Origin of the sequence: Pseudoduganella umbonata, from assembly GCF_014192225.1 — a bacterium.
GTDB classification, from domain to species: domain Bacteria; phylum Pseudomonadota; class Gammaproteobacteria; order Burkholderiales; family Burkholderiaceae_D; genus Rugamonas; species Rugamonas umbonata.
In genome coordinates this window covers 56,908-172,250 of the sequence record NZ_JACHXS010000010.1, presented here as the reverse complement: position 1 = coordinate 172,250, position 115,343 = coordinate 56,908, and the positions used below count along the sequence as shown (strand labels likewise).

The window sequence follows — 115,343 nt, the reverse complement described above, 5'->3', positions numbered from 1 at the left end:
CGAGGTTTCACGACGGCGAGCCGGCCATAGGCTTCCAGCGCGGCAATCTTGTTATCGTTTGCCGCGTGTGCCTTGCCCAGCATGTCGAGAAGCATCGGGTTTTCAGGGTCGGCGACTTGCATGGCGGAGATCAGCGTCAGCGCCTTGCGTTTTTCGCCGATGGCAAGATACTGCTGCGTCAGTCGAAGGGCTGGCCCAGACAGCTTTGGCTCGGCCGCATGGGCTTTTTCCAGCCACTTCGTGGCGTCGGCCTGCTTGTTTTCCGCGAGTGCGAGGTCGGCCAGGGCCAGCATCGATTCAGCGCTGCCGGCATTCTTGTCGACAAATGCCTGGTAGCGCTGGCGTGCCGCTTCCGGTTTCTTGTCGGCGATGTCCATACGCGCCAGGTTGTTGACCGCCGTGAAATAAGACGGTTCCAGCTGCATCGATTTTTCGAACGCGGCGCGCGCGGCGGCGCGGTCGTTCAGGCCCAGCAGTGCACCGCCCTTGAGGTTATGCAGCAGCGCACTGTTCGGCACACGCTGCACCATCTGGTTGATCACGGCCAGCGCTTCGGAATACTGGCGCAATTGCAGATGCGTCATGCCCAGCACGATGCCGGCGTCGACCGCAGTTGGCGCGCTCAGTTCCAGGCCTTTGCGCATGGCCTTTATCGCGCCGGTGCTGTCCCCCTTGCTCATTTTCGCCAGGCCGAGTCCGACATGCAGCTGCGTGTCCGCCGGCTTCAGTCCGATCGCCCGCTCGTAGGTGGCAATGGCGTTGTCGTATTGCTTCAGGTTCAGGTACGCACGGCCTCCGATGTTGAGCAGCGCGGTATCGGTGGAGGTATCGAGCGTTGTCTTCAGCTGGGCCAGCGCGTCCTGTGGCTGGTTTAATCCCACGTAGACCGATGCAAGCATCTTGCGCGCATAAATGTTGCCCGGGTCCGACTCGATGTATCGTTTCAAGTGCTGCTCGGCCTGAGGGAGCGAACCCAGCGTGAACTGGGTGGCGCCGGCCAGCAACTGGCTGGGCATATGGTCCGGAGCCACTTTCAGGAGGCCCTGGATACTGGCCAGCGCTTCCTTGTATTTACCTTCCGTGAACTCGAGCAGGGCTTGTGCGTGATATGCCAGCACATTTCCCGGGGCTACTTTTCTCAGTGCCGCAATGTCGGCGCGGGCGGCATCGAACTTCTTCTGGTCGATGTCGAGGTATGCCTTTTGCAGGTAGGCGGCGCCCGTATCCGGATTGACTTTCAGCACCTTGTCGTACGTTGCCCTTGCCGCATCCGGCTTGCCCATTGCCTTGTCGAGATCGGCGCGGAACATGAGTGCATCCACGTCGGATGGATTGTGCGAGATAGCGCTGTCCGCCAGGCGAACAGCGGTGTCGACGTCGTTCTTGATCAGCGCATGGCGTGCGAGGCCGTTCAGTGCATCGCTATTGGTCGGTTCCAGTTTCAATGCACTATCGAAGGCTTGACGGGAATCGTCCAGCTTTTGCAGCAAGAGGAACGCGTCGCCGCGCAAACTCAGCAGGGTGGCGTCGGGGGGCGTCGAGGCCGTTACGTCGAGTACCTCTTGTGACTTGTTTTGCAAGAGGAGGGATTTCGCGAATACCGGCAGGACCTCAGCGCGATTCTTGCTCAGCTCCATGGCCCGCCGCAACTCCTTCTCGGCCGAAGCATGATCGCCAGTCTTCAAGTACAGCCGTCCCAGCGCTAACCGGGCAGCGGCGTCGTCAGGCTTGGCCTGCAAGGCGTTCTTGAGCTGGATGATCGCAGCCTTGCTGTCGCCCTTGCTTTCATATTGCTTTGCCTGGGCAATCAACTGTTCGGGTGACTCATCCTTCGAGCAGCCTGTGATTGCCGAAAGAGCGACGACAAGCGCCGCGGCCATTTGCTTTTTGTTCAGTCTGAAATGCATAGATCATCCTATCGATAGCACTGTCGAGCGCGATCATGCTGGGCGCCAGCACCGGAGATCATATACTGCGGAAACTCAAACGTGTTAACAAAATTAAATTATGTATATGCAACAATTGACGACGTGAGGCAAGTCGGATAAGGGTCAATCGGCTTGGAAGTGATGCGAGAAGCTGGGTACTTGCCGGGTAATTTCCTGTGGGAAAACCTAGCTGATGTGCCTGCGCAACGCTTTGACTTTTTTACTGTCAGTTCGACAATTTCCTGACATTCTCAGTTGTCAATAAGGTTATGCTTTCCGGCATTGCCAATTTAACTATCGGGTCCTTCATGCAGCGAGAGCTTGCGTTAGCGCTGGGAGTGGTCGAGCCATCAATGTAAAATTTAGTCGTATCATTCCTGCAATTTCTAGTAGACAATGATCGCTATCGATAGCGACCGACCGCTGGGCTCTCGAACGCCAACTGAAATTTCTTGTTATCAATATTGCACACATTAAAATTTTGATATATAGTTGGCATAAACACAAATTGTAATTCTCGGACGGAACCCGATATGGAAAACGATCAAATCGTTGCAGTAGTGGGGCTTGGCTATGTGGGCTTGCCCCTGGCAGTAGAGTTCGGAAAAAAGCTTACGACGATCGGCTTTGACCTGTCGGAAACGAAGGTCGAGAATTACAGGCGCTTCGTCGATCCCACCGGAGAAGTCTCGACGGACGAGCTGAAGGCAGCCCGCCACCTGACGGTGACGACAGACCCTGCGGCGCTGGCGCAGGCCGACTATATCGTGGTCGCCGTGCCAACGCCGGTGGACATCGCCCACACTCCGGATTTCGGTCCCTTGATCGGTGCCTCCACGAGTGTCGGCAAGCACATGAAGCGCGGCGCGATCGTTGTCTACGAATCCACCGTCTATCCCGGCGCTACCGAGGAAGTATGCATCCCGATCCTTGAAAAGCAGTCCGGTCTCAAGTGGAAGGAAGATTTCCACATCGGTTTCTCGCCGGAGCGGATCAATCCAGGGGACAAGCAGCACACGCTGACCACCATCTTGAAAGTGGTTTCCGGCGACGATGCGGCCACGCTCGAAACCGTGGCGCAACTGTATGAATCGATCATTACCGCCGGCGTGTATCGCGCCTCGAGCGTGAAAGTAGCCGAAGCGGCGAAAGTCATCGAGAACACGCAGCGCGACTTGAACATCGCACTGATGAACGAGCTCGCGATCATCTTCGACAAGATCGGCATCGACACGCTCGAAGTGCTGCAAGCCGCTGGAACGAAGTGGAACTTCCTGCCGTTCCGTCCGGGCCTGGTGGGTGGGCACTGCATCGGCGTCGATCCATATTACCTGACGCACAAGGCCGAAATGCTCGGCTACCACCCTCAGGTGATCCTGGCCGGTCGCCGCATCAACGATGGCATGGCCAAGTTCGTGGCGGAGAAGACGGTCAAGGAACTGATCGCCACCGGCTGCCACGTGAAGGGCGCGAAGGTCAACGTACTGGGACTGACGTTCAAGGAAAACTGCCCGGACCTGCGCAACTCGAAGGTTGCGGATGTGGTGGCGGAACTGCAATCGTATGGTCTTGACGTGCATGTGTACGACCCGGTTGCCGACGCTGACGAAGCAATGCATGAATACGGCATCAAGCTGGAAAGCTGGGAAGCGCTGCCCCGCGCAAGTGCCGTGGTGGCCGCTGTCTCGCACAAGGAACTGCTGGCGCTGTCGCTCACCGACCTGGCATCGAAGCTGGACGATTGCGGCTGCTTCATCGACGTCAAATCGCAGTTCCCCCTGTCAGGTCTGCGCGAAGCGGGTTACGCCGTCTGGCGCCTGTAAACGCCGGAAGATAAAGGCATGCGCGCCGTGAGCGAATTCGACAACGTGGCGGAACACCTTCGCGGCCGGCAATATCGCTGGCTCGTGACAGGTGCTGCTGGTTTTATTGGCTCCAACCTGGCCGAGGCGCTGCTGAAACTCGGCCAGCATGTGACTGGCCTGGACAATTTCTCCACCGGCCACCGACATAATCTCGAGCAGGTGCGCGAGGCCGTTGGCGGGCAGTGCTGGGCCGCTTTCCATTTCATCGAAGGTGATATTCGCGATGCCGATACGTGCGCCCGCGCCTGCGAGGGTATCGACTTCGTGCTGCATGAAGCGGCACTTGGTTCCGTCACCCGCTCGATCGAGGATCCCAAGCGCACGCACGATGTGAACGTGAACGGCTTCGTGAATATGCTGGTAGCGGCGCGCGACGCCAAGGTAAAACGCTTCGTGTATGCCGCCTCCAGTTCCACCTATGGCGATCATCCGGGCCTGCCGAAGATGGAAGACCGGATCGGCAAGCCGCTGTCGCCATATGCCGTGACGAAGTACGTCAACGAGCTGTATGCCGACGTATTCGCACGCTGCTACGGTGTCGAGGCTATCGGCCTGCGCTACTTCAACGTGTTCGGTCCACGGCAGGATCCGCAAGGCGCATACGCCGCGGTAATCCCGCAGTGGGTGGCGGCGATGATCGGCAACCGGCCTGTTTTCATCAACGGGGATGGCGAAACCAGCCGCGACTTCTGCTTCATCGACAACGTTGTGCAGGCCAATCTGCTCGCTGCGCTGGCCACCGCGTCGACTGCAATCAATACCGTCTACAACGTGGCGCTGAATGAGCGCACGAGCCTCAACGAGCTGTACCACATGATGCGCGAACTGCTGCAGGAACGTTTTCCCCACCTGCAGGACGCACAACCGCAATACAAGAACTTCAGGGCCGGCGACGTGCGCCATTCGCAGGCCGATATTACCCGGGCGCGTGAATCACTGGGCTATGCGCCGACGCATGACATCGGCGCCGGGCTCAGGGAAGCAATGGATTGGTACGTGCAACACCTGGCTAGCGCCAGCTGAAAAGTAGTTCCACAAGCCGCGGCCGACGGTACGGGAATAAGAACTAGGTGTACGCCCTGGGGGGTAAAAATGTTGAGAATTTCCAACCACTACATATCCAAGGTAGTGTTCAGCCTGTTGTTCCTGGAGGTCCTGATCCTCATCGGTTCTTTCTATGCCGGTGCCGGGTTGAGGATATTCGACGGCGACGAATTCGTGCTGCCAAAGCTCGATCATTTCTTCATGTCGGCCTGCGTGTTTGCGGCCGCCATCGTGTTTTCGATGAGCGCACTGGGCATGTACCAGGTCAAGGTCAGCGAAGGCTTGCGCAACCCGTTTTTCCTTCAGCTGATGCCTTCGTTCGCGATGGGCTTCTGCATCCTTACGCTGGTGTTCTATCTGGCACCGGACCTGTATTTCGGCCGCGGCATTTTGATCCTGGTGTTCTGCATTTCCGGCACCGGCATCGTGCTGGCGCGTATGGTATTCCTGAAAAGTTCGGAGCTTTCGATCCTCGAGTCGCGCATCATCTTTGTGGGCTGCGGTCAATTGGCCAAGGAATGCGGTGAGCTGGTAACGCGCAGCGGCAGCTATCACAAGTACCACGTAGCCGGTTATGTATCGGTTCCCGGCGAAGACATTACCGTACCGCGCGAACGCCTTCTGGCACTGGATCATGGCAAATCGCTGGTACAGCTGGCACGGCAGCATCGCGTCAGCGAGATTGTCGTATCCGTGCAAAACCGGCGTGGTGGCACGTTCCCCATCAAGGAGCTGCTCGATTGCAAGCTGTACGGCATCAACGTCACCGATTCGACCACGTTCTTTGAACGTGAAACGTGCCAGATCCGTGTGGATTCCGTGCAGCCGAGCTGGCTGGTATTCGGTGGAGGCTTCGACCAGAGCTGGGTGCGTACCTTCATGAAGCGCAGCTTCGACGTTGCCGCAAGCCTGCTGTTGCTGGTGGTGTCGCTCCCGGTGATGCTGATAACGGCACTGGCGATCTACATCGAAGACCGAGCACCGATTTTTTATTCGCAGGAGCGGGTCGGCAAAAACGGCAATGTGTTCCGCGTGCTGAAGTTCCGTAGCATGTTCACCAATGCAGAGTCGGGCGGCAAGCCGCAGTGGGCAGCGAAGAACGATCCACGCGTGACCCGTATCGGCAATATTATCCGCAAGCTGCGGATCGACGAACTGCCGCAGATCCTGAATGTGTTGAAGGGCGAGATGAGCTTTGTCGGCCCGAGGCCCGAGCGGCCGTATTTCGTTGAGCAGTTGACCGAGCGCGTACCCTACTACAACGTGCGGCATAGCATTAAACCCGGCATTACGGGCTGGGCACAAGTGCGCTATGGCTACGGCGATTCGGTCGAGGACGCAGTGCAAAAACTTCAATACGACCTGTACTACGTCAAGAACAACAGCCTGCTGCTCGACGTGCTGGTGTTGATCGACACCTTCAAGGTCGTCATGTTCCGGGGAGGCCGCTGAGCGGCCCCGGGCTGCGCGGCCGCGCGGAGTCCTGATGCCGGTCAGTACCGCTTCTTTCAGCTATGCCAGCGCCGCGCTGGCGTTTGCGCTCTTGTGCGTGCCGCTGTTGACATGCTGGCGCGGCCGGCCGCATACCCGCCTGTTTGCTGTCGCATGCGCCACGATGGTGTCGTGGAGCGCAGCGATGGTTGGTCTGGCTTACGCGATCGTGCCCGAACTCGCGGCCGAACTGGCTGAGCTGCTGCGCAACGCCACCTGGACAACAGTGCTGTTTTCGATGCTGGGCCAGTTGCGTTCAGCCGGGTCACGCCGTAGCGGCATGCTGACGTTTGCCGGCGCCTTGTACCTGTTGCTGCTGGTCGCCACGGTGGCCGAGCCGGCCCTGCCTGCCGGACTGCGGTTCCAGCTGACCGTGATCGGCCGCGTCGGCGCAGCGGTCATGGGCATGCTGCTGATCGAGCAACTGTACCGTAATGCGGGCACACAAAGCCGCTGGGCCATCAAGTTCGCCTGCCTTGGCCTGGGCAGCATCTTTGCCTTCGACTTCTATATGTACAGCGATATGCTGCTGTTCCGCGATCTGAACCGCGATTTGTGGACCGCGCGGGGCGTGGTAAATGCGTTGACCGCGCCACTGTTGGCATTGTCGCTGGTACGTAGTGCTTCCTGGACCGGCCACCTGGCCGTGTCACGCCGGATGCTGTTCCATTCGGCGGCGCTGATTGGTTCCGCGATCTATCTGCTGGCGATGAGTTCGGCCGCGTACTACCTGCGTTTCGTGGGGGGCAGTTGGGGCTCGCTGATGCAACTCGTGTTCCTGTTCGGCGCTTCGATCCTGTTGGTGGGGATTCTCTTCTCGGGTAGCTTCCGGGCCTGGCTGAAGGTTTTCATCAGCAAGCATTTCTACCGCTATAACTACGATTATCGTGATGAGTGGCTGAGCTTTACGCGTACGCTGTCGCACCCGGGCCCCGGCCTTGGCGAACGCACGATCCAGGCACTCGCGGCGCTCGTGGAAAGCCCGGGCGGCGCGCTGTGGATACGGCGTGACGCGCGCTGCGAGCCGGCCGCGCATTGGCATACGGCGCCACCCGCGGCCAGCGAGCCCGCCGATTCGCCGTTTTGCCGCTTCATAGAACAGAAACAGTGGGTGGTCGACCTGGATGAGCGGGTGACGGGCGAACCATCGCTGCCTGAATGGCTGCGCTCCTTTCCGCGCGCCTGGCTGGTAGTACCACTGATGTTGCATGGCAGGTTGTTCGGCTTCACCGTGCTGCAACAGCCGCGCAGCCCTGTCGCGCTGAACTGGGAGATATTGGACTTGTTGAAAGTGGCCGGCACGCAGGCAGCCAGCTACCTGGCGCAACAGGAGGCCGACAATGCGCTGATGCTGGCGCGGCAGTTCGATTCGTTCAACCGCTTGTCGACATTCGTCGTGCACGACCTGAAAAACCTCGTCGCGCAGTTGTCGCTGCTGACGGCGAATGCGGAAAAGCATCGCGACAATCCCGAATTCCAGCGCGACATGCAGGATACGGTAAGCTATTCGGTGCAAAAGATGAAACTGATGCTGCAGAAGCTGAGCCGCACCGCCACAGCCGAGCATGCGCGCCCTCTCGCCGTGGACCAGGTACTGACGGGAGCCTTGGCGCTGAAGGCGGCATTCGAGCCGAAGCCGGCATTGCACATAGGCCGGCCAGGCTTGCGCGTTCTGGCCGATGGTGAGCGCCTGGAGCGTGTGCTGGGGCATTTGATCCAGAACGCGATCGAGGCAACCCCGCGGGACGGCCGGGTATGGGTGCGCGTCGATGGTAGCGACAACGCGGTCATCGTCGAAATCGGTGATACAGGGCAGGGCATGGACGACGAGTTCGTACGCGAGCGCCTGTTCAAGCCATTCGACTCGACCAAGTCGGCTGGCATGGGCATCGGCGCCTTTGAAAGCCGGGAATATATTCATGAACTGGGCGGCCAGCTGGACGTGCGCAGCGAACCGGGGCAAGGCACCACGTTTACGGTGACCCTGCCGCTGTACGGTGCTGACGCCATGGGCGCCGCCGCCTGATATCAGTAGCTGAGTCGGAGATAAAGCCGGGTGTCCGGCAAGAGGACTGTTGTGACGCAAACCAAACCGAAGCTGTTGATCATCGAAGATGATCCCGGCCTGCAGAAACAGCTGCGCTGGAGCCTGGACGCCTATGACGTGGTGGTTGCCGGCGATCGAGAAGCCGCGCTGGCGCAGTTGCGCCGGCACGAACCTGCCGTGGTGACGATGGACCTGGGCCTGCCGCCCGATCCGGACGGCGCCACCGAAGGGCTGGCTACACTGGAACAGATGCTGGGACTGCTGCCGGACACGAAGGTGATTGTTCTCACCGGCAACCAGGACCGCGGACACGCTGTCAAGGCCATTGCCATGGGCGCCTATGACTTTCACCAGAAACCGTGCGAGCCGGATTTGCTCAACCTGGTGATCCAGCGCGCCTTCGTGCTGCACGGCCTGCAACAGGAACAACGCCGATTGCAGCAGGGGCAGGCCGATTCGCCGTTGTCGGGAGTGATCAGCCGCGACCCCGGCATGTTGAAGGTGTGTCGCAACATCGAGAAGGTGGCTCCCAGTTCTGCCACGGTGATGGTGCTGGGCGAAAGCGGCACCGGCAAGGAAGTGATGGCGCGCGCGCTGCACCAGCTTTCGCCGCGTGCCAAGGAACGCTTCATGGCCATCAATTGCGCGGCGATTCCTGAAACGCTGCTCGAATCGGAGCTGTTCGGCTATGAGAAGGGGGCATTCACCGGCGCTGCCAAGCAAACCAAGGGCAAGGTGGAGTTGGCCAACGGCGGCACGTTCTTCCTTGATGAGGTCGGCGATCTGCCGATGGCGTTGCAAGCGAAATTGTTGCGGTTCCTGCAGGAGCGGGTCATCGAGCGCGTCGGCGGCCACGAGGAAATTCCGGTCGACGTGCGCATCATCTGCGCCACGCACCAGAACCTGAAGGCGCTGGCCGCCAACGGCAAGTTCCGCGAGGATCTGTATTACCGCCTGTCCGAGATCGTTCTGACGATCCCGCCGCTGCGCGACCGGAATGGCGATGCGGTGCTGCTGGCCCAGCATTTCAAGAATCGTTTCTGCACGCAGGAAGGGCGGGCAATGCTGCATTTCGGCCCCGATGCGCTGGCGCAGATCGCCCGCCATGCGTGGCCGGGCAATGTGCGCGAAATGGAAAACTGCATCAAGCGTGCGGTGATCATGGCGGACGGTCCGGCGATCACGGCCGACGATCTCGGCCTGGGGATCGGTCCGGTCGACGACGAGCCGCTGAACCTGCGCCAGGTGCGCGACGAGGCCGAGTACAAGGCGATCGTCAAGGCACTCGCGCGGGTCGAAGGCAATATCGTGAAGGCTTCCGAACTGCTGGGGGTCAGCCGCCCGACGCTGTACGACCTGATGGACAGGCATGCGATCCGCCCCACGGTAGCCTCGGCCTGACGGGTACCGATGGGTTTCCTGTTGTTGTTGTATGCAGGGCTGCTGGTCTACGGCAGCTGGTATCCATTTGCGTGGGGTGAGCCGCTGGCACCGCCGCTCACGTTCCTGCATTCCCTGCCGACGTACCTGGACAAGGGCGACGTCATCCAGAACGTGCTGGTCTACATGCCGTTCGGCCTGCTGGTGGTTGCCTGGTGCGGCCGCCGCTTGCCGTTCGCGGTAGGGTTGCTGCTGGCTGCCATTACCGGTACCGCGCTCAGCCTTGGCATCGAGACCGTCCAGCAGTACCTGCCTTCGCGCGTACCGTCACTGGTCGACGTGGCGATGAACTTCGGTGGCAGCGTCATCGGCGGGTTACTCGGAGCGCTGGTCAGCCGCCATACGATGCCGGGCGCCACATTCCTGCGTCTGCGCGACAGCTGGTTCCGCCCGGGTCCGCTGGCCAGTACGGGCTTGATCGTCATTGCCTTGTGGGTGCTTTCGCAAACCACGCCACTCGTGCCGTCGCTCGACATCGCCCAGTTACGCAGCAAGCTGGGTTACCTGTACCGCTCCATGATGGAGCCCTACTGGTTCAGCTGGGGCAAGTTGGCCACGTTATGGTGCTACCAGGTGGCGCTCGGCATTTTGCTGTGCACCCTGCTGCATGCCGGCCGGCCGCCACTACGGCTGTATTTGCTGCTGGCGGGCTTTGTTTGCGGCTGGAAGATGCTGGTGGTTGGGCGTGTGCTGTCGCTGGAAATGCTCGCGGCGGTAGCACTGGCATTGCTGGCGCTGGCGGTGTTGCGTCGCCTGCGGCCGAACGTGTTGGCAATGGCCGGCGTAGCCCTGCTGGCCGCCGGGCTGGCGATCTACGAACTGTTGCCCGGCGATGCCCAGGTGCTCCAGACGTCATTCAACTGGGTACCGTTCGAAGGGCAGATGAATGACCTTTCCGGGCTCGAGAACATCCTGGAATTCCTGTGGCCGCCGATGGCGATGGCCTGCCTGCTGCGGCAGGCGCTGCCGTTTCACCGGCAGGATGCCGGTGCCGTGATCGGTACGGCGGTGCTGGCGCTGGGCATGTTCATGCTGGAGTGGTTGCAGCAATCATTACCGGGCAGGTATGGCGACATTACCCAGGTCGTCCTCGCCTGCGTCGGCTGGGTCATTCCATGGTGCGTGCGGGTGCGTCATGCGCCTGCTGCCGGGCCAGGAAGGCATCCCGCACCCAGCCATGGGTGACGCACGCGCCAACGCTTATCGCGCAGCGGTATCGGGCGTCGTGTTCGGCGCGGTTTTCGGTGCAGTTTCGGGGGAAGTTTCCGGGGCTGTTTCCCGGGTAGTCTTCGCGGCCTCGTCTTCCTCGCCGCCGGACTCGTTCTTCTTGCCCGGCAGCGGCTCCACCTTGCCATCCCACTTGCGGGCACCGACCAGCATATTGCGCAGTCCGTCGAACGGGAAGTCGTGCTGGTATGCGACCTTTGCATGTTTTACTGCCAGGTCGTACTGCTTGGCGCGGAAGTAAGCGATGCCGAGGTTGTAATTGACGGATGGGTTATCCGGCGCCATGTCGTAGGCCTTCTTTAACAGCGGCATGGCCCGCTCCTCCTGACCGGCGCCGTAGAGGTACTTGCCATACGCGCCCCAGGCCATGCCGTCGTCCGGCTTGAAGCGCACGGCGCGCTCGAAGTAGCATTCGACCGGATACCTGGCACTGGGCAGCTGATTGACCTTCATGCGCGCGGCCGTCATCGCCATCGTCGTCAACGCCTTCACGTGGTTCGGGAATGCACGCAAGGTGTAATCGAGGTCGCCGCCAATCGCACCCGTGTTGCCTTTTACACCCGCGGCCACCTCTTCGGTATAGTGCGCCATTTCCACCAGGTACAGCGCATCGGGTGGCGCCTCGCGATAATCGAACGGTCCGATCGCGTTGGTCAAATCGCCGCAATACGGTTTCGCACCTGCGGCTGCTGCAGCCAGCAGGAATGCTGCCGGCATAACATATCGCACTGTGGATTTCAGGGTCAGCATGCTTCGCTTCCTTTCGCCTGGGCATTGGGCACGGTCACCGTTACGGCATTCAGCAGACGGGCCAGTTCGGCCGTGCGGGCGCGCCGGGAATTGGCGGCGACCGCCTCGTCGGAAGCGAGCGGCGCGCGGCCCGCTTCCGCCAGCCCCAGGAAGCGCAGCAGCGCTGCCTGGATGCCATCCTTGTCATCGAGTGGACCGATCGTGTCGATGCCGGCATGGCGTAATGCGGCGGCGGTGTCGCCGATCGTATCCGTCAATGCCAGCACCGGCCGGCGCGCGCGCAGGTATTCGTACAGCTTGGCCGGGATCTGGTGATTGCAGTTGGTGGCCTGCAGGACCAGCAGGCCGTCCGCACCCAGCATTTCGGCCAGCGCGTCGCGATAGGCGATGTGCGGGGCCAGGCTGACGATATCGCCGATCCCATATTTTTCGATCAGTGGTATCAGGTAGTCATCGTGCGCGGTTGCCCGCAGCACAACGCGCAGACGGGCGGCGGTGACGGCGCCAGCGGCCTTCAGATCGGCCAGCGCTTCGAAGAACGGCACCGGGTCGCGTTCGGACGGATAAATGATTCCGCTGTGGATCAGCGTGAACGGCCGGCCCCCTGCCGGCGCCGCCGGCTTTTGCGAGGCGGCCGCGTTACTGAAATTCTCTTCATCGTAGCCGTTTTCGATCAATGCAAAGCGGCTGGCGGGAATGTCGGGGAAACGCTTCGTGTAAGTAACGATCGCGCCCGGTGTCGTACACACGGCCAGCGCGCAGTTGCGTACCGTCTTTTCCTCGATCCAGCGATAGAAGCGCCGCGTCAGCGGATCGGCGGGATAGTCGACATCCGTCATCGGATCGCGCAGGTCGGCGATCCACGGCAGGCCGGTCAGCTTGTGCAGTACCAGGCCGATCAGCTTGGCGCTGGCGATCGGATAGGTGGTCCAGATTACCTGCGGCCTGTACTTTCTGACCATGCGCAGTCCGGCCGGAATCGCACCCACGCACCAGGATACCCAGCGGTCGGGCAGTGCCATCCAGCCCACGTAGCGACCACGCACCGACAGATGGCGCGACGTGTCGAGGGCGAACGCGCGGTGCACGATCGCCTCTCGTGGAATTTCGGCCAGCTGGTCGCTGCCACTGTTGGCATAGGCGCGCGGGTTGGCGGACAGCACCAGCGGTTGCCAGCTGTACTGGGGGAGATACTGCGAAAACTTCAGCGTGCGCTGGATACCGCTGCTACCGCGCATTGGCGGGTAGTGATAGGCAATCATCAAGACGCGGTTCATGCCGGCGCTCTGCATTCGAGTACCCACGCTGCCGTCCAGGCAGCGACCTGGTCACGCCATTCGCGTCGCGAGAATGTATGATCCGCCGCCGGCAGCGTGCGCTGCTGTACCCGCGACGCGGCCAGCAGCTTTCGCCACTGGCGCGATGCCTTCACCATATCCAGGAACTCCTGCGCCGTCAGGTCGGCGCCACTGATGATCAATAAAATCGGTCCCGAAAAACCTTGCCATCCGGCCTGCATGCGGGCATGCAGGTTTGGGCTGGCTGGCTTTGCCGGAACGGAGCTCGATACCTCCGCCGCTGGTATCGAAGCCGGGAGCGCCGGCGATTCGGCGGTACTGCCGCGCGATGCGCGCAGCAGACCGGTAAATGAGCGCAGAGCCTTGCCGAATTCGAACTGGCCGCTGGCGATTTTCTTCCACAGGGCTGGCTGGAGCAGACGCTCCACGTAATAATGCTTGAGCGTGGCGCGCGCCAGCCCATCCGGCGTGCGAGCCCACGGGTTGAGCAGCACCAGGCCGGATACCCGGCGGTCGTGCTGCGCATAGAACAGCGCAGCGCTCGCCGCGTCGCACAGACCCCAGATCACGACTTCCTGCAAGCCCGGCACAGCAGCCATGAAGCGGTCGATCGCGGCACGCAGGTCGGCATCGACATCCTCGAAATCGCGCGCCGGCCCAGTGCTGTCGCCCATGCCGCGGTAATCGAAGCGCATGGCCGGTATGCCTTGGGCCGCAAGCGCGCGGGCCAGCAATGCAAACTGGCGATGGCTGCCGGCTCGGTATTGCGGACCGCCGACAACGATCAGCACACCGCGCCGGGCGGGTGCGGCGGTGGGACTCAGGATCGCCGTCAACCATTCGCCGGCGCATGGAAACGTGAGTGCTTGTTCGTCAGGCTGCATGGCACGGCTCGGACAACGAGTGGAGTGTGGCGTCGAGTAGTGCGGGGCACGTCGCGATTTCCTGCGTGACCCAGAATTGCGGCCCGGCGACGACATGGGGCGCGATGTTCGCGCCCCCGGCACCCAGCGCCGCGATGACCCGTGTCGCGGCAGGCGACAGGGAACGGCCACTTTCAGCCGCCACTTCGAACCAGTGTACCGGGCACGCCGGTGGTGTGAATTTTTCCGCGTTGCGCGCATCGATCGCCAGTGCGAGGGCGGGATCGAGCGTGTAGCCGGCGATTTCGAGCGACTGGCCGGCCTGGAGAGCTTGTTTCAGTGCGGTGGTGCCACCGCCGTCCTTACCACCCCCGCCATCCGTCAGCATCTGGCTGGCCACCTTCAGGCGCAGGAAGTTGGTGAGAAACTGGCTGCCGTTCGTTACCGGTTGCCACAGAAGCAGGCCAGGAAGCGGGCGCGCCTGTGCCATGTCCAGCGCCAGCAGGGCACCGAGGCGTAACCCCCACAGGCCGGCAGCGCAGCCACTGCGCTGCTCGAGCCAGGCCAGGCCGCGCACCGCGTCCTGCAGCCAGATATCCCAACGTGCATCGCCAAAATCACCGGCGCTGTCGCCGCAACCGTACAGGTCCATCTGCAGCACTGCGTAGCCGTTTTGCGCCAAGACGCGCGCTTGCAGCGCGGCCATGCGGCGCGACTTGTTCATTTCCTCGGCAAACGGGTGAAGGTAGAGCCACGCGCCGCGACACGGGCCGGCGGGCGCATGGTACAGGCAGAAGCGAGCCGCCGCGCCGGCATCCAGGAATAACGGCTGCGCCGGTGGCGCGGCGGCAATGGCGCTCATGTCAGGCCGTGAGCTTGTGCTTCACGAAGGCGGACAGGCTACCCAGCGTGGCAAAGGTTTCGGCGCTGATCTCGTCATCGTCGACGCTGAAGCCGAACTGTTCTTCCAGTGCGCCGATCAACTGGACGACCGCCATCGAATCCAGTTCCGGGATGCTGCCCAGCAGGGCGGAATGCTCGTCCAGCGAACGGCCAGCCGGGCCGAGCGCGAGGACGTCGATGACAATCTGCTTTACTTCGTCGAGATACATGGTTACTCCGTGGTTGAGGTGTGCTGCCGCGTGGCGACTGGCTCAGGGGCGGCGGATTTGCCGCGCAACCTCTGCGCCATGGCGTTACGTTCGCCGGCGGCGGCATGCAGCTGGCGAAGTACCGGCCAGCGGTAATGGTTGACATGGTACATGGTCCGGATTTCGTCGGTCCAGCGCGTATGCCATTCCATCACTTTGCCGTAGAACTCCAGCCGCCCGTACTGCTTTTCGTCAAACAGCCGCTGGCAGCACTCCTCCCTCATCAACAACGTCGGCGACAGACTGGCCGGCACCGATTCGTCGTAAGTTGTTTTCAGCACGATCAGGGCACCATCGCCCTCGATGCACAGGTCCATTGCAACCAGTTGTGGCGCCAGGCCGGATGCTTCGAACCAGTAGCGGTACACAGCAGCCTGGCCGCGCCGCGCGAACGCTTCGAGCATCGTCGTATAGAAACGGCCCTGGTCATTGTCCGGATGGATCGCGGTACCCAGCTGCGCCTTCCAGCCGGCGCTTTCCAGCCGGCCGTAATCGGCGACAGCGGCAGCCATCTGTTCGGGCAACCGGTCGATCTGCATGCGCGTGGCAATGCCGTCCTTTGTCAACCGCGAGCGTTGCTTCTTCAGGTTGCTCCGCAAATTCTTGCCGCGCGCGTTCCAGTATTCCTCAAAAGTGCCGGCGATCGGCACATGAGCAGTGCGGATGTAATCGAGCGTGCTGGTGATGGCGCTGTCGGCAGGGCGGGGTTCCAGGTGCGGATCGCGCTGTTTCAGGCCAACCATCAGTGCCAGGCCAGGGAGCTTGCGCGTCAACGAGGGCAGCAACCGTTCGAGTGGAATATCGGTGCGATGTTGCCACAGGCCGATCGGCGCCTGCGATGGTTGCAACGCCTCCCATACGCCACGGCCGCGCGGCTGGAAGATGCCCATCGCGACCGTGTCGCCGTTCATTTCGCATACGGCGAGCCGGCACTGCGGATCGCCAAATTCGGTCAGCAGTGGTTGCACGAACTCCGGTTCGAGCAGCGGCGACCCGCGGGTGGTTGCGTTCAGCCGGCGCCACGCCTCGGCATGGGCGGCAAATTCGCTTGCCGGGTACAGGTGCCATTTCATCGCAGGTCTCCTTCCTCGCCTTTGACCGCGCTACGCACTTGGCCGATCATCCATTTGATTTCGTCATCGCGCAGCTCCTGGTGGCAGGGAAATTGCAGTACACGGCGCGACAGATCCACGCTGTTTTCGCACACGGTAGCGTCCACGCCCGGCCACAAGTACTCGCCGAAGCGGATGACCGGCACACCGGCGCTTTTCAGCTGCCGGAACAGGGCCTGTGGCTCATCGCACAACAGTGGGAACACCCATGGATAAACACCGTCCGGCAGTGTGGCGAACAGCGGGCGGCAGCCCGGAAGCGCCGACAGCGCATCGTACAGGTGCCGGTAATTGCGGCGGCGCAGTTCACCCATCCGGCGGCGCGATACGAGCCGCAGCATCGACCGCGAGAACAGCGATGAACGCTTGGTCAGCCATGCTGGATCGAAACCGAAGCCGCCGTCGGAAGATCCTGGTGCCAGCGCCGGCGCAGCGCCGTGGCGGCGTGCCTTGATTACACCCCACAGCGCGTTCTTGACGGCCATCGGCAGTGTCATCAGCGCACGAAGCAGTGGCAGCCTGCCGTACGCGAACCCGTTCTCGACAGAATTCAGCATTACCTTGGCCTCGAAGCCGGCCCCTGCGGACTGCAGGGCTACGCCGTCGAGCCGATGGCGTGCCGATACAAGACAGCCGCCCTCGTAGACGGGGAAGAACTTCATGCTGCTGGCGATCGCGTAGTCACCCCATGACCCTAGTGGCCGGCCGGCGTGCGAACCCAGGAACGAGTGAGCGCAGTCTTCCAGCAACTGAATGCCGCGCTCGTCGCAAAACGCGCGCAGGGCCACCAGTGGCTGGTGGAAGCCGTAGTAATTGGTAGCCATCAACGCCTTGACGTTTCGGACGCTGGCGGCCTTGACGACAATGTCATCCAGGTCGACCGTGGTGTCGGGCCGAATGCGGTAGAACAGCGGCGTGGCACCAGCCCAGATGACGGGTTCGATCATCGACGCGCAATGGTACGACGGCACGAGTACCGTGTCGCCAGGGCCGATGCCCATCTGTTTCAGCGCCAGTGCAATCGCAACGCGGCCGCTGGTGACAAAGCGGACCTCGCCGGCGTCGAGGATCGACGGCGCCGGCGGGCCGCTCATGCGGAGAAAGGATGCGAGCGACAATGCGGGCGCGACAGGCAGCCGGGAGCGCGGATAGTCGGCAGGGACGAGCGGCGGGGACTGCACTGCTGCCGGGCTGGCCTCTACCGGCTCTACATCTGAAATGCTGATCTTTCCCATGGTCGTCTCGATTGCAGCCAATTTCCAGGATAAAACTTACGGCGTTTCACATGATACATCAAAACATTGCTAAAAATTTACGTTAATTGTTGTTTTTGGAACAATGCAAGCGGTATTTTTACCGCAAAGCTTGCCAAAAAACAGATGTCAATTGATTGTAAAATGTTAATATTCCCGCCTAGGTTTCCGTATGGTCACAAAACGGTGGCATGACGGACCAGCCCTTTGCAGGACATGATATGAGCGACCTGATTCAAGACTTCATCTTCCGCTCGGCCGGGCGGAACCCCGGTGCCGAAGCACTTGTTCACGGTAGCCGCCGCCTGAATTACGGAGAGCTCGCCGAGCTGGTCCAACGCACTGCCGCCGCGCTACTGGCGTCAGGTCTCGAGCGAGGCGAGCGGGTCGCGGTGTATATGGAGAAAAACGTCGAGAATGTTGGTGCCATGTTCGGCGCGGCAGCAGCAGGCGGCGTCTTTGTCCCAGTCAATCCACTGCTGAAGCCCGAACAGGTCACTTACATCCTGGCCGACTGCAATGTGCGCGTGCTGGTCACGACGATCGACCGCCTGAAGTTGCTGGCGGAGGTGCTGCCGGCCTGCCGAGATCTGCGTCTGGTGGTGGCGGTAGGCGGTGGCAACTCGCTGCCTGCGGTGCACAACGTTGAAGTACTGTCGTGGGATGCGGCAATCGATCGCGGCCTGGGCGAAATGCGCACTCCGCCTCGCACGATCGATGGCGACATGGCAGCGATCCTGTACACATCCGGCAGTACCGGCAAGCCAAAGGGCGTGGTGTTGTCGCATCGGAACATGGTTGCCGGAGCGCAAAGCGTGGCCAGCTACCTCGAAAATACGCCGCAAGACCGCATCCTTGCCGTGCTTCCGCTGTCGTTCGACTACGGTCTGTCGCAATTGACCACGGCGTTCCATGCGGGCGCCACGGCCGTACTGATCAACCATCTGCTGCCACGCGACGTGCTCAACGCTGTTGTCGCCGAGCGCATAACGGGCCTGGCCGCGGTGCCGCCCCTGTGGATCCAGCTGGCGCCGCTGGCATGGCCAGGCGATTGCACGCTGCGCTACCTGACCAATTCCGGTGGCGCCATGCAGCGCCCCACGCTTGATGCGCTGCGCCGGGCACTCCCGAACGCACGGCCTTTCCTGATGTATGGCCTGACCGAAGCGTTCCGCTCGACCTATCTGCCGCCGGAAGAACTGGACCGTCGTCCGGATTCGATGGGCAAGGCGATCCCGAATGCCGAAGTACTGGTGCTGCGGCCCGATGGCACCGAGTGCGCGCCGCACGAACCGGGCGAACTGGTACACCGCGGGGCCCTGGTGTCGCTGGGCTACTGGAACGATCCTGGCAAGACTGCCGAGCGGTTCAAGCCTGTGGCGCCGCGCCACTACGGCCTGCCGCTGGTGGAGCTGGCCGTCTGGTCCGGAGACACGGTGCGCCGTGACGAGGATGGCTTCCTGTACTTCATCAGCCGTAACGACGAGATGATCAAGACATCAGGCTACCGCGTCAGCCCGACCGAGGTCGAGGAGGTGGTGTATGCGCGCGAGCATGTGGCAGAGGCGGCCGCTCTCGGCGTCAAGCACCCGGTGCTGGGGCAGGCGATCGTCGTCATCGCGTTCCCGCGCGAAGGCGCTGCGCTGACGGCGGGCGATCTGCTGGCGGCGTGCAAGCCGCACCTGCCGGCCTATATGCTGCCGCAGAAAGTCGTCATTGCCGGCAGTTCGCTGCCACGCAATCCGAACGGCAAGATCGACCGCAAGCTGCTGTCGACGCAGTATGAAAACGTGTTTCTGGAGCAGCAGCAGTGAGCGCGCTCCGTCCACAGCACGCACCGCTGCTGCAGTTCCCCGTCGTCGACGATTGCCTGCAAATCGGCGGCATGCCATTGACCCGGTTGGCGCAGCGCGTCGGCCAGACCCCGTTTTACGCGTATGACCGCGGTGCGCTGACGGCGCGCGTGGCCGAGTTGCGCCGGCACCTGCCGGCCGATGTGCACCTGCACTATGCGATGAAGGCCAACCCAATGCCTGCGGTGGTGCAGCACATGGCTTCCCTGGTGGATGGCATCGATGTGGCTTCCGGCGGAGAATTGCGGGTTGCCCTCGATACGCCGATGAGCCCGTTGCACATCAGCTTTGCCGGTCCGGGCAAGAGCGAAGCGGACCTGTCGTGCGCGATCGCTGCCGGCATTGTGCTGAACCTCGAATCGGAAGGCGAAACCGAGCGGGCGGCACGCATTGGCGACAGGCTGGGTATCACGCCGCGCGTCAACGTGCGCGTCAATCCCGACTTCGAATTGAAATCGTCCGGCATGAAGATGGGCGGCGGGCCAAAACAGTTCGGTATCGATGCGGAGCGGGTGCCTGCGCTACTGCGGCGCATCGGCGAACTGGGCCTGGATTTCCAGGGCTTCCACATTTTCTCCGGTTCGCAGAACCTGAAGGCGGCGGCACTGCACGAGGCGCATGAAAAAACCTTCGCGCTGGCACTGCGGCTGGCCCAGGACGCGCCACGCGCGCCACGTATCCTGAACATCGGCGGCGGCTTCGGCATTCCCTATTTTCCCGGCGAAGAGCGGCTCGATCTGGCGACCGTTGGCAGCAACTTGCATACGGTCATGGATGGCGTTCGCCGTCAGCTGCAAGGAGCGCAGGTCGTCATCGAACTGGGCCGCTACCTGGTTGGCGAAGCCGGTGCGTATGTCTGCCGGATCGTCGACCGCAAGGAATCGCGCGGCAGCGTGTATCTGGTGACGGATGGAGGGCTGCATCATCACCTGTCGGCATCAGGCAACTTCGGCCAGGTGATTCGCAAGAATTACCCTGTCGTCATCGGCAACCGCGTGCAGGGCGGCGAACGTGAAAAAGCATCGGTCGTCGGGCCGCTGTGCACGCCGCTCGATGTGCTGGCTGACGGAATGGACCTGGCACGCGCGGAGCCGGGCGACCTGGTCGTTGTACTGCAGTCGGGGGCATATGGCGTATCGGCCAGTCCGGCCAGCTTCCTCAGCCATCCGGCCGCACTGGAAGTGCTGGTCTGACGCGGCTGAGCTGATATGAATGGTTAAGAGAAGCGGCGCAATGCATTCGGCGCGATGCATGGGCGTGATGGCAGCGGCGTGATGGTAATGGCGTGATGGTAATGGCGTGATACAGGTAGCGTGATACAGGTAGCGTGATACAGGCGAACAGGCGAGGTACTCGATGAGCGGTATTTGTGGATGGATGGGCTACGGTGCACAAGACCGTGAACTGGTCGGCAGGATGGCCGCGCCGCTGGCGAGGTTCGACGATAGTGCCGTGCACCAGGCCGATAGCAGCCGTTCCGCGGCCGCCGTGGCTGGCGCTGGCGATGTGCATCGCCAGGAAGGCTTGCTGATCGCGCTGTGGGGCCATCCCGTCCTGCGTGATCCGGCGCTGGCTGAGCAGGCCAGCATTCGCGGTACGGCAGCAGTGCTGGCGGCACAACGTCACCTGGGGCCGGAAAAATTGTGCGCATTGCTGGGCGGCGCATTCGCCCTGTGCATTCTCGACGAGCACGCAGGCGAGGCAGTGCTGGCGATCGACCGCATGGGCGTGCATCCATTGACGTGGCAGCTGGCTGGCGAGGCGCTGTTGTTTGCGTCGTCGGCGGATGCGCTGATCCGTCATCCACTGGCACGCGGCGACATCGACCTGCAAGGCATCTACAATTACGTTTACTTCCACATGGTGCCCGCACCCGGTACCGCGTACAAGGATCAGCAGCGACTGCTCCCCGGTCATTATCTCCATTACCGCCAGGGGCGCGTGGAAACCCGGCCTTACTGGCGGATGACTTTCCAGGAAGATGGCAAGCGCTCCTTCGAAGAATTGAAGGCCGATTTCCTCGCCCAACTGAAGAATGGTGTACGCGAGGCTTCGACCGGCTCCAAGGTGGGGGCATTCCTGTCCGGCGGTACCGACAGCTCGACGATCGCCGGCATGCTGTGCGATGTCGGCGGCGTTCCGGCCGAGACGTATTCAATCGGTTTTGCTGCCCAGGGCTACGACGAGATGGAATATGCGCGCATTGCGTCGCGCCATTTCGGTACCCACCACCACGAATATTATGTGACGCCGGATGACGTGGTCACCGCCATCCCGCAGGTCGCAGCCGTCTGCGACCAGCCGTTCGGCAACGCGTCGGCAGTGCCGGCATTCTATTGCGCGCGAATGGCCCGGAACGATGGCGTGACGCGCATGCTGGGCGGCGACGGCGGCGATGAACTGTTCGGCGGCAACGAGCGATACGCGAAGCAGCATGTGTTTGCACGCTATGAGCAAGTGCCGTCGCTGTTTCGCAAGGCGCTCCTGGAGCCGGCGATCTTCAATTTCCCCGGCGGCGACCGGGTAACCCTGCTGCGCAAGGCGCGCAGCTACATCGAGCAGGCGTCGGTGGCGATGCCGGCTCGGCTGGAAACCTACAATCTGCTGGGCCGCTATGGCGCGCGTCAGGTATTCACCGACGACTTCCTGGCCGGCACCGATATCGACCAGCCGCTGGCTGGCCTGGCGCGAACCTACGGCGCCAGCGAGGCGAAAAGCCTGATCAACCGGATGCTGGCGCTGGACCTGAAGATCACGCTGGCCGACAACGATCTGCCGAAAGTCATGAAAGCCTGCGAACTGGCTGGCGTGGAAGCGGCATTCCCGTTCCTGAACGATGCGATGGTGACGTTTTCCGCTGGCCTGACGCCGCAGCAAAAACTGAACGGCACCCAGTTGCGGTGGTTCTTCAAGGAGGCATTGAAAGGATTTCTTCCGCCGCAGATCATCAGCAAGCAAAAACACGGATTCGGGCTGCCGTTCGGCGTCTGGCTGCAGGAGCACAAGGCCCTGCAAGACCTGGCGTCGGACAGCCTGACGGACCTGAAGGCACGCGGCATCGTGCGCGGCGACTTCATTGAACAGCTCACCGGCAAGCACCTGCGAGAACATGCCGGGTACCACGGCACCATGGTGTGGGTGCTGATGATGCTCGAGCAGTGGTTCCGCCAGCGCCCCGGAGCCTGACATGCGCACGCGGGTCTGCATATCGATCGACACGGAATTTTCCATCGGCGGCGCGTTTACAAGCCCGGACAAGCAGCCCGTTGCCGAACCAATGGTCTGGTGCGAGGTCGGCGGCCGCTCGCAAGGTCTGGGTTTTCTCCTCGACCAGTTCGACCGGCATCGCATACCTGCCACGTTCTTTGTCGAAGCGGCCCACCGTTACTATTTCAAGGACCGCGATCCGATGGGCGATATTGCCCGCCGCATCGTCGCCAGCGGGCATGAGGTGCAACTGCATACGCATCCCTGCTGGGCCGTGTTCCAGCACGAAGACTGGCGCGAGCGTGTACAGCGCGAACCGTTGCAGGACGAGTTCTTCGGCCGCGCCGAGGAAGACACCGTGCGACTGCTGCGCCAGGGCCAGCAAACGTTCGCCGGGTGGGGCGTGCCGGCCCCGACCGTATTCCGTCCGGGGAACATGCAGCACGACGACGCAATGTTTGCCGCGATGGCGCGTTGCGGCATTCCTTACAGCTCCTGCGTCGGCCTCGCGGTCTTCGACAGCAATGACCCGCGCTATCGCCTGTACAGTGGCGCACACCGTCGCCACGGTGTGTTGGAGATGCCGGTACTGACATTCCAGGATTGGCAGCTCGGCGGCCGCCGCCATTTGAAAACGCTGACGATTGCCGGCACCAGCTTCGAAGAAACACGCCTGTTGCTGGAGCGGGCACATGAACAGCAAATCCCATTGGTCGTGCTGCTGACCCATCCGTTCGAATACGTGCAGCGGCGCGACGATCACATGCATACGGCGCGCGGCAACGCGCTGCACCAGGACCGGCTGGCTCGCCTGTGCCGCTACCTCGACGGCAACCGCGACCGTTTCCTGCCTACAGGCATGGGCGAAGCGGGCAGCGCACTGGGATCCTCGCCGGACGAGCGCAACGTGTTGTTGCATGGTAGCGGCTGGCGCAGCGTCCGCCGGCTTGCCGAGCAAGTCGTGTACGACGGCTACGGCAACTGGGCACTGTCGCGCGGAGCGGCGGCATGATTTCCCTGCTGCGCGATCGACTGAACGCACGCTTCGGTACGTGGCGCGGGCTGGTGCGGCTGCTGCTGGCACGGGCGGAGCGGACGACAGGGCGGCTGCAACCGTTCGAATTGCAAGACCCCCAGGCAGTGCGCCGCGTGGTATTCGTTTGCCTGGGCAATATATGCCGCAGCGCGTATGCCGAGCAGGTTGCGCGCGCCGAAGGCTTGCACACGGCATCGTTGGGCCTGTCGACAACGACCGGCGTGGGTTCGCCCGATCCGGCGCTTGCCGCGGCCGCGCGACAGCAAATGCCGATGGATGCCCATCGTGCGCGCGACTGGCAGGATTTCATCGTGCAACCGGGCGACCTGCTGCTGGCAATGGAAGTGCGCCAGGTACACGAGCTCACGCGCAGGCTGGGCGGCCGTGACGATGTGCAGGTAGCGCTGCTGGGCAACTGGTGCTCTCCACCGTTCCCGCACCTGCACGATCCGTTCACGTTGTCCGACGCGTATTTCGATACCTGCTTTGCCCGTGTCCGCCAGGCCGTCGTGCGGCTGGCCAACGACATTCCCAATGCACGCGCCTTGCCGGCGCAGAAGAGAGGGTAGCGATGAGTCGCGAATTCTCGCTTTACCTCGACGCGATACGCTTCCTGGCCGCGCTGATGGTTGTCTTCTATCACATGAACATGCGCTGGCTCAGCACGGACATCCTGCCGCTGTCCGATCACGGGCACGCCGCGGTGATGGTGTTCTTCGTGCTGTCCGGCTATGTGATCTCATACATTCATGCGAAGCGCGAAAACACGCCATCCGAATACTGGGCCAGCAGGCTGTCGCGCTTTTATTCGCTGGCCATTCCGGTCGTCCTGGTGACACCGCTGCTGGATCTCGCCGGTGCAGCCCTCCGTCCCGACATCTACGAAGGCTGGACCACGCATGGCCTGGCACCGGTACGCATTGCAACCAGCCTCGCATGGCTGAACGAGGTGTGGACGATTTCCATCATGTCGTTCTCGAACACCCCGTACTGGTCGCTGTGCTACGAGATGTGGTACTACATCATGTTCGCGGCATGTGTATTTACCGCAGGCCGCACGCGTGTCTTGTTGCTCGCCGGCTGCGCACTGATCGTGGGGCCGAAGATCCTCCTGCTTGCGCCAGTGTGGGCGATGGGCGTAGTGCTCCATCGCTGGCAGTTGCTGCAGCGCACACCGTTCTCCATTGGCCTGGCATTATTCATCGCCTCGATCCTGGCATTCGCACTATTCCAGCATTTCCGGCTGACCGATCTGGGCAGTGCGTGGATGCGCAGCCTGGTCGGCGAAGCGCTGCATCATCAGTTGACCTTTTCCCGCTTCGCGCTGACCGACTACCTGCTGGGCCTGATCGTAGCCGCTAACTTCGTCGGCGCCCGCGCCATCGCACCGGTGCTGCTGGGGCGCGTCCTGCTACCGCTGGAACGGCCGATCCGCTGGCTGGCAGGCTATACCTTCTCGTTGTACTTGATGCACCAGCCACTGTTGCTGTTCTTCGGCGCCGCGATCGACGGCGATCCACGCGGCCCGCTGTTCTTCATCGAGGTGTTGGGCGCCATTCTCGTAACCGTGTGGCTGGTGGGCTCGGTCACCGAAGGCCGCCGGCACCTGCTGCGCGCGTGGTTGCTCGCGCGCTTGCAATCATTGCAGGGATTGCGCTGGCTTGCCGCGCGAGGTGCTCGATGACCGCTCAGGCTCTCATCCCGGCGGTTGTGCTGGGCATCGATACGCCGATCGGGCTGGCGATCGTGCGCAGCCTTGGCCGGCGTGGCGTGCCTGTGTACGGCCTGGCACGCAGTGTCGCGGCGCCGGGGCTGTCGTCGCGTTACCTGAGTGAAGGCATATTGCGCGCTGACGATGCAGCAGGCACGCTCGAGCAGCTGGAAAAACTTGCGCAGAAGCTCGGCACCGCGTGCCTGTTCGCGATCTCCGAAGGCGATATCGCTCTGCTGAACCGGCACCGCGCGCAACTGTCTGGCTACCGGTTGATGTTCCCGGACGCACGCCGGATGGAAACCGTGCTGGACAAGCGGCAGACATACGCCGCTGCGGCGATCGCGGGCGTGCCGGTACCGCGCACCGTGCAGCCGGTCATCTTTGCGGAAGCGGCCGCCGCCGCACCGGCCCTGCGCTTTCCGGTAGTGTTGAAATGGGCTGAACCGAACGAAGCCGGCATCCTGCTGCGCCGTGCAGGGCTGGTGCTGGACAAGACCCGATATTGCCACGACGAGAAAGAGTTGCTGGAGTACCTGCGGCAATTCGAGCCGGTAGGACGTTACCCGATGATCCAGGAGTACTGTGCCGGTTATGGCCTGGGACAGTTCTTCCTGATGCATGAGGGCCGGGCCCACTGCGTGTTCCAGCACCGCCGGCTGCACGAGTGGCCACCGGAGGGTGGCGTGTCGACCCTCTGCGAATCGGTGTCGCTCGATTGCCATGTGGCGTTGCGAGAGCGCTCGCTGGCGCTGCTGCGGGAACTCGACTGGGAGGGCATAGCAATGGTCGAGTACCGCTACGATCCCGAACGCGATGAAGCAGCGCTCATGGAGATCAACGGTCGTTTTTGGGGCAGCCTGCCCCTGGCTTGCCATGCCGGTGCCGATTTTCCCTGGCTGGCGTATAGCCTGTTAGGCGTCGGCGCAGCACAACCCCAGCCTCGTTACCGCGCCGGCCTGCGCTGCCGTTTCATGATCCCGGAAACAAAGCGCCTGGCGCGGCTGCTATTCCAGCCTGGCGCAGTGGCGGACCGAAAGCTGGTGTTTTCCCGGGCTGGCGAGCTGTTTGGCTATTTACGTGACTTCCTGCGCCCGTCCACGCGCTATTACCTGTTCACCTGGTCCGACCCGGCCCCGTTCCTGCGCGACCTGTGGCACGTGGTCCGGCGTACCGGCTGACCAATACCTAGGAGTAAGGATGCAGAGGATGAATCCGCCCGGCGCATGGTACAGCGCCGCATGCCACGAGGCCACGTCGTGAAGATCGCCGTTGTCATTCCGTATTACCAGCGCCGACCAGGCATCCTGGCTCGGGCATTGCGCGCAGTGGCGGCCCAGGAAGTCGATGCACAACTGGATGTCATCATCGTCGACGATGGCTCGCCGGTCCCAGCGCGCGATGAGGTGGCACAGTTGTCGGCCGCAGAACGATCGCCTGTGCGCATCGTCGAGCAGAAAAACGGTGGTCCAGCCGCGGCCCGCAACACCGCACTTGACCAGGTCTCGCCCGATACCGAACTGGTCGCCTTCCTGGATTCAGACGATACCTGGGAGCCGGAACATCTGGCCAACGCCTTGCGCGCCTTGAGCGCCGGCTACGATCTCTATTTCGCCGACTTTTACCAACTGAACCAGACAGTCAGTGCATTTGAACGTGCCGGTAAAATCGAGCCGGCCCGCCATGCACTGCTGCCGGGCGAGCGCCATCTTCACGTGTACCAGGCCGACATGCAGTCGCAGATCCTGGGTGGCAACGTGATCGGCACGTCGACCGTCGTCTACCGCTTCCGCTCCTTCCGCACGCTGCGCTTCCGCGAGGAATTTGTGTACGCCGGCGAGGATTACCTGTTCTGGCTGGACCTGTCGCGCATGACGGATCGCATCGCGTTCTCGTCCGCCCGCGAAGTCGTGTATCGGGATGGCGTCAACGTTTTCGCTGGATCAGGCTGGGGCACGGAAAAATCGTTGATCCGTCTGCACTACGAAATGAAATACAAGAAGGCGATCGCCCGCCTGTATCCGCTCACCGAGCGCCAGGTAAAGGAAAATCGCGAAGCCGTGCTGGCGCTGAGGCGCAGCTTCGTGGCCGACGTTCTGCACCGTGTTGCACATCGCAAGCCGTTTCTCGATGTGATGTGGAAGCAGTTGCGGATCGACGTGCGCAGCGTGCTGTATTTCATTCCGCTCGCGATCGGGCTGATGCTGCGGCGAGAGCGCAGCGCGTGAATAAAGTCCTCGTCAGCATCCTGAATTGGAACGGAGCGCGGCAAACGCTCGATTGCGTGCACGACCTGCTGCGCCAGGAATTGCCTGCTGGCGCCAGCGCCGACATACTCGTCATCGATAACGGCTCTGCATCGGCCGATGTGGCCTTGCTCGCCCAAGGCCTGGCAGACCTTCCGGTGGCACTGCGTCGGGAGACTGTCAACCATGGTTTCGCAGGCGGTCACAACCTTGCAGTTGCCCATGCTCTGGACGAGAAATACGACTTTCTGTGGCTGGTCAATAGCGACGCCGTCATGGGCAGCGCCACTGTGCTGGCGCAACTGCTTGACTTGATGGCGCTGGACGAGCGTTGCGGCGCTGCTTCACCGCTGCTGGCTATCCTGGACCAGCCCGAGAAAGTGTACTTTTGCGGAAACTTCCATGATTGGGACCGGCTCGATACCCGCCGCGCCAGTAATGTTGACGACGCGCGCACGACGGCCCGCAAACTTCGATCCCAACAGTGGGTACCCGGAACGGCGATGCTGTTGCGGGCAAAAGCGCTGCGTGATGCCGGCAAGCTCGATGAGCGAATGTTTGCTTATTACGAAGACGACGAGCTATGTGCCCGGTTGGCAGTGCATGGCTGGCACAGTGCCGTGGCTTACGACGCGCATGTGCTGCATGCGATGCCGCGGCGTGAGACGGACCGCCCAGCCTACTACTTTTATTTGATGGCACGAAACTACTTGATCTTCTGGCACGACAGCACACCGCATGCGCATCGACGCCGCCTAAAGCTGAAGCTGCTCGACCGAGCGCTGTATGACGTCAACCGGCTGTATTACAGAGGGTTTCCTGAACAGGCGGAGGCTGCGTTGCTTGGGGTCGAAGACTTCTTGCGTCGCCGTTACGGCCGGCCGGTACTGGAGCGCACGGCAGGTTTCCGCTTGCGTGCGTTGCGTGTATTGCTGTGGCTGCCTCATCTTCGTGTACTTCGCCGGCTTGACCGCACTGCCTGAGCGTGAAGCAGTATATGGTGCAGGTGATGGCTTTGACCTATTGATTGGCTACGTTCCTCGTGGCATTATTTCGTTGTTGACAGGTGGGCTGGTACGCTGACGTCATGTATCGACAGCGAACCTCTGCTGCTGCGCTCTGTTTGGCTGCGCTCTGTTGGTGGAATGCCGATGCTGGCGTTGGCGAAAAGAAACATCGAGATGAGGTAGTGCCATTGATGCTGCGGATTGCAATCATCATGATATGGCCGCTTTGCTGAAAAAAGCGGTCTCGACATCGCCCTAACAGTCCTCAGGTGCATTACCATCTCATTGCAGATCTATCGGTAACAGGACCAAGAAGACCATGGGTAAACACCTCAAGGTACTTGTCTTGTAATTGTGCCTACTAATGTTCGCACATGGAAACTCCGAAGTTCAAGATCAAATTAAAAAAGTTTTATCAGTTTAAATAAAAAATAATGATGTAGTCGTTGAAGCTGCCGGCGGATTGATAACTGCTCCGTTATCAAATTTCATGTCGAGCAGCGCAACAGGGGAGTGTGCTATAGCCTCAGAGTTTACCAAGGACGACGACGCGGACCTTGGTTTGCTGGACGATTATGATTCCGGCAAGCCGCTAGTCTGCGCTGTTGAAGAAGATAACTCTGTAAATATAACGCATGTGACTATTAATCAATCCGATTTCGGCATTCGAGTTGCCGATACCGAGGCCGGGCGTGTTTCCGTAAGCATGCTTATTAATAAAATGTATGCTTGGCGCGGTTACGCGGGCACACACCGGGTCGATAACAATCCTAACCGAATAACTCTGGCTGCTTCCGATAACGGAGAGGTCATTGGCACCGTCACCCTGGGCATCGATTCGTCGATGGGCATCCTGGCGGATGAAGTATTTTCCGACTATATCGACGAATTCCGTGCGCGTGGCGCGAAGGTTTGCGAAATCACCAAACTTGCTTTCGCACCACACGTTAAGTCGAAAAGCGCGCTGGCTTCGCTGTTCCATATATTATTTATTTATGGTCATTATCTGCACAAATGTACCGATGTATTCATCGAGGTAAATCCGCGGCATAGGCGCTATTATATGAATATGCTGGGATTTGGCCAGATTGGAGAACTGCGGAGTAATCCCCGGGTCGATGCGCCGGCGTATTTGCTGCATGTGAGCATGGATTACGTCAATGAGCAGATCCGCAAGCTGGGGGGGACAAGCACACATCCCGCCGGAGAACGGTCGTTATATCCTTTCTTTTTTTCGCCACGTGAAGAACAAGGGATTGCGAGCCGTCTGCTGCAGATTGGCTGAGTGCTTGTGCGCCGCTAACGATGCGCTCACGCCGCGACGTCGTCGCGGCGTGAGCGCAATTATTGCCCGCAATGGTGTAGCGGATGACGTTACAACGCGGTAGCACATTTGTGCCGGGACCCGATACGCTGCCAAGTACCAGGCCCAATAGTAGCAATACGATTACTTGGCCGGGAAGGTCGCTGGGGGGCGACCCCGATAGCGGTGAACCGGCAAGCTGTAAAGGCGAGCAATCCGAGCCACGTAATCGCGGGTTTCCCGATACGGTGGAACACCACGATGGCGCAGCACTGCACCTTCACCGGCGTTATATGCGGCGGCAACCAGTTGGACGTTGCCATCGAATAAGGCCAGTAGCTGACGCAAGTAGGCCAAGCCGCCTCGCACATTCGATTCCGGGTCGAACGGATCGGCGACGCGGAAGCGTTGTGCAGTTTCAGGAATGAGCTGCATCAGACCCTGCGCGTTTTTCGGCGACACGGCATTCGCCCGAAAACCGGACTCGACTGCGATAACGGCCATCGCAAAGTCGGGATCGACTTCGTACACCGATGCAAGTCGCTCGACAATACGCCGTACCGGCACGCTGGCAGCCGGGTAATCGGGGCGCGCCCAAGGGTCCGGATCCATATTCACCTGCAGCGGCAAGGAGGCGGGCAGCATGCAGGCCGGCAGCGGCACATCGTATCGCGGTGGCAGTGTTTGTACCAGACGCACTGCCTGGACATGGCCCTGGTCCGCCGCCGCCGAGAACAGCCGCCATGCCGCCGCCTCGTCGCGTGGAAGGCCGCGGCCGTTGGCAATCATCCAGCCGAGCGCGTACTGGGCATCGGCCGAGCCCAGCCGCGCTGCCTTGCAATATAAAGAGGCAGCCAGTTCCGGATCGCGCGGCATGCCCTCGCCATGCTCGAACCGGGCTGCCTCGGCAATGAGCTCGGCAATATCATCGCCTGCAGCGCTGGCCGTCGCGGTCGTGATCACGAACAGGACAGCCGCGACCAATGAGTAATGCCCCATGATTTACTTGCGGCCTTCGCGCGCGTTGTGGCGTGCAATGCTGCCGTTGAGCTGGGCAATGATTTCAGAGGCGGCCTGGACGATCTGACCCGAATCGAAGCCAGCGCGGGCCATTTCGCGATAGAACGAGCGTGCCAGCAACCGGGCGACATGATCCGGCTTTTGATAGGCAATGGTGGCGACACTGCCTTGCACTTCCTGAGCGAGCGCTAGTTGTGTAAAGCGGGAAGCAAGGATTCCGCGCAGTTGCCGCATCTGCACAGCCCGGCCAACGAACAACGCGACCGTTTCCAATAACGCCAAGTCGCGCTCGCAAAAGCAGCTCTTGGCGCCGCCGCAGCTGGCAGTCAGCGTGCCGACGACACGACCGTCGATACGGATAGGAGCCAGCATCAAGCTGCGGCCGGGCGCGTCCGGTCGCCGTGCCAGTGCGGCGTACGGGGAAGCCAGAATATCGTCGACCAGGAGCGGGGCGCCACTGGCCAGCACTTGGCCTGCCAGGCCTTCGCCGCGCGCGACATGTGTGGCAACAGCATCTTGCGCCAACGGGCCGTAACTGGCGGCAATGCTCATCCGGGCGTTGTCGCCTTCGCCGTTAACGAGCATCACCGAGCAAATTTCCGCGCCTACGAGCTCGGCTGCAAGTGCGGCGTGCGCGGACAAGTCGTCATGGGCAGCGGGAATAGCGCGGCAAAGCTGATGAATCTTGCTCAACGGGTCGTCAGCCATCGATACCTCCAGCAGTCGTTTCATTCTAGCGGCCGTGGCCGCAGGTTCATACGGCTTCCGGTCCGGATTTGCGCGGCGACAGAAACGCCTTATGGAACAGATGCCGCGCGAGCAGCAGGGGGGGCATTCTCAACCAGTTGCCACGCAAGTAGAGGAGAAAGCGCGCCAATGGGCTGAAACGGTCTCCACAGCTGTCATGGTCCGGCAGCAGCACGCGGTAAAACAGGGCATCCATCAGTGCCAGCAACGCCGGCGATGGGCCCGTCAATTCATCCCTTACGCTTTCAGGGACAGGCGTCTCCAGCAATGCCACGCCATAGCGCAATGCGTAGAACAATGGCCGTTCGAGCTCAAGCTGACGCGCACGGGGTACCAGTTCAGCCCAGAAGCGGCGATCCGCACCGAAATGGCTCAGTAGCCGATGGATATCGAACAGGTCCCGTAGCCCATTGTTGAACTCACCGTCGCTGAACAGGTGCACGGCGCTGTGCAGCACCATGTCTGCCGGTGCGAGCACGCGCAGGCCCGGCATATCGGGCACCGGTAAGGCAGCAGCACGCAACAGTGCGGGGTCGGGCCGCAGGGCCGCCGTCTTCGGAAGGATCGCGTGGTGAACGTCGATCATCGACGCACGCCGCAGATGCCGCATTGGCGGCAGCTCGTGCATCCATTCGCGGTAATAACGCTGGTCGTAGGCATCATGATGAGTTCCTGCCCACCCGGCCAGCATAAGTGCCGCTTCGGCTTCGCCGAGCCGCTCTTCCGGTACCAGTACATCGATGTCCGAGAAAAGCCTGCCGTTCGCGGGCGGTAGCCCGGCCAGCGTGTAAGCCGCGCCTTTCAGAAGAATCAAGGGCACGCCCAGGTCAGCCAGTGCCTGGCGGATCAGCCGCACTTCCCACAGCACGCCTTGGCGGTGGCGGCGTGCCAGCACGCGAGCCCATTCCAGCTGTTCGCGTGCCGCCGGCACGATGCGGTCCAGGAGCCCATGTTCGTCCAGCAGGCACGACAGCGTAGCCAGCAGGTTCGCAGCGCCTGCCTGGCGCAGCAGCAAATCCCAATCGGCAGCGGCCAGCGCCGGCAGCTGTTCCGGTGAACGCAGAGCGGCGGTCAGCAGCGAATCGAGATGGTCGTGCCTCATGGCAGGCTGTCGAAAAAAGCGAGTGCTTCGTCCAGCACGCCATAGCGAAACCGATATCCCTGGCTGCGCTCGACGAGGTCGGCCAGGGCGGTGAATCCCTCGGCACCAAGCAGGCTGTAGTTGAAGCAATTCTGGGCCAGTTGCATGAATGTCTCGGCGCGCGGCATCGGCTCGGCCGTGATGGCGGCGCCGGCCTCGAAACGGGGAAACACGACCCACGCGGGCAATGCGCCTTCGCTTGCCCGTGCCACGCTGTCAGCCGGGGCGCGCACATGTGCCACGGTGCCTTTGACGGTATCCGTGACCGCGCGGCTCATGACACTGCCGGGTATGTAATCGCGAATGACGCCGATCGACGCGTTTTTCAGGCTGATTGGCCGGGGCAATGGGTGCAGCACGCCTTCACCGAGACGCAGCAGCGTCAGTTCATCGGACAATAGCCGCCAGCCGCCACGGCCTACCAGAGCGGCGCACAATGTACTCTTGCCGGAACCCGGGGGGGCCGGCAGGATGGCAGCGCGGCCGCCCTTTTCAACGACGGCCGCGTGCACGATCAGGTAGCGGTTGGCGCGGCTTGATACGCACCAGTTCAGGCCCCATTCGAACATCGGAAATGCCTGGTCGAGGGGGAGTGGCTTGAACATCGAGCGACCGTCGTACAGCAACGACACCTGGGGCCGCAGCCAGCGTCGCATTGTCAGCGGGCGGACCAGATCGAGGTGGAAATCAGCAAAACCTTCGCTCAGCGGATAGTCGCGATACAGCAGGTGAATGCCATCGGCAACGCTGCTGATGGGCGAATGCAGTAGCGTGGTAAAACGACCGGTGCGCAGGTGAATGCCGGGCCCGGCAAGGCGCTCGCCCAACTGGGCACGGGTCAGGCTGCCAACAGTGGTCATGTGCGCTCAGCAGGGTTCAATCAGGTCGAGCCGGCACAGCGAGGTGAGCAGGTCGGTCAGTTCCGGTACCGCCAGCTCTTCCGGTGTCATCTCGGCATTGCGCAGCGCCAGCAAAAGACTCATAGCCTCGTCCGCCAGCAGATGGGTATCGCCGGAGAGATCGTTGTACAGAACAAAGGCGCCATCCCAGCCGCGATGCAGCAAGGTCTGGCCGGGAACGAGTCGCCACGACGAAGCCATCAGTACATGGTGCCCTGCAGGTATTCGACAATCTTCCTGCCATCCCACCGCACGCCGGCCGTTGGCGTGTAGTAGCCCTTGGTTTGGTATTCAAGCCAAATGCGCTGCAGCATGGGGACGGTTTGAAACGACGACAAGCCTGCCTGCACGTTCAGGTAGCAGGCAATCAGGTGCCGGCCGATACCGTTTCGATCCCAAGTCTTCGGTTCGAGAATGGCAGACTGGCTGGTGGCGCCATAGGTTTTCGCGTTCAGGCTATTGCAACTGAATAAACGGGTATATGGCTGATTCTTGTCGCACCCGCGGGGCCAGCTGTGTGTTTTCCAGTAGCCGGGCGAACGGCCCGCACAAGTGGGCGGCGGCCCACGGAAGCTTTGCAATCCGCCGGAGAGCGAGCCGGACGGTGTGGTACATACTTCGACAGCCATCCCAGGCTGGCTGTGCAGTGTAAGCAGTACGCCGGAGGCAGCAACGCCAGCGCGGGTGAAACGGCGCCGCGCTGCGCCTTCGGACGACAATTCTGCCGTGCCGGGAGCTGATTCGCCATGCTGTTGTTCGGTGGCCACGTCGGTTTCCTTCTGGGTGGTCGGACATTCGGGTAGATATTGCAAATATAGTAAGCAATTATCATTCCTGGGTCGCGCGTTCCATGTACAGACTTTTTAAATCAATGACTTAAAGCAAAAAAATCAAGATTCCTATTGATCTGGCGCAGACGCTGTAAAGATTTTCGACAAGTAGACTTAGAAGAAACTTTCCGGAATCACGAGGATGTCCCCTGGACGCATCGAAACGTTTGCCGAGATGTCGCCTTCCTTGATCAGGTCGTTCAAGCGCACACGGTATTGTTGTTGCTTTCCTTCGACGTTACGAATGATCGTGGCCTTGTTCCCCGCTGCAAACTCGGTGACGCCGCCGACGGCGATCAGCACGTCCATCAGGGACATGTCGCGCCGGTACGGCAATGCTTGCGGCCGCGCGGCTTGCCCGATCACGCGGATCTGCTCCCCGTATGTACCCGTGAAGCCGGTGACGATGACGGTAACGACCGGTTGCTGTATGTACTTGGCAAGGGCCTTTTCGATATCGCGTGCGAGTGCCGTGGAGGTCTTGCCGCTGGCTTCGAGATCTTCGACCAGGGGAGTCGTGATCTTGCCGTCAGGCCGCACCGGCACGCTTTGCGATACTTCCGGATTGCGCCACACAATGATGCTGACGTTATCGCCTGGCCCGATCAGGTAATCCGGGGCTGGCGCCGGTCCGGCATCCACCATCGTATTCCCTGAACTGGCGCAACCGCCCAGGGCACCCAGCATGATTGCGCCTGCTGCCAGCCATTTGAACAGCGTTTGGTATTTCACGGGACTCTCCAGTCTGGTCATTACGAGCCGTGCAAGGTACATGGTGGTATGTGCCGCAGGGCCTGCGCCACCCATTGCATATTACGTGCTCGTAACTTTCATTGTGTAAATTTAGTGTTGCTTATTTTATACGAGAGATGGTAGCGGTCGTGCAAATTTTTACTTCCCAGCAGCCTTTTCCTGCAACAATTCCCGAACGTAGCGCACAGGGATCGCATAGGAGATGCCGCTCGGCTGGCTGATGGCATTTTCTTTTTGGTTCTTGAGAAACGTCATGTTCAACACGCCATGAACAATCCCGCTGTCGGGATCGTAGACCGGACTACCGCTATTCCCTGGATAGGCAGTGCCATCCAGTTGCAGGATCTGGAACGGACGACGTTGCAGCTGGCTGATCGCACGCGAATCAAGCCTGCGGGAACTCAAGGATGGCAACACGATTGGCGTTATGGCTGACAACATTGCCCGATGAGTGACGGGTGTCAGGCCCAGATTCATGCCGAGTGGAAACCCGGTAAACGCCAGGGACTGACCTTCGGTGACGTTGCCGCTGTTGTCCAGTCGCAGGGGAGGAAGCGGCGTACCCGTCAGCCGCAAGTGAGCAAGGTCGTGCTCGCGGTCGATTGCGGCAACCGTTGCAGGACGAAAGTCGAGCTTTTCGCCTGCGCCGATGACAATGCCCAACGTTTCCATTTTTTCTACGTCCAGATTGGGCAATGCATGGGCATTGGTAACGATGGACAGACCATCGCCAACGGCAAACCCGGTAGCGACAAATACGATCGCCGGGCTGCGAGTGCGTAGCAGCGTACCGATCCCGACTACCGATGGCTTGATGGTGGGAATTGTTTCTTTTAGTTCAGCGTAGGCGGGCGATACGAACGCAAGCATGGCCGCGAGAAAGCCGATCAAGGCACGGCACATTAGTCGGGATCCGGAGTTCATCTGTCGAGGATAGCAGAAAAGCATGAACTTTCAGTGACATAACTAGTTGCAAAAACAAAACTTTTTTTACGTTTTGTCAGCGGTTTGCAACGATCGATCGGATGTCATGTTGGAAAGAAAAATTAATATCAACAGGCAATGATTTCTGCGGTATGATAGTGTAATTGATGTAATTTAAGCAATATTCAGGGCATCCTGCAGGTTGGGTTCAAGTGGCGCAACATCCTGAATGGCTTAGCTGAAAGCGAGTTAACGATGGCAGAAATGATGGCCCTGCTTTTGAGCTTCCTCAAAGCAATTGGCAAGTACCGCTGGTATGCAGTGGCGATCACGTGGCTGGTTGCAGTTGTCGGGTGGACCGTTGTGTTCAAGCTGCCGAATGATTATCAAGCATCGGCGCGTGTCTACGTAGACACGCAAAGTATCCTGAAACCGTTGCTCGCTAGTATGACCACACTGCCGAATACCGAACAGCAAGTGATGTTCATGCGCCGCACACTGATCAGCCGACCAAACGTCGAGCGTGTGTTACGGATGGTCGATCTCGACATCACGGCCAAGACACCGCAGGAACACGAAAAGATCGTTGACGAGCTGATGAATCAGATCAAGATCATCGGTACCGAGCGTGACGACATCTACACGATCTCCTATAACAACCCCAATCCGAAGCTGGGCAAGGACGTGGTGCAATCACTGCTGACGATCTTTGTTGAAGGCAGTTTCGGTGGCAAGAAACAAGAATCGGAAAAAGCGATCCAGTTCATCGATGACCAGATCAAGATGTACGAGGAAAAGCTGGCTACCGGTGAAAACGCGCTGAAGGAATTCAAGATTCGGCACATGGGTCTGCTGCCGCGCCAGGGTGGCGACTATGCTTCCGCATATGGCGACCTGAGCGAAAAAATCAGCCAGGCCCGGCTGGAACTGCTGGAGGCGGAACAGGCACGCAACGCCATCAAGCGCCAGATGGCTGGCGAAGACATGGCACCGGTCACCGATACGACTGAACGAGAGATCGTGAATCCGGAGATCGATGGCCGTATCTCGGTAGTGGAAAAGAACCTCGACCAGCTGCGTCTGCAGTTCACCGAGGAACATCCGGATATCGTGGCGGCCAAGCGCTTGATTGTCCAGCTTGAGCAACGCAAGAAGGAAGAAGCCAAGAAGATCCGCGCAGTCGATCCAGGCGCCAGCTACAGCCCGATGCTGCAGCAAATGAACGTCCAGCTGTCGGTCGAGGAAGCACGCATCGCATCCCTGAAGGCACGGGTGGGTGAATACTCGGCACGCCTGGCGCAGATGCGATCCATGAGTACGCAGGCGCCGGAAGTGGAAGCCCAGCTGGCGCAACTGAACCGTGACTACGCGGTGAACAAGGATAACTACGAAAAGCTGGTGCAACGCCGCGAATCTGCCAAGCTGTCGGGCGACCTTTCGTCGGTCACCGATATGTTGACCTTCCGAGTTGTCGATCCACCGTCGGTGCCCAGTGCGCCAGCTGGACCAAACCGGCCGCGCCTGTACTCGCTCGTATTCCTGGGCGCACTGGTCGCTGGCCTCGGCACCGCGCTGCTGCTGAGCCAGATCCGGCCGACCTTCCTCAGCCAGACCAATTTGCGCGAAGTTACGGGCTTGCCGATCCTGGGCAGTATCGGCATGAACTGGACCGACCAGCAGAAGGTTCGCCGCCGCCGCCGCCTGTATGCCTTCGCCGCCGCGGTTGCTTCGCTGTTTACGGCCTATGGCGGAGTACTGGCCTTCACCCTTTTCCGGCAAGCCTGAGCCGGGGAAAGCACAGGTTACAACGTGAGCATCATTGAAAAAGCCGCGAACCGTATCGGCAAACCCGTAGCGCCGGCAGTTCCGCTGGCCCACGTGCGTACGCAGATGGCGCCGCCCGCACCTGAGCTGTTGACCGACAGCCAGAACGTTGCAGTAGCCGACCTGCCAGAAGTCGAGGCGCCGCCACAGGGACCCGCGGTCGCGCTGTCAAACGCCGAGCCAGCGGCACCAGAACCTTTGCCCCGCCCGACCCGCATGATCGAACTGGACCTGGCCCGGATGAACGAGGTAGGGCTCGTCACGGCAGCCGGCGGCCGTACCAATCTGGTCGAGGATTTTCGTATCATCAAGCGGCCATTGATCAAGCGCGCATTCGCCGCACGCAAGCCCAATGCCAACCCGGGCAACCTCATCATGATTACCAGCTCGTTGCCGGGCGAGGGCAAGACGTTTACGTCGATCAACCTGGCGATGAGTATCGCGATGGAGCTTGATCACACCGTGCTGCTTGTCGATGCCGACGTGGCCCGTCCTTCCGTACTGCGCACGCTGGGACTACCGGCCCAGCGCGGCCTGATGGATATCCTGCTGGACGATCATCTCGACATGTCCGACGTAATGCTGCGCACCAACGTCAATACACTGTCGATTCTGCCGGCAGGGACCTCGAATCCACGTGCTACCGAATTACTGGCCAGCCAGGCGATGAAGTCGCTGGTGCATGAGATCGCCAATCGGTATCCGGACCGGATCGTGATCTTCGATTCGCCGCCGCTGCTGCTGACGAGCGAAGCGCACGTACTCGCCAGTCACATGGGCCAGATCGTGGTTGTTGTCGAGTCGGAGAAAACAACGCAGCACGCGGTCAAGGAAGCGCTGCACCAGCTCGAAGGCTGCAGCAATGTCAACCTCGTATACAACAAGTCGCGCGAGCTGAACACGTCGAGCAAGTACGACTATCACTATGGCTAAACGTCGTACCCGCTGTGCCGTGCTGGGCTCGGCGATGCTGCTTGCGCTGCTGCCCTCGGCAGTGCGCGCGGCATGGCAGATCAAACCAAGCGTTGAATTGCGCGAAACGTGGTCGGACAATCCGCAACTGCGCAACGACGACGAAAAGCAGAGTCAGTTCATCACTTCCGTATCGCCTGGGGTCACGATCGCAAACGAGACGCCACGGCTCCAGGTGGCAGCGTCATATCGCCTGAATGCATTCGCATATTCAAACAAGCGCGCAACGGGAAACGATCGCCTCAACAGTAACCTGAACGCTACCGCGAAAGGCGACCTGATCCGGGATTTCCTGTTTTTTGACGCGACAGCCGGCATCACGCAGGCGCAGGTCTCGGCGTTCGGCCCCGTCAATAACAATGCGTATTCCGATACCAATCGGACCGAGGTGCGCTCCTACCGCGTGTCGCCATTCATCGTGCATCAGTTCGGTGGCTTTGCCACGACCCAGCTGCGCTACACGCACGACCTGGTCTCCAGCGACCTGGTTGGTTTCGGCCGGAGCACCTCGGACGTGATCGATCTGTCGCTTAACAGCGGGCCGACGTTCAAGACGCTCGGCTGGGGCCTGCAGCTGAATCGTGAAAGCCTGGAGGACGGCATTGCGCCGAAATCGATCAACAGCACTGCGCTGGCGTCGCTGCGTTACTCGCTCAACCGGCAATTCAGCCTGACGGCAACGGGCGGCTACGACAGGTTTGATTACGAAGGCATGGGCGAAGGGACCAAAGGCGCTTCCTGGTCACTGGGCTTCGGCTACGAACCCAGCTTACGGACCAGCGTACGCATGTCGGCTGGCCGCCGCTACTATGGCAACAGTTACTTCCTGTCGGCGACCCACCGCAGCCGCAACACCGTATGGAGCGTCAATTACAGCGATGACGTATCGACCAGTCGTGGCAACTTCGTGCTGCCTTCGTCCGTCGATACGGCTGCCATGCTGAGCCAGATGTACCAGGCGAATTTTCCCGACCCGGTGCAACGCGCCGCGTTCGTCGAAGCGTATATCCGCGCCTTGGGGCTGCCGCGCTCGTTGCCGAATGCGGTCAACTACTTCAGTAACCGCTACACGCTGCAGCGGCAGTTCAACGCGTCGGTGGCCATGCGCTCGGCGCGCACCACCACCATGATCATGCTGTTCAAGATGCGCCGTGAGGCACTTTCCCTGGTGCAGTACGATAGCGCGCTGCTGGGCAGCAGCCAGCAAAACCTGAACGACAACACCGATCAAACGGGCTTGTCGCTGAACGTCGGCTACAAACTCAGTGCCCGCACCAGTGCCGCGTTGACTGCCAGCACGAGCCGAAGCGAATCGCTCAGCGGCAACCTCAGCGAGAACACCCGGCAGTTCCGGCTGTCCATGATACACAGCTTCGAGCCTCGCTTGAATGGCAGTCTGGAAGTGCGCCGTAGCTCTGGCGGGCTGGCATTGCAGAACAGCTCCTATGCGGAGAACGCGGTGTCGGCCTCCCTTTCGATGAATTTCTGACCGATCGAGACCTTTCCATGTACGAGAGTTACTACGGGCTCACCGACAAGCCCTTCCGCTTGCGCCCGGACCCCCATTTCTTTTTCGGCAGCAAGGGGCACAAGCGCGCGATGGCTTACCTGGAATACGGTTTGGCACAGGGCGAAGGATTCATTGTGATTACTGGCGAAGTCGGCGCAGGCAAGACCACGCTGGTGCGCAACCTGTTGCGCCAGATCGAATCGGATCGCATCGTGGCCGCGCACATCGTCAATACCCACGTCAACGCCGACGATATCCTGCGCGGCGTGGTGGCAGCGTTCGGCTTGCCGTTCGAGGACAGCGCCAGCAAGACCACGCTGCTGTCCCGCCTGGAGAGCTTCCTGCGCGGCTGCGACCAGGCCGGCAAGCGGGCACTGCTGGTCGTTGATGAAGCGCAGAACCTGACGCCCCGCGTGGTGGAAGAATTGCGTATGCTGTCGAACTTTCAGTCCGACGATAAGCCATTGCTGCAGACGTTCCTGCTGGGCCAGCCAGAGTTCCGTGCAACGCTGCATAACCCCGGCATGCAGCAACTGCGCCAGCGCGTCATCGCGACCTATCACCTGGGACCGATGGATGAGCTGGAAACCCAGGCTTATATCGAGCACCGCTTGCTCACCGTCGGCTGGAAAGGCGATCCTTCCTTCACGCCGGCGGCCTTTGCGGCCATTTACGAATTCACAGGAGGCATACCGCGCAAGACCAACCACTTGTGCGACCGCCTGTTGCTGATGGGCTTCCTGGAAGAGATGCATGCCTTCACCGACGCCGATGTCGACACTGTGATTCGCGACATCCAGCAGGAATTCGAGCCTCCCGCAGGGACACAGCCAGGTGCAGCAGCAATGGCAGGCTCGGTTGGACTCGATACGGAAGGCGCCGTATTCGCGAACCAGTACCCGGCCGTGCTGGACGAGCGGATGTTGCGGCTGGAACGATCGATGGGCTCAGTCCTGTCGATCCTGAAGCGGATCGTCAGTACGCCGGCCGGCGTCAATCAAGCCTTGGATGAATGAACATGACCGATTGCGAAAAAAACCATCGTATCGCGTGCCTTGTTGACGCCTGTTCGTACATCGCCGCATTCGTCGCTGGCTGGCAGGAAAAACGCCAGGAGCTACCATGAACGCGCCCGTACGCCAATTACACGCGCCCGCGCCTGACGCTGCTGCACTGCGCAATGCGATGACGATCGATGTCGAGGACTACTTCCAGGTGTCCGCGTTCGCCGACCATATTGCGCGCGACAGTTGGCCAACGCGGGAGTGCCGCGTTGAAGCCAACATCGAGCGTATCCTCGCGATTCTGGAAGAGGGCGGCGCTCGAGGAACATTTTTCACCCTTGGCTGGATTGCCGAGCGCTATCCCGCGATGGTGCGACGCATCGTCGCCGGTGGCCACGAACTGGCCAGCCATGGCTATGGGCATCTGCGCGCATCGGACCAGACGCGCGAACAGTTCCTGGACGACGTGGCCCGCAGCAAAGCCATCCTGGAAGACATTGGTGGCGTCCCGGTGCAGGGCTACCGCGCACCCAGCTTCTCCATCGGTCCCGCCAACCTGTGGGCGCTCGAAGTATTACAGGAAGCCGGTTACCGCTACAGTTCGTCGATCTACCCGATCGCGCACGATCACTACGGCATGCCCGACGCACCCCGGTTCGCTTTCTACCCGAATGGCGTGGATGGTTTGCTGGAAGTACCGATCACCACCGTGCGCCTGATGGAGCGTAACCTGCCCGCCGGTGGCGGTGGTTATTTCCGTTTGTTACCGTATGCGCTGTCGCGCCGCCTGATGCGTCGTGTCAACCACAAGGACGGACAGCCGGCGATCTTTTATTTTCACCCGTGGGAGATCGATCCGGGCCAGCCACGCATTGGCGGCGTCGGGGCCAAGAGCCGCTTCAGACACTACGTCAATCTGGAGCGGATGGACCGCCGGATCCGCGCGTTGACGCGTGATTTCAAATGGGACCGCATGGATCGCATCTTCCTGGAGCGTGCATGAGCGCCATCATCGAACAGGCCATGCAGCGTGCGCAAGCAGGTACCGCCGGCCCCGCTGAACCAGCCGCGCCGCAGACGATCGAACCAGTCGCGCAATCCGCTCCGCTGTCCGTGCGCCTGCTGCGCGAAGATGGTGCCGACCGCGCGCGCTGGGATGCGTTTGTACAAGCCTGTCCGGAAGCCACGTTCTTTCATCGCGCTGGTTGGCAGCGTGTGATCGAGGAAGCATTTGGCCATCGCACCTGGTTCCTCCTGGCCGAGCGTGACGGCCAGATCGAAGGTGTGCTGCCGCTGGCCCAGATCAAGAGCCGCCTGTTCGGCCACTCGTTGATCGCGCTGCCGTTTTGCGTCTACGGCGGCGTGGCCGCAGGCACCGGCGAGGCGCGCACCGCACTCGACACCGAGGCACTTCAGCTCGCGAGATCATTGAATGTGGGTCACCTCGAATACCGCAACTATGCACCTGCTCATCCAAACGATCCAGCCTGGCTGGGCAAGGACCTGTATGTCACGTTCCGTAAAGAGATCAGTGGCGACGATGAAGCCAACATGAACGCCATTCCGCGCAAGCAGCGCGCGATGGTCCGCAAGGGCATCAAGCTGGGCTTGACGGGCGAGGTCGATGAGCACGTCGATCGATTCTTTACGGCGTATGCGAGCAGCGTGCATCGCCTGGGAACCCCGGTGTTCTCGAAAAAATATTTCCGGTTGCTGAAGGAAGAATTTTGTGACGATTGCGAGGTGCGCGTCATCGTCCAAGGCGAAGGTACGGAGAAGCGCCTGATCGCCGCGGTGCTGAGCTTCTTCTTCCGTGACGAGGTATTGCCGTACTACGGTGGCGGCATGCCGGTCGCACGCGATGTCGCGGGAAACGACTTCATGTATTGGAACCTGATGCAGGCCTCCGCCGCAAAGGGTTATCGCCTATTCGATTTTGGCCGCAGCAAGCGTGGCACCGGTGCGTATGACTTCAAGAAGAACTGGGGCTTCGTAGCCCAGCCGTTGCCTTATGAGTACCGGCTTATCGTCTCTCAAGACTTGCCCGATGTAAATCCGCTGAACCCAAAGTATCGACTGTTCATCAAGCTGTGGCAGAAACTGCCACTGCCGCTGGCCAATGCGCTGGGCCCGTACATCGTCAAAGATCTGGGGTAACACCGTGGAAGACCTGCTGTTGCTGGTGCATCGCATCCCCTATCCGCCGAATAAGGGGGACAAGATCCGCTCGTGGCACCTGCTGCGGCATCTTGCTGCGCGCTACCGGGTGCACTTGGCTACCTTCGTCGACGACCCGGACGACTGGCAATACGTGGCGAACGTGCGCCAGTTGTGTGCCTCGAGCCATTTCGCGCCGCTGAACCCTACCCGCGCACGACTGCGCAGTCTGCGCGCATTGTTGGCTAATCGCGCGCTTTCCCTCGACTATTACAGCGACCGGTCCACCCGCACCTGGGTGCAACGCACGATGCGCGATGCCGGCATCGAACGCGTCGTGGTGTTCTCGTCGCCGATGGCGCAATACATGCATGACGTGCCCGGCGTGCGCCGGGTCGTCGACCTGTGCGATGTCGATTCCGAGAAATGGCGTGCCTACGCTGACAAGAAATCATGGCCAGCCAGCCTGCTGTACGGTTACGAGGCGAACCGCCTGCTGCGTTACGAGCGCGAGGTGGCGGCAAACAGCGATGCGGCTTTGTTCGTCTCAGCCCCCGAGGCAGCACTGTTCCGCACCCTGGCACCGGAAAGCGCAAGCCGCATTGGCTGGTTTGGCAACGGTGTCGATACCGTCTATTTTTCGCCGGATGCCGTCCATGCAAACCCCTATCCATCCGGAGAAAACGCCCTGGTCTTCTGTGGTGCGATGGATTACTGGCCAAACGTAGACGCCGTTCAATGGTTTGCGCATGAAGTCCTGCCGCTGCTACGTGCCCGCATGCCGCACACGTCGTTTTTCATCGTCGGCGCACGGCCTGCACCGGAAGTGCAGGCGCTGGCGAACCTGCCTGGCGTGACCGTCACCGGTACCGTGCCTGACGTGCGGCCGTATGTCGCCCACGCTGCGCTGTCGGTGGCGCCATTGCGCGTGGCGCGGGGCATCCAGAACAAGGTGCTGGAGGCAATGTCGATGGGGAAAGCCGTCGTTGTCAGTCCGCAGGCCCTGGAAGGTATCGATGCCGCAGCAGGCAGCGAGGTCCTGCTCGCCGAGCATGCCACCGATGTGGCGAACACGATTGTTGCCGCGCTGTCAGACGGTGTGCTGCGGGCCGCACTCGGCCGCGCCGCCCGCGCCCGCATCGAGGCTTCGTATGGCTGGGATGCCAGGCTGGCACCGCTCGATGCGTTGCTGGAAGCACCCCGGCAGCCTGCCGGTACCACGCACCTTCAGGCCGCCGTTCCTTCACCGACATGGAACCAGGCATGAATACCATTACCGTCACCGAAGAAGCCAGGCTGGCCACTGCGCGACCCGTGAAGGATGCGCCGCCCACGGCGCAATGGTGGATCGCCGGTTTGGCCGTGCTGCTGCCACTGCTCGCCTATCTCGACACGGCAGCGTCGATCGTGTCGATTTGGGAACGCTCCGAAACCTTCGCGCACGGCTTCGTGATCGTGCCGATTACCCTGTGGCTGGTTTGGCGGCGACGTGCGCAATTGGCCTTGCTACCGGTGCGACCGTGCTGGCCTGCGCTGGCCGCACTGCTGCTGTGCGGTGCCGGCTGGCTGCTGGCGGTGCTGGGTGAGGTGCTGGTGGTGCGCCAGTATGCATTTGCCTTGATGATCCCGCTGGCGGTGCTGGCCGTCTATGGCAAGGCTATCGCCCGCGCGCTGACGTTCCCGCTGGCATTCCTGCTGTTCGGCGTGCCGGTTGGCGAAGGATTGATCGAACCGCTGATCGGCATAACGGCCAATTTCACGGTCGACGCCTTGCGCCTGACGGGCATTCCTGTGCTACGCGAAGGGAATAACTTCAGCATCCCGAGCGGCAACTGGTCGGTCGTCGAAGCCTGCAGTGGCCTGCGCTATCTCATTTCGTCGGTCACATTGGGTTGCCTGTACGCGTACCTGACGTACCAGTCGACGTGGCGTCGCCTGCTATTCGTCGTCGTCGCCCTGGCGCTGCCGGTGCTGGCCAATGGACTGCGTGCCTACATGATCGTGATGATCGGCCACAGCAGCAACATGACGCTGGCCGTCGGCGTCGACCACCTGATCTATGGCTGGGCATTCTTTGGCCTGGTCATGCTGCTGTTGTTCTGGCTCGGCAGTTTCTGGCGCGAGGATGCGGCCGCTGTAGCCGTTTCGGCAGAAACCATGCAGCGACTTCCGTCGGTGTCGCCAGGGCGTGTGGGCGTGGCAGTGCTGGCCGTTGCCGCTTGTATCGGTGTGTGGCCGGCCTACGGCTGGTATATCGAACGCGGCAACGCGATGCCGCCAGCGGTCGCGCTGGCATCGTTCGCCGCCAAGGCGCCTGCTGTGCCAGCATTCACTGACTGGGAACCCGACTTTGCACCGGCCAGCGCCAATCTGCGGCGTTTCTACCAGATCGGTAACCAGCCGGTGGGCTTCGTATTGAAGTACTACCGTGATGGCAATGGTGGCAAGCTGATCAGCTCGACCAACAGGCTGACGGCGCAGCGAAGTGGCTGGCATGAGACGGGTGTCGGGATCGGCGCGGAAACCATCGCCGGCCGTTCGTTCGTCATGCGGGAAACCACGCTGATGGGACCTGGCGGTCGCGTCGTCGTTTGGCAGTGGTACGACATCGGTGGCCGTCCGACCACTAGCAACTACGTAGGGAAATTGTTGCAAACGAAACAAAAATTTCTGACTGGCAGTGATGACGGCGCTGTATTGATGCTATTCTCGCCATACGATGAGGATCCTGCGAGCGCGCGCCCGGCGCTGCGCGCTTTCCTGCAAACCCATCTCGCCTCGATCGACGCCGTGCTCGCGGCCAACGCGCGACAGTGAACCCATGAACGACGCACCTCTCATTGTCCATCTGATTTACCGCCTCGACTTTGGCGGCCTGGAAACGCTGCTGGTCGAGCGGATCAACCGGATGCCAGCCAATGCATATCGGCACGCGATTGTCTGCCTGACCGATTACAACCCGGCTTTCGCCAGGAAAATCACCCGCGCCGACGTCACCATCCATGCACTGCACAAGCAGCCTGGTCAATCCCCTGGAACGCATGTGGCACTGTGGCGCCTGCTGCGTGAACTGCGGCCGGCAGTGCTGCATTCGTACAACCTGTCCGCCGTCGAGTATGGTCCGGCCGCGCTGCTTGCCAATGTACCGGTGCGCATCAACGGTGCCCACGGCCGGGATCACGACGATCCACACGGCACCAACCGCAAGCGCAACGCGCTGCGCCGCCTGATGGTGCCGTTCTACGATTGCTGCTATGCAAATTCGGCAGCAATGGAGAACTGGAACCGCGACGTGATCCGCGTTCCCCCACACAAGAGCCGGATGCTCGCGAACGGAATCGATGCCGAGCGCTTCCACCCGCGCACGCTCGATCAACCGGTGCGTCCGCAGGGTTGGCCATTTGAACCGAAGCATGTCGTCATCGGCACCGTCGGCCGCGTGCAAGCGGTGAAGGATCATGCCACCTTGCTGCATGCCTTTGCGCTGCTGCGCGAGCAGCGGCCAGAGCTACCGCTGCGGCTGGCGATCGTCGGCGACGGTCCGCTGCTGGACTCGATCCGCGCCAAGGCCGCCGCGCTCGGACTGCAGGATGCGGTCTGGCTACCGGGAGCACGCACGGACGTAGCACAGATACTGCGCTGCCTGAACGTGTTCGTCATGTCATCGATCGCCGAGGGAACACCCGGTTCCGCGCTCGAAGCGATGGCAAGCGGTTTGCCGGTGGTCGGCACGCGTGTAGGCGGCATACCCGAAGTGGTGGACGATGGCGTCACGGGTAGTCTCGTGCCGCCTGCGGATCCGGGCGCGATGGCGGCGGCACTCGAGCAATACACCGCATTGCCGGAAGTGGCGGCGCGCCACGGCTCCGCGGGCCGCGAAAGGGTGCTCCGCAAATACAGCATGACGGCGATGGTCGCTGCCTACCAAGGCATGTACGACAGCCTGTGCGAACGAAAGATCAAGACAAGAGGGGCGGTGACATCATGTGCGGAATAGTGGGCATACTGGATACGCGGGGCCGGCGCGACATCGACGAAGCGTTGCTGCGACGGATGAACGATACCCAGTTCCACCGGGGGCCCGATGAGGGCGACATCTATCGCGAACCCGGTGTCGGCTTCGGTCACCGCCGTCTTTCCGTCATCGACCTGTCGCTGGGCCAGCAGCCGCTCGGCAACGAAGATGGCAGCGTCATGGTTTGCTACAACGGCGAAATCTACAACTATCGCGAGTTGACGGCCGAGCTGAAGGCACTGGGCCACGTATTCAGGACGAAGAGCGACACCGAGGTGATCGTGCACGCGTGGGAGGAGTGGGGCGAAGCTTGCGTGGAACGGTTTCGCGGCATGTTTGCTTTTGGCCTGTGGGATCGCAATGAGCAATTGATGTTCCTGGCGCGTGACCACATGGGTGTCAAGCCGATGTTTTACACGATGCTGCCGGACGGGCTGTTCGCGTTCAGCTCCGAACTGAAAGCGCTGCGTTCGCTGCCCGGCCTGCCGCGCGAGATCGACCCGTGCGCTGTCGAGGATTATTTCGCCTACGGCTACGTGCCGGAGCCGAAGACGATCTACAAGGGTGCCTTCAAGCTGTCGCCGGGTTTCCGGCTGGTACAGAAGGTCGGTGCGCCGCTGGCCACGCCACAACGGTGGTGGGACGTTCCGTTCAAGTTGCACCATGCAATGACGGAAAGCGACGCGCAGGGCGAGCTGGTGGAACGACTGCGCGATTCGGTGCGCAGCCAGCTGGTGGCCGAAGTGCCGCTGGGGGCTTTCCTGTCGGGAGGCGTCGATTCCAGTGCCGTGGTGGCGATGATGGCGGGCCTCAACAACGCTCCCGTCAACACCTGCTCGATCGGCTTTCGCGATCGGGCGTTCGACGAATCCGCATTCGCGGCGCAGGTGGCGCAGCAGTATCGCACCAACCACCATGTTCAAACGGTCGATACCGACGACTTCGGCCTGCTCGACACCCTGTCCGACCTGTACGACGAGCCATATGCCGACAGTTCGGCCATCCCCACCTATCGCGTGTGCCAGCTGGCGCGCCAGCGAGTAACGGTAGCGCTGTCCGGCGACGGCGGCGACGAAAACCTGGCCGGCTACCGCCGCTACCGCTACACGATGGCGGAAGAACGGGTCAGGGGACGAATCCCGTCGGCATTGCGCCGGCCGCTGTTCGGCACACTGGGCCGCTATTATCCGAAGGCCGACTGGGCACCGCGCGTGTTCCGTGCCAAGAGCACGTTCGAGTCGCTGTCGCGCGACCTGGTGGAAGGCTATTTCCACGGCGTGTCGATCATGACCGATGCGATGCGCGCCCAACTGTTTTCCCACTCGTTCCGCACCGGCCTGCAGGGCTATCGGGCGATCGACGTGATGCGAGGTCACGCGAACAATTCGCCGACCGACGACCCGCTGTCGCTGATCCAGTATCTGGACATGAAAACCTACCTGCCAGGAGACATCCTGACGAAGGTGGACCGCGCCAGCATGGCCCACGCGCTCGAGGTGCGCGTGCCACTGCTGGACCACCAGCTGGTCGAATGGATTTCCGGCCTGCCGTCGGATATGAAGCTGAAAGGCAGCGAAGGGAAGTACATCTTCAAGAAAAGCATGGAAAAGTACCTGCCACACGATATCCTGTACCGTCGCAAGCAGGGCTTTGCGGTGCCGCTGGCAGCCTGGTTCCGTGGCCCGCTGCGCGAACGCGTACGTAGCTCGCTGCTGGGACCGAACCTCGCTGCCACCGGCATGTTCAATACCGCCTTCCTGACCGAGATGGTGGAGCATCACCAGTCCGGCCGCCGCGACTACAGCGCGCCGATCTGGACGCTGTTGATGTTCGAAGCCTTCCTGAGAAAAGAAATGCAGGCATAACATGGGCACCTCCGACATTGACAGTATCGCCGCGCGGCCGTTGAAGATCCTGCATGTGCTGGATCATTCGATCCCCCTGCACAGCGGCTACACCTTCCGCACCCGCTCGATCCTGCAGGAGCAGCGTGCCCTGGGTTGGGACACGCACCATATCACCAGCCCGAAACACGCAGCGGCGAACGGCGGCAATGGTGACACGCACGAAACCGTGGACGGCTTGCGCTTCTTTCGTACCGAGCCAGCCCATGGCATGCTGTCGCGCATGCCGGTGCTGAACCAGCTGGCCGTGATCGACCGCCTGGCCGCCCGGCTGCTGCAGGTGGCACTGGACGTGAAGCCGGATATCCTGCACGCCCATTCGCCGGCACTGAACGCGGTCGCCGCATTGCTCGTCGGCCGTAAATTGGGCATCCCCGTCGTGTATGAAATTCGTGCTTTCTGGGAAGATGCGGCTGTCGACCATGGAACCAGCAAGGAATGGGGCATGCGTTATCGCCTCACGCGCGCAATGGAGACATGGGCGCTGAAGCGCGTCGATGCGGCGACCACGATCTGCGAGGGCTTGCGTAACGAGATCGTTGGCCGCGGTATCCCCGCGCAAAAGGTCGAAGTGATCCCGAACGCGGTCGATATCGGCGATTTTTCGGTGAGCGGCACGCGCGACGAGGTGCTCGCGCGCGAGCTGGGCCTGGATGGAAAAACCGTGCTGGGCTTTATTGGGTCGTTCTATGCATACGAAGGCTTGAACGTGCTGCTCGATGCCGTGCCGGCAATGCTGGCGCAACGTCCCGAATTGCGCGTGCTGCTGGTCGGCGGCGGCCCGCAGGATGCTGCGCTGAGGACACAAGCCGACGTCCTCGGCATTGGGGCACAGGTGATCTTCACGGGACGGGTGCCGCACACGGAAGTGCAGCGCTACTACAACCTGGTGGACGTGCTGTGTTATCCGCGGCTGAAGATGCGGCTGACGGATCTCGTTACCCCTCTCAAACCGCTGGAAGCGATGGCGCAGGGCCGGCTGCTCGCCGCGTCGGACGTGGGTGGCCACCGCGAATTGATCGAGGATGGCCGCACCGGCGTGCTGTTCGCGGCCGGGGATGCCGCGGCGCTGGCGAAGCGCGTGCTGGCATTGCTGGCTGCGCCGGAACAGTGGCCGGCATTGAAGCAACAGGGGAGGCGCTTTGTCGAGAGTGAGCGCAACTGGGCGGCCAGCGTGGCACGTTACCGGAAGGTATATGGCAAGCTGGTGACGGGAGAGCGCAAATGACACCGCTGTCGATCGGTCTCGTCGGACCGCTGCCGCCACCCTCCGGCGGCATGGCGAACCAGACCTTGCAACTGGCCGCATTGTTGCGAAGCGAAGGGATCGAGGTCACGACCGTGCAGGTCAATGCGCCATATCAGCCGGCATGGATCGGGCGCATCAAAGGCCTGCGTGCAGTTGCACGGCTACTCCCCTATCTGGCATGTTTGTGGCGCACTGCCGGCAGCGTGCAGGTATTTCACGTGATGGCCAATTCCGGCTGGTCGTGGCATTTGTTTGCAGCGCCGGCGATCTGGATCGCCCGTCTGCGCGGCACGCCGGTCGTCGTCAATTACCGGGGTGGCGAAGCCGATGATTTCCTCGCCCGCGCACACCGGTGGATCGCCCCGAGCCTGGAGCGCGCGGATGCCGTCATCGTGCCGTCGGGTTTCCTGGAGGCCGTGTTCGGCAAGTACGGTCTCGCCACGCAGGTGGTGCCGAACATCGTCAATCTCGACCGTTTCTCATCGGCTGCCGAGGCGCAGAGCGGTGCCGGCCTGCGTCTGCTGGTTGCCCGCAACCTGGAACCGATCTACGACAACGCGTCCGCCTTGCGTGCCCTCGCCCTGGTGCGTGAACGCCATCCGGATGCCACGCTGGTCGTTGCCGGTTCCGGACCACAGCGTGAGCAACTGGAACGGCTGGCTGCGGAACTGGGCATCACGCAAGCCGTTACCTTCACCGGTCGCGTCGACAACGCGGCCATGGCAGCCCTGTACCAGAATACGGATGTGATGCTGAACCCAAGCCTGGTCGACAACATGCCCAATTCCGTGCTCGAATCGCTGGCCTGCGGCGTGCCCGTGGTCAGCACCAACGTCGGTGGCGTGCCGTATCTTGTCGAAGACGGCCGTACAGCTTTGCTGGTGCCGCCGCAAGCGCCCGAGGCGATGGCGGCCGCCGTGCTGCGCCTGGCGGCCGAGCCCGCGCTGGCAGCTTCGCTGCGCGAAGCGGGCCTGCGGCAAGTGCAGTCCTACACGTGGGCGAGTGTGCGTCCGCGCCTGCTTGCCGTCTATCAAAATGTGCGTGCCGCCCGCGCCCGCACCACCGCGTTGAGCCAGTCATGAACATGCAGAATGCGCGCTATCGGCCGGCGCCCTATACGGCGCTTGTCGCGAACCTGATCTTTCCGCTGCACGAGCGCGTCAAGCAGCACCGCAGCGTAGCGGTGCGCAAGCAACTCGAGGAATCGCAGTATTGGCCGGAAGAGCGGCTGCGTGACCTGCAGCTGCAACGCCTGCGCCGTCTGCTGGTGCGGGCCGGCTCCAAGGTGCCTTACTTCCGCGACCTGTTCGAACAGATGGGCTTCGATCCCGTGTGCGACGTACGCAGCCTGGACGACCTGGCCCGGCTGCCGTTGATGGACAAGACTGTCATCCGGACCAATGTCGACCGATTGAAGGCCATCGATGCAGTGGGGCTGGCCCGGTTCAATACCGGCGGCTCCAGCGGCGAGCCGCTGATCTTCTACATCGGCAAGGAGCGCGTCAGCCATGACGTGGCGGCCAAATGGCGTGCCACGCGCTGGTGGAACGTCGACATCGGCGATCCGGAAATCGTCGTATGGGGCTCGCCGATCGAGCTGGGTGCGCAGGACCGCGTGCGTGCGCTGCGCGACCTGCTGCTGCGTACGCACCTGCTGCCGGCATTTGAAATGTCGGCGGCCAAGCTCGACGGTTTCGTGGCACGCATCCGTGCCCACAAGCCGCGCATGCTGTTCGGTTATCCGTCGGCGCTGTCGCACATCGCGCGGCATGCCTGTGCCAAGGGACAGCGCATGGACGACCTGGGCATTCGTGTCGCCTTTGTCACTTCCGAACGGCTGTACGAGGAACAGCGCGCGCAAATCTCCAGCACCTTTGGTTGCCCGGTCGCGAACGGCTACGGTGGCCGCGACGCCGGCTTCATCGCCCACCAATGCCCGGAAGGCGGTATGCACATCACCGCCGAGGACATCATCGTCGAGATCCTCGGCGTCGACGGCAATCCGGTGCCCCGTGGGGAGGCCGGCGAGATCGTCGTCACGCATCTCGCCACTGGCGACTTTCCATTCATCCGTTACCGCACCGGCGACATTGGCGTGCTGGGTACCCAGCAGTGCGGCTGCGGGCGCGGCTTGCCGCTGCTGCAGGAGATCCAGGGCCGCAGCACCGATTTCCTCGTCGCGCAGGATGGAACCGTGATGCATGGACTTGCCCTGGTCTACATCCTGCGCGATCTGCCGCAAGTGCAAGCGTTCAAGATCATGCAGGAAAGCCTGGACCTGACGCGCGTCCACGTCGTCCTGGCCACGCCCATCGAGGCCCAGGCGTTCGACCAGCTGCAACGCCAGATCGAGCGTGGCTTCAAGTCCCGTCTCGGTGCCGGTGTCACTGTCGAAGTCCAGCACGTTACCGAGATAGCTCCAGAGAAATCGGGCAAATTCCGCTATGTGGTCAGCAAGGTCAGTGCCGGGAGCGTCGCCGCATGAGGGACTTCGTCATCACACTGCTGGTGTTCGGCTCGTTGCCGTATATCTTCAAGCGCCCGTCGCTCGGCATGGTGATGTGGATCTGGATCAGCGTGATGAATCCGCATACGCAAGGATGGGGCTTCGCGCGCGAATTTCCGTTTGCCGCCATCATCGCGGTGACGACAGTGGCCGCAATGGCCACCAACGCTCACCGCAAATACCGTTATCCGCTAACGCCCGTTACCGTTACGTTCCTGCTCTTCATCGCCTATATGTGCCTGACGGCCGCATTCGCGATCCATCCGGACCAGATCATGCCGCAATTGATCAAGGTACTGAAGATCATGGGCATGACGATCGTGGTCATGATGCTGCTGCGCAAGCGCAAGCATGTCGAATGGCTGATCTGGACCGTCGTGATCTCCATTGGTTTCTATGGCGTCAAGGGCGGCATCTTCACGCTGCGCAGCGGCGGGCAGTACCGTGTCTGGGGCCCGATCGGCACTTTCATCGACGGCAACAATGAAATCGCACTGGCGCTGGTGATGACGATCCCGCTGATGCTTTACCTGTACACGCTGGTCACGCACAAGTGGGCGAAGCGGGCGATGATCGCGTCGATGCTGCTGTGCGCGCTGGCGTCGATCGCTTCGTATTCGCGCGGCGCGGCGATCGCGATGGTGGCGATGCTGGCATTCCTGTGGCTGAAGAGCCGCAACAAGGCAATGCTTGGCACGCTGATGGTCCTATGCGTACCTGTCGCAATGGTGTTCATGCCCGAGCAGTGGCACGAACGCATCGACACGATCGACGAATACGAACAGGACATGTCTGCAATGGGCCGCATCAACGCATGGTGGATGGCCTTCCATCTGGCCAATGATCGGCCCCTGGGCGGCGGCTTCGAGATCTACGATTCCTACGTGTTCCAGCTATATGCGCCGATCCCCGAAGACGTTCATGCCGCGCACAGCATTTATTTCCAGGTACTGGGCGAACATGGCTGGGGCGGATTGGCGATTTACCTGACGCTCGGCATCCTGACATGGCTGACCGGCTCGCGCATCATCAGCCGTTCCGCCCCGTTCGCCGAACTGGCATGGGCCGGCAACCTGGCGCGCATGGTCCAGGTCAGCCTGCTGGGCTTCGCGGTCGGCGGCGCGTTCCTCAGTCTCGCCTACTTCGACGTGCCGTATTACCTGATGGCGGCCATGGCTGCGACCCGCCTGATCGTCGAGCGCGAGCGCAATGTGCTGGTACCGAAACCGCTCGTCAATCCCCTTGCGCCCGAACCCGACCCGCCGGATGAAACGGCCCCAGAAGAAGAGCTTCGTCATGAAACAGCCTGAATACGGCATGGCTGCCGCTACCGCCACGCATGCCACCCCTGCGCCGCTGCTGGAAAAAAGCCTGCTGTCGCTCCTGTCGCCCGGCGGCCGGCATGGCCTGTCGATCCTGATCTACCACCGCGTGCTTCCGCACAAGGATCCGCTGTTTCCCAGCGAGGTCGATGCCGCCGAATTTTCGGCCCAGATCGGCATGCTGAAGTCGCACTTCAACGTGTTGCCCCTGCTGGAAGCGGTGCGGCGTTCCAGGGATGGCACGCTGCCGCCGCGCGCAGCGGCGATCACATTCGACGATGGCTACGCCGACAATGCCGAGGTGGCGCTGCCGATCCTGCAGCGCCACGGGCTGCATGCCACTTTCTTCGTCGCCACCGGATTCCTGAACGGCGGACGAATGTGGAACGACAGCGTGTACGAATTGGTGCGGCGCGCGCCGGAGGGAATACTCGATGCCACGCCACTGGATCTTGGTAAGCATCCCCTGCATACGCCAGCCGAGCGCCGGCAGGCCATTCCCGCGTTGATCGGGCAACTGAAATATCTGCCGATGGCCGAACGTCAGCGCCAGGTCGACCGGCTGGTGGCGCTGGCCGGTGTGGCCTTGCCGGAAGACCTGATGATGACGACCGCCCAGGTACGCAAACTGCACGCGGCCGGCATGGGCATCGGCGCGCACACGGTCAACCATCCGATCCTGGCGCGCCTGGCCGACCATGAGGCGCGCGAGGAAATTGCGCAGGGCAAGCTGGCGCTGGAAGACATGATCGGTGCCAGCGTTTCGCTGTTCGCCTACCCGAACGGCAAGCCCGGCGAGGACTACGAAGCGCGCCACGTCGCGATGGCACGCGAACTGCGTTTCGAGGGTGCCGTGTCGACGTCATGGGGCGCCAGCCGCGGTCGGCCGGACCTGTTCCAGCTACCCCGCTTCACGCCATGGGACAGGAGCCGGTTGCGCTTCGTCCTGCGCATGGCACGCAACCTGACCACGAGCGCACAGCTGGCGTAACAAGGAACACCCTAGCATGTCATTGAAGAAGGACGTCCTGCACGGACTCAAATGGGTCGCCGGCGCCAAGTTCGCCAGCCAGATTATCAGCTGGGTTATCACGATCATCGTGATGCGCATGCTGGTACCGGCCGACTACGGCCTGATGGCAATGGCTTCCGTGTTCCTCGCGTGGTGCGCGATGTTCGTCGAGATGGGCCTGGCGCCCGCGCTGGTGCAGGCCAAGGAAGTGTCCACCCAAAAGCTGCGCCAGGCTTACGGCCTGTTCATGCTCGTCAATTTCGTCGTGGTCGTTCTATTGGTGGCGTGCGCGCCGCTCGCAGAGCATTTCTTCTCCGAGCCGAACCTGGCCAACCTGATCCGGCTGATGTCGCTGCAATTCGTACTGGCGCCGTTCGGCCTGGTATCCGAAGTGCTGCTGCAGCGCGGCCTGAATTTCCGTGCCCGCTCGCTGCTGGACCTGTCGCAATCGGTGCTTACCGCCTTCGTCACGCTCGCGCTGGCGTGGTGGGGCATGGGCGTGTGGTCGCTGGCATTGGGCATCATCGTCGCGGCACTCTACCGCACGGTTGCGGTTGTTATCGTCGCTCCGTTCCCGCACCTGCCGCTGTTCTCGTGGCAGGGCATGCGGTCACTGCTCGCGTTCGGCGGCAAGGTGTCGGCCTCGCGCTTCCTGTGGTTCTTCTTCACGCAGGCCGATACGGTGATCATCGGCCGCACGCTGGGCGGCGAGATCCTGGGGGTGTATTCGGTTGCGCTGCACCTGGCCAGCCTGCCGGTGCAACGGGTGTCCGGCATCCTGAACCAGGTCGCGTTTCCCGCACTGGCGCGCTACCAGAACGATCGCGCCGCGATCGGTCGCCAGTTGCTGAAGGCGTTCGAACTGGTATCGCTGGTCGCGTTTCCGATCCTGTGGGGCATGGCGGCAACCGCCAGCGACATCGTGCTGGTCTTTCTCGGCAAACATTGGGAAGAGGCGATCCTGCCGCTGCAGGTGCTGGCGCTGATCATGCCGTTCCGTACCGTGGTGCAGTTCCTGCCGGCAGTCACCGATGCGGTCGGCCGGCCCGGCATCGCGCTGCAGAACGGTATCGTCGCCTGTACGGTGATGCCGCTCGCCTTCTATGCCGGCACGCACTGGGGCATCTTCGGCGTCGCCATGGCCTGGGCACTGGTATATCCCGTCGTCCTGCTGATCAACATGCATCGCATGCTGGGCGTGATCGGCCTGACGATGGGCGAAGTGGCGATGCGCATGCTGCCGGCAATGCTGTCCGGCGCCGCCATGTGCGGCGCCGTCACAGCGATCCACGGCATGCTGGACCAGGTAGCGGACCGCCGCATCGCGCTGGCAATCCAGGTCGCAGCAGGGGCTGCCGGCTACGTGGCGGCGAGCTGCCTGCTCAATCGTACCGCCGTCGTCGAAGTCTGGGGCATGCTGCGGCGGAAGCGGCAGGTGGCGTGATGGGAACCTGCCGGGTTCGCATCCTGCCGAAGGAATTCGCGTTCGATGCGGAAGAAGGCGAAACCCTGCTGCGTGCCGCGGAACGCGCCGGCATCAAGCTGCCCAGCTCATGCCGCAACGGCACGTGCCGTACCTGCCTGTGCGGCAGCGACGGCGGTCCGGTGCGCTACCTCGTCGAATGGCCCGGCCTGTCGTTCGACGAGCGGCAGGCGCACGATGTGCTGCCGTGCGTGGCGGTGGCGGAAGGCGACATCACGCTGATCGCCCCGGCCGCGCGCAGGTTGCCGCAGCCCCAGCCCCAGCCCCAGCCCCAGCCCCAGCCCTAGTCCTGGTCCTGGTCCTGGTCCTGGTCCTGGCATCCCGCATCAGGGATTCGCTGGATGATTCGATCAGAATCGTCCCGATGCTGGCTTGAAATGGCTGGAAAGCCCGATTTCCCCGCTGCGCCGCCGGCATGATGCGTTGACGTCAGCCCGCGCTGCCACCATTGCGCAGCCGGGCCAGCAGTGCCTCGGTCTGCTCGTTCAGCGGCTGGCCATTGCGCCGCAGCAGTTGCACGTGCAGCACCAGGTTTTCCAGCACCAGCTTGGCGGAGACGGCCAGCAGCGTCATCTCGCGATCCGCTTCGCTGAACGACTCCATCTTGCCAGCCATCTCGCAAAGATGGCTGGCAACGATGCCCCGCAAATCCTTTTCGTCGAAGGGGAGGTCGGCGAAATCGATCGGGTCTTCGTGCTCCACTTCCTGCATCAGGGTTTCCAGTTCCTGCTGGGTAATCGACATTGGCAGCTCCCGTGTTGCATTCCGTCCGTCAGTGATTCATTGTAGGCCAACACGTCCGGCAACCGCGCTAGAATCGCTGCACCCGGAGGCGATTCCCATGGCGCTCATCATCTTCACACAACAACTGGCGCGCTTCATGCCAGTGCCGCAGCTGGTCACGCACGCGGCGACGTTACGAACGGCACTCGATGAACTGGCCGCCGCCGATCCGCGCCTGGGCGGCTACGTACTGGACGACCAGGGCCGGCTGCGCGCCAACGTGGTCGCCTTCATCGACGGCCAGCGCTGCCGCGACCGTGCCTTGCTGGATGACCCGCTCCGGCCCGATTCCACCATCCACATCCTGCAGGCACTTTCCGGAGGTTGACATGACGGCGCAAGCATTCATCGCTACCCGCAAGGGACTGTTTGAACTGATGAAGGAGGAGGGCGCATGGCGATTGTCCGCGCCGCACTTCCCTGGCGATCCGGTATCGATCGTCTTGCACGACGGGCGTGACGGCGCCACCTATGCAGCGCTGAACCTGGGCCACTTCGGCGCCAAGCTGCACCGGCGCGACGCCGGCGGCACGGAGTGGACGGAGGTCGCCGTGCCCGTGTATCCGCCGAAGCCGGACGGCAGCGACGACAAGACCGACTGGACCTTGAAGCAGATCTGGTCACTGGAAGCGGGCGGCCCGGACCAGCCCGGGGTATTGTGGGCCGGCACCTTGCCCGGTGGCCTGTTCCGCTCTGCCGACCGCGGCAACAGCTGGCAACTGGTCGAATCGTTGTGGAACGTTCCCGGCCGGTCGGGATGGTTCGGCGGTGGCTATGACACGCCGGGCATCCACAGCATCTGCGTCGATCCGCGCGACAGCAATAGCGTGCTGGTCGGCGTTTCGTGCGGCGGCGCGTGGGTGACGAACGATGGCGGCAACACGTGGGCACTGCGCACCCAGGGCATGGCGGCACGCTATATGCCGCCAGAACTGGTCCACGACGGCGCGGCGCAGGATCCGCACCGCATCGTCCGCTGCGCCGGCATGCCGGACGTCCTGTGGTGCCAGCACCACAGCGGCATCTGGCGCTCGATCGACAATGGCATGCATTGGGAAGAGGTGGCGGCACCGGCGTCGTCGTTCGGGTTCGCCGTCGCAGCGCATCCGGCCGATGGGGGCACCGCATGGTTCGTCCCCGCCATCGCCGACCAGCAGCGGGTGCCCGTTGGCGCAGCGCTGGCCGTCAACCGCACGCGCGACGGTGGTGCCACGTTCGACACGCAGCGCGATGGCCTGCCGCAACGCGATTGCTACGATCTCGTCTACCGGCATGGGCTGGCGGTGGCAAGCGATGGCGCCACCTTGCTGATGGGGTCAACGACCGGCGGCCTGTGGATTTCCGGCGATGCGGGCAGCACCTGGCAAACGGTATCGGCCCACCTGCCGCCCGTCTATGCGACGCGGTTCGCCGCTCACACGCCCCAATAGCACAGGAACATGTCGACGGCCGTCTCGACGACGGCGGCCTCCTGTGCCTCACCCAGCCCGGGCTGGCCCATCGCCACCTGGGGCCAGAACGCAAACGTCTTCAGCTGTCCCTGCAGCACATTGGCCATGAAGGCCGGATCGCCCGCTTTCAGCTTGCCGTCCGCCTGGGCGGCGCGCAACAGCGCGGCGGCGCCTTCTTCCTTTTCCGCCAGTTTCGCCACCATGCTGCGTGCCCGCTCGGGCGTATGGATCGCTTCGGCAATCGCTACGCGGGCCAGGTCGAGGAAATACGGATCGCGCAGCAGGGCCACCTTCTGGCGCAGCAACTCCAGCAGTTGCGTTCGCAGTGGCCGATCGGCGCCATACAACGCCGGGCTGGCGGCGACGCTGCAATCCCACAATTCTTCGAGGATCTGGGCGAACAGGTCGTCCTTGCTGGGGAAGTGATTGTAGACGGTACGTTTCGATACGCCGGCCGTCGCGGCGATACGGTCCATCGACGTGGCATCGAAGCCATGGGCACGGAATTCGGCAATCGCCGCCTGCACGATGGCGGCACGCTTGCGGTCGGTAAGGCGGGAAGTCGTCATGCCAATATTCTACACCGGGTAGTTTACTTTTCCGATGCCGGGCGCTACACTTTGAACTACACTGTGTAGTGTAGTTTTTAGCCGACAGGAGTTCTCATGCACCCGACCACCGCCCATGTCTCGCCGCAAATCCAGAACGGCCGCTTTCGCAACCCGGCGCGAATGCAGCGCGGCGGCTTCGGCAAGATGCTCGGCATCATGTGGCGCGCGCTGTTCAATAAACCTGCGGGCACCGTGCCGGCAGCACCCATTCCCGTAGAGGCGATGACGCGAGGTGCCATCGACGCGGCACCGGACAACACCGTGTGGCGGCTCGGGCACTCGACCGTGCTGCTCAAGCTGGAAGGCGGGCTGTGGCTGACCGATCCCGTCTTCGCGCGCCGTGCTTCGCCGTTCAGCTGGCTGGGTCCAGCCCGCTTTCATGCGCCGCCCCTGGCCCTGGAAGAATTGCCGGAACTCGAAGGCGTGATCCTGTCGCACGACCACTACGATCACCTCGACCGGGCCGCCGTGCTGGCGCTGGCGGCAAGGGCGCGGCACTTCATCACGCCACTGGGCGTTGGCGACCTGCTGGTCAATTGGGGCGTGCCCGCTGCCAAGGTACGGCAACTGGACTGGTGGCGTTCCATCAAACTGGGCAAAGTCGAGCTGACGTGCACGCCGGCGCAGCACTTCTCGGGGCGCGGACTGTCGGATGGCAACAGCACGTTGTGGTGCTCGTGGGTCATCGCCGGCGCCACCCACCGGGTGTTCTTCAGCGGCGACTCCGGCTATTTCCGCGGTTTCAAGGCGATCGGCGACCGTTACGGCCCATTCGACCTGACGATGATCGAAACCGGCGCCTACGACGTGGAATGGCCAGACGTCCACATGCAGCCGGAACAAACACTGCAAGCCCACATCGATTTGCGCGGCAAGGTACTGCTGCCCATCCACAATGGCACGTTCGACCTGGCTTTCCACGTCTGGCAAGAGCCACTGGAACGCATTGCCGCGCTGGCCGAACGGCATGAGCAGCGATTGGCCACGCCCGTCATCGGCGCGCCCCTGTCGCTGGCGGCACCCCACGCGCCGTCGCGGTGGTGGCGTAGGGAGCGGGAAAACGCCGCCGTGCAATAAAGCACCAGGAAAGCACCAGGGCTGCGGGTTTTCTCATCGGGATCACGATCACGTATAGTGGCGCCGGCGACCCGCTGCGCTGCCAGCGCGGCGCCGCGATACCGATCGACAGCAAGGAACTCCCATGGCGCACACCCCCAGCACCGAACAGGCAGACATTCTCAATTCCCGGGCCAACGTGGTGCACATCGATGCCGTGGCCGGCTCCGGCAAGACCACGACGATGGCCATGGTCGCCCGCGACGCGTGCGCGCGTGGCCTGGCACCCGCCGCGATCGCCTGCCTGGCTTTCTCGGCCGGCGCCAGGAAGCGTTTCGTGCAAAAGCTCGCGGAAGAGGGCGCGCCGTCGGGGATCATCGTGAGCACCGTCGCTGACTATGCACTGCGCCACCTGGGCAAGCTCAAGGCTGTGGGCATGCTGGACTTGCCGCCCCGGATCACCGGGCGCGAAATGCGCGAGCGGATCGTGCAGGCGGCCGAACAGGTCTGGGAGCGCTACGAGCGCGCGGGTATCGCCACGGATTTCGACTTCGGCATCGAGCACAGCACCGACCGCATCGACCACCTGCTGCAAGTGCTGCGGCAGCTGAAAGCAGCGTTGAAGACGCACCAGTTCGCGGAGGAAGACTTCCGTTCCGTCGGCTTGCACGAGATGAGCGAGGCGCATGACTTGCCGGTGCAACTGATCGAAATCTGCGCCGAATATGAACGCTTGCGCGAACCGTCACCCGGCGAGTTCGCCTGGCAGGCGGACGACGATTTCGTTCCCGATCTCGTGCGGTTGCTGGCAATGTATCCAGCCGCGCTGGATCACCTGTGGCACGCGGCACTGTACCTGGTCGACGAATGGCACGACGTGAATGCCGCCGAGTTTCAGCTGATCACGCTGCTGAAACGGCGTGGCAGGCTGGTCGTGGTGGGCGACCGCGACCAGGTCATCGACGAGGCGCGCGGTGCAGAGCTGCGGTTTTCCACCGATACGTTCCTTGCCGCTTATCCGGACGCGGTGCGCTTCCCGCTGCGCCGGTCGCGGCGTTTCGGCCCATCCGTTTCGCGCGCGGTATCGCGGCTCACGTCCCGGCAGGTGGAATCGATCGAAGGCCTTCATACGGTGCAGCACAAGCTGCGCTACGCCCCGCTCGTCGCCGGCAGTTGCGCCGCGGCGGTGGTCGCCCACGTGAAGAAAGTGCACGAGGCCGAGCAGAGCGTGCAGCTGTCCGACATCGCCGTGATCACGCGCGACGACGACCAGAGCATCGACATCGAAAACGCCCTGATCGATGCCCGCATTCCCTACCGCTGCGAAGAGGTCGTGTCCTACCTGCTGCGTCCGGAGATCCTGTTCATGCGCGCACTGCTGCATATTGTCAGCGGCCGTTATGAAACGCTCGAGAAGGACGCCGCGACGGTGCAGTCGATGGTGACCGCGCTGGCGGCATTCGTGTCGATGCCCGCCGATCCGCAGCAGTTCGAGAACGACTACATGAAAACAAGCCGGGCGCCCCGCAAGACACCGCTGGAAGAAGCGATAGTATCGGTGCAGGGAGCGCCATCCGCACTGCGCTGGTTCTTCGAGGGGATCGTGACCGTGCAGCGGGAGACGGACAGCCAGCTTACCCGGAACTGGAAAGCCAGGTTCGCAGTCTGCATCGAGGAGCTGACCGCGAACAGTGCCAGCCTGCCTACCGCCGCATCGGTATTGCAGGCGGTGCAGCGGATGGTGGACCTGCCGGCAGCTGTCGGCAGGGCGATGCCGCGGCGCAGCGAGGCCGATACGGCGGTCCGGTCGATCCGCAGTTTCACGCAGTTTGCCGAGGCATGCGGCACCATGTCCATCGCGGACTTCCTGGCCGAACTGCACGCCCGGCAGCGCAGGCTGTCGGCACGCACGGATGCCCAGCGCCATCGCGCCCAGCTCGTGCTGACGACGGTCAGGGCTGCCAAAGGGCAGGAATGGGATCACGTCATCCTGCCCTACCTGCAGCGTGGCGAATTTCCCCGCACGCCCAACCTGGCGGAGGAGAAGCGCTTCCTGTATGTGGCAATGACGCGCGCCCGCGCCAGCCTTGCCCTTGCGGAACCTGACGACAGTCATCGCGAGCTGTGGAGCTCCCTGTTGCACGGCGTTGCCGCGCGCACCGGCGGCAGTGATTCTGCGGGCTAAGGCCTTCGGTCGCCACAAGGGAAGAGCGTGCCACCCCGGATGTGCACGCGCCAGTGAGGGTTCTCCAACGGTCGGGCTTGCGCCGCGCTGAAGGTCGAGGCTCCTGTCAGTTCTTCCGGCGCCGCGGTGTTGCGCGGTCGGGTTCGTCCGGCGCGGCGACGCCATTGGCTGCATACCCGCCGTGTTGTATCAGGTCGGAAAAGGTTCGGCGGCGGATTTCGTCGCGCAGAAGTTCGGCCACTACCTGCGATTTCAGCAGGCCCATTTCGTCCGCTTCTTCGGCCAGGTCGCGAGGAAGGTTGATTTCGATTGTCGTCATGGGCGGGAACTCTCGGGGTCAGGCCAGGATCAGCCGGTTGATGTAAGGGTCGAAAGCGGTATTGCCGGCGTAGGGTTCCGGTTCATACACATACGCATAGCTGCGAAACAGCGAATACTGGATCTGCAGCATCAGGCGCGGTCTGCCCACGGGCGGGGAGCCCTTGTGCACACCGGCGGTATCCACGGCGAAACCGAAGCCCCGCTCGCCGACGGCCATGATCAGGCGCTCTTCGCCGTATTCGCGGCTGATTTCACCATCGGACTGGATCTTCAGCCGCACCGGCGCACGTGTCCTGTGCGTGCCGCGGACATACACGTGCGGGCCGTCGTCCGGCCCAACGTCCGTCAGGTAGACGATCACCTTGAAATAACGCCAGTCTTCGGAATCGCGGTGGAACGTCTGCAGGTCCGAACGCATCCCCGATGCGGGGAATGACCAGCGTACGCCCAGTTGCGAAATCGTCGGCTTGCAGCCGATATAACGCTCGGCCAGTTCAAGCAGCCGGCTGTCGTTGGCCAGTGCGAGGATGTGCGGACACCGCACGATGTCGTGCAGGCTGTACTCGGCCAGCCGCGCCGCCGGCGGCACCTGCGCCAGCATGAAGGTGGACGTGTCGTCTTGCCGGTCCGTCAGGATCTTGTCGGCGAAGTACCCATGGATGTCGTCGCACTGGCCTGTGGTGAGCACGTTGCCCAGTGCGGCATAGCCTTCGGCGTGCAGCCGGTCCAGCAACTGCAGGCGTGCAGGTATTGCCACGCGCGCCGAGATGCCGTGGCGCACCCGAACCCAGTTGCGAAACATGCGAACGCACATTCCGCGCAGGGGAGGGGAGACGATGATGCGTTGAAGGTAGTACAGAAAGCTGTTGGAGGGCTTGAAGCCGTGTCCCGGCGTCAGTCTTGCATATCTCATATCGGTCTCCACCGAGGCCAGGGAATGAGATACGAAGTTAGCGCAGGGGAAGATTACGGCTTTGATACTCAGCAGTCGCCGCGACACAAGCGACAGATTGCAGGGTGAGTCATTTGACGCAAATCAGTATGGCCACCACGCTGGCTATCTACGCGTGATGGCCGAGGGTCATGCGATGCCTCTACATATTGCGGCGATACTGGCCACCCGTCTCGAACAATGCATTGGTGATCTGGCCCAGCGAGCAGACGCGCACCGCGTCCATCAACTTCGCGAACACGTTCTGGTTGTCGATCGCCGCCTGCTGCAACGCCGCCAGCACGGCCGGCGCGGCATCGGCATGACGGGCCTGGAAGTCTGCCAGCCGGTGCAACTGCGACTGCTTTTCGTCGTCGGTCGAGCGGGCCAGTTCGATCGTCTGCGGCGCGCCCACACCCTTCGGATTGCGGAACGTGTTGACGCCGATGATCGGCAGCGAACCATCATGCTTCCTGTGCTCGTACAGCAGCGATTCTTCCTGGATCTTGCCGCGCTGGTAACCGGTTTCCATCGCCCCCAGCACGCCGCCCCTTTCCGCGATGCGTTCGAACTCCTCCAGCACGGCTTCCTCCACGAGGTCGGTCAGTTCGTCGATGATGAAAGCGCCCTGGTTCGGGTTTTCGTTCTTCGCCAGGCCCCATTCGCGGTTGATGATCAACTGGATCGCCAGCGCGCGGCGTACCGATTCGTCGGTGGGGGTGGTGATCGCTTCGTCGTAGGCGTTGGTGTGCAGCGAATTGCAGTTGTCGTAGACCGCAATCAGCGCCTGCAGCGTGGTGCGAATGTCGTTGAAGTCGATCTCCTGCGCGTGCAGCGAGCGGCCGGATGTCTGGATGTGGTACTTCAGCTTCTGGCTGCGTTCGTTCGCGCCATACTTGTCGCGCATCGTCACGGCCCAGATGCGCCGAGCCACGCGGCCGAGCACCGTATATTCCGGGTCCATGCCATTCGAGAAGAAGAACGACAGGTTCGGCGCGAAGTCGTCGATGTGCATGCCGCGCGCGAGGTAGGCTTCGACAAAAGTGAAGCCGTTCGACAGCGTGAACGCCAGCTGCGAGATCGGATTCGCCCCGGCCTCGGCGATGTGGTAGCCGGAGATCGACACCGAGTAGAAATTGCGTACGCCATGGTGGACGAAGTATTCCTGGATGTCGCCCATCACCTTCAGCGAAAACTCGGTACTGAAGATGCAGGTGTTCTGGCCCTGGTCTTCCTTCAGGATATCGGCCTGCACCGTGCCGCGCACGTTCTGCAGCACCCAGGCGCGGATCTTTCCTGCCTCGTCGTCGGTGGGCTGTCGGCCGTTCTGTGCCACGAATTTATCCAGTTGCTGGTCGATCGCCGTGTTCATGAACATTGCCAGGATCGTCGGTGCCGGGCCGTTGATCGTCATCGATACCGATGTCGATGGATTGCACAGGTCGAAGCCGTCGTACAGCACCTTCATGTCGTCCAGCGTGGCGATCGATACGCCCGAGTTGCCGACCTTGCCATAGATGTCCGGCCGCGGCGCCGGATCGGCGCCATACAGGGTCACGGAATCGAAAGCGGTCGACAGGCGCTTCGCGTCGAGCCCTTCCGAGACGAGCTTGAAGCGGCGATTGGTGCGGAACGCATCGCCTTCGCCGGCAAACATCCGGGTCGGATCCTCGCCTTCGCGCTTGAACGCGAACACGCCGGCGGTGTACGGGAACGAGCCGGGCACGTTTTCCAGCATCAGCCAGCGCAGCTGTTCGCCATGGTCTTCGAACTTCGGCAGCGCCACCTTGCGGATCCTGGTGCCGGACAGTGTGTGCTGCACGAGACCGGTGCGGACTTCCTTGTCGCGGATCTTCACCACATACTCGTCGCCCGCGTAGGCGGCCTGCATGTCCGGCCACATGGCCAGCAGTTTTTTCGCCCCGGCATCCAGCGCATGTTCGCGCTCGCCGATGACGTCATCGAAATCGGCGCTCTTGCCGGCCGCCGACAGCATCCGTTTGGCTTCGCTCAGTTGCTGGCGTTCACGTGCCAGCACCGATTGCCGGCGCACGTGCTTGTGATAGCCGCGCACGGTGTCGGCGATCTCGGCCAGGTAGCGCGCCCGCGCCGGCGGCACGATCACGTTCTTGCCTGAGGAGAAGCGTACATCCACGCGGGGCAGCAGGCCCGGCTGCGTGCGCAAGCCGAACTGCGCCAGCTTGGGCAGCAGTTCCTGGTACAGCGCGGTTACGCCATCGTCGTTGAAGCGCGATGCCTGCGTGCCGAACACCGGCATCTCGTCCGGCCGGCTGCTCCACAGCTCGCGGTTGCGCTGGTACTGCTTCGCCACGTCGCGCAGCGCGTCCTGCGCACCCTTGCGGTCGAATTTATTGATTGCGATGACGTCGGCGAAGTCGAGCATGTCGATTTTCTCGAGCTGCGAGGCGGCACCGAATTCCGGCGTCATCACATACATCGACAGGTCCACGTGCGGCACGATCGCGGCATCGCCCTGGCCGATGCCGGAGGTTTCGACGATCACCAGGTCGAACCCTGCCACCTTGCAGGCTGCGATCACATCCGGCAGGGCCTGCGAAATTTCCGAGCCCGCCTCGCGCGTGGCCAGCGAACGCATGAACACGCGCCGGCGCGGTTCGCCGTCCGTGTGCCACGGATTGATCGCATTCATCCGGATACGGTCGCCCAGCAGTGCGCCGCCCGACTTGCGGCGCGACGGATCGATCGAGATCACGGCGATGTGCAGCGCATCGCCCTGGTCGAGGCGGATGCGGCGGATCAGTTCATCGGTCAGCGACGATTTGCCCGCTCCGCCGGTGCCGGTGATGCCGAGCGTCGGCACGTGCAGGTCCGCGGCCGCGTCCAGCAATTGCCGCCTCAACGCGGCATCGACCCTGCCGTTTTCCAGTGCCGTGATCAGCTGCGCCAGCGGGCGATGGCGCTCTTCGATATTCCCCGCGCACAGCGGGGCGAGCGACGTCGGCGAGTACTGCGACAAGTCGACGTCGCACTGCTGCACCATCCAGTCGATCATCCCGGCCAGGCCCATGCGCTGGCCGTCTTCCGGGCTGAAAATGCGCGTCACGCCATAGGCATGCAGCTCGGCGATCTCGGCCGGCACGATCACGCCGCCACCGCCGCCGAACACCTTGATGTGCGCGCCGCCGCGCTGGCGCAGCAGGTCGATGACGTACTTGAAATATTCGACATGGCCGCCCTGGTAGCTGGAGATGGCGATGCCCTGCACGTCCTCGGCCAGCGCCGCCGTCACCACCTCGTCGACCGAGCGGTTGTGCCCCAGGTGCACGACTTCCACGCCGTGCGACTGCAGGATGCGGCGCATGATGTTGATCGACGCATCGTGACCGTCGAACAGCGAGGCGGCGGTGACGAAACGTACCTTGTTGACCGGCCGCGGCGGTTGCGCATCGGCGGCCAGGGTCTTGGCGGAAGTCAGATCGTTCATGGATGTCCCTGAAAATTCTGGCGGATCGCGATGATCCGATTATATGACGCTTACGTAAACGTAAGATATCGCCGTTTCATTGCCGTAAACCGGGGTCAGACCCCAGTTCCTGGAAATATTTCCTGAAAACGGGGTCTGACCCCGGTTTCGGGAAACTTCAGGCGGCGTGCTGGTGCGAGCCGCCGAACGCGGCCAGCAGCCTGGCCTGCTCGGCGTGATACGCCTCGACAGCCTTTTCCTTCACGTGCCCAAAGCCGCGGATTTTTTCCGGCAGGGCGGCCAGCGCCACCGCGGTGTCATAGTTTTCCGGCGTCAGGCGCGCCAGCACGTCGGCGATCACCTGCCGGTACTGGCCGATCAGCGCCCGTTCCATCCTGCGTTCCGCCGTGCGGCCGAATACGTCGAGCGGGCCGCCGCGCAAGCCTTTCATGCGCGCCAGCACCTGGAACGCCTTCCACGTCCAGGAGCCGTATTCGGCCTTCACCAGCCGGCCCTGCGCATCCTTCTTGGCGAAGACCGACGGCGCGAGGTTGAATTTCAGCGTGAAATCGCCTTCGAACTGGCTCTTCAGCTGTTCGACGAAGCGGCCATCCGTGTACAGCCGTGCCACCTCGTACTCATCCTTGTAAGCCATCAGCTTGGCCAGCGCCTTCGCCACCGCGATCGACAGCCGCGTCGACGGCATGCCCAGCGCGGCTTCGCGGTCGCGCACCTGCTCGACGAACTGCCGATACAGCCCGGCATACGCGGCATCCTGGTAGCCGGTCAGGAACTCGACGCGCTTGCGCAGGATGCTGTCCAGGCTCTGCGGCATCTGCACCACCACCGTCTGGGCGGGAATGGCGATCCGCTCGACGCGCTTCACGTCCACCGCCGCGCGCCGGCCCCACAGGAAGCTTTTCTTGTTCGATTCGACGGCCACGCCGTTCATCTCGATCGCGCGCAGCAGTGCCGCTTCGGTCAGCGGAATGCGGCCGCGCTGCCAGGCATAGCCCAGCATGAACAGGTTGGCGGCGATCGAGTCGCCCATCAGCCCCGTCGCCAGTTTTGTCGCGTCGACGAAATCGGCGGCACCGGGGCCGCCCACCGATTCCTCGATCAGCGCGCGCACGTCCGCCACCGGGTATTCCCAGTCGGCGTCCTGCGCGAACGTGCCGGGCGGCTGTTCGTGCAGGTTGACGACGGCCAGCGTGCGGCCCGGCCGCATCTTCGATACCGCATCCGCCGCGCCCGTGGTCAGCATGTCGCAGCCCAGCACCAGGTCGGCCTCGCCGGTGGCAATGCGCTGCGCGCGCAGCTGCTCCGGGGCCTGCACGATTTTCACGTGCGACGTGACGGAGCCGTTCTTCTGCGACATGCCCGTCATGTCCAGTACCGAAGCGCCCTTGCCTTCGAGGTGCGCGGCCATGCCCATCAACGCGCCGACGGTAATCACGCCGGTACCGCCGATACCGTTGATGAGGATGTTGTACGGCTGCTCGCACGCCGGGATCACCGGCGGCGGCAGCGTGCCCCAGTCTTCCGTATGTGTCTTGTCGGCCTTGGATTTTTTCAGCGTGCCGCCTTCCACGGTCACGAAGCTGGGGCAGAAGCCCTTGACGCACGAGTAATCCTTGTTGCAGCTGGATTGGTCGATCGTGCGCTTGCGCCCGAACTCGGTTTCTTTCGGCAGGATCGACACGCAGTTCGACTGGATGCCGCAATCGCCGCAGCCTTCGCAGACCGCTTCGTTGATCACCATGCGCTTGCCCGGATCGGCGAGTTCGTTCTTCTTCCTGCGGCGGCGCTTCTCGGCCGCGCAGGTCTGGTCGTAGATCAGCACCGTGCAGCCGGCGATGTCGCGCAGTTCGCGCTGCACCGCATCCATCTCCTTGCGGTCATGCAGTGTCACGAAGGCCGGCAGGTTCGAACGGTCCGCATAGCGCGACAGGTCTTCCGTCACCAGCGCGATGCGCCGCACGCCCTCGGCCGCCATCTGCTGCGCGATCATCGGCACGGAGACCGTGCCGTCGACCGGCTGGCCGCCCGTCATCGCTACGGCATCGTTGTACAGGATCTTGTAGGTGATGTTCACCTTGGCGGCTACGGCGGCGCGGATGGCCAGGTAGCCGGAGTGAAAGTAGGTGCCGTCGCCCAGGTTCTGGAACACGTGCGGCACGGTGGAAAACGCCGCCTGGCCGATCCACGGCGTGCCTTCGCCGCCCATGTGCGTGGTCAGCTTGTTCATGTCCGGGTAGATCGACGTGGCCATCACGTGGCAGCCGATGCCGGCCAGCGCGAAACTGCCTTCCGGTACCTTGGTCGACGTATTGTGTGGGCAGCCGGAACAGTAGAACGCCGGCCGGAAAGGCGTGCTGATCGCCTTCTGCAGCACCGCATCCTTGGCGTCCAGGAAGGCCAGCCGCGCCTTGATCTGGTCGCAGATGTGCGCATCGGTCACATAGCGCTTGATGCGGGAGGCGATCACGCGGGCCACTTGCGAGACCGAGAAATCGGCCTTCGGCGGCAGCAGCCATTCGCCGCGCGGCGCCACCCATTCGCCCTTGTCGTCGAACTTGCCGATCACGCGGGGGCGCACGTCGTCACGCCAGTTGTACAACTGTTCCTTCAGCTGGTATTCGACGAACTGGCGCTTTTCCTCCACCACCAGGATTTCGTCGAGCCCCTGGGCGAATTCGCGCACCGAATCCGGTTCCAGCGGCCACGGCATCGCTACCTTGAACAGCCGCAGGCCGACCCTGGCGGCCATCGCTTCGTCGATGCCCAGTTCTTCCAGCGCCTCGAGCACATCCAGGTACGACTTGCCGGAAGCGATGATGCCCAGCTTCGCATCGGGATTGTCGATCGTCGTGTGGTTCAGCCTGTTTTCACGCGCATAGGCCAGTGCCGCATAGATCTTGTAATCCTGCATCAGCGCTTCCTGGTTGCGCGCCTGCCGGCCCAGCGGCACGTTGGACAGCCGCGCATTCAGGCCGCCCTCCGGCATGTGGAAATCCTGCGGCAGCCTGACCTGCACGCGGAACGGATCGGCATCCACCGAGGACGATGACTCCACCGTGTCGGCCAGCGCCTTGAACGCTACCGCGCAACCGGAAAAGCGCGACATGGCCCAGCCATGCACGCCGAGATCGAGGTATTCCTGCACATTGCACGGGTACAGCACCGGAATCATGCAGGCCGAGAAGATATGGTCGGACTGGTGCGGCAGCGTCGACGAATAGGCGCCGTGATCGTCGCCGGCCACCAGCAGTACGCCACCGTGCCGAGCCGTGCCGGCGTGGTTCATGTGCTTGAAGACGTCGCCGCAGCGGTCCACGCCCGGACCCTTGCCGTACCACATCGCGAACACGCCATCGTATCTGGCTGGCCCGATCAGGTCGACCTGCTGCGAGCCCCAGACAGCCGTGGCGGCAAGGTCCTCGTTCACGCCGGGCACGAACTGGATGTGATGTGCGTCGAGGTGTTTCTGCGTTTTCCACAATGTCTCGTCGAGGCCGCCCAGCGGGGAGCCCCGGTAGCCGGAGATGAAGCCCGCCGTGTTCAGGCCTGCGGCAGCGTCGCGTATTTGCTGCATCAGGGGAAGGCGCACGAGAGCCTGTATGCCCGACAGGAAGATCTTGCCGGAAGTGGCGGTGTACTTGTCGTCCAGGCTGACGTCATTCAGGGGCACTGGCTGTGGGCCGTTCGCACCGGGAAGGGGGGCGGCGGCGCCCATTGCCGAGGTATCGGGCATGGCTTGTCTCCAAAATCTTGTTTCGGTTGCGCCTGCGCCATCGCACTTCGGGTAGAAGCATTCCGGTCCAGGCCACTGTCGGATCCGCGCCGGTCTCGTGCCGGTTGTGATCGGGGCCGTCAACCGCCGTAATCCAGCGGTTCTCGAATCAGTGTACGCCCGGGTTGACGTATACGGAAATAGGCTTTGGGGATGGGGGTATAAGAAAAAGTGATGGCTGCCGGCTTAGAGCAATGTGGCGCCCGGCCATGCGTTGCTCGTGCACAGGCGCTGCACCACGCCGACCGCCAACTGGCTGATCGCGGTGGCGGCGGTCGTTGGCGGCAGGTTACGCGAGGCGCACAGCACTACCATGCGCGATATCGCCGGCTCGTGGATGTCCAGCCAGCGCATCTGGCCCCGCTCGATCTCCGGCAGCACCGGCGCCACCGGCAGGATGGTGGCGCCCATGTCGGCCATCAGTGCCGACTTCAGGATGGCGATCGAATTGATCTCGATGACGCCGGCGGTGGCCAGCCCGGCGGCCCGGGCCACGGCCTCGATGCGCGGCCGTACGCCGTGCTGCAGCCCGGGCAGGATCAGCGTGGTGGACAGCGCCTCGGCCAGCGTCACCGTCGTTCGGCCCGGGAACCATGGCGCGTCGGCACGGCAGATGAAGCGCAGCGCTTCCTCCGCCAGTGGCGTGGCCGCGAACGGCGTCAACTGGCCGTCATCGAACAGCACGGCCAGGTTGACCCGGCCGGATTTGAGCTGCTCGGCCAGGTGGCCGGTCAGTTCTTCCGTCAACTGCAAGGTGATATCCGGATATTGCTCGCGCGCAGCCGCCAGCAGGGGGAGGGCCAGCGCGGCGGAAATACTGTGCGGCAGCCCGAGTGTGACGGTGCCGGACGGCCGCGCCGAGTGGCTGACGGCCGAGCGGGCATCCGCGACCTGCTTCAGGATCGCCTGGGCGTGCTCATAGAAGACCTTGCCGGCATCGGTACTGTGCACGCCCTGGGCGCTGCGATGCAGCAGCAGCGCGCCCAGCTCTTCTTCGAGCTGGCGCAACTGTTGAGTCAGCGCCGGTTGCGCAACGTGCAGCACGCCAGCGGCGCGCGACAGCGAGCCGTGTTCCACGATCGCGACAAAATACCGTAACTGGCGTAGTTCCACAGTTTCAGGAAGACCTTATGTAATTCCCGGCGCACTCCATGACGCCAGCCAGACGCACTTTACTAGAAGAACTCGGCGGTATCGTTCGATTCGACAGCATGCAGCAGGCCGCCGCTGACCAGCTCATCGTAATGGCAGGCCATGTTACGACCGTGGCTCTTGGCGAAATATAGCGCCTGGTCGGCGCGGCCCAGGATTACCACCGGCGCCTCGCAGGCGCTGATCGCCACGAAGCCGACACTGACGGTGACCTTGCCGACTTGCGGAAAATCGTGCTGCTCCACGTTCATGCGGAAGCGGTCGATGATCATCTTGGCATTTTCCAGCGTCGACGAGCGCAGCAGCACGACGAATTCCTCGCCGCCGAAGCGGAACACGCGGTCTTGCGCCCGGAAAGACGACGTCAGCAGGTTGGCGATCAGGATCAGCACCTCGTCACCATACAGGTGGCCGAAACGATCGTTGACATGCTTGAAGTGGTCGACATCCACCACCGCCAGCCATTGTTTTTCCATGTCCGTGTGCTGGCGGCGCTCCGTCTCACCCGGCAGCAGGGTCAGCGCATCCTGTTCGGCGCTGGAGGCCAGCAGCATCTTGTTCAGCTGGTCGTCGAATGTCTTGCGGTTCAGCAGGCCGGTCAGCGAATCGCGTTCGCTGTAGTCGAGCAGGTTCTGAAAATTCTTGTAGACGCTGACGATGCCCCGGATGACGTGGATCGTGTCGGGCGTGCAGGGTGTCGGGTTGACGATCTGCAGGCAGGTATCTGCCTTGGCGCCCAGCCAGATCGGCAGCCACAGCGTGTGCAGGCCATCTTCATCGACCTCGTCGGCCGATGCCTCATGGCGCAGGATGCAGCGTTCCAGTGCCGGGAAGTGCCCGATCGGTTCCCCAGGGCTGGCCGGATCGATGCCGTCTTCCATCCTGGCGGCCTGCCCGGCGACTACCACGGCGCGCGGCCGCACGTACAGGTGGCCGCGCACGCTGGCCAGCGTCAGCACGCGGGCGCGGCTGGCACCGGCCAGTTCCTGCACTGCCGAGATCACCGAGATGTCCAGCATCGAGTGATCGCGGTGGCCGGTCATGTCTACCATGTGTTTCAGTAGGGAATCCATGCTCTCGTCTAGAAGGTTACGGCGACTGTTTCCAGAAAAATAAGGCGCACAGTGACGTAGAGCACGAGGCCTTTCCAAGAATAGTTAATCAGAATAAATGCTTTTTGTATCAAGAGCAATTATTCGTGATGAAAATAGTTGAGGAATGCAACGATTTTACGTTCGGCCGGCGGTGCGGATGGGCCGCCACACATTTCGATGTGTCTTCGGTTCCCTCCGGCAAACTTGCGCTACGTCAATTTTGCTGCCCAGCATAAAACCTATAGTTGCCTCACTGGCGCTTCACTTGGCGCCAGAGCCAACTCAACCACAAAGTACTCACAGGAGTCATCATGAAAGCATTGATCAGTTCAGTTCAACAATTTGCACGGGACGAAGAAGGCATTACCGCCATCGAATATGGCCTCCTGGCGGCCGTGGTCGCGGGCGTCATCGGCGTTGCATTCAACACGCTTGGCGGTACCATCTCGACGACATTTGGCAAGATCAGTACCAAGATATCCACCTATCTTCCTTGACCTGAACGAGCCCGCCAGTTCCGACTGGCGGGCTTTTTTTATGGTCACTCTGCTGCCGTGGCTGGTTCTGCAGGATGGTCATCGAGGCTGTGCAATGCGCATTCCCGGTAGTTTGTCTCAGCGTCCTTGCCTTGGCGCTGCTGTCTCGTACACAGCAGGAAATCCTGCTCTCTGTCTGGCGCGGGGTCTGTCGCCCGGCAATGCAGGAAACCGACCGCGCGCGCTTCCGGCGCAGTCGGACCAGAGCAAGGATCCCATGATGAAAATAGTTGAAAAACGCATCGATTCGACTTTGCGTAACTTCTTCGAGGTTTCCGGCGGTGTAGCCAGGCCGCCACACAGTGCGCTATCTCTGTGGTTCTGTTGGGCAAGCTTGTGCTGCATCAATCTTTCCGATAGGCATAAATTTATAGTGACCTTACTGACTGCTTCGTTTGGCACCAGCGCCAACTCAACCACCAAGAATCCACAGGAGTAATCATGAAAGCATTGATCAGCACAGTTCAAGAATTCGCACGGGACGAAGAAGGCATTACCGCCATCGAGTATGGCCTGCTGGCAGCCGTGGTTGCCGGTGTCATCGGTGTTGCGTTCAACACGCTTGGCGGCACCATCTCGACAGCATTCGCCAAGATCGGCACCAAGATCAGTACCGCAGTCGGGGATTAACCTGGACCAGCCCGCCGGTCCCGGCCGGCGGGCTTTTTGATAGGCAATGCAATGAACCAGGCACTTCAAATTCTTCTGCTGTGGCTGGTGCTGCAGGCCGCGGTCACTGACCTTGCACTGCGGCGCATCCCCAATGCACTCGTCGTTTCTGGCTTGGTCCTGTCGTTGCTGTTGCATTGGCGTACCGGCGCAGAGGGTGTGCTGCTTTCCACCTGGCTTGCCGGCCTGGCCGCCGGCTTCTTTCTTTTCCTGCCGCTGTATTTACTGCGCGGCATGGCCGCCGGGGACGTCAAGCTGATGGCAATGACCGGAGCATTTGTCGGCCCTGCGTTGGCGATGCGGATCGGCATCCTGACCTGCCTGATCGGCGGCATCCTTGCAGTGGGAATGCTGGTCATGAATGGCCGCTGGCGCATTCTCTTTCGAAACCTGAAATCCCTGATGTGGCCACTGCTGTGCCGAGTGGCCGGCTTTCCCATGCAAGCCGTGGTGATCGACCGTCAAGCAAGTGCTGGCGGTATTCCCTATGGCGTGGCAATTGCCCTTGGCACGACTGCCGTCGTGCTGGAGCAACACGGATTTGCTTTTGCTTGAGATCAATATCCACCAGGAAACTCCTGACTAAGATTGCCCCTCTACAACGAGGAGCGCAATGATGGACCAAGTCACTGCAGGCGAACGTACCGAAGGGCAGTCCCAACTGCCCGCTCAGCCCAGGACGGTGCGCGAGACAGGGTTGGAGCTGACCCTTCTTGCCGAGCTGGCTGCCAAACAACTGTTCAGCTCCGGAAAGACTCACTTGCCCATGCTTACGACACGCCTGCGCCTGTCGATCAACGTCCTGCGCGAAGTGCTCGACTTCATGGTGGCCGAGCAACTGGCCGAAGTCGCATGGCGCGGCGATACGGACATCGACGTGCAGTACCAGCTTACGTCCGCCGGCAGGCAACGCACCGCTGCCTGGCTCGAACGCTGCCCGTACACGGGGCCAGCGCCAGTGCCGCTGGAAACCTATCGCACGCTGGTGCAGCGCCAGTCGGCCTTGCTGCAGACCGTCGCAGCGGAAGATGTCGCCGCGGAATTCGCCGACGACTGCCAGCCAGCCAGCGTGCGTGAACTGGTCGGTGCCGCACTGCATGCCCACCGCTCGCTGCTGCTGCATGGTCCGTCCGGCAGCGGCAAGACCACGCTGGCGCGCAGGCTTGGCCGGCTGTTGCAAGGCACGGTGGGAGTACCGTACGCGATCCTGATGGGCGACGAAATCGTGCAGGTGTTCGACAGTGCGATCCACCAGCCGCCAACGGTGCAGGCAGAGGCGCGCGCGATGGGCGAACGGCGCAGCTCCGACAGCCGCTGGGTGCTGTGCTGCCGCCCCGTACTGCACATGGGCGCGGAGCTGGCGCTGGACATGCTGGGCCTGCGCCACGACCCGTTCTCCGGCAGTTACCAGGCGCCGCCACAAATGAAGGCAGCCGGAGGACTGTTCATCGTGGACGACCTGGGCCGGCAACGGGTGCCGGCTGGGGAGTTGCTGAACCGATTCGCCCAGCCGCTCGATACGGGTGCCGAACACCTGTCGCTGCAGGGCGGCCGCAAGTTCGCCGTGCCGTTCGATGTGACGATGATTTTCGTCACCAACCTGGAACCGCAGGCGCTGCTCGATCCATCGTCACTGCGCCGGCTGGGCTACAAGGTGCACGTGGGCCCGATCGGCGAAAGCGCTTATTGCACGCTGTTCCGCCTGCAGTGCCGTGCACTGGGCATCGCGCCGGACGAGGGGGCGCTGGCGTACCTGATCAAGGAGCTGCACCGGGACAGTGGCGAGCCGCTGCTGGCCAGCTTCCCACGCGACATCCTGTCGCGCATTGCCGACTTCGCCGCGTTCACGGGCAAGCCACCCATGGTGTCGGTTGCCACTGTCGACCAGGCATGGTCGAGCATGTTTGCCATCACGGGCGTGCAATATGCCGCTGCCGCCGAGACCACACTGTTCGAGAGGATTGCATGAAAAACCGTCGCGCTTACACGATGATGGCGTTCGCCATCGTACTCGGCCTGGTCGCGGTCGCCCTGGCGTCGCACTGGCTGTTGCGCCAGGCGCCGAGCACCGTCACCCATATCGTCGTTGCCTCCACCGATGTCAATCTTGGGCAACGCCTGGGGCCCGAGACCGTCAAACTGGCCGAATGGCCGACCGAGGGCCTGCCTGCTGGCGCATTGCGCGATCCGCTACAGCTGTCCGGCCGGGTAGTGAAGGCCAGCGTGCTGCGCGGCGAACCGCTGACCGAAGCGAAGCTGGCCCCGGCCGGCACACTGGGTGGTCTTTCCGCCCTGATCAGCGAAGGCAAGCGCGCGATCACCGTGCGCGTCAACGACGTAGTCGGCGTGGCTGGCTTTGCGCTGCCCGGCAATTTCGTCGACATCCTTGTCAGCACCCAATCCGATACCGAAGCTGCCCAGGACCGCGAGGCGATCTCGAAAATCGTGCTGGAACGCATTCTTGTGCTGGCGGTCGCGCAGGAAGTCGGGCGCGACGATACCAAGCCGCGCGTGGTCAATGCCGTCACGCTGGAAGTGACGCCGGAACAGGCGGAAAAGCTGGACCTGGCGCGCAGCGTCGGCAATTTGTCGCTGGTGCTGCGCAACCAGATCGACCCTGAACCCGGCACGACCGCTGGCGCAACGAAGAGCAGCCTGCTCGGTCTCGCCGCCGCGAAACCGGTCAAGATCGCCGCCCCGGCGCCACGTGCGCCGGTACGGCAAGCCAGCACCATCCCATATCGCTACTGCATCGACGCCATCGATGGGCTGCGTAGCCGCAAAGAATGCCTGTAAGGGAACTGACATGAAACGCTATGCCGCAATGCTGCTTGCCGGCCTGTCCGCTGCAGTCCACGCCGATCCGGCACCACCCATACCTGCCTTGCCCAGGGTGACGACCGTGACCAATGCACCGGTGGCTGATCCGGGACCTCGTAAAGCCGCGGTGTCCGCAAGGGGCGACGGCCCGCGCTGCCGCGGCCAGGCCGCTGCGCCCGGTCAGCTCGCCCTGCAGCTCGGCAAGTCCACGCTGATGCGCTTGCCAGAGCCGATCGTCAGCCGCAGCGTCGGCAATCCGGCCGTGCTGCAGGCCATGGCGGTGGCATCCGACACACTGTATTTGGTCGGTGCCGATGTCGGCAGCACCAACATGATCGTGCAGGTCCGGAGCGGTGCCTGCAGCGTGATCGAAGTGACCGTCGCAATGGATGTCTCCGCGCTGCAGGCGGCGCTGGCTGCATTGCTGCCGGACGAAAAGGACATCCGCGTGAGCGCCGCGGCTGACACGGTGGTGCTGAGCGGCACCGTGTCCGACGGCGTTACGCTGGCACGCGTGGTGGAACTGGCGCAAGCCTACGTGCGGCGTTCAACGAAACCGCTGGGCGGCAAGGATGGCGATGCCGGTGGCGCAAGCGCCGGTTCCGATGCGCAGAACAGCGCCAGTGGCGCGCGTATCGTCAACATGCTGGGTGTCAGCGCACCGCAGCAGGTGATGCTCGAAGTAAAAATCGCCGAAGTGTCGAAGACCCTGCTCGACAAGCTGGAGGCCGGCACGGCCATGCGCCTGAGGGGCGGCGAATGGACCGCGGCGCTGGTATCGAATTTCCTTACCGGCACGCTGAAGGGTGGGGTGGAACTGTCCAAGTCCCCGCTCAACGCCTTGCGTCTCGATGCACAGCGCGACCATGGCCTGGTGCGGATGCTGGCCGAACCCACGGTCATGGCGATCAGTGGCCAGGAGGGCAGCTTCCTGGCCGGCGGCAAGATCTTCATCCCGGTTGCGCAGGACAACAATCGGGTGTCGCTGGAAGAGAAGGAATTCGGTGTCGGCCTGCGCTTCACTCCCACGGTGCTGGCCGGCGGCCGGATCAGCCTGAAAGTCGCACCGGAAGTATCGGAACTGTCGCGCGAGGGCATCGGGTTGACCGCCAGCGGCCTCAACGGTGCCGCCATCCTGCCCCTGATCACGACACGCCGCGCCAACACGACGGTGCAGCTGTTCGACGGCCAGAGCTTTGCGATTGGAGGCCTGATCCGCAATAACCAGGTCAGCAATATCGGTGCCTTGCCGGTGCTGGGAGAAGTGCCAGTGCTCGGTGCGCTGTTCCGCAGCACCGATTTCCAGCAAGACCGCACCGAGCTGCTGTTCGTGATCACTGCGCACTTGGTCAAGCCTTTGCCGCCGGGTGTGGCATTGCCGACCGATGCGCTGCAGCCGGCCCGCGGTGGCAACCTGTTCATGATCGGCAAGATGGAAGCACGCGTGCCTGCCGCTGCGGCAGCCCCGCCCGTGCAGCCTTCTGCCCAATCGCCAGCGCAGCCTTCCGCATTCCAGCTGAAGTAAGGAGATTTCAATGAAAACCCTTTTGATCATGGCGACGATGGTGTGTGCGCTTACCGGCTGCGGCGAAGCCATCATGCGCACGACCCCGCAGTGGGACGCCCGTTTCGGCGATGCGACGCGTGCCGCGTTCGCGCAACAGGTGATCCATCCCGGCGCCGGCCGCGACAACCGGCCTGTGAACGGCCTGGATGGCCATAGCGCGGCCGCGGCCCAGCAGCGCTACCAGAAATCGTTTGCCGAACCTGCGCCGGCGCAATCCGTGTTCACCATCGGCGTCAGTGGTGCGAAATGAGACAAATGAGACCCGCGATGAAGCCTGCCGCGAGGCTCTCGGCAAGGCTCGCAGCAAGGTCCGCAGCAAGGTCCGCAGTAAGGCCCGCAGTAAGGTCAACTCCTGCCCTCGCGCGCCGCCCGCGCGGCGTGATCCTGATCCTGTATGCGCTGGTGCTCGTGCTGGTCCTGGCGTTCACCGGCCTCGTTGTCGATCTGGGCATTGTCTATCTGCGCCGCGCCCAGTTGCAGGCCGCCGCCGACAATATGGCCATCAGCGCGGCATTGAAGCTGAACGGCACGGCAGGCGGCCTGGCTGCCGCCGTTGCCGATGCCGTCGCCAGAGCGGCAACGATTCCCGAGGTTACTGCCGATGACGTGGGGACGGACATCCTGCGCTTCAGCGCCAACCCCTATGCCGGGGCAGGGGATTGGCTGCCGCAGGGCAGCATCGACGCCGCCGCGGCCGCCAACATGATGTACGTGCGCATCGATATTGGCGCGCTGAGTGCCGCGGTGCGCGAGTGGCAGCCGCTGCTGATGGGAATCTTCGGCGGCATGGCGCCGTTCGACGTGCGCCCGGTCGCCGTGGCCGGTCGCCGTTCGCTGAACGTGACACCCTTTGCGATCTGCGCGCGCAGCACGGAACCCAGCGGGACCCGTACCAGTGCCACTGCCAAGACGACCATTCATGAGCGGATTTCCTACGGCTTTCGTCACGGCGTTGCCTACAACCTGCTGAGGCTGAACCCCCATGGCACGGACCCGGTGTTCTACTATGTGGATCCGCTCACGCCGCCGGATGTGGACACTGCAACGAGCAAGACGACCGCTACTGTTATGGCGCCGTTCATGTGTTCGGGCACGCTCGCTTACCCCCGGATCGGTGCCGGCCGGCTGTGGATCGCCAGGCAAGCGACTTTCGGCCTGGCGGCACAGCTCAATTCCCGCTTCAATGAGTATGGCGGGGCCGGGAACGCAGCGCTGGATTGCACCCGCGAAAGCGCACCACCCGACATCAACATCAGGAATTATGCGCAGGCGGGGGCGATTTGGCATCATGAAACGCCTGTCAACACCAGCGCCGCGTCAATGGTGATCGGCAACGAGCTCGCCACGATCGCCGACCTGCCACATGCGACACTGACGGCGCTCAAGCCTGCGCCAACCGAATACGGCGTGCGGTGGTCATTCCGCAGTCCGCGGACGACGGGCAACGTCAGGATTGCCAGTGCATGGGATGTGCTGTACCCCTCGACCTCGGCCCATGTGGCGCCGAAGAGCTGGCCGACCGATGCACCGTATTTTGCCTCGCGGCCTGCCACGACCTACGACACGGAGCCCATTCCCGCAAAGCCCGCTTTCGATGGGCGCCGGCTGATGCATATCCCCTTGCTGCAATGCGAGGCGGCCGCCGGTCCGAACATCACCAGGGCCACCGTGCTTGCCTATGGCATGTTCTTCCTGACGGCTCCCGCCAGCAGCAACGAGATACCTGGTGAATTTGCCGGCTTCGTCAGCGTTGCCAGCGAGGGCACGCTGCTTGGCGCCGTGGAGCTGGTCCGATGAGCCGCCAATTGCACCGCGAGCGCGGCACGGCCGCCATGGAAATGACGGTCGTGACCACGCTCAGCATCGTCATCCTGGCAATGATCGTGCTGGCCGGCCGGCTGACGTGGCATGCCGTTGCGCTTACGAAGGGTGTCGCGAACACCAACCGCATCGTTGCTACCCTGCCGAGGGCGACTCTCGTCGGCGGTCCGGACGCCCTCAAGGCATTTACGCAAGACACTTTGTACGATGCCACCGAATCCGCAGGGATCGACCTGCAACCGGACAGCCAATTTATCGCAGTCTCATGCGGGTTGGATCCTTGCGGCGACGACGCTTTCAACTCCATCCGGTTCAGCGCACGAATCTATTTCCGCGACACGATCTTCGACAGCGACTTCAACGATGTCATTCCCGACATCTTCACGATCCGTTCTGCATCCACTCAAGCTTATGCGACCAACTTCCCTGCCGTGTCGAAGAACTGACGCCCGCGGTCTCGTCACCATCGAACTGGCGCTCGTGCTCGGCACCTTCCTGCTGCTCGTGCTCGGCACGATCGAAGTCGCCCGCGTGCTGTACGTGCTCAACACCGTGCAGGATGTCACGCGCGTGGCAGCACGCGCCGCGGCGGTGACCGATTTCACGAACGAAGCCGCGATGGATGCGGTGCGCGCGCACGCGCTGCTGGGCTCCGATAACGGCACGCTGCCGCTGGTGCCCGAACTGGGTACCGCGCACGTGCGCATCGAGTACCTGGGCCAGAAGGCCAACGGCACGGTTACCGAGATTGTCCAGCCGCAGTCCCCGGCGCAGAACGTGGTGAATTGTGCCCTCAGTCCGCACGCCGGGCCGTGCATCCGCCTGGTACGCGCCAGCATCTGCGGCGCGGTCGGGCCGGGCGGCGCCTGCACGCCGCTGCGCTATCAACCGATGCTCGGGCTGGTCCCCGGCTTTGCATCGATGTCCATACCTCCCTCGGCCACCCTCGTCAAGGCCGAGTCGCTTGGCTACATCCCCGGCGAGAACAACGTCATTGAATGAAGGAAGACATGCCATGAAAGCTCTGATGATCAGCAAGGACAGCCTGCTGCACGCGGAAATCGCCGCGCAGGGATCGGCGCGCATGCCGGCACTGCAACTGGTGGCGTCGCGCCAGGGGCTGCGCGACGCGGCCGAACGCCCGCTGGCCGACCCGCCCGACCTCGTGATCCTGGATGCGGGCGGCATCGCACCAGGCGAGTGGGAAATCGTCGAAAGGCTCGCGCGGCAATATCCGAATGCCCGCTTCATGCTGCTGGCACGCGAGGCGCACCAGGATCTGCTGATCCGCGCGATGCGGGCCGGCATGCGGGAGGTGCTGCAATTGCCACTGGTGCATCGCGCGTTCCATGAAGCGATGGACAGGATCGAGATCGAAACCGGCGTCACGCGGATGCGCGACGGCAAAGTGCTGGCCTTCATCGCCTGCAAGGGCGGCAGCGGGGCTACTTTCCTGGCGACGAACTTCGCCTATGCGCTGGCGACACTGGCCGACAAGAAGGTACTGGTGATCGACATGCATGGCCAGTTCGGCGATGCGACGCTGTATGTGTCGGATCAGAAACCGGCAATGACGCTGGCCGACGTCTGCGCGCAGATCAGCCGTATGGATGGCGCATTCCTCGATTCGTGCCTGGTGCACGTGACGCCGAACTTCGGCGTGCTGGCCGGGGCGGACGATCCGGGCAAGGCGGCCGACATGAAACCCGAGCACATCGAGACGATCCTGCGCGTGGCGCGCCAGCATTACGATTTCATCGTGCTGGACGTGGGCCGCCAGATCGATGCGCTGTCGCTGCGTGCGCTCGACAATGCGGACACGATCTATCCGGTCCTGCAACTGGCGCTTCCCGATATCCGCGACGGACGCCGCCTGCTCGATATCTTCCGTTCTCTGGGCTACCCGATGGAGCGCACGCGCCTGATCGTCAACCGCTACGAGAAGGGCGGCAAGCTGCGGCTGGCGGACCTGGAGCAGGCGCTCGGAGCCGATGTGGTGCACACCGTGCCGAACGACTACCTGTCCGCGACCGACTCGGTCAACCAAGGGATTCCCGTGCTGCAGCTGTCGCGCGGCAGCCTGGTCGCGCGCAGCCTGGCCGACCTGGTGGAGGTAATCACGGAGCGCCGCGTCATCGAATCCAAAGGCCTGTTCGACAGGCTGTTCGGCCGCAGCCTGGCCGAAGCCTGAATCTCAAGGAGAAGCATATGAGCCTGCGCGAACGTCTCGCCCTGGCGGAAGACTCCCGCCAGCTTTCCGCCCCGCTGCCTGCCCAGTCGCAGGCTGCCTACCGCGAGCTGAAAGCCATGATGCACCAGCTGATCCTGGACCGCATCGACCTGGAACGCCTGAAGAAACTGACAGCCGAACAGTTCAAGCATGAACTGGCGCTGCTGGTCCAGCGCATCATCGAGGATGAACGGATCGTGCTGAACCAGGCCGAGCGCCACCATCTGGTGCTCGACATCCAGCATGAAATGCTCGGCTTTGGTCCGCTGGAACGCCTGCTGTCCGATAACAGCATTTCCGACATCCTCGTCAACACGCATGCCAAGGTGTACGTGGAGCGCGCCGGCCGCCTCGAGCTGACGGACGTGACGTTCAACGACAATGCCCACCTGATGAAGATCATCGAGAAGATCGTATCCCGCGTGGGCCGCCGGGTCGACGAGTCGAGCCCGATGGTCGATGCGCGGCTGCCGGATGGCTCGCGCGTCAACGCGATCATTCCTCCGCTGGCTGTGGACGGTCCGATCCTGTCGATCCGGCGCTTTTCCGTCAATCCGCTGACGATGCAGAATCTGATGGAAAACAAGAGCCTGACGCCGCCGATGATGCAGGTGCTGCAGGCACTGGGTCATGCCAAGATCAATATCCTGATCTCGGGCGGCACCGGCAGTGGCAAGACCACGCTGCTCAATGTGCTGTCCGGCTATATTCCGGCGAACGAAAGGATCGTGACGATCGAAGATGCCGCCGAGCTGGCAATGCGCCAGCCGCACGTGGTTCGCCTGGAAACGCGGCCGCCGAATATCGAGGGCAAGGGCGAGGTAAACCAGCGCGCGCTGGTGCGCAACGCGTTGCGGATGCGGCCCGACCGCATCATCCTGGGCGAGGTGCGCGGGCCGGAAGCGCTGGACATGCTGCAGGCCATGAATACCGGCCATGAGGGGTCGCTCGCGACGATTCACTCGAACACCCCGCGCGACGCGCTGACGCGGCTGGAAAATATGGTCGGCATGTCCGGCGTGAACCTGACGCCGCGCGCCTCGCGCCAGCAGATCGCCTCGGCCGTGACCGTGGTGCTGCAGGTATCGCGGCTGACGGACGGCACGCGCAAGCTCGTCAGCCTGCAGGAAGTGACCGGCATGGAAGGCGACGTGATCGCGATGCAGGAAATCTTCTGCTTCGAACAGACCGGCGTGGATCCGAATGGCAGGGTACAGGGCCATTTCTACGCCACCGGCGTACGGCCCCGCTTTGCCGACCGGCTGGCGATGTTCGGCATGCCGGTGCCCGACAATTTGTTCGATCCGGACCGCGTGTTCGAATAGGAGCCGGCAATGGACATGCTATTCACTGCCTTCACGGTACTGGTGTTCGCTGCCGTCATCTTCATGGTGGAGGGCGCCTGGATGTGGTGGGGCACCAGCCACGGCCGAAGCGCACGGCGTATCGCGCACCGCCTCGACCTGATGTCCGGCCGCGCCGAGGGAGGCGAACGGATCAGTATTCTGAAGCAGCGCCGCTATGCAGCGTCGCCTGGCCTGGAACTCTGGCTGCGCAGTATCCCGCAACTGGCATTGCTCGACCGGCTGCTGCTGCAGGCCGGCGGGCGCTGGCAGGTCGGGCAATTCCTCGCCTGGTCGTGTGCCTTGCCGTGTTTCGCGCTGCTGTTGCTGCCGGCGCTGAAACTGCCGCTGTTGCCTGCGTGCGTGCTGATGGCCGGGGTCATCGGCGGGCCGTATGCCTTGCTGCTGCGGACCCGCAACAAGCGGATGAGGAAGATCGAGGGGCAGTTGCCCGAAGCGGCCGATTTCCTCGCGCGGGCACTGCGTGCCGGCCACTCGTTCGCCAATGTGCTGAAGATGGTGGGCGACGAGATCCCCGAGCCGATCGGTGGCGAATTCAAGGTTGCCTATGAAGAGATCAACTACGGCGCGCCGATGAACGAAGCGTTGCACAACCTCGCAGCACGCATTCCGCTGACCGACCTGCGCTACCTGGTGCTGGCCGTGCTGATCCAGCGTGAATCGGGCGGCAACCTGGCCGAGCTGCTCGGCAACGTTGGCCGCCTGACACGCGCGCGGCTGAAGCTGCAGGGACAGATACGCGTACTGTCGGCTGAAGGGCGCATGTCGGCGTGGGTCCTGGGCCTGCTGCCGTTTGCCATGCTGCTCTTCATGAGCCTGACCAACTACAGCTACATCAGCCTGCTGTGGACCGATCCGCTCGGGATCAGGATGCTGTGGTTCGGCGGTGGCGCGATGGCGCTCGGCGCCTTCTGGATGCGTAACGTCGTGAGGATCCGCGTATGAACGGGCACCAACTGTTATTCCTGCTGGTCGTGTTCGTCGTCGTGGCCGGCGTGGCACTGGCGGCGATGGCGATCTTTTCTCCGGTCGCCTTGCGCGAGCGCTTGCATGCGTTTCGCGGCGATCCCGGAGAGCCGCTGGCCACGGGGCGCGAGGGTGAATGGGTCGAGCGCGTCGCCCGCGTGGCCAAGCCGCTGAGCAAGCTGTCCTTGCCCGAGGAAGGGTGGGACCGGTCGCCGCTGCGCAGGAAATTCATCAATGCAGGCTGGCGCAGTGCGACCGCGCCCACCCTGTATTTCGCCGCGAAGACCGTGCTTTCGCTGAGTCTGCCGGCGCTGGTCGCGCCGCTGCTCGCCACCAGCATGGAGGGCTCGCGCAACGGCTTCATGCTGGTACTGTTTTCCAGCGCGGCGTTGGGCTACTACCTGCCGAACGCCATCCTGTCCCGTACCGCCAGCCGGCGCCAGCGCGACATTTTCGAGAATATCCCGGATGCGCTCGACCTTATGACGGTTTGCGTGGAGGCTGGGCTGTCGATGGAGCGGGCGTTGACGAAGGTGGCGGCCGAGATCGACGTCAAGAGCGTCGTACTGGCGCAGGAACTTCGGCTCGTGCTGATGGAGATGCGGGCCGGCTTTTCCAAGGAAAAGGCGTTGCGCAATTTCGCGCTGAGGAGTGGCGTGGAAGACGTCGACACACTGGTGGCCATGCTGATCCAGGCCGACCGCTTCGGTACCAGCATGGGCGATTCGCTGCGGGTGCACTCGGACGGGCTGCGGCACAAGCGCACACTGCAGGCGGAAGAAGCGGCCGCCAAGATCGGCCTGAAGCTGCTGTTCCCGCTGATCTTCTGCATGTTCCCGGCGCTGATGCTGGTGCTGATGGGGCCGGCGGCTATCCGCATGGTGAGAGTGGTCCTGCCGGCAATGTCCGGCGAGTAATCGATGGAGGCAATATGCACATGATGACGATCCGGGATTGGACACTGCGTGCCGGCCGGATGGCTGCGGCGGCCTGTATCGGCGCGCTGTTGATGGCCTGCGGCGGCCGCCAGCCATCGCTGACCCAGCACACCGTACCGGTACCAGCCATTGGCGCAGACGGCTACTATGCCATTGGCCGCGCCGAACATGCTGCGCGCCGGTTCGATGCCGCGCAACGCGCATGGGATGCCGCACTGCGGCTCGATCCCCGCCATGCCGATACCCGCAACGGCATGGCCGTGCTGGCGGCCGAGCAGGGCAACTATGGCAAGGCGATCGCCCTGTGGCGCAAGCTGGTCGAAGAAGCCACGGGGTTGCCGCCGGCCGAACAGGCCTTCCTGCTCGGGAACCTGGGCTATGCGCTGTACCTGCACGGCGGACGCGACGAAGCGGTAACGCTGCTGGAGCGCGCCTGCGTGCTGGACCCCCATCAGCCGCGTGCATGGGAACACCTTGCCAGTGTGCTCGAAGCGCAGGGCCACGCGGACCGGGCGCTGCAAATGATGAGCCAGGCGCGCACGCTGCGAACGCACGATATCCGCCACGATTATGCGTTGACTGGTACGCGCGCGCCGCAGGCAGCGATGTCCGCAGCGGCCGTGCCCGCGGCATTGGGCCCGAGTCCGTGGCCGGACGGTCTCGCCCGTACCGAGCTGCGAAAGACCGGTGCCGTGATCGAGGTGCACAGGGTCACGGCTGCGGCGGCGCAGCCGCTTCCCGCCAAAGACGAACGCGATGGCGCCGATGAGCTCTACGGCAAGGGCGGCGACGGAGCCGTGCGGCTCGAGATCAGCAATGGCAACGGTGCACGCGGCATGGCCGCTGCCTGGAAGCGCCGGCTGGCCGGACCGGAATGGAAATCGGTACGATTGACGAACGAGAAACCCTATGCGGTGCCGGTAACGCGCATCGAGTACCGCGGTGATGCCAATGCATTCGCAGTGGCGCGTGCGCTGGCCCGGCGTCTCGGCCTGCCTGCGCCGCAACAGCTGGCGAACGGTGCTGCCCGCACCGACCTGCGCATCGTGCTGGGGTGGGATCAGCGCACCCTTGCCGCGCCAGCGGCGAAAGCATCCGCGCTGGTGGCCATGCAGGCCGGTGACGGAGGGCGATAACGCTGTCGTGTGCCCGGCCGGTTGCCGGGCCAATGCCAGTACGGTGACCGCTCAGTGCTGGTACCGTGCCAGCTCAGTGCCAGTTCACATGGCCCAGGCCGCGCGCGCTGGCGCTGCGGCTTGCAGGCCGGCCATACACGCTGGCCGAACCAAGGCCGGTCAGGCGCAGGTTGGCGGAGGTCTTTGCAAACACGGTAGCGCCACCCAGGCCCGTCATGTCGACGTCGACGCTGTCCGATTTCAATCCCTGCGCATCGAGGCTGCCGACGCCGCCGAGACGCGCGCGCAGGTTGCGGCTTTCGCCGCTGACCACCATCTGGCCGGCACCGCGCAGGTTCAGTGCCACGCTTTCCGCCAGTCCCATATTCACGGTCATGCTGCCGGCGCCGTTCAGGTTGGCGTCGAGGTTGCGGTATTGCGCCTGCATGCGCACGGTACCCGCGCCATCGAGCGCGATGCGCAGCCGTTCGCCCGAGAAACCATGCACGTCGGCGGAACCGACGCCGGCCGATACCAGTTCGGCCAGGTTCGGCAACGTCAGTTCGGCGCTCAGCGCCGGGCGGCCGAGATGGATGCCCTGCAGGTCGGTGCCGATGCGCAGCGTATCGCCGCGCTGGGTCACCACTACCTTCGGCAGGTAACGCCGTTCACCCGAGATCGTCAGTGCCGGCTGTGCGCCCTGCTTGAGCGTCAGGTCGATCACGCCATCCAGGACCACCTTCACGACACGCGCATCGACGGTGCGGGACTCGCTGGCGATGTCGGCCGCCGCGACCGCGCCGCCCGTGCTGGCGTACAGGGCCACGGCCATCATCGTGGCGTTGACAAACTTGTGCATCGGGGTCTCCGTTCGCTCGGGTGACCGGGGGCTTACAGCGCGGCTTTTTCAGCGGCGCTCAGGCGTTTCGCGCTGACCGTCACGACCGCCATCGGCGCGCCTTCGACGGCTACCGCGTACACCTTCGGTTCCGGTGCCGCGTGGCCGATACGGGCCACGGCGGCGCTGGCCATGCTGGTCGCGCCGACGATGACGACGCTGGCGAGGAAGATGGTTTCCATGTGTTTGGCGATGTTCATGATGCGCTCCTTTGAGGTGTTCAGTCAGTGCCGGGTTGGCGTTGTGTGCTGCGTTGATTGAACTATAGGGAGCCCGCGGTTCGTCCACCATGCGGATGCGACGAACGGCGGTTTTCGCCAGATGAACTGCATTTCCGGCGCGCCGTGCCTGCGCCGGCTGGTGCGTGCCGATGAGCCGGAGAAGCGGCGCGCGGAGCGCCTGTCAGATCTGCGCGGCGATGGCCTCGCCCATCTGCGTGGTGGAAGCCTGGCCGCGCATGTCCGGCGTATGCGGTCCCTCGCGCAGCACCTGTTCGATCGCCGCCATGATGGCGTCGTGCGCCGCCTTGAAGCGCGCATCGCCATTGCCGAGGAAGTCCAGCATCATCGCGCCGCTCCAGATCATTGCGACGGGGTTGGCGATGTTCCTGCCGTAGATGTCCGGTGCCGAGCCGTGCACCGGTTCGAACAGCGAGGGCAGCGTGCGCTCGGGGTTCAGGTTGGCCGATGGCGCGATGCCGATCGTGCCGGTGCACGCGGGGCCCAGGTCGGACAGGATGTCGCCGAACAGGTTCGACGCAACCACCACGTCGAAGCGCTCCGGGCTCAGCACGAAGCGCGCACACAGGATGTCGATGTGGTACTGGTCCCACTTCACATCGGCATACGATGGCGCCATGGCTTTCACCCGTTCGTCCCAGTACGGCATGCTGATCGAGATGCCGTTCGACTTCGTCGCGGAAGTCAGGTGCTTCTTCGGGCGCGACTGCGCCAGTTCGAATGCGTATTGCAGGATCCGGTCCACGCCCTTGCGGGTAAATACCGATTCCTGCAGCACGGTCTCGCGGTCGGTGCCTTCGAACAGGCGGCCGCCGGCCGACGAATACTCGCCTTCGGTGTTCTCGCGCACCACGTAGAAATCGATGTCGCCGGGCTGCTTGCCGGCCAGCGGGCACGGTACGCCCGGCATCAGCCGCACCGGGCGCAAATTCACGTACTGGTCGAACTGCCGGCGGAACTGGATCAGCGAGCCCCACAGCGAAACGTGGTCCGGCACCGTGTCCGGCCAGCCGACCGCGCCGAAATAAATCGCGTCGAAGTCCTTCAGCTGCGCGAACCAGTCGTCCGGCATCATCTTGCCATGCTGCCGGTAATAGTCGCAGTTGGCCCATTCGAACGTGGTGAATTCCAGCGGCAGGTCGAAGCGTTTTGCCGCCGCCTGCAGCGTGCGCAAGCCTTCCGGCATGACTTCCTTGCCGATGCCGTCACCGGCGATCACGGCGATGCGTTGAGTCTTCATGGAATCTCCCCTGGTTGAATGCGTCCAGCATAGCGGCTTTACGAATGGATATAATCCGCATTTTCGTCACCCTACTGTTCACGCATCGTGAAGAAAATGCCTGAGCTGGACGATCTGCAGCTGTTCTGCACCGTCGTGCGTCTGAAAAATTTTGCCGCTGCGGCCCGTGCGCTCGGCATGTCGAATGCCTTTGTCAGCAAGCGTATCGGCATGCTGGAAGAGGCGTTGGGGGTGCGCCTGTTGCATCGCACCACCCGTACCCTGGCGCTGACCGAGCAGGGCCAGGTGGTGCATGGCTGGGCGCTGCGGATCGTGGACGACGTCGAACAGATGGGCGAGGCGGTGTCGACCGAAAAGATCGCGCCTGCCGGCCTGCTGCGCCTGTGCACCAGTTCGGGCTTTGGCCGCAACCGCGTGTCGCCCGCGCTGTCCGCGCTGGCGAAGCGCTATCCGGCGCTGGAAATCCAGCTGGAACTGCTGGACCGGTCAGTCGACCTGATCGGCGAGGATTTTCACCTCGACATTCGCGTTGGCCAGGCGCACGAGCCCCACCTGATTTCGCGCCGCCTTGCCCGCAATGCACGGGTACTGTGCGCAGCGCCGTCCTACCTGGCGGAGAACGGCGCGCCGGCCACGCTGGCAGGACTTGCCTCGCACCGCTGCATCGTGATCCGCGAGCGCAACGAGGATTTCGGGCGCTGGACCCTGCAAGGGCCGCGCGGCATGGAAACCGTGAAGGTGAGCGGGCCGCTGTCGGCCAGCAATGGCGAAGTAGTGCACGGCTGGGCGCTGGATGGCCACGGCATCATCTTGCGGTCCGTGTGGGACGTAGGCCCGTCGCTGGCGCGGGGCGAGCTGGTGCGTGTGCTGCCGGAATACGAGCAGCCGGCGGACGTCTGGGCGATCTACCCGTCGCGCCTGTCGACGTCGGCACGACTGCGGGTGTGCGTCGAATTCCTCGAGGAATGGCTGCGCAGCCAGCAGGAGGCTGACGCGATCCCCTAATCAGGCCGCTTCGTCCTCTTCATCCACCCTGGCCGCACGCATCCACTGCACCAGCGGCAGCGCATCCTTGAACCCGCCGGCGATCAGCGGCACCAGCGCATCCGGATCGTTCAGGTCCAGGTCCACGTCGGTCCAGACGAAAAAGCTCTTCAGCTTGATGAACTCGATGTGCTCATGTTCAGGGTCGAAGCCTTTAGGTGGGCGCTGCAGCTTGCCTTCGTTCTGGATCGTGCCATAGGTGGCCTTCAGGCCTCGGCTGTTCAGCGCTTTGCGGAAACCGGCCGCATCTTCCACCATGTGCCGGCGCAACGCGCGCAGCCGGTGCGGCGGCGGCATGTATTCGCCGGCGCCGAACTGCAACTGGCCGTGGCCGTTCAGCTGGAAATAATAGGTGGGTCCGCCGGACTGGCTGGGGCGCCGCAAATCGCTGGGCGCCAGCGCAGCCGAGAAGTTGTCCTTGTACGGCCGCTTGTCGTGGGCGAAGCGCACGTCGCGGTTGATGCGGAAGATTGCCTTCTTCGGATTGCAGAACTTGACCTCGCGATCGAATTTTCCTGTTTCGGCAATCACCTGCGTCACGAGTTCCGTGAATTCCTCGCGCAGGATATCGTAGCGTGGCTTGTTCATCACGAACCACGGGCGGTTGTTGTTCTCGGCCAGCTCTTGCAGGTAGCCGTTCAGGTCACGCAGGTGCATTGATTTCTCTACTTTTTAGGGACTGGGCGCTTGCCCACGGTGATCGCCAGTTCGGATTCGCGGTTCTTGCGCAGCACGCGCATCGTGGCCTTGCCGCCCGGTTCCAGCTGGGCAATCAGGTTCAGCATCTCGGTGGTATCGCGCACCGGCTTGCCGTCGACCGAAAGCAGGATATCGCCCGGCTTCATGCCGCCCTTGTCGGCAGGGCCGTTGCGCACCACGCCGGCGATGATCGCGCCGCTCTCGCGCTGCAGGCCGAAGCTGGTCGCCAGCTCGGGCGTGATCTCCTGCGATTCCACGCCGATCCAGCCGCGTACCACGTGGCCGCTCTTGATGATCGATTCCATCACCGTTTTTGCCGTGCTGACCGGAATCGCGAAACCGATGCCCACCGAGCCGCCCGTTTGCGAATAGATGGCCGAATTAATGCCCAGCAGGTTGCCGTTGGTGTCGATCAGCGCGCCACCCGAGTTGCCGAAATTGATCGCCGCATCGGTCTGGATGAAGTTCTCGAAATGGTTGATATGCAGGTTGTTGCGGCCCAGCGCGGAAATGATCCCCATCGTCACCGTCTGGCCCACGCCGAACGGATTGCCGATCGCCAGCACCACGTCGCCCACCTTGGCGCCATCGACATTGCCGAGGACGATCGCCGGCAGTTGCTTCAGCTCGATCTTGATGACGGCCAGGTCCGTTTCCGGGTCCGTGCCCACCAGCTTGGCCGACGACTTGCGGCCATCCGCCAGCACCACCTCGATCTCGTCCGCCGCTTCCACCACATGGTAATTGGTGAGGATGTAGCCATCGGGGCTGACGATCACGCCGGAGCCCAGGCTGTTCGGGTCGTCTTCCTCTTCCTCGCTGTCGTCATTGCCGCGGTCGCCGAAGAAACGCTTGAAATACGGATCGCGCAGCAATGGGTGCTTTTCCGGCATTGCCTTCGACGTCAGGATATTGACCACGGCCGGCATTGCCCGGCCCGCGGCGGCGCGGAACGAGTTGGGCGTGGGCGCGGGGGCTGCCACCATGGCCGAGGCCGGCTGAGCCGCGGTGCCGAGCTGTTGAATCGTGCCGGGGCGTGCGGGCGGCCAGTCGGGCCGCACCGCGGAATAGACGAAATACAGTGCCAGCACGATGGTCACCGCTTGCGCAAACAATAACCACAGTCGTTGCATGGCGTTCCTACAGGGATGGCGGCTCGCAGCCGCTCGGTTATTTTTTCAGGGCGTCGCGGATTTCACGCAACAGCACGACCTCTTCGGCCGCCGGCGCCGGCTCGGCCGCCGCGGCGGGCTCCTCGAGCCGGTTACGGGCTTTCTGGACGAGCCGCACCATCTGGAAGATCACGAACGCCAGGATGAGGAAGTTTAACAGGATGGTGAGGAAGTTCCCGTAGGCGAGCACCGCACCCAGTTTCTTCGCCTCGGCCAGCGGCAGGCCGGGATCCTGGTTATTCAACGGGAAATAATAGTTGGCGAAATCCAGCCCACCGATCAGCTTGCCGATAGGCGGCATGATGATGTCCTGCACCAGCGAATCGACGATCTTGGCGAACGCGGCGCCGATGATCACGCCCACCGCCAGGTCGATCACGTTACCCCGCATCGCGAACTGCTTGAATTCCTTCATCATGGCCATGACGATCCTCTTCCGGTTATAAGTTATTACTTCCTGGATCATACTGTCTTTTCAATACCGAACCCAAGCGGGCGAGGGGTGTTTACAGTGCGCCGCAACATGGCGACCATTTTTACTATTGCAACCTTTTCGCTTTGATGAGTGTTTATGTTCACTTATAATTTTGTGTTGCTGTAGGTCTGTTGTCGCTTTACAAATATTCGAATTTTTATAAGATTGGGGTTTGTATGAGCATTGAGAAGCAGGTCGATCCCAGCCGGCGAGGTCTGTTAGTAGCCACCTGCGCCGCCGGTGGCGTGGTAGGACTCAGCACTGCAGGCGTTCTCGTCAGCACGTTTCAACCCTCCGAGCGCGCCAAGGCCGCGGGCGCTCCGGTCGAAGTAGACATCTCCTCCCTGGCTCCCGGCGAAATGGTCACTGTCGAATGGCGTGGCAAGCCGGTCTGGGTCCTGCGGCGCACCACTGAAATGCTCGCTTCGCTGAAGAAGACCGACGGCCAGGTGGCCGATCCCGGTTCCGAGCGCAATCCCGACGAATTCACCCCCGAGTACTGCATCAACGAAGCGCGCGCCCGCAAGCCCGAGTACCTGGTTGCCATCGGCATCTGTACCCACCTCGGCTGCTCGCCTTCCACCAAGTTCACCCCTGGCCCGCAACCATCGCTGCCCGACGACTGGGCCGGCGGCTTCATCTGCCCCTGCCATGGCTCCACGTTCGACCTGGCCGGCCGCGTGTTCAAGAACAAGCCCGCGCCGGACAACTTGGTAGTGCCGCGCCACATGTACCTGAGCGACACCCGCATCCTGATCGGCAAAGACGAGAAAGGCGAGGCATAACATGGGCGCGTTCAAGGAGACGAAACTGCCGGCCGATGCGCCGGCGGCACAAAAGGCGCTGGGCTGGATCGACGACCGCTTTCCCCTGACCAAGCTGTGGAACGACCAGTGGGGCCGCTACTACGCGCCGAAAAGCTTCAACTACTGGTACATCTTCGGCTCGCTGGCGATGTTCGTGCTGGTGCTGCAGATCGTGACGGGCATTTTCCTGACGATGCACTACAAGCCGGATGCCAACCTGGCGTTCAACTCCGTCGAATACATCATGCGCGAGGTGCCCTGGGGCTGGCTGGTGCGCTACATGCACTCCACCGGCGCCTCGGCATTCTTCATCGTCGTCTACCTGCACATGACGCGCGCGCTGCTGTACGGTTCCTACCGCAAGCCGCGCGAGCTGATCTGGCTGTTCGGCTTTGCCATCTTCCTGTGCCTGATGGCCGAGGCCTTCTTCGGCTACCTGCTGCCATGGGGCCAGATGTCCTACTGGGGCGCGCAGGTGATCGTCAACCTGTTCGGCGCGATCCCGCTGATCGGCCCGGACCTGTCGCTGTGGATCCGCGGCGACTACGTGGTGTCCGACGCCACGCTGAACCGCTTCTTCGCCTTCCACGTGATCGCCATCCCGCTGGTACTGCTGGGCCTGGTGGCCGCGCACCTGATCGCACTGCACGAAGTGGGCTCGTCGAACCCGGACGGCATCGAAGTGAAGGAAAACATGGGGCCGGACGGCTACCCCGTCGATTCGATCCCGTCGCACCCGTACTACACGGTGCACGACCTGTTCGGCGTGTCGGTATTCCTGCTGATTTTCTCCGCCGTGGTGTTCTTCGCGCCAGAGATGGGCGGTTATTTCCTCGAGTACAACAACTTCCTGCCGGGCGATCCGTTGAAGACGCCGCTGCACATCGCACCGACCTGGTACTTCACGCCGTTCTACTCGGTATTGCGCGCCACCACCGCCGACTTCATGTGGGTGCTGATGGCCGCCGTGGCCGCGTACGTCTGCTTCCTGTGGCTGAAGTCGAAGCTGTCGTTCGTTACCAAGGTAATCATCGCCGTCATCGCCATCGTGGCGATCATCGGCATGCTGCCGCAGGTGCTGGACGCGAAGTTCTGGGGTGTGGTGTTCTTCGGCGGCTCCGTCATGATCCTGGCGTTCCTGCCGTGGCTGGACCACTCGCCGGTGAAATCGATGCGCTACCGCCCGTCCTGGCATAAATACCTGTTTGCGCTGCTGGCCGTCGCGTTCGTGGCGCTGGGTTACCTGGGCACGCAGGCACCGTCGGTGATCGGCACGATCGTGTCGCAGGTGGCCACGCTGTACTACTTCGCGTTCTTCCTGCTGATGCCGTGGTGGAGCACGATGGGCACCTTCAAGAAGGTCCCCGATCGCGTCGTCTTCCATGCACACTGAACCGGCCATAGGCAAAGGACACGAATGATGAATTTCACGAAGAAGTTTTTCGCCTCGACCTTGTTCTCGCTGGCGACGCTGCTGCCGGCCCTGGCAGTCGGGGCCGAGGGCGGCCACCCGCTGGACCGGGCGCCGGACCGGTCGACGAACATGGCGGCATTGCAGAACGGCGCCAAGCTGTTCGTCAATTACTGCCTGAACTGCCACAACGCCTCGTCGATGCGGTACAACCGCCTGCGCGACATCGGCCTGTCGGAAGACCAGATCCGCAACAACCTGCTGTTCACTGGCGAGAAAGTGGGCGAATTGATGACCACCGCCATGCCCGCCAAGGATGCCAAGGCCTGGTTCGGCGTGGTACCGCCCGATCTTTCCGTGATTTCGCGCGCGAAATCCGGGCCGGGCGGCTCCGGCGGCGACTATCTGTATACTTACCTGCGCACCTTCTACAAGGACGACACCCGGCCCACCGGTTTCAACAACCTGGTGATCCCGAACGTGGCGATGCCGCACGTGCTGTGGCAGCTGCAGGGTGTCCAGGCGGCGAAATGGGTGGACGAGAAAGATCCGCACGACGCCACCAAGACGATCCACAAGTTCGCCGGCTTCCAGCAGGTGACACCCGGCACCATGAGCCAACTGGAGTTCGACACCGCGGTGGCCGACCTGGTCGGTTACATGGAGTGGATGGCGGAACCGGCCGCGCAAACGCGCAAGCGCCTGGGCGTGGCAGTGCTGCTGTTCCTGTCGGTGTTTGCCTTCCTCGCCTGGCGGTTAAATGCCGCGTATTGGAAAGAAGTCAAATAAAAATTTGATTTCTGCTTGCCGATTTTGGTAAGGTCTCGTTTTTGCTCCGCGCGCTAACCATGCCGCGCGGCCAACTGGGGTGAACCGTTCGCGGTCTCGCCCCCTTTGTTTTCTTAAGGAACTACCAACATGATGGTTCTCTACTCGGGCACCACCTGCCCATTTTCCCAGCGCTGCCGCCTGGTCCTGTTTGAAAAAGGCATGGATTTCGAAGTGCGCGACGTTGACCTGTTCAACAAGCCGGAAGATATTTCGACGATGAATCCGTACGGCCAGGTGCCGATCCTGGTCGAACGCGAACTGATCCTGTACGAATCGAACATCATCAACGAGTACATCGATGAGCGCTTCCCGCACCCGCAGCTGATGCCGGCCGACCCGCTGATGCGCGCCCGTGCCCGCCTGATGCTGTTCAACTTCGAGAAAGAACTGTTCGTGCACGTGCACACGCTGGAAAGCGAGCGCAACAAGACGAACGACAAGAGCCACGACAAGGCCCGCGCCGAAATCCGCGACCGCCTGACCACGCTGGCACCGCTGTTCCTGAAGAACAAGTACATGCTGGGCGACGAGTTCTCGATGCTCGACGTGGCCGTGGCGCCGCTGCTGTGGCGCCTGGATCATTATGGTATCGAACTGTCGAAGACCGCCGCGCCGCTGATGAAGTATGCCGAGCGCATTTTCTCGCGCCCGGCCTATATCGAAGCGCTGACGCCGTCCGAGAAAGTGATGCGCCGGTAATTCGCCTTTGGCGGATTCGCGGAAGCTAGTGCAGTACCGGCGGCCCTTTGACAAGGACGCCGGCTTTCCAAGAATAATCATGGCAGAAATTTCTACCAAGCCTTACATGCTGCGCGCCATTTACGAGTGGTGCACGGACAGCGGCTACACGCCCTACCTGGCGGTCAAGGTCGATTCCGCGACCACGGTACCGATGGAGTACGTGAAGAAGGGCGAGATCGTGCTGAACATCAGCTACGGCGCCACGGCTGGCCTGAAGATGGACAACGACAGCATTCGCTTCAATGCCCGTTTCGGCGGGGTGTCGCGCGAGATCTTTATCCCCGTCAACAATGTGATGGCGATCTACGCCAACGAGAACGGGCAGGGCATGGCGTTCGAACCTGTGCTGGGCCAGTCTTCCGCACCGGCTCCCGCACCCACGGTGGAACCGCCCGCGCCGGCGCTGTCTTCCGTGCCATCGCCATCGGCGCCGGCACCTGCCGCGGTACCGGCCAAGTCCGACGACAACGGTCCGGACGATGGTGGCGACGGTCCCAAGAAGGGCGGCCGGCCCACCCTGACGCGCATCAAATAGCGTATAATTTCGCTGTTGTTCAGATCACGCCGGCTTAGCTCATTTGGTAGAGCAGTTGATTTGTAATCATCAGGTGGCCAGTTCGAAACCGGCAGCCGGCACCAGAATTAGCAGTAAACAAAAAAGGGTGAATGCGTATCGCGCATTCACCCTTTTTTGTTGCATGGCACAGTGTCCCGATCAGCCCCGATTCTGTCCGATCGTCGCCCCCGGCACCAGCACCGGCTGCCACAACACCTGCAGCGACGCCGCCGGCACCCCTTCCAGCAGCGCCAGCAGCATCGCCCCCATCTTCGCTCCAGCCGCCCGCGGATCGGGTTGATCGATGGTCGCCACGTCCAGCCCGGCCAGTGCATCGGCCATACGCCCCCACACCACCAGCGACATGTCGTGCCCGATATCGATTCCCGCATCGAGCAGCGCCCGCACGGCGCCCACGCCGGACAGGTGGCTGTCGACGATCACCGCCGTCGGCCGCTCGCCGCAGGCCAGCAACTGCTGCATCGCCTGGTAGCCGCTGCGCCGGTCAATCGCCGACTCGATCAGGTAACGGGGATCGACGGCGAGTCCGGCGCTGGCCAGGTGATCGATGAAACTGTCGCGCCGCTGCCGCGCAAAGTTCAGGGTCTGCGGGGAACCGAGCAGGGCGATGCGCCGATGCCCGTGCGCCAGCAAGGCGTCGAGCGCCAAACGGATGCCGGCGGCGTTGTCGTAATCGAACCAGGCGTGGTGTTCGCTGGCATTGGTGCGGCCATGCGCGACGAACGGAAACCCCGCTTCCGACAGGAACGCGATGCGCGGGTCGTCCACCAGCGTGCGGCTGACGATGAGGCCGTCCACGCGCCGGCCCAGCACCATCTGCTGGTAGGACGGCAGTTCGTTCGACGGTGACACCGGCGCAATGATGAAGTTCATGCCGGCCGCTTCCAGCGCGGCGGAAATGCCGCCGACCACGTCGAGGAACATCGGATCGCCCAGGTCGGCCGGCAGCAGTGGATACAGGATGCCCAGCACATTGCTGCGGCCGACGGCGAGGTGGCGCGCCACGGGATTGGCCCGGTAGCCGCTGGCGGCCGCCGCGGCCAGCACGCGCTCGCGCGTGGCCGCGGAAACTTCCGGGTAGCCGTTCAGCGCGCGGCTGACGGTGGTCTTCGACATGCCGAGCGTGTCGGCCAGGGCTTTCAGGTTCATGCGGCGGCAGGGCGGTGGAGCGGGAGGGCGGTCAGTGCCCGAGCGGGGGCGATTCGCCGCCGATTATAGCGGAGCCCTGCGTGCCGCCGCCGTTGGCGCCTTCGACCGCGCGGCGGAACAGGAACAGCATCACCAGCACCACGGCGATCGGCACCAGGGTCAGGTAGAACGCGAAATGGCCGCTGAAGGCGCCGAACACATAGCCCGTGACCAGCGATCCCGTGGTGCCGCCCAGCGCCGAGAAAATCACCAGCAGACCCGTCATCGGCGCGTGCTGGTGCTGTGGCAGGGAGCTCAGCATCACCGAATTGATGCCCGGGTAGATCGGCGCCATGAACAGGCCGATCAACGGGAACAGGAAGGTGGCCGCCGGCGCGTTGAACCAGGTGATGCCGGCATCGGGCACCACCCCTTGCGTCAGCGGCAGCGCCACCAGCACCACCGCGCCCATGCCGATCAGGCAGCCGTTCATCACCGGGTACCAGTGCAGCTTGCGCAGCACCACGCCGGCCGACAGCCGCCCGATGGCCAGGCATGCCGCGAAGATGCTGGTGACCTGCACGCTCATCGCCGCCGGCAGGTGCAGGATCTCGTTGTTGAACGTCGGCAGCCAGGTGCCGACGCTTTGCTCGATCAGCACGTACAGGAAGGCGGTGACGACGAAGATGCACACCAGCGGCTTGAAGAACAGCTTCAGCATGGCGGCGAAATCCTGCGCCGGCGTGCTGCCTGCCGGCGGTGCCGCCAGCCGTTCATCGAAGCGGGTACCGAGCAGCAGCAGGAACGTCAGCGCGCACAGCGCCGCGAGCGGCCAGTAGACGTTCAGCCAGCTTTGCGAGCGCGGGTTGGCCGAATCGATGAAGAAGCTGAAGACCCAGTAAGCGCACAGCACGCCCACCATGAAAAAGCCTTCCAGCGTGTTCATGATGCCGGCGTGCTCCTTGCGGCTGGTGGCGACCAGGCCCAGCGTCGAGTAGACCGACACCTTCACCAGCGCGAAGGCCACGCCGACGCACAGGAACAGCAGCTTCGCGGTGGCAAAGCCCGGCACCAGCGGCATCGCCACGCAGGCGCACGTGACGATGGCCAGGCCGATCAGCATCGCGCGCTTGTAACCCAGCCGCGGCAGGAACGACGCGACCAGGAACGACACGACGGCGATCGGCAGGTCCTTGAACCCTTCCAGCACGCTGGCGGCGGACTTGGCCACGCCGTAGTTGTTGATGACCTGCAGGATCACGGTGCCCACGCTGTTGAGCAGGATCGCGAAAACGAAGTAAATCAGGAACAGGATGAACAGGATACGGCGGCGTTGCATGGTGTCTCCTCCAGGTTTTAATTTTTTATGCTGGTCAGTTCAGGGGAAACGCCGCCAGGTCCGGGATTACGATGTCGGCTTGCGCCAGCACCCGAGGATCGCCGACACCGATCGCATACATTCCGGCCGCCTTGATCGATGCCACTCCGGCCACCGCGTCTTCGACCCCGAAGCAGTCGCCCGGCGCCACGCCCAGCTCGCGGGCCGCCTTGAGGAAGATCTCCGGATCGGGCTTGCCCCGCGCGATCGTGCCGGCATCGACCACGTAGTCGAACTTGCCGGTGATGCCGAGCCGGTCCAGCACTTCGAACGCATTGCGGCTGACGGAGGCGAGGCCGATCTTCAGCCCGGCCGCGCGCGCCGCATCGAGCGCCTCGACGGCACCGGGCAGCAGGTCGGCCGGCGTCATCGTGGCGATCAGCTCCTTGTAATGCTCGTTCTTCTCGGTGGCCAGCGCCAGCTTTTCCGCGTCGGTATAGCTGCGCGTGGCCGAGGCCAGGATCAGTTCGAGCGATCCCATCCGGTCGATGCCCTTCAGGTGTTCGTTGAACGCCTCGTCGAAATGCACGCCCTGCGCTTCGGCCAGCCGCTTCCAGGCCAGGTAGTGATAGCGGGCCGTATCTGTGATTACGCCATCGAGGTCGAAGATCACGGCTTTGAACTGGGACAATGGGCTCATGCGGCCTCCTGGTGTTCGGGTTGGGCGGCGGTCAGCGCGACCGGCTTGCCATGGTGGGTGAACTGCAGCGACTCGCCCTGCACCAGTCGGTAGGTGGTGCCGGCGGCGTTGACGCCCACCTGCAGCAGGCAGCCGCGCAGCTGGATGCGGAAGCGGTATCCCTGCCAGCGTGCCGGCAGGGTGGGGGAGAAGCGCAGGCTGCCGCCATCGGTGCGCATGCCGCCGAAGCCATAGGCCACGCCCAGCCAGGTGCCGGCCATCGCCGCCGTGTGCACGCCGTGGCAGGTGTTGCCATGCGTGTCGTCCAGGTCGAGGCGGGCGGTTTCCATGAAGTAGTCGTAGGCCTTGTCGGCATAGCCCACTTCGGCGGCCACGATCGAGAAGATGCACGACGACAGCGACGAGTCGTGCGTGGTCACCGCTTCGTAGTAGTCGAAGTCGCGCCGCTTGTCGTCCTGCCCGAAGCGCGACGACAGCAGCAGCAGCGCCAGCACCACGTCGGCCTGCTTGCACACCTGGTGCCGGTAGATCACCATCGGGTGGTAGTTCAGCAGCAGCGGATAATTGGCCGGCGGCGTGTTGGCGAAGTCCCACGGCTTCTTCGACAGGAAGCTGTCGTCCTGCTCGTGGATGCGCAGTTCCGCGTCGTACGGCAGGTACATCAGCCGCGCGGCATTGGCCCATTCTTCCGGCTCGGCCGGATCGAGCGCCATCGACTGGGCGATGCGCGCGTAGTCGTCCGGGAATTGCGCGGCAAGCCGGGTCGCGATGGCGGCGGCGAATTCCAGGTGGGCCTGCGCCATCGCGTTGGTGTAGTAGTTGTTGTTGACCAGCGCCGTATACTCGTCCGGCCCTGTCACCTCGTTGATGACGAAGCGGCCGTGACGGTCGATGCCGCCGATGCCGGTCCAGATGCGCGCCGTTTCCATCACGATCTCGGCGCCGTGCGCGCGCAGCCAGTCGTCGTCGCCCGTCGCGTCGAGGTACTGGCGGATCGAGTAGGCGATGTCCGCATTGATGTGGTACTGCGCGGTGCCGGCCGGGAAGTAGGCCGAGCACTCCTCGCCGGCGATGGTACGCCATGGGTACAGCGCACCCTTCGCGTGCGACATCTGGCGCGCACGGCGGCGCGCCGATTCCAGGCCCGCCCACCGGTACTCCAGCAGGGCACGGGCGATCTCCGGCTTGTTGTACAGGAAGAACGGGAAGATGTAGATTTCCGTGTCCCAGAAATAGTGGCCCTCATACCCTTCGCCCGTGACACCCTTGGCCGAGATGTTGGTCTTGCCGTCGCGGCCCACCGATTGCAGCAGGTGGTACTGGTTGAAGCGGATACCCTGCTGCAGCAGGTCGTCGCCGTCGATTTCCACGTCGGACTGTTGCCAGAAGTCCGCCAGGTAATCGGCCTGGCGCGCGGCCAGCGCATCGAACCCTTCGCGCCTTGCGTGGTCCAGCAGCTCATGGCTGCGCGGCATCAACTCCGCCTCGGGATAATCGCGCGACGTGTGATAGCAGGCGTACTTGCGCACGGTGATTTTTTCGCCCTGCGCGGCGGCCATGGCATACGACTGCTCCAGCCGCAGTCCGTCGCGGCTGCAGCGTGCCTCCGCGGGGGCTTCGGTCAGCGTGGCGCTGACCAGCATGAAGCCGCTGTTGCGGGTACGCTGCATCAGCGCGCTGAAGTTCCCTTCCTGCTCGGCCAGCATTAATTGCAGCGAAGCGCCGGAGACGGCCGAACCGATGCGCGGATCGTCGCCCGCTTCCAGGTTCTGCACGGCGCCGTCGAGCGACGACACGATGCGCAGCGTGCCGGAAAAGTTCAGTGGCGTGACCTCCACTTCCAGGGCCAGCAGGTGGCGGTTGTCCAGGCACACCAGCCGGCGGCTGCGCAGCGCGATCGACCGGCCAGACGGCGAGGTCCACGTCAGCGAGCGTTCCAGCACGCCGCGGCGCAGGTCCAGCGACCGTTCGTAGTCCTTCAATTCCCCTTGCAACGGGTCGAAGCGTTCTTCGTCGAGCCAGATCGCGATGCCCTTGGCATTCGGCACGTTCAGCATGAACTGGTTGGTCCTGGCCAGCGCATGCGCCGTCTCCGGGTAATGGATCGGCTCGGATTCGTAAAAGCCGTTCAGGTAAGTACCGTCGCGCGACGTGCCGGCCGGCCCGCTCCAGCCTTCTTCGGCCGTGCCGCGCACGCCGATATACCCGTTGCCCAGGGCGAACAGTGTCTCATTGAGGAAGTGTGTCGCGGGGTCCGGTGCCGCTTCGCGCAGCGACCAGGGGTCAGGGGGGAAGCGGTGCTTCTGGGCTTGCATCTTGTCTCCTTCAAACCGGTTTGAATTTGATGTAAAAGGACGGCGGCATTGCTTGGCAAACGCCGCTCAACGGGAAATCAGGTTTGCCGCACCATCAGGGTGGTCGACAGCATTTCGGAGCTGACGGGCTGGCCGTCGATCAGGTCCAGCATTTTTTTCGCCAGCAGCACGCCGCCGTCGCGCAGGTACTGGTGGACCGAGGTAAGGGGCGGCACGAAGCTGGCCGCGCCGGGCGTATCGTCGTAACCGATGACGGAAACGATTTCCGGCACGCGCAGGTTCTTTTCCGCCAGCGCGCGGATCGCGCCCATCGCCAGCAGGTCGCTGGCGGCGAACACGCCGTCGAAGCCCTGGCTTTTCTTCTTCAGCAGCGCCGAGATGCAGTCGAAGCCGGCCTCGAACGTAAACGCTTTCGGGCGCATGATGTGCACGCCGCCCTGGCCGCCGATCGCCTCGATGAAGCCGGCGCACCGTTCCTGCACCTCGGCGTGATCGACGTCGCCGAGGAACACCAGTTTCTTGCGGCCCAGTTCGAGAAAGCGGTGCGCCGCGCTGATGCCGCCCTTGCGGTTGTCGCTGCCGACCACCACGGTGTCCGATTCCGCTTCCGGCGCGCCCCAGACCACCAGCGGCAGGCCGGCTTTCTTCAGTGCGGTCACGGCTTCGCCGTGCGAGCCCTGGCCCAGCAGGATCAGGCCGTCCGCACCACGCACGGGCGCCGTGTCGAGCAATTGTTTCGACGTCAGCACCACGCTGTAGCCGGCGGTCGTCAGTTCCTGCGTGATGCCGCCCAGCAGTTCCAGCGGATAGGGATCGGACATCGGCCGGCCCTTGGCAGGTGTCATTTCCACCACGACCGCCACCGAGTACGAACGGCCCATGCGCAGGTTGCGAGCGCTCACATTGAAGCGGTAGCCCTGTTCCTCGGCGACCCGGCGCACTTTGTCGCGGGTGGCTTCCGTCACGAGCGGGCTGTTCCGCAATGCGCGCGACACCGTGATCTTGGAGACACCCGCCAGCGCGGCCAGGTCTTCCATCGTCAATCCGGAGTCGGGTTTAGCGGCAGGCATCGCGTTTCCTGAAAAAAGTTGGTCGCATTATGACAGATCCAACACTGTTGTCACGCGAAATGACATCGATAGCATTTTCATTGACATCGATGTCATTTGTGCGTTTCAATGTTGTCACACAGACCAGCGGCGGCGCCATCGGGGCGCATTGTCCGGAGACGACAATTCACAATGAAAGCAAAATTGCCATGAACAACAGGTTCCTGCTGTCCTCGATTTCCCTTGCCATTCTGGCGCTCACGAGCCAGGCACGCGCTGCCGCGCCGCAGGACGTGGCGCCGCCGGCCGCGGCGACGCAGGATGCGGCCCAGCCGGCCGCGGCTTCCCAGGACGCGGCGCAGCCTGCCGCAGCGGTGCAGGACACCTCCGGCGCCTCCGGTGCCGGCGCCCAGGAAGGCGGCGCGGCCGTGCAGGCTGAAATGCAACAGGTGGTGGTGACGGGCGTTGCCACCGGCGGCGTGCGCAAGCTGGACTCGGCGTTCTCGATCACCACCGCCACCGATGAGCAACTGCGGCAGGCGGCACCCAGCAGCACGGCCGACATCCTGAAGCTGGTGCCGGGCGTGTACGCGGAAGCGACCGGCGGGCAGTCGGGCGCCAACATCGAGGTGCGCGGTTTCCCGTCCGGCTCGGATTCGCCTTTCGTGTCCGTGCAGCTGATGGGCAACCCGATCTACCCGGTGCCGACCTTGTCGTTCTTCGAAGGCTCGTCGGCGTTCCGGCTCGACGACACGGTGGAGCGCGTCGAAGTGCTGCGGGGCGGACCCAGCACGATCTTCTCGAACGGCCAGCCTGGCGCCACGATGAACTTCATCCTTAAAAAAGGTTCCGATACGCCGGAAGGCTCGATCCGTTTCTCGACCGGTACCGGCGAACTGCGCCGCGTCGACGTGTTCTACGGTGGCAAGATCGCCGACAACTGGTATGGCACCATCGGCGGCTTCTACCGCAACACCAACGGCGTGCGCGATGCCGGCTTCCCCGCGGACAAGGGCACGCAGCTGACCGGCACGCTGACCCGCAAGCTCGACGGCGGCGAAGTCACGTTCTACGCCCGCCGGACCGACGACAAGAACGCCTTCTACACGGGCGTGCCGCTGATCTCGTCCAACGAGGGCCGCACGATCACGGAATTCCCCGGTTTCGATCCGCTGACGGGCACGCTGATGAGCGGCGAGATGCGCCGCTTCACGGTGGAAGCGGGCCCCGGCCGCACGCTGAACTACGACCTGGGCGATGGCCGCGGCCTGAAGTCGACCGTGTTCGGCATCGACTTCGCGCAGACGATCGGCGGCTGGAACGTGTCGAACAAGTTCAATTACTTCGACGGCGACCTGAACACGATCGCCATGTTCACGGGGAATAACCCGCTGACGATGGGCGCGTACAACGCCGGGGCGCTGTCCTCGTATCGCAATGCCGTGGCGGGCAGCGTCGCCACCACGGCCACCGCCACTTACCTGGATGGCACGCCCGTCGCCGACACGCAGCAGGTGGTCCAGGCCGGCCTGTGGGCCGTCGAAAAGCAGCTGCAATCGGCCACCAACGAACTGCGGGTCAGCCGCGAGTGGATCAAGGACAACACCGTCACGATCGGCGGCTACTTCGCCAATTATTCGTCGGACGACGTCTGGTACCTGGGCAACAGCCACCTGATGACGGCCACGCCGAACGCCCGGCTGATCGACGTGCGCCTCAATAACGGCATCGTCGTGTCGAACGCCGGCAAGGAAGGCCCGGTCAATTATGCGCCGGTGGCCTCCTACGACGGCAGCAACACGGCCCTGTTCATCGCCAACGAATGGAAGATCAACGACCGCATCAAGGTCGATGGCGGCATTCGCCGCGAGCGGCAAAAGCTCGATGCCACGGTGTCGAATCTGACGACCGGCGACACCGACAACAATCCGCTGACCGTGTACAACAACGGCACGTCGATGCCCACCAGTTCCAACACGGCGCTGACCCGCACCGATTCGGCCAATTCGTTCACGATCGGCGGCAACTTCAAGCTGGCCCGCGACGCCAGCGTGTTCGCCCGCGCCAACCGCGGCCACACCTTCATTGCCTTCGACGATCTGCGCAACGCCGGCACGCAGGCGAGGGTGAACGACCGCGGCCTGTTGCCGACGCCGACCGTCGAGCAGTTCGAGGTGGGCTTCAAGACCGCCTCGCCGCTGTACAGCGCCTACGTGAATTACTTCCGCACCGATTTCGACGGCATCGCGTTCCAGCAGATCCTGGCCGATGGCACGATCCTCAATTCCACCAGCGGCTCGAAAGGGCAGGGCGTCGAATTCGAACTGGCCTTGCGGCCCGTGCGCGACCTGACCCTGACGCTGACCGGCAACTGGCAGGATTCCGAATACAAGGACAATCCGGCAACGGCCGGCAAGCGCGTGCAGCGGCAACCGAGGCTGCAGGGGCGTTTCACGCCGTCGTACCGGATCCCGATGGGTGACAACGAGCTGCAGCTGTACGGTACCTACACATACATCGGCGAGCGCTGGGCCGACCAGGCCAACCTGCAGTACCTGCCGTCCTATAAGACGATCGACCTGGGCGCCGTGTACCGGCTGGGCGAGAAGATCGAATTGCGCGTCAGCGGCAGCAACCTGGACAACGAGCTGGGCCTGACCGAAGGCAATTCGCGCCTGACCACTGGCGGCAGCGGCCCGATCAACGCGCGTCCGCTGTTCGGCCGTACCTGGGAAGCGTCGGTGATGTACCGCTTCTGAGGCCCGCTTCCACCTCTTGAGATGTCCCCCGGGCATGGCGGCTTCAAGGACCGCTTGCCCGATCTCGCTTTGGCGGCCCACGGGCCGCTTTTTTTCATGGCCGCCATGGGACTGGCCTGGCAGCCTCGCACGCGGCCACATTGCCATTGTCCGGCTGCCTGCTAATATCGCGGTCTTTACAGGCCACAGCCGGCGCCGACCTTCCAGTCCGGGCCGGTGCACCGGAGTTCCCATGACCCTTCCCCCGAACGAATATTCCCGTCCTTCGAACTGGCAGGATTTCGAACGTTTGTCGATCGCCCTGCTGTCGGCCGCCTATGAAACCCGCATGCGCCGCTGGGGCAGCGCGGGACAGCGGAAAAACGGCGTCGACGCCTGGGCGAAAGCAGCCGATGGCCGGGTGATCGCACTGCGCATCGAGGGGCGGACCGAGCGCTACGGCCAGGCGCTGGCGCCGGCCGATATCGATGTCGCGCTCGCGGAGGCGGCGAGCTTCCCCCATCCGGTCGATGAGTTCATCGTGCTGTCGGCCGGGCCGGACGATGCCGGGGTGCAGGCGCATACGGCCGCACTGACCGCCAGGCGGAAAACCGCGGGCCAGTCATCGGTGGTGGTGTGGGGGTGGCCGACGATTTGCACGCACATCGGGCAGCAGCCGAAAGTGCGCAACGTCTTCTATGGCCATGAAGTCCAGTCCTCGCCGAAGCGCAAGCTCGCCCTGCTGGCGGCCGCCTTCCTGATCGTCGCCGGCGGCGCCGGCTCGCTCTTCCTCGGCAAGAACGCCATCGACGCCTCGAAGGCAACGCCGCCGAACGCGGCGGCGAACGTCGGCAACATCGCCGCCAACCTGGAGGAATTGACCGGCACCTACCGGCAATGCCAGGCACTGCTGGACAAGAACGTCTTCACGTTCACCCACGAACTGGCGGAAACCTGCCGCGATCCCGCGGCAAGCCAGCTCGCCGCGCTGTCGAAGAAGGTCGACCGGCAGAAATCCGGCTTCGATGCGCAGGTGCAGGCGGAACTGGCCCGGCTGCTGGCGATTTTCCACGAAGATGTGCGCGAAGCGGTGGCGCTCACTTCGGTGGCGCATGCGTTCGATACCGCGGTGGTGCAGTCGATGAAGGATGGATGCGCCCCGGGAGCGGCGAACCAGCGCAATTCTCCCGCAGTGAAACAGGCGGGCGCGGCAGCGGTGACGGCCCAGTTGCGGTATTACTACCTGCTCAAGGACTTCGTCATTCCCGAGATGGCGGTGGCCACGGAAATCCTCCAGCTGCACGCCAGCGGCGCGCCGTCGCCCGAGAAGATGAAGGCGGCAGCCGGGCGCATGGAGCAATTGCTGACGGAGCGTACTGCGTACGCACCGAGGGAAACCCGCTGGCCGTTCACCGCCTCGTCAGCCAAGCATGAGACCACGCGCGACGCCGCTCCGGGCGCGGAGCAGCAAAGCGATACACGGGAAGAAGCGCTCTGGCGCGGCGTGCTGGCGCAATCGTCGACGCAATCGCTGCGCGGCCGGAGCAAGGATATCGATGCGCTGATCGCTTGCGGCGCCCTCAAGGAAGATGCCCGGGCGCTGGCCCAGCCCGGATCCTGATCGATTTCAATGCAGCGCGGCATTGCCTGCCGCTTTGATAAGATGAGCACAACGTTTACATACGGGAGTGCTCATGGCTCTGCAACACGCCTCATCCGGCCAAGTCTTCGCATTGCAGCGCAGCGATGAAGATGGCTCGCAATTTTCCTCGATCGCACTGGCAAAGACCGACGAACTCGAATTGATCCGCCTGGTACTGCCGGCCGGGAAAACCATGCCCGAACACTGGGTCAAGGGTGAAATCACGCTGCAATGCCTGTCCGGCGAGATCGCCGTGGATGCGCACGGCCGCACGGTAACGCTGCATGGCGGTGAAATGCTCTATCTCGCCGGCGCGACGCCGCATGCGTTGAAGGCGGTGGCCGATTCGGTGGCCTTGCTGACGATCTTGCTGAAGAGCTGACCCGCCTGCGACCGCTACGGGCACAGATAGCGCACCGCATACAGCACGCGCGGACTGCCGAGCGGCTTGCCGTTGACGGGATTGCGGTCCACCTGTGCAACGTTTGCCAGTTGCAGGCAATCGTCCAGTGTCACGCTGGCGCCGGCCACGAATACATGCGTCACCCCGGCTGCGCGCAGTGGCGTGGCTGCCAGCCGGAGTTCGCGCGGCGCGCTCAGGCTCGGTGGCAGGCCCAGCATGCGCCGCCCTGCCGGCATGCTGACGACGCGATTCGACAGTGCTGCGCCGAACAGCGGATAGTGCCAGATCCGGTCCGCCGTGTTCAGGATCGTCGTCCCGGCCGGCAAGGAGTCGACAAGCGGGGGGTATTCATAGAACGCCGACCGTGTCGTCTGCTGCGACAGCACGATGCGGTCGCCGAACTGCAGCACCTGGCGCGACAGGAATACGCCCAGCATCGCCACGATGCAGATGGCGAGGCCGAGATCGAACACGCGCCGCCACTGCCCTGTTGCTTGGGTGACTGCCCATGCCAGCAGTGGCAACGCCAGCGGCAGCGCCGCAAGCACATAGCGCGGTTGCCGGTCGCCCAGCAGGGCCCAGGCCGCCACGATGAACAGCACCGCGAACAACAGCGACAAGCGCACGCGATGCAAACGCAAGCCGTCGCGCACCATCGCCGCGCCGAGCGCTACCGCCGTGCCGGGAATGGCCGCGGCAACGAAGGCCCCCAAACCCGAACTATGTTTGAAGTTCTGGCCGAAGTGCTGCGATTCCGTCCATGGATAAGCCAGCCACTGCCAGGCATTGCTGACCCATTCGAGCTCGGTGGTGCTGCGCAGCGATGGATCGAAATCTGCCGACGGCAGCCAGCCCAGCCACTTGCCGACCAGCGGCACGCCGACCGGATGCAATGGGTTGCCGAGCTCGATTGCGTTTCGCAGCAGCCAGAAGCCTCCCGCCAGCAGGGCTGCCGCGCCGAACACCGACGCATTGCGCAATGCGCCGGTCAAGTTGCCGCCGCGTGCGCAGGCCACCAGCCCGATCGCCACGGCACTCAGCAGGTGCAGGCTCTTGAAGCCGATCGCCAGTCCCATGCACAGGCCCGCCAGCGCCATCGCCGGCGCCGGGCGCAGCGGCGACAGGACGAAGCACATTGCCAGCGCCGCGAAGGCGATGCCGCCGATATCGGCGCCCAGCTCCACCGAGGAAAACGCGATCATCGGCACGCCAAGCATGCCGCAGCAGGCATACAGCGAGGCCTTGCTGTCCGCGCTGGCCAGCCGGCACAAGGTGTACACGGCCAGGACCAGCGGTACCAGAAGCAGCAGGTTCGCGCTCGACACGAGGCGTTCCGGCAGGGAATCGATCAGTATCGCCCACAGCACACTGGCATTGGCAGGAAAGGTATGGGGGAAGTTGCCGTCCCATGCCATCAGCGAGTGCGTCTGCAGCAAGTTCACGGACAGCGGCAGGTGATAGGCCGCCACCTCGTATCCCAGGGGCCGGCCAAAGGCCAGCATCAGGCCGGCCAGCACGAACACGGCCAGTGTCAGCCACGGCAGGAAGCTCCAGCGCTGGCGGGACGGTGCAGGTGAAGGTGCAGGTGCAACTGTCGCAGCGGGTATCAGGTACAGTGCCGACGCCAGTGCGAGCGCCAGTGCCAGCAGCAACAGCAGTGCATTGCCAAGGCTCGCCACAGGCTGGCTACTCGACAGTTCCACCAAGCCCAGGATATGGAAGGGGAGAAGCAGTGCGCCGAAGAATACCGTGACAGCCACCAAGTCGCGTCCAGCGCCGAAGCGGCGCGCAATGCCGCCCGCCGTCAACACGGACAGCAGCACGTAGAACAAGGCGTTCACCGCAGGTGTTCCATGATTGCGTGCACCGCATTCCAGAGCATTGTCATGTGGTCACGGATGCCCTCGCTGCAGGCGAAGTACACGACGGCGGAGCATGCCGACACGGCAGCTGGCGCCTTTGCAACCAGCGTTGTGGAGAGCCGCCTCATGGGTTGTCCCGGCTGCTGCCGTCGATGCTATGGCCACATACGGCTTCGACATGGTAACGGGGCCGTTTTTTGGTCGATTCATAAACCTTGGCCAGGTATTCGCCGATGATTCCCAGGCTGAGCAGCTGCACGCCGCCCAGCAGGTACATCGGAATGACTGCGGAAGCCCAGCCGGGAACGGCGTCGTCGGTGAAGATGCGGATGCCGAGCGCCCAGGCGGCCAGTGCCAGGCTGCCCAGCGACACCAGCGCACCCACGCCGGTAATCAGCCGCAATGGATAGGCTGTGAAGGACGTCACCCCTTGCCATGCCAGCGACAGCATCTTGCGCAGCGGGTACTTCGATTCGCCCGCGAAGCGCGACGCGCGTTCGAATTCAACCACGGCTGTGCGGTACCCGAGCTGGGGAATCAGTCCGCGCAGGAACAGATGGGTTTCTTCGTAGCCGCGCAGGGTTTCGATGGCACGGCGACTCATCAGGCGGAAATCGGCGTGATTGAACTGGACCTGGACGCCGAGCATGCCCAGCAGCCGATAGTATGCTTCGGCAGTGCTGCGCTTGAAGAAGGTATCCGTGGTACGGCGCCCCCGCACCGCGCAGACGATTTCGTTGCCGGCGCGGTAGCTGTCCAGCATGCGTGGAATGGCTTCGAGATCGTCTTGCAGGTCGGCATCGAGGCTGACCAGTACATCGCCCGGTGCGGTCAGCAAGCCGCACAGCAGCGCATTCTGATGACCGCGGTTGCGGCTCAACTTGATGCCGCAAACGGTCGGGAAGGCCGCGGCATATTCGCCGATCAGGCGCCAGGTGCAATCGCCGCTACCATCGTCCACATAGTAGATCGCGCTGCCCGGTGCGGCGCGGCCCTCGACGCTGAGACGGTCGAGCAAGGCCACCAGGCGGCGCGTCGTTTCCGGCAAGACTTCTTGTTCGTTAAAGCATGGAAGTATGAGGCTGACGACCGGTGCTGACCTCAGTTCCGGTTCCGACGGCTTCGGAAAGTCCAGGCGCCATGGATGCAGTAATTCCATATGATCACTCCAATCGTGGTCAGCAGTTGGGCAGGGATGGTGGGCAGGCCCGCGCGCATCAGCGCGGTCAGAAGCAGATGGTTCAGCAGCAGGCCGGTCATTGCCGCGATCGCAAAACGCGGGGCAGTGACGCGGCGCTGCTCGTGGCTGTGAAAGGTCAGGCGCTCGTTGAGGAGATAATTCAGCAGCGCGCTCAAAATGAAGCCGATGCCTGAAGCGGCGACGGTCGGCATGCCGGCAAGCAGGAGCAGCAGCATGACCAGGTAATGCGCGGCCGTGGACGCACCGCCGACGCACAGGAAGGCAAGCAGGCTGCGCGCCGAGAAATTGTCGCGTGAGGCGGGAAACGGAGCAGACATGATGACAAACGGACAAGCTAATCCGTCAAGTCTATCATGCCTGTTGGTTAATAAATTGAATTAGATCAAAAGTTACTTTGAAGTTGGGGCGAGTGTCTCATCGCGGGGATCGCGGGCCAGCATCCGGGTCACCAAGACTTCCGGCTTGACGCCATCGAACAGCAACGATGCCACGCCATCGGTGAGCGGCATGTCCACACCCAGCCGGGCGGCCAGCTCGCGCACGGCCTTGGCGCAGGGCACGCCTTCCGCCACATGGCCCAGTTCGGCCACGATGGTATCCAGCGCCTTGCCTTGGGCCAGGCCCAGGCCCACGCGGCGGTTGCGCGACAGGTCGCCCGTGCAGGTCAGAATCAGGTCGCCCATGCCGGTCAGGCCCATGAACGTTTCGATATTGCCGCCCAATGCCGTTCCCAGCCGCGTGACTTCGGCCAGGCCGCGCGTGATCAGCGCGGCGCGGGCATTCAGGCCCAGGCCCATGCCGTCCGCGCAACCGGTGGCGATGGCCATCACGTTCTTGACGGCGCCACCGACTTCCACGCCGATCAGGTCGTCGCTTGAATAGACGCGCATCGTGCCGCCATGTACTGCCGCCACCACGTCGTCGCGCAATGCAGCCGAGGCGGAAGCAATGGTCAGTGCGCACGGCAAGCCGCGTGCCACTTCCTGCGCGAACGAAGGGCCGGACAGTGCGCCGCCGGCGATGTCGTCGCCGAGCACTTCATGGAAGATCTGGTGCGGCAGCAGTCCCGTTTCGTACTCGAAACCCTTGCACAGCCATACCAGGTTCGGAATGGGCCGGCCCTTCAGGCTGTGCAGCAGAGGCCGCAGGCCGGCTACCGGCGTGGCCGCGATCAGCAAGCCATCCTGGCCGGCGCCATCGCGCTGGACGTGGGCAACCGCCGCATCGAAATCGGCCGTAACGCGCAGTCCCTGAGGAAACGGAAAACCAGGAAGGTAATGGGTATTGTCGCGTGCAGCGGCGATGTCGGCCATCGCACCGGCGTTACGGCCCCACAGCAGTACATCATGGCGCGCAGCCACCGCGATGGCGACGGCCGTGCCCCACGCACCGGCGCCCAGTACGGTAATACGGCGCCGGTTCGGTTGATTCTCTTGCATGTCAAATACCCCAGATGTCGCTGCTGCGGACGAAACCGGCCAGGCCGTCGCGGTGACGAACCTTGATCCAGCCGTTTGCGCCGGATTCGCCCAATTCCAGCAGCACGCCTTTGTCCGCCGTGAACACCACGGCGGACGTGTCGTCCTCGGCCGTGCGAACCTTGACGTTCGGCACACGCACGATGACGTTGCGGCGGGAAGAAAGGCCGCGTGCGGGCGTCCAGGCCAGGTCGCCGGACACATCGCGTACCTTGACCCAGTCGCCATAGGTCAGCACGATTTCCAGCGGCGCGCCGCGCGGCACGATGAACAGCTTGACGCCTTTCGTGGAAGGCGCGTCGTACAGCACGGCGGGAGCCGCGCCAACCGTCTTGAAATCGGCAGCCCAACTGGCGGTGCTCAGCAGCAGAGCGGCCCCTATTATCAAGCGGGTAATACTCATTGCAAAAAACTTTCGTCCAAAATGATCAAAGGCCGCAATGGGCCTTTGAATATGGGGAGGAGGCAGCCGGCATGATCACGCCGATCGCCTCGGTTCAGCAGATTACTGAACGGTGTTGGTGCCTTCGGCGGTCTTGGCTTGCTGCTCGGCGATTGCCTGCAGGCGCTGCTGGTAGAACACTTCGAAGTTGATCTCGGCCAGGTGCACAGGCGGGAAGCCGGCACGGGTGATCAGGTCGGCAATGTTCGCGCGCAGGTACGGGTACACGATGTTCGGGCAGCCGATGCCCAGCAGCGGGTCGAGCTGTTCGGCCGGGATGTTGCGTGCTTCAAAGATGCCTGCCTGCTTGCCTTCCACCAGGAATGCCACCTTGTCGGCCACCTTGGCGGTCACGGTGATCGTCACCGTGGATTCGAAGATGCCTTCCTGCAGGGGCACGGCGCCTACGTCCAGTGCCACTTCGATCGACGGAGCTTGCTGTTCCAGGAAGATGGCCGGGGAATTCGGCTGTTCCAGCGACATGTCTTTCAGGTAGACGCGTTGGATTTGGAATACGGGTTGCAGGTTTTCGTCAGACATGGAACGCTTTCAATGAATTGGACAGATGATTATCGTCGTCCGCCCCGAGCCAGTTGTGCTGGCCTGGATCAAACGCGTGGGCAATTGTAGCAAAACAAATATGCATGCCAGCCTTTTTTTGCCCAGCGTTGTGGTTTTATTAATTGGCGGATTCTTCAGCCATTCAGCAGCGGATCGAGCCGGCCGGCCTGGTCCAGCGCATACAGGTCGTCGAAGCCGCCGACATGGGTCTCGCCCACGTAAATCTGCGGCACCGTGCGGCGGCCGGTCTTCTGCATCATCACCTGGCGTTGCGCCGGATCGAGGTCGACGCGGATCTTGTCGATATTCTTGATGCCCTTGCTTTCCAGCAGCCGCTCGGCGCGGATGCAATAGGGGCAAATGGCGGTGGTGTACATGGTTACTTGAGCGGTCATGGCGGTAATCCTTTCCTTATTTGGTA

General features: G+C 62.9%; 104 protein-coding genes and 1 tRNA gene (2 of these 105 only partly in view). 62 read left to right on the top strand and 43 right to left on the bottom strand.

The genetic code is table 11. The features are described 5' to 3' along the window. A protein-coding gene (prsT, locus tag FHS02_RS23245; protein WP_137315569.1) for an XrtA/PEP-CTERM system TPR-repeat protein PrsT crosses the window boundary here: on the bottom strand, positions 1-1,907 show its 5' portion. 859 nt of this gene lie to the left of the window's left edge; the window shows 1,907 of its 2,766 coding nt (coding positions 1-1,907); the start codon lies at positions 1,905-1,907; its stop codon lies beyond the left edge, outside the window. 554 nt (positions 1,908-2,461) lie between these two features. On the opposite strand from prsT, the gene FHS02_RS23240 reads away from it, so the two are divergent. The 6 genes from FHS02_RS23240 (at position 2,462) to FHS02_RS23215 (ending at position 11,000) form a co-directional block, all read left to right on the top strand. Beyond that, positions 2,462-3,751, top strand: a complete 1,290-nt coding sequence (locus FHS02_RS23240; RefSeq protein WP_137315570.1) for a nucleotide sugar dehydrogenase — start codon at positions 2,462-2,464, stop codon at positions 3,749-3,751. An 18-nt stretch (positions 3,752-3,769) separates the two neighbouring features. After that, the gene (locus FHS02_RS23235; RefSeq protein WP_137315571.1) at positions 3,770-4,816 is read left to right on the top strand and encodes an SDR family oxidoreductase; all 1,047 of its coding nucleotides are present in this window, start codon (positions 3,770-3,772) and stop codon (positions 4,814-4,816) included. Positions 4,817-4,885: 69 nt separating this feature from the next. Continuing rightward, positions 4,886-6,289 (top strand): TIGR03013 family XrtA/PEP-CTERM system glycosyltransferase, encoded by a 1,404-nt coding sequence (locus FHS02_RS23230; RefSeq protein WP_137315572.1) that lies wholly within the window; start codon positions 4,886-4,888, stop codon positions 6,287-6,289. Between the two features lie 34 nt (positions 6,290-6,323). Further along, positions 6,324-8,354, top strand: a complete 2,031-nt coding sequence (prsK, locus tag FHS02_RS23225; protein WP_137315573.1) for an XrtA/PEP-CTERM system histidine kinase PrsK — start codon at positions 6,324-6,326, stop codon at positions 8,352-8,354. 51 nt (positions 8,355-8,405) lie between these two features. Continuing rightward, entirely contained in the window at positions 8,406-9,776 is a 1,371-nt protein-coding gene (gene prsR / locus FHS02_RS23220) for a PEP-CTERM-box response regulator transcription factor (RefSeq protein ID WP_137315574.1), read from the top strand. A gap of 9 nt (positions 9,777-9,785) precedes the next feature. Beyond that, a complete protein-coding gene (locus tag FHS02_RS23215) occupies positions 9,786-11,000 on the top strand; it encodes a VanZ family protein (RefSeq protein ID WP_137315575.1) in 1,215 nt (404 codons plus the stop codon). 15 nt (positions 11,001-11,015) lie between these two features. Here the strand turns inward: FHS02_RS23215 and FHS02_RS23210 are convergent, their stop codons facing one another. From FHS02_RS23210 to FHS02_RS23180, 7 genes are all read right to left on the bottom strand, one after another. Continuing rightward, a complete protein-coding gene (locus tag FHS02_RS23210; RefSeq protein WP_175424884.1) occupies positions 11,016-11,759 on the bottom strand; it encodes a tetratricopeptide repeat protein in 744 nt (247 codons plus the stop codon). A 26-nt stretch (positions 11,760-11,785) separates the two neighbouring features. After that, positions 11,786-13,069, bottom strand: coding sequence for a glycosyltransferase (locus FHS02_RS23205; RefSeq protein WP_229422296.1), 1,284 nt, complete (start codon positions 13,067-13,069; stop codon positions 11,786-11,788). After that, positions 13,066-13,974 carry a hydrolase 1, exosortase A system-associated gene (locus FHS02_RS23200; RefSeq protein ID WP_137315577.1) on the bottom strand — a complete coding sequence of 303 codons (909 nt, stop codon included), beginning with the start codon at positions 13,972-13,974 and terminating at the stop codon, positions 13,066-13,068. Before FHS02_RS23200 ends, FHS02_RS23205 begins: the two co-directional genes overlap by 4 nt. Then, positions 13,964-14,815, bottom strand: coding sequence for a hydrolase 2, exosortase A system-associated (locus tag FHS02_RS23195; protein ID WP_137315578.1), 852 nt, complete (start codon positions 14,813-14,815; stop codon positions 13,964-13,966). Before FHS02_RS23195 ends, FHS02_RS23200 begins: the two co-directional genes overlap by 11 nt. A 1-nt stretch (position 14,816) precedes the next feature. Then, entirely contained in the window at positions 14,817-15,065 is a 249-nt protein-coding gene (locus tag FHS02_RS23190; RefSeq protein ID WP_137315579.1) for an acyl carrier protein, read from the bottom strand. Between the two features lie 2 nt (positions 15,066-15,067). Next, the gene (locus FHS02_RS23185; protein ID WP_229422297.1) at positions 15,068-16,015 is read right to left on the bottom strand and encodes a GNAT family N-acetyltransferase; all 948 of its coding nucleotides are present in this window, start codon (positions 16,013-16,015) and stop codon (positions 15,068-15,070) included. A 158-nt stretch (positions 16,016-16,173) separates the two neighbouring features. Further along, positions 16,174-17,451 carry a DegT/DnrJ/EryC1/StrS family aminotransferase gene (locus FHS02_RS23180; protein WP_137315581.1) on the bottom strand — a complete coding sequence of 426 codons (1,278 nt, stop codon included), beginning with the start codon at positions 17,449-17,451 and terminating at the stop codon, positions 16,174-16,176. A 239-nt stretch (positions 17,452-17,690) separates the two neighbouring features. Between FHS02_RS23180 and FHS02_RS23175 the strand changes: the two genes are divergently transcribed. From FHS02_RS23175 to FHS02_RS23130, 10 genes are all read left to right on the top strand, one after another. Beyond that, on the top strand, positions 17,691-19,283 hold the full coding sequence (locus FHS02_RS23175) for an acyl-CoA ligase (AMP-forming), exosortase A system-associated (protein WP_137317599.1): 1,593 nt from the start codon (positions 17,691-17,693) through the stop codon (positions 19,281-19,283). Beyond that, complete coding sequence (locus FHS02_RS23170; protein WP_137315582.1) at positions 19,280-20,515, top strand: pyridoxal-dependent decarboxylase, exosortase A system-associated; 1,236 nt, start codon at positions 19,280-19,282, stop codon at positions 20,513-20,515. The genes FHS02_RS23175 and FHS02_RS23170 overlap by 4 nt, the downstream gene beginning before the upstream one ends. Positions 20,516-20,678: 163 nt before the next feature. Next, positions 20,679-22,508, top strand: coding sequence for an asparagine synthetase B family protein (locus tag FHS02_RS23165; RefSeq protein ID WP_137315583.1), 1,830 nt, complete (start codon positions 20,679-20,681; stop codon positions 22,506-22,508). A gap of 1 nt (position 22,509) precedes the next feature. Beyond that, a complete protein-coding gene (locus FHS02_RS23160; protein ID WP_137315584.1) occupies positions 22,510-23,541 on the top strand; it encodes a polysaccharide deacetylase family protein in 1,032 nt (343 codons plus the stop codon). Beyond that, entirely contained in the window at positions 23,538-24,134 is a 597-nt protein-coding gene (locus tag FHS02_RS23155) for an arsenate reductase/protein-tyrosine-phosphatase family protein (protein ID WP_137315585.1), read from the top strand. Before FHS02_RS23160 ends, FHS02_RS23155 begins: the two co-directional genes overlap by 4 nt. A gap of 2 nt (positions 24,135-24,136) precedes the next feature. After that, complete coding sequence (locus tag FHS02_RS23150; RefSeq protein WP_137315586.1) at positions 24,137-25,249, top strand: acyltransferase family protein; 1,113 nt, start codon at positions 24,137-24,139, stop codon at positions 25,247-25,249. Then, complete coding sequence (locus FHS02_RS23145; protein WP_137315587.1) at positions 25,246-26,457, top strand: carboxylate--amine ligase; 1,212 nt, start codon at positions 25,246-25,248, stop codon at positions 26,455-26,457. The genes FHS02_RS23150 and FHS02_RS23145 overlap by 4 nt, the downstream gene beginning before the upstream one ends. Positions 26,458-26,535: 78 nt before the next feature. After that, entirely contained in the window at positions 26,536-27,504 is a 969-nt protein-coding gene (locus tag FHS02_RS23140) for a glycosyltransferase family 2 protein (protein WP_175424885.1), read from the top strand. Next, a complete protein-coding gene (locus FHS02_RS23135) occupies positions 27,501-28,505 on the top strand; it encodes a glycosyltransferase (protein ID WP_175424886.1) in 1,005 nt (334 codons plus the stop codon). Before FHS02_RS23140 ends, FHS02_RS23135 begins: the two co-directional genes overlap by 4 nt. Positions 28,506-29,019: 514 nt before the next feature. Further along, positions 29,020-29,814: an N-acyl amino acid synthase FeeM domain-containing protein gene (locus FHS02_RS23130; protein ID WP_229422298.1), complete on the top strand. Its 795-nt coding sequence runs from the start codon at positions 29,020-29,022 to the stop codon at positions 29,812-29,814. Between the two features lie 162 nt (positions 29,815-29,976). Here FHS02_RS23130 and FHS02_RS31990 read toward each other — a convergent pair whose 3' ends face one another. The 8 genes from FHS02_RS31990 to FHS02_RS23090 all read right to left on the bottom strand — a co-directional run bounded on the left by FHS02_RS31990 (position 29,977) and on the right by FHS02_RS23090 (position 36,113). Next, positions 29,977-30,831, bottom strand: a complete 855-nt coding sequence (locus tag FHS02_RS31990) for a transglycosylase SLT domain-containing protein (RefSeq protein ID WP_137315590.1) — start codon at positions 30,829-30,831, stop codon at positions 29,977-29,979. A gap of 3 nt (positions 30,832-30,834) precedes the next feature. Further along, positions 30,835-31,584 (bottom strand): GAF domain-containing protein, encoded by a 750-nt coding sequence (locus tag FHS02_RS23120; protein ID WP_137315591.1) that lies wholly within the window; start codon positions 31,582-31,584, stop codon positions 30,835-30,837. A gap of 22 nt (positions 31,585-31,606) precedes the next feature. After that, positions 31,607-32,701: a nucleotidyltransferase domain-containing protein gene (locus FHS02_RS23115; RefSeq protein WP_137315592.1), complete on the bottom strand. Its 1,095-nt coding sequence runs from the start codon at positions 32,699-32,701 to the stop codon at positions 31,607-31,609. Further along, on the bottom strand, positions 32,698-33,600 hold the full coding sequence (locus FHS02_RS23110) for an HprK-related kinase A (protein WP_137315593.1): 903 nt from the start codon (positions 33,598-33,600) through the stop codon (positions 32,698-32,700). The genes FHS02_RS23115 and FHS02_RS23110 overlap by 4 nt, the downstream gene beginning before the upstream one ends. Positions 33,601-33,606: 6 nt before the next feature. Further along, entirely contained in the window at positions 33,607-33,840 is a 234-nt protein-coding gene (locus FHS02_RS23105; RefSeq protein ID WP_137315594.1) for a hypothetical protein, read from the bottom strand. Next, entirely contained in the window at positions 33,840-34,406 is a 567-nt protein-coding gene (locus FHS02_RS23100; RefSeq protein ID WP_137315595.1) for a hypothetical protein, read from the bottom strand. The genes FHS02_RS23105 and FHS02_RS23100 overlap by 1 nt, the downstream gene beginning before the upstream one ends. Positions 34,407-34,583: 177 nt before the next feature. Beyond that, complete coding sequence (locus FHS02_RS23095; RefSeq protein WP_137315596.1) at positions 34,584-35,222, bottom strand: XrtA/PEP-CTERM system exopolysaccharide export protein; 639 nt, start codon at positions 35,220-35,222, stop codon at positions 34,584-34,586. Between the two features lie 138 nt (positions 35,223-35,360). Then, entirely contained in the window at positions 35,361-36,113 is a 753-nt protein-coding gene (locus FHS02_RS23090; protein WP_229422299.1) for a S1 family peptidase, read from the bottom strand. Between the two features lie 288 nt (positions 36,114-36,401). Between FHS02_RS23090 and FHS02_RS23085 the strand changes: the two genes are divergently transcribed. The 17 genes from FHS02_RS23085 to FHS02_RS23005 all read left to right on the top strand — a co-directional run bounded on the left by FHS02_RS23085 (position 36,402) and on the right by FHS02_RS23005 (position 57,391). After that, positions 36,402-37,931 carry an XrtA system polysaccharide chain length determinant gene (locus tag FHS02_RS23085; RefSeq protein WP_137315597.1) on the top strand — a complete coding sequence of 510 codons (1,530 nt, stop codon included), beginning with the start codon at positions 36,402-36,404 and terminating at the stop codon, positions 37,929-37,931. Between the two features lie 24 nt (positions 37,932-37,955). Further along, on the top strand, positions 37,956-38,903 hold the full coding sequence (locus FHS02_RS23080; protein WP_371861427.1) for an XrtA-associated tyrosine autokinase: 948 nt from the start codon (positions 37,956-37,958) through the stop codon (positions 38,901-38,903). After that, on the top strand, positions 38,896-40,431 hold the full coding sequence (locus tag FHS02_RS23075) for a TIGR03016 family PEP-CTERM system-associated outer membrane protein (RefSeq protein WP_137315598.1): 1,536 nt from the start codon (positions 38,896-38,898) through the stop codon (positions 40,429-40,431). Before FHS02_RS23080 ends, FHS02_RS23075 begins: the two co-directional genes overlap by 8 nt. A gap of 17 nt (positions 40,432-40,448) precedes the next feature. Continuing rightward, positions 40,449-41,468 (top strand): XrtA/PEP-CTERM system-associated ATPase, encoded by a 1,020-nt coding sequence (locus FHS02_RS23070; RefSeq protein WP_137315599.1) that lies wholly within the window; start codon positions 40,449-40,451, stop codon positions 41,466-41,468. 106 nt (positions 41,469-41,574) lie between these two features. Next, positions 41,575-42,459: an XrtA system polysaccharide deacetylase gene (locus tag FHS02_RS23065; protein ID WP_137315600.1), complete on the top strand. Its 885-nt coding sequence runs from the start codon at positions 41,575-41,577 to the stop codon at positions 42,457-42,459. Next, positions 42,456-43,613 carry a FemAB family XrtA/PEP-CTERM system-associated protein gene (locus FHS02_RS23060; protein ID WP_137315601.1) on the top strand — a complete coding sequence of 386 codons (1,158 nt, stop codon included), beginning with the start codon at positions 42,456-42,458 and terminating at the stop codon, positions 43,611-43,613. The genes FHS02_RS23065 and FHS02_RS23060 overlap by 4 nt, the downstream gene beginning before the upstream one ends. 4 nt (positions 43,614-43,617) lie before the next feature. Continuing rightward, positions 43,618-44,880 (top strand): TIGR03087 family PEP-CTERM/XrtA system glycosyltransferase, encoded by a 1,263-nt coding sequence (locus FHS02_RS23055; protein ID WP_137315602.1) that lies wholly within the window; start codon positions 43,618-43,620, stop codon positions 44,878-44,880. Beyond that, positions 44,877-46,430 (top strand): exosortase A, encoded by a 1,554-nt coding sequence (gene xrtA, locus FHS02_RS23050; RefSeq protein ID WP_137315603.1) that lies wholly within the window; start codon positions 44,877-44,879, stop codon positions 46,428-46,430. Before FHS02_RS23055 ends, xrtA begins: the two co-directional genes overlap by 4 nt. Beyond that, complete coding sequence (locus tag FHS02_RS23045) at positions 46,333-47,610, top strand: TIGR03088 family PEP-CTERM/XrtA system glycosyltransferase (RefSeq protein WP_229422300.1); 1,278 nt, start codon at positions 46,333-46,335, stop codon at positions 47,608-47,610. The genes xrtA and FHS02_RS23045 overlap by 98 nt, the downstream gene beginning before the upstream one ends. Further along, the gene (locus tag FHS02_RS23040; protein ID WP_137315604.1) at positions 47,598-49,493 is read left to right on the top strand and encodes an XrtA/PEP-CTERM system amidotransferase; all 1,896 of its coding nucleotides are present in this window, start codon (positions 47,598-47,600) and stop codon (positions 49,491-49,493) included. The genes FHS02_RS23045 and FHS02_RS23040 overlap by 13 nt, the downstream gene beginning before the upstream one ends. A 40-nt stretch (positions 49,494-49,533) precedes the next feature. Then, positions 49,534-50,760: a TIGR04063 family PEP-CTERM/XrtA system glycosyltransferase gene (locus FHS02_RS23035; protein ID WP_137317604.1), complete on the top strand. Its 1,227-nt coding sequence runs from the start codon at positions 49,534-49,536 to the stop codon at positions 50,758-50,760. After that, positions 50,757-51,863, top strand: coding sequence for a glycosyltransferase family 4 protein (locus FHS02_RS23030; RefSeq protein ID WP_137315605.1), 1,107 nt, complete (start codon positions 50,757-50,759; stop codon positions 51,861-51,863). The genes FHS02_RS23035 and FHS02_RS23030 overlap by 4 nt, the downstream gene beginning before the upstream one ends. Beyond that, complete coding sequence (locus FHS02_RS23025; RefSeq protein WP_229422301.1) at positions 51,860-53,266, top strand: phenylacetate--CoA ligase family protein; 1,407 nt, start codon at positions 51,860-51,862, stop codon at positions 53,264-53,266. Before FHS02_RS23030 ends, FHS02_RS23025 begins: the two co-directional genes overlap by 4 nt. Next, positions 53,263-54,597, top strand: coding sequence for a putative O-glycosylation ligase, exosortase A system-associated (locus FHS02_RS23020; protein WP_137315606.1), 1,335 nt, complete (start codon positions 53,263-53,265; stop codon positions 54,595-54,597). The genes FHS02_RS23025 and FHS02_RS23020 overlap by 4 nt, the downstream gene beginning before the upstream one ends. Beyond that, entirely contained in the window at positions 54,584-55,600 is a 1,017-nt protein-coding gene (locus FHS02_RS23015; protein WP_229422302.1) for a polysaccharide deacetylase family protein, read from the top strand. Before FHS02_RS23020 ends, FHS02_RS23015 begins: the two co-directional genes overlap by 14 nt. A 16-nt stretch (positions 55,601-55,616) precedes the next feature. After that, positions 55,617-57,065 carry a lipopolysaccharide biosynthesis protein gene (locus tag FHS02_RS23010; RefSeq protein WP_137315607.1) on the top strand — a complete coding sequence of 483 codons (1,449 nt, stop codon included), beginning with the start codon at positions 55,617-55,619 and terminating at the stop codon, positions 57,063-57,065. Next, a complete protein-coding gene (locus FHS02_RS23005; protein ID WP_137315608.1) occupies positions 57,065-57,391 on the top strand; it encodes a 2Fe-2S iron-sulfur cluster-binding protein in 327 nt (108 codons plus the stop codon). Before FHS02_RS23010 ends, FHS02_RS23005 begins: the two co-directional genes overlap by 1 nt. A gap of 142 nt (positions 57,392-57,533) precedes the next feature. Here the strand turns inward: FHS02_RS23005 and FHS02_RS23000 are convergent, their stop codons facing one another. Further along, positions 57,534-57,848 carry a hypothetical protein gene (locus FHS02_RS23000; RefSeq protein WP_137315609.1) on the bottom strand — a complete coding sequence of 105 codons (315 nt, stop codon included), beginning with the start codon at positions 57,846-57,848 and terminating at the stop codon, positions 57,534-57,536. A gap of 97 nt (positions 57,849-57,945) precedes the next feature. On the opposite strand from FHS02_RS23000, the gene FHS02_RS22995 reads away from it, so the two are divergent. Next, positions 57,946-58,215, top strand: a complete 270-nt coding sequence (locus tag FHS02_RS22995) for a MoaD/ThiS family protein (RefSeq protein ID WP_137315610.1) — start codon at positions 57,946-57,948, stop codon at positions 58,213-58,215. A 1-nt stretch (position 58,216) separates the two neighbouring features. After that, positions 58,217-59,317 carry a WD40/YVTN/BNR-like repeat-containing protein gene (locus FHS02_RS22990; protein WP_137315611.1) on the top strand — a complete coding sequence of 367 codons (1,101 nt, stop codon included), beginning with the start codon at positions 58,217-58,219 and terminating at the stop codon, positions 59,315-59,317. Here FHS02_RS22990 and FHS02_RS22985 read toward each other — a convergent pair. Beyond that, complete coding sequence (locus tag FHS02_RS22985; RefSeq protein ID WP_137315612.1) at positions 59,302-59,907, bottom strand: TetR/AcrR family transcriptional regulator; 606 nt, start codon at positions 59,905-59,907, stop codon at positions 59,302-59,304. The two genes, FHS02_RS22990 and FHS02_RS22985, sit on opposite strands and share 16 nt — an antisense overlap. Before the next feature lie 96 nt (positions 59,908-60,003). Here FHS02_RS22985 and FHS02_RS22980 point away from each other — a divergent pair, with 96 nt between their 5' ends. Then, a complete protein-coding gene (locus FHS02_RS22980; protein ID WP_137315613.1) occupies positions 60,004-61,026 on the top strand; it encodes an MBL fold metallo-hydrolase in 1,023 nt (340 codons plus the stop codon). A gap of 124 nt (positions 61,027-61,150) precedes the next feature. Further along, the gene (locus tag FHS02_RS22975; RefSeq protein WP_137315614.1) at positions 61,151-63,190 is read left to right on the top strand and encodes a 3'-5' exonuclease; all 2,040 of its coding nucleotides are present in this window, start codon (positions 61,151-61,153) and stop codon (positions 63,188-63,190) included. Positions 63,191-63,296: 106 nt separating this feature from the next. Here FHS02_RS22975 and FHS02_RS22970 read toward each other — a convergent pair whose 3' ends face one another. The 6 genes from FHS02_RS22970 to FHS02_RS22945 all read right to left on the bottom strand — a co-directional run bounded on the left by FHS02_RS22970 (position 63,297) and on the right by FHS02_RS22945 (position 73,905). After that, the gene (locus FHS02_RS22970; RefSeq protein ID WP_137315615.1) at positions 63,297-63,509 is read right to left on the bottom strand and encodes a hypothetical protein; all 213 of its coding nucleotides are present in this window, start codon (positions 63,507-63,509) and stop codon (positions 63,297-63,299) included. A gap of 18 nt (positions 63,510-63,527) precedes the next feature. Further along, positions 63,528-64,313, bottom strand: a complete 786-nt coding sequence (locus FHS02_RS22965) for a phytanoyl-CoA dioxygenase family protein (RefSeq protein ID WP_221403931.1) — start codon at positions 64,311-64,313, stop codon at positions 63,528-63,530. A gap of 292 nt (positions 64,314-64,605) precedes the next feature. Continuing rightward, complete coding sequence (icmF, locus tag FHS02_RS22960) at positions 64,606-67,908, bottom strand: fused isobutyryl-CoA mutase/GTPase IcmF (RefSeq protein ID WP_137315617.1); 3,303 nt, start codon at positions 67,906-67,908, stop codon at positions 64,606-64,608. Between the two features lie 157 nt (positions 67,909-68,065). Beyond that, positions 68,066-71,641, bottom strand: coding sequence for an indolepyruvate ferredoxin oxidoreductase family protein (locus tag FHS02_RS22955; RefSeq protein ID WP_137315618.1), 3,576 nt, complete (start codon positions 71,639-71,641; stop codon positions 68,066-68,068). A gap of 225 nt (positions 71,642-71,866) precedes the next feature. Next, entirely contained in the window at positions 71,867-72,793 is a 927-nt protein-coding gene (locus FHS02_RS22950; protein ID WP_137315619.1) for a LysR substrate-binding domain-containing protein, read from the bottom strand. Positions 72,794-72,855: 62 nt separating this feature from the next. Continuing rightward, on the bottom strand, positions 72,856-73,905 hold the full coding sequence (locus FHS02_RS22945; RefSeq protein WP_137315620.1) for a GGDEF domain-containing protein: 1,050 nt from the start codon (positions 73,903-73,905) through the stop codon (positions 72,856-72,858). 332 nt (positions 73,906-74,237) lie between these two features. On the opposite strand from FHS02_RS22945, the gene FHS02_RS22940 reads away from it, so the two are divergent. From FHS02_RS22940 to FHS02_RS22870, 15 genes are all read left to right on the top strand, one after another. Next, positions 74,238-74,423 carry a Flp family type IVb pilin gene (locus FHS02_RS22940; RefSeq protein ID WP_137315621.1) on the top strand — a complete coding sequence of 62 codons (186 nt, stop codon included), beginning with the start codon at positions 74,238-74,240 and terminating at the stop codon, positions 74,421-74,423. A gap of 480 nt (positions 74,424-74,903) precedes the next feature. Continuing rightward, positions 74,904-75,092, top strand: coding sequence for a Flp family type IVb pilin (locus tag FHS02_RS22935; RefSeq protein ID WP_137315622.1), 189 nt, complete (start codon positions 74,904-74,906; stop codon positions 75,090-75,092). A 51-nt stretch (positions 75,093-75,143) separates the two neighbouring features. Beyond that, a complete protein-coding gene (locus FHS02_RS22930; RefSeq protein WP_137315623.1) occupies positions 75,144-75,686 on the top strand; it encodes an A24 family peptidase in 543 nt (180 codons plus the stop codon). 211 nt (positions 75,687-75,897) lie between these two features. Next, positions 75,898-77,100, top strand: a complete 1,203-nt coding sequence (locus FHS02_RS22925) for a DUF8689 domain-containing protein (RefSeq protein ID WP_229422303.1) — start codon at positions 75,898-75,900, stop codon at positions 77,098-77,100. Beyond that, on the top strand, positions 77,097-77,927 hold the full coding sequence (gene cpaB / locus FHS02_RS22920; protein WP_137315625.1) for a Flp pilus assembly protein CpaB: 831 nt from the start codon (positions 77,097-77,099) through the stop codon (positions 77,925-77,927). Before FHS02_RS22925 ends, cpaB begins: the two co-directional genes overlap by 4 nt. Positions 77,928-77,937: 10 nt before the next feature. Next, positions 77,938-79,476: a type II and III secretion system protein family protein gene (locus FHS02_RS22915; RefSeq protein ID WP_137315626.1), complete on the top strand. Its 1,539-nt coding sequence runs from the start codon at positions 77,938-77,940 to the stop codon at positions 79,474-79,476. A gap of 10 nt (positions 79,477-79,486) precedes the next feature. Next, complete coding sequence (locus tag FHS02_RS22910; RefSeq protein WP_137315627.1) at positions 79,487-79,768, top strand: hypothetical protein; 282 nt, start codon at positions 79,487-79,489, stop codon at positions 79,766-79,768. A 128-nt stretch (positions 79,769-79,896) separates the two neighbouring features. Next, complete coding sequence (locus tag FHS02_RS22905) at positions 79,897-81,315, top strand: pilus assembly protein TadG-related protein (protein ID WP_175424887.1); 1,419 nt, start codon at positions 79,897-79,899, stop codon at positions 81,313-81,315. Next, on the top strand, positions 81,312-81,785 hold the full coding sequence (locus tag FHS02_RS22900) for a hypothetical protein (RefSeq protein WP_175424888.1): 474 nt from the start codon (positions 81,312-81,314) through the stop codon (positions 81,783-81,785). The genes FHS02_RS22905 and FHS02_RS22900 overlap by 4 nt, the downstream gene beginning before the upstream one ends. Further along, a complete protein-coding gene (locus tag FHS02_RS22895) occupies positions 81,751-82,341 on the top strand; it encodes a TadE family protein (protein ID WP_175424889.1) in 591 nt (196 codons plus the stop codon). The genes FHS02_RS22900 and FHS02_RS22895 overlap by 35 nt, the downstream gene beginning before the upstream one ends. 13 nt (positions 82,342-82,354) lie before the next feature. Beyond that, on the top strand, positions 82,355-83,530 hold the full coding sequence (locus FHS02_RS22890) for a CpaE/TadZ family protein (protein ID WP_137315630.1): 1,176 nt from the start codon (positions 82,355-82,357) through the stop codon (positions 83,528-83,530). 17 nt (positions 83,531-83,547) lie between these two features. Then, a complete protein-coding gene (locus tag FHS02_RS22885; RefSeq protein ID WP_137315631.1) occupies positions 83,548-84,894 on the top strand; it encodes a TadA family conjugal transfer-associated ATPase in 1,347 nt (448 codons plus the stop codon). Positions 84,895-84,903: 9 nt separating this feature from the next. Next, a complete protein-coding gene (locus FHS02_RS22880) occupies positions 84,904-85,878 on the top strand; it encodes a type II secretion system F family protein (protein WP_137315632.1) in 975 nt (324 codons plus the stop codon). After that, positions 85,875-86,816 (top strand): type II secretion system F family protein, encoded by a 942-nt coding sequence (locus FHS02_RS22875; protein ID WP_137315633.1) that lies wholly within the window; start codon positions 85,875-85,877, stop codon positions 86,814-86,816. Before FHS02_RS22880 ends, FHS02_RS22875 begins: the two co-directional genes overlap by 4 nt. 20 nt (positions 86,817-86,836) lie before the next feature. Next, a complete protein-coding gene (locus FHS02_RS22870; protein WP_175424890.1) occupies positions 86,837-87,973 on the top strand; it encodes a LytR C-terminal domain-containing protein in 1,137 nt (378 codons plus the stop codon). Positions 87,974-88,046: 73 nt separating this feature from the next. On the opposite strand, the gene FHS02_RS22865 is transcribed toward FHS02_RS22870, so the two are convergent. From FHS02_RS22865 to FHS02_RS22855, 3 genes are all read right to left on the bottom strand, one after another. Then, the gene (locus FHS02_RS22865; RefSeq protein ID WP_137315635.1) at positions 88,047-88,811 is read right to left on the bottom strand and encodes a GIN domain-containing protein; all 765 of its coding nucleotides are present in this window, start codon (positions 88,809-88,811) and stop codon (positions 88,047-88,049) included. 32 nt (positions 88,812-88,843) lie between these two features. After that, positions 88,844-89,050 carry a hypothetical protein gene (locus tag FHS02_RS22860; RefSeq protein ID WP_137315636.1) on the bottom strand — a complete coding sequence of 69 codons (207 nt, stop codon included), beginning with the start codon at positions 89,048-89,050 and terminating at the stop codon, positions 88,844-88,846. A 202-nt stretch (positions 89,051-89,252) separates the two neighbouring features. Continuing rightward, the gene (locus FHS02_RS22855; protein WP_137315637.1) at positions 89,253-90,329 is read right to left on the bottom strand and encodes a tartrate dehydrogenase; all 1,077 of its coding nucleotides are present in this window, start codon (positions 90,327-90,329) and stop codon (positions 89,253-89,255) included. Positions 90,330-90,425: 96 nt separating this feature from the next. On the opposite strand from FHS02_RS22855, the gene FHS02_RS22850 reads away from it, so the two are divergent. Continuing rightward, positions 90,426-91,334: a LysR family transcriptional regulator gene (locus FHS02_RS22850; protein WP_221403930.1), complete on the top strand. Its 909-nt coding sequence runs from the start codon at positions 90,426-90,428 to the stop codon at positions 91,332-91,334. Here FHS02_RS22850 and FHS02_RS22845 read toward each other — a convergent pair whose 3' ends face one another. The 3 genes from FHS02_RS22845 to mscL are packed head-to-tail and all read right to left on the bottom strand — an operon-like array spanning position 91,335 to position 93,668. Further along, positions 91,335-92,030, bottom strand: coding sequence for a DUF2461 domain-containing protein (locus tag FHS02_RS22845; RefSeq protein ID WP_137315639.1), 696 nt, complete (start codon positions 92,028-92,030; stop codon positions 91,335-91,337). It lies immediately after the preceding gene. Positions 92,031-92,038: 8 nt separating this feature from the next. Further along, positions 92,039-93,205: a Do family serine endopeptidase gene (locus FHS02_RS22840; protein WP_137315640.1), complete on the bottom strand. Its 1,167-nt coding sequence runs from the start codon at positions 93,203-93,205 to the stop codon at positions 92,039-92,041. A 37-nt stretch (positions 93,206-93,242) separates the two neighbouring features. Beyond that, entirely contained in the window at positions 93,243-93,668 is a 426-nt protein-coding gene (gene mscL / locus FHS02_RS22835) for a large conductance mechanosensitive channel protein MscL (RefSeq protein ID WP_137317607.1), read from the bottom strand. A 227-nt stretch (positions 93,669-93,895) separates the two neighbouring features. Here mscL and petA point away from each other — a divergent pair, with 227 nt between their 5' ends. From petA to FHS02_RS22805, 6 genes are all read left to right on the top strand, one after another. Beyond that, the gene (gene petA / locus FHS02_RS22830) at positions 93,896-94,504 is read left to right on the top strand and encodes a ubiquinol-cytochrome c reductase iron-sulfur subunit (protein ID WP_137315641.1); all 609 of its coding nucleotides are present in this window, start codon (positions 93,896-93,898) and stop codon (positions 94,502-94,504) included. 1 nt (position 94,505) lies between these two features. Beyond that, positions 94,506-95,918 (top strand): cytochrome b, encoded by a 1,413-nt coding sequence (locus tag FHS02_RS22825; protein ID WP_137315642.1) that lies wholly within the window; start codon positions 94,506-94,508, stop codon positions 95,916-95,918. Between the two features lie 27 nt (positions 95,919-95,945). After that, complete coding sequence (locus tag FHS02_RS22820) at positions 95,946-96,725, top strand: cytochrome c1 (RefSeq protein WP_137317608.1); 780 nt, start codon at positions 95,946-95,948, stop codon at positions 96,723-96,725. A 129-nt stretch (positions 96,726-96,854) separates the two neighbouring features. Next, positions 96,855-97,466 carry a glutathione S-transferase N-terminal domain-containing protein gene (locus tag FHS02_RS22815; protein WP_090436157.1) on the top strand — a complete coding sequence of 204 codons (612 nt, stop codon included), beginning with the start codon at positions 96,855-96,857 and terminating at the stop codon, positions 97,464-97,466. A 79-nt stretch (positions 97,467-97,545) separates the two neighbouring features. Next, positions 97,546-98,043, top strand: a complete 498-nt coding sequence (locus FHS02_RS22810) for a ClpXP protease specificity-enhancing factor (RefSeq protein ID WP_137315643.1) — start codon at positions 97,546-97,548, stop codon at positions 98,041-98,043. Positions 98,044-98,071: 28 nt separating this feature from the next. After that, positions 98,072-98,147, top strand: a tRNA-Thr gene (locus FHS02_RS22805). 76 nt (positions 98,148-98,223) lie between these two features. Here FHS02_RS22805 and FHS02_RS22800 read toward each other — a convergent pair. From FHS02_RS22800 to FHS02_RS22780, 5 genes are all read right to left on the bottom strand, one after another. Further along, on the bottom strand, positions 98,224-99,234 hold the full coding sequence (locus tag FHS02_RS22800) for a substrate-binding domain-containing protein (protein WP_137315644.1): 1,011 nt from the start codon (positions 99,232-99,234) through the stop codon (positions 98,224-98,226). Positions 99,235-99,265: 31 nt separating this feature from the next. Continuing rightward, the gene (locus FHS02_RS22795) at positions 99,266-100,552 is read right to left on the bottom strand and encodes an MFS transporter (RefSeq protein ID WP_137315645.1); all 1,287 of its coding nucleotides are present in this window, start codon (positions 100,550-100,552) and stop codon (positions 99,266-99,268) included. Between the two features lie 34 nt (positions 100,553-100,586). After that, the gene (pgmB, locus tag FHS02_RS22790) at positions 100,587-101,231 is read right to left on the bottom strand and encodes a beta-phosphoglucomutase (RefSeq protein ID WP_229422304.1); all 645 of its coding nucleotides are present in this window, start codon (positions 101,229-101,231) and stop codon (positions 100,587-100,589) included. Further along, the gene (locus tag FHS02_RS22785; protein ID WP_137315646.1) at positions 101,228-103,546 is read right to left on the bottom strand and encodes a glycoside hydrolase family 65 protein; all 2,319 of its coding nucleotides are present in this window, start codon (positions 103,544-103,546) and stop codon (positions 101,228-101,230) included. The genes pgmB and FHS02_RS22785 overlap by 4 nt, the downstream gene beginning before the upstream one ends. Positions 103,547-103,623: 77 nt before the next feature. Beyond that, positions 103,624-104,616, bottom strand: a complete 993-nt coding sequence (locus tag FHS02_RS22780; RefSeq protein WP_137315647.1) for a LacI family DNA-binding transcriptional regulator — start codon at positions 104,614-104,616, stop codon at positions 103,624-103,626. Positions 104,617-104,804: 188 nt separating this feature from the next. On the opposite strand from FHS02_RS22780, the gene FHS02_RS22775 reads away from it, so the two are divergent. The 3 genes from FHS02_RS22775 (at position 104,805) to FHS02_RS22765 (ending at position 109,357) form a co-directional block, all read left to right on the top strand. Then, the gene (locus FHS02_RS22775; RefSeq protein WP_137315648.1) at positions 104,805-107,354 is read left to right on the top strand and encodes a TonB-dependent receptor; all 2,550 of its coding nucleotides are present in this window, start codon (positions 104,805-104,807) and stop codon (positions 107,352-107,354) included. A 232-nt stretch (positions 107,355-107,586) separates the two neighbouring features. Beyond that, positions 107,587-108,954 carry a hypothetical protein gene (locus tag FHS02_RS22770; protein WP_137315649.1) on the top strand — a complete coding sequence of 456 codons (1,368 nt, stop codon included), beginning with the start codon at positions 107,587-107,589 and terminating at the stop codon, positions 108,952-108,954. A gap of 73 nt (positions 108,955-109,027) precedes the next feature. Next, a complete protein-coding gene (locus FHS02_RS22765) occupies positions 109,028-109,357 on the top strand; it encodes a cupin domain-containing protein (RefSeq protein ID WP_137315650.1) in 330 nt (109 codons plus the stop codon). Positions 109,358-109,371: 14 nt separating this feature from the next. Here the strand turns inward: FHS02_RS22765 and FHS02_RS22760 are convergent, their stop codons facing one another. The 8 genes from FHS02_RS22760 to FHS02_RS22725 form a co-directional block, all read right to left on the bottom strand. Further along, positions 109,372-111,219, bottom strand: coding sequence for a hypothetical protein (locus tag FHS02_RS22760; RefSeq protein WP_137315651.1), 1,848 nt, complete (start codon positions 111,217-111,219; stop codon positions 109,372-109,374). 145 nt (positions 111,220-111,364) lie between these two features. Further along, positions 111,365-112,399 (bottom strand): glycosyltransferase family 2 protein, encoded by a 1,035-nt coding sequence (locus tag FHS02_RS22755; RefSeq protein ID WP_137315652.1) that lies wholly within the window; start codon positions 112,397-112,399, stop codon positions 111,365-111,367. Further along, positions 112,342-112,758: a GtrA family protein gene (locus tag FHS02_RS22750; RefSeq protein WP_137315653.1), complete on the bottom strand. Its 417-nt coding sequence runs from the start codon at positions 112,756-112,758 to the stop codon at positions 112,342-112,344. The genes FHS02_RS22755 and FHS02_RS22750 overlap by 58 nt, the downstream gene beginning before the upstream one ends. 72 nt (positions 112,759-112,830) lie before the next feature. Further along, positions 112,831-113,880 (bottom strand): NAD(P)H-dependent glycerol-3-phosphate dehydrogenase, encoded by a 1,050-nt coding sequence (locus FHS02_RS22745; RefSeq protein ID WP_137315654.1) that lies wholly within the window; start codon positions 113,878-113,880, stop codon positions 112,831-112,833. 1 nt (position 113,881) lies between these two features. Further along, entirely contained in the window at positions 113,882-114,322 is a 441-nt protein-coding gene (locus tag FHS02_RS22740) for an SH3 domain-containing protein (RefSeq protein ID WP_137315655.1), read from the bottom strand. Between the two features lie 102 nt (positions 114,323-114,424). After that, positions 114,425-114,901: a protein-export chaperone SecB gene (secB, locus tag FHS02_RS22735; RefSeq protein ID WP_131148189.1), complete on the bottom strand. Its 477-nt coding sequence runs from the start codon at positions 114,899-114,901 to the stop codon at positions 114,425-114,427. Between the two features lie 155 nt (positions 114,902-115,056). Beyond that, positions 115,057-115,317: a glutaredoxin 3 gene (grxC, locus tag FHS02_RS22730; protein WP_131148188.1), complete on the bottom strand. Its 261-nt coding sequence runs from the start codon at positions 115,315-115,317 to the stop codon at positions 115,057-115,059. Positions 115,318-115,333: 16 nt separating this feature from the next. Then, positions 115,334-115,343: the final stretch of a rhodanese-like domain-containing protein gene (locus FHS02_RS22725; RefSeq protein ID WP_137315656.1), read on the bottom strand. It continues 392 nt past the right edge of the window; 10 of the gene's 402 nt are visible here — the last part of the coding sequence; its start codon lies beyond the right edge, outside the window; the stop codon is at positions 115,334-115,336.

Excerpts from the sequence above, each read along its gene's own strand:
- xrtA (WP_137315603.1), top strand. The coding sequence starts at position 44,877 with ATGAATACCATTACCGTCACCGAAGAAGCCAGGCTGGCCACTGCGCGA.
- FHS02_RS22985 (WP_137315612.1), bottom strand. The coding sequence starts at position 59,907 with ATGACGACTTCCCGCCTTACCGACCGCAAGCGTGCCGCCATCGTGCAG.
- FHS02_RS23045 (WP_229422300.1), top strand. The coding sequence starts at position 46,333 with ATGAGGATCCTGCGAGCGCGCGCCCGGCGCTGCGCGCTTTCCTGCAAA.
- FHS02_RS22885 (WP_137315631.1), top strand. The coding sequence starts at position 83,548 with ATGAGCCTGCGCGAACGTCTCGCCCTGGCGGAAGACTCCCGCCAGCTT.
- FHS02_RS22860 (WP_137315636.1), bottom strand. The coding sequence starts at position 89,050 with ATGAACATCGCCAAACACATGGAAACCATCTTCCTCGCCAGCGTCGTC.
- FHS02_RS23210 (WP_175424884.1), bottom strand. The coding sequence starts at position 11,759 with ATGCCGGCAGCATTCCTGCTGGCTGCAGCAGCCGCAGGTGCGAAACCG.
- FHS02_RS23190 (WP_137315579.1), bottom strand. The coding sequence starts at position 15,065 with ATGTATCTCGACGAAGTAAAGCAGATTGTCATCGACGTCCTCGCGCTC.
- FHS02_RS23095 (WP_137315596.1), bottom strand. The coding sequence starts at position 35,222 with ATGACCAGACTGGAGAGTCCCGTGAAATACCAAACGCTGTTCAAATGG.
- FHS02_RS23070 (WP_137315599.1), top strand. The coding sequence starts at position 40,449 with ATGTACGAGAGTTACTACGGGCTCACCGACAAGCCCTTCCGCTTGCGC.
- FHS02_RS22770 (WP_137315649.1), top strand. The coding sequence starts at position 107,587 with ATGACCCTTCCCCCGAACGAATATTCCCGTCCTTCGAACTGGCAGGAT.
- FHS02_RS22945 (WP_137315620.1), bottom strand. The coding sequence starts at position 73,905 with ATGGATTCCCTACTGAAACACATGGTAGACATGACCGGCCACCGCGAT.
- FHS02_RS22965 (WP_221403931.1), bottom strand. The coding sequence starts at position 64,313 with ATGTTTCGCAACTGGGTTCGGGTGCGCCACGGCATCTCGGCGCGCGTG.
- grxC (WP_131148188.1), bottom strand. The coding sequence starts at position 115,317 with ATGACCGCTCAAGTAACCATGTACACCACCGCCATTTGCCCCTATTGC.
- FHS02_RS22775 (WP_137315648.1), top strand. The coding sequence starts at position 104,805 with ATGAACAACAGGTTCCTGCTGTCCTCGATTTCCCTTGCCATTCTGGCG.
- FHS02_RS23030 (WP_137315605.1), top strand. The coding sequence starts at position 50,757 with ATGACACCGCTGTCGATCGGTCTCGTCGGACCGCTGCCGCCACCCTCC.
- FHS02_RS23115 (WP_137315592.1), bottom strand. The coding sequence starts at position 32,701 with ATGAGGCACGACCATCTCGATTCGCTGCTGACCGCCGCTCTGCGTTCA.
- FHS02_RS23000 (WP_137315609.1), bottom strand. The coding sequence starts at position 57,848 with ATGTCGATTACCCAGCAGGAACTGGAAACCCTGATGCAGGAAGTGGAG.
- FHS02_RS22765 (WP_137315650.1), top strand. The coding sequence starts at position 109,028 with ATGGCTCTGCAACACGCCTCATCCGGCCAAGTCTTCGCATTGCAGCGC.
- FHS02_RS23155 (WP_137315585.1), top strand. The coding sequence starts at position 23,538 with ATGATTTCCCTGCTGCGCGATCGACTGAACGCACGCTTCGGTACGTGG.
- FHS02_RS22825 (WP_137315642.1), top strand. The coding sequence starts at position 94,506 with ATGGGCGCGTTCAAGGAGACGAAACTGCCGGCCGATGCGCCGGCGGCA.
- FHS02_RS23120 (WP_137315591.1), bottom strand. The coding sequence starts at position 31,584 with ATGAAACGACTGCTGGAGGTATCGATGGCTGACGACCCGTTGAGCAAG.
- FHS02_RS23145 (WP_137315587.1), top strand. The coding sequence starts at position 25,246 with ATGACCGCTCAGGCTCTCATCCCGGCGGTTGTGCTGGGCATCGATACG.
- FHS02_RS23195 (WP_137315578.1), bottom strand. The coding sequence starts at position 14,815 with ATGAGCGCCATTGCCGCCGCGCCACCGGCGCAGCCGTTATTCCTGGAT.
- petA (WP_137315641.1), top strand. The coding sequence starts at position 93,896 with ATGAGCATTGAGAAGCAGGTCGATCCCAGCCGGCGAGGTCTGTTAGTA.
- FHS02_RS23065 (WP_137315600.1), top strand. The coding sequence starts at position 41,575 with ATGAACGCGCCCGTACGCCAATTACACGCGCCCGCGCCTGACGCTGCT.
- secB (WP_131148189.1), bottom strand. The coding sequence starts at position 114,901 with ATGTCTGACGAAAACCTGCAACCCGTATTCCAAATCCAACGCGTCTAC.
- FHS02_RS22870 (WP_175424890.1), top strand. The coding sequence starts at position 86,837 with ATGATGACGATCCGGGATTGGACACTGCGTGCCGGCCGGATGGCTGCG.
- FHS02_RS22935 (WP_137315622.1), top strand. The coding sequence starts at position 74,904 with ATGAAAGCATTGATCAGCACAGTTCAAGAATTCGCACGGGACGAAGAA.
- FHS02_RS22980 (WP_137315613.1), top strand. The coding sequence starts at position 60,004 with ATGCACCCGACCACCGCCCATGTCTCGCCGCAAATCCAGAACGGCCGC.
- FHS02_RS23175 (WP_137317599.1), top strand. The coding sequence starts at position 17,691 with ATGAGCGACCTGATTCAAGACTTCATCTTCCGCTCGGCCGGGCGGAAC.
- FHS02_RS22940 (WP_137315621.1), top strand. The coding sequence starts at position 74,238 with ATGAAAGCATTGATCAGTTCAGTTCAACAATTTGCACGGGACGAAGAA.
- FHS02_RS22895 (WP_175424889.1), top strand. The coding sequence starts at position 81,751 with ATGCGACCAACTTCCCTGCCGTGTCGAAGAACTGACGCCCGCGGTCTC.
- FHS02_RS22990 (WP_137315611.1), top strand. The coding sequence starts at position 58,217 with ATGACGGCGCAAGCATTCATCGCTACCCGCAAGGGACTGTTTGAACTG.
- FHS02_RS22865 (WP_137315635.1), bottom strand. The coding sequence starts at position 88,811 with ATGCACAAGTTTGTCAACGCCACGATGATGGCCGTGGCCCTGTACGCC.
- FHS02_RS22970 (WP_137315615.1), bottom strand. The coding sequence starts at position 63,509 with ATGACGACAATCGAAATCAACCTTCCTCGCGACCTGGCCGAAGAAGCG.
- FHS02_RS22915 (WP_137315626.1), top strand. The coding sequence starts at position 77,938 with ATGAAACGCTATGCCGCAATGCTGCTTGCCGGCCTGTCCGCTGCAGTC.
- FHS02_RS22930 (WP_137315623.1), top strand. The coding sequence starts at position 75,144 with ATGAACCAGGCACTTCAAATTCTTCTGCTGTGGCTGGTGCTGCAGGCC.
- FHS02_RS22995 (WP_137315610.1), top strand. The coding sequence starts at position 57,946 with ATGGCGCTCATCATCTTCACACAACAACTGGCGCGCTTCATGCCAGTG.
- FHS02_RS22780 (WP_137315647.1), bottom strand. The coding sequence starts at position 104,616 with ATGCCTGCCGCTAAACCCGACTCCGGATTGACGATGGAAGACCTGGCC.
- FHS02_RS23235 (WP_137315571.1), top strand. The coding sequence starts at position 3,770 with ATGCGCGCCGTGAGCGAATTCGACAACGTGGCGGAACACCTTCGCGGC.
- FHS02_RS23150 (WP_137315586.1), top strand. The coding sequence starts at position 24,137 with ATGAGTCGCGAATTCTCGCTTTACCTCGACGCGATACGCTTCCTGGCC.
- mscL (WP_137317607.1), bottom strand. The coding sequence starts at position 93,668 with ATGGCCATGATGAAGGAATTCAAGCAGTTCGCGATGCGGGGTAACGTG.
- FHS02_RS23165 (WP_137315583.1), top strand. The coding sequence starts at position 20,679 with ATGAGCGGTATTTGTGGATGGATGGGCTACGGTGCACAAGACCGTGAA.
- FHS02_RS22855 (WP_137315637.1), bottom strand. The coding sequence starts at position 90,329 with ATGAAGACTCAACGCATCGCCGTGATCGCCGGTGACGGCATCGGCAAG.
- FHS02_RS23020 (WP_137315606.1), top strand. The coding sequence starts at position 53,263 with ATGAGGGACTTCGTCATCACACTGCTGGTGTTCGGCTCGTTGCCGTAT.
- FHS02_RS23005 (WP_137315608.1), top strand. The coding sequence starts at position 57,065 with ATGGGAACCTGCCGGGTTCGCATCCTGCCGAAGGAATTCGCGTTCGAT.
- FHS02_RS22755 (WP_137315652.1), bottom strand. The coding sequence starts at position 112,399 with ATGGAATTACTGCATCCATGGCGCCTGGACTTTCCGAAGCCGTCGGAA.
- FHS02_RS22785 (WP_137315646.1), bottom strand. The coding sequence starts at position 103,546 with ATGCAAGCCCAGAAGCACCGCTTCCCCCCTGACCCCTGGTCGCTGCGC.
- FHS02_RS22880 (WP_137315632.1), top strand. The coding sequence starts at position 84,904 with ATGGACATGCTATTCACTGCCTTCACGGTACTGGTGTTCGCTGCCGTC.
- FHS02_RS23205 (WP_229422296.1), bottom strand. The coding sequence starts at position 13,069 with ATGAACCGCGTCTTGATGATTGCCTATCACTACCCGCCAATGCGCGGT.
- FHS02_RS22795 (WP_137315645.1), bottom strand. The coding sequence starts at position 100,552 with ATGCAACGCCGCCGTATCCTGTTCATCCTGTTCCTGATTTACTTCGTT.
- FHS02_RS23215 (WP_137315575.1), top strand. The coding sequence starts at position 9,786 with ATGGGTTTCCTGTTGTTGTTGTATGCAGGGCTGCTGGTCTACGGCAGC.
- FHS02_RS23085 (WP_137315597.1), top strand. The coding sequence starts at position 36,402 with ATGGCAGAAATGATGGCCCTGCTTTTGAGCTTCCTCAAAGCAATTGGC.
- FHS02_RS22875 (WP_137315633.1), top strand. The coding sequence starts at position 85,875 with ATGAACGGGCACCAACTGTTATTCCTGCTGGTCGTGTTCGTCGTCGTG.
- FHS02_RS23130 (WP_229422298.1), top strand. The coding sequence starts at position 29,020 with ATGTCGAGCAGCGCAACAGGGGAGTGTGCTATAGCCTCAGAGTTTACC.
- FHS02_RS22810 (WP_137315643.1), top strand. The coding sequence starts at position 97,546 with ATGGCAGAAATTTCTACCAAGCCTTACATGCTGCGCGCCATTTACGAG.
- FHS02_RS31990 (WP_137315590.1), bottom strand. The coding sequence starts at position 30,831 with ATGGGGCATTACTCATTGGTCGCGGCTGTCCTGTTCGTGATCACGACC.
- FHS02_RS22975 (WP_137315614.1), top strand. The coding sequence starts at position 61,151 with ATGGCGCACACCCCCAGCACCGAACAGGCAGACATTCTCAATTCCCGG.
- FHS02_RS23185 (WP_229422297.1), bottom strand. The coding sequence starts at position 16,015 with ATGAACGGCGACACGGTCGCGATGGGCATCTTCCAGCCGCGCGGCCGT.
- FHS02_RS23240 (WP_137315570.1), top strand. The coding sequence starts at position 2,462 with ATGGAAAACGATCAAATCGTTGCAGTAGTGGGGCTTGGCTATGTGGGC.
- FHS02_RS22740 (WP_137315655.1), bottom strand. The coding sequence starts at position 114,322 with ATGAGTATTACCCGCTTGATAATAGGGGCCGCTCTGCTGCTGAGCACC.
- FHS02_RS23200 (WP_137315577.1), bottom strand. The coding sequence starts at position 13,974 with ATGCAGCCTGACGAACAAGCACTCACGTTTCCATGCGCCGGCGAATGG.
- FHS02_RS23105 (WP_137315594.1), bottom strand. The coding sequence starts at position 33,840 with ATGGCTTCGTCGTGGCGACTCGTTCCCGGCCAGACCTTGCTGCATCGC.
- FHS02_RS22925 (WP_229422303.1), top strand. The coding sequence starts at position 75,898 with ATGCTTACGACACGCCTGCGCCTGTCGATCAACGTCCTGCGCGAAGTG.
- FHS02_RS22850 (WP_221403930.1), top strand. The coding sequence starts at position 90,426 with ATGCCTGAGCTGGACGATCTGCAGCTGTTCTGCACCGTCGTGCGTCTG.
- FHS02_RS22900 (WP_175424888.1), top strand. The coding sequence starts at position 81,312 with ATGAGCCGCCAATTGCACCGCGAGCGCGGCACGGCCGCCATGGAAATG.
- FHS02_RS22745 (WP_137315654.1), bottom strand. The coding sequence starts at position 113,880 with ATGCAAGAGAATCAACCGAACCGGCGCCGTATTACCGTACTGGGCGCC.
- FHS02_RS23180 (WP_137315581.1), bottom strand. The coding sequence starts at position 17,451 with ATGGGAAAGATCAGCATTTCAGATGTAGAGCCGGTAGAGGCCAGCCCG.
- FHS02_RS22750 (WP_137315653.1), bottom strand. The coding sequence starts at position 112,758 with ATGTCTGCTCCGTTTCCCGCCTCACGCGACAATTTCTCGGCGCGCAGC.
- FHS02_RS23230 (WP_137315572.1), top strand. The coding sequence starts at position 4,886 with ATGTTGAGAATTTCCAACCACTACATATCCAAGGTAGTGTTCAGCCTG.
- FHS02_RS22840 (WP_137315640.1), bottom strand. The coding sequence starts at position 93,205 with ATGCAACGACTGTGGTTATTGTTTGCGCAAGCGGTGACCATCGTGCTG.
- FHS02_RS23015 (WP_229422302.1), top strand. The coding sequence starts at position 54,584 with ATGAAACAGCCTGAATACGGCATGGCTGCCGCTACCGCCACGCATGCC.
- FHS02_RS22820 (WP_137317608.1), top strand. The coding sequence starts at position 95,946 with ATGAATTTCACGAAGAAGTTTTTCGCCTCGACCTTGTTCTCGCTGGCG.
- pgmB (WP_229422304.1), bottom strand. The coding sequence starts at position 101,231 with ATGAGCCCATTGTCCCAGTTCAAAGCCGTGATCTTCGACCTCGATGGC.
- FHS02_RS23110 (WP_137315593.1), bottom strand. The coding sequence starts at position 33,600 with ATGACCACTGTTGGCAGCCTGACCCGTGCCCAGTTGGGCGAGCGCCTT.
- FHS02_RS22910 (WP_137315627.1), top strand. The coding sequence starts at position 79,487 with ATGAAAACCCTTTTGATCATGGCGACGATGGTGTGTGCGCTTACCGGC.
- FHS02_RS23025 (WP_229422301.1), top strand. The coding sequence starts at position 51,860 with ATGAACATGCAGAATGCGCGCTATCGGCCGGCGCCCTATACGGCGCTT.
- FHS02_RS23060 (WP_137315601.1), top strand. The coding sequence starts at position 42,456 with ATGAGCGCCATCATCGAACAGGCCATGCAGCGTGCGCAAGCAGGTACC.
- FHS02_RS22955 (WP_137315618.1), bottom strand. The coding sequence starts at position 71,641 with ATGCCCGATACCTCGGCAATGGGCGCCGCCGCCCCCCTTCCCGGTGCG.
- FHS02_RS23010 (WP_137315607.1), top strand. The coding sequence starts at position 55,617 with ATGTCATTGAAGAAGGACGTCCTGCACGGACTCAAATGGGTCGCCGGC.
- cpaB (WP_137315625.1), top strand. The coding sequence starts at position 77,097 with ATGAAAAACCGTCGCGCTTACACGATGATGGCGTTCGCCATCGTACTC.
- FHS02_RS22890 (WP_137315630.1), top strand. The coding sequence starts at position 82,355 with ATGAAAGCTCTGATGATCAGCAAGGACAGCCTGCTGCACGCGGAAATC.
- FHS02_RS23075 (WP_137315598.1), top strand. The coding sequence starts at position 38,896 with ATGGCTAAACGTCGTACCCGCTGTGCCGTGCTGGGCTCGGCGATGCTG.
- FHS02_RS22845 (WP_137315639.1), bottom strand. The coding sequence starts at position 92,030 with ATGCACCTGCGTGACCTGAACGGCTACCTGCAAGAGCTGGCCGAGAAC.
- FHS02_RS22815 (WP_090436157.1), top strand. The coding sequence starts at position 96,855 with ATGATGGTTCTCTACTCGGGCACCACCTGCCCATTTTCCCAGCGCTGC.
- FHS02_RS22800 (WP_137315644.1), bottom strand. The coding sequence starts at position 99,234 with ATGAACCTGAAAGCCCTGGCCGACACGCTCGGCATGTCGAAGACCACC.
- icmF (WP_137315617.1), bottom strand. The coding sequence starts at position 67,908 with ATGAACGATCTGACTTCCGCCAAGACCCTGGCCGCCGATGCGCAACCG.
- FHS02_RS23040 (WP_137315604.1), top strand. The coding sequence starts at position 47,598 with ATGTGCGGAATAGTGGGCATACTGGATACGCGGGGCCGGCGCGACATC.
- prsK (WP_137315573.1), top strand. The coding sequence starts at position 6,324 with ATGCCGGTCAGTACCGCTTCTTTCAGCTATGCCAGCGCCGCGCTGGCG.
- FHS02_RS23160 (WP_137315584.1), top strand. The coding sequence starts at position 22,510 with ATGCGCACGCGGGTCTGCATATCGATCGACACGGAATTTTCCATCGGC.